Annotated in this window: 102 protein-coding genes, 2 tRNA genes and 1 pseudogene (1 of these 105 running past the window's edge); 59 read left to right on the top strand and 46 right to left on the bottom strand. The window is 65.3% G+C overall.

What is annotated here, in order from left to right; all coding sequences use genetic code 11:
* The 6 genes from HV681_RS27845 to HV681_RS15960 all read right to left on the bottom strand — a co-directional run.
* Positions 1-6080 (bottom strand): retention module-containing protein (locus HV681_RS27845; RefSeq protein ID WP_254594990.1); only part of this gene is annotated, 6080 nt, incomplete at its 3' end.
* A gap of 84 nt (positions 6081-6164) precedes the next feature.
* Positions 6165-6821 (bottom strand): response regulator transcription factor, encoded by a 657-nt coding sequence (locus HV681_RS15940; RefSeq protein WP_175123989.1) that lies wholly within the window; start codon positions 6819-6821, stop codon positions 6165-6167.
* Positions 6822-6840: 19 nt separating this feature from the next.
* Positions 6841-8262: an HlyD family type I secretion periplasmic adaptor subunit gene (locus HV681_RS15945; RefSeq protein WP_175123990.1), complete on the bottom strand. Its 1422-nt coding sequence runs from the start codon at positions 8260-8262 to the stop codon at positions 6841-6843.
* Positions 8263-8269: 7 nt separating this feature from the next.
* Positions 8270-10435: a type I secretion system permease/ATPase gene (locus HV681_RS15950; RefSeq protein WP_437340385.1), complete on the bottom strand. Its 2166-nt coding sequence runs from the start codon at positions 10433-10435 to the stop codon at positions 8270-8272.
* Positions 10419-10631, bottom strand: a complete 213-nt coding sequence (locus tag HV681_RS15955; RefSeq protein WP_105238190.1) for a hypothetical protein — start codon at positions 10629-10631, stop codon at positions 10419-10421. Before HV681_RS15955 ends, HV681_RS15950 begins: the two co-directional genes overlap by 17 nt.
* Positions 10632-10655: 24 nt before the next feature.
* Positions 10656-12161 (bottom strand): TolC family outer membrane protein, encoded by a 1506-nt coding sequence (locus HV681_RS15960; protein WP_175123992.1) that lies wholly within the window; start codon positions 12159-12161, stop codon positions 10656-10658.
* A 531-nt stretch (positions 12162-12692) separates the two neighbouring features.
* On the opposite strand from HV681_RS15960, the gene leuC reads away from it, so the two are divergent.
* The 11 genes and pseudogenes from leuC to HV681_RS16020 form a co-directional block, all read left to right on the top strand.
* A complete protein-coding gene (gene leuC, locus HV681_RS15965) occupies positions 12693-14096 on the top strand; it encodes a 3-isopropylmalate dehydratase large subunit (protein ID WP_175123993.1) in 1404 nt (467 codons plus the stop codon).
* Between the two features lie 23 nt (positions 14097-14119).
* Positions 14120-14770: a 3-isopropylmalate dehydratase small subunit gene (gene leuD, locus HV681_RS15970; protein WP_175123994.1), complete on the top strand. Its 651-nt coding sequence runs from the start codon at positions 14120-14122 to the stop codon at positions 14768-14770.
* Positions 14771-14799: 29 nt separating this feature from the next.
* Positions 14800-15876 carry a 3-isopropylmalate dehydrogenase gene (gene leuB, locus HV681_RS15975; RefSeq protein ID WP_175123995.1) on the top strand — a complete coding sequence of 359 codons (1077 nt, stop codon included), beginning with the start codon at positions 14800-14802 and terminating at the stop codon, positions 15874-15876.
* 279 nt (positions 15877-16155) lie between these two features.
* Positions 16156-17286 (top strand): aspartate-semialdehyde dehydrogenase, encoded by a 1131-nt coding sequence (gene asd, locus HV681_RS15980; RefSeq protein ID WP_056569575.1) that lies wholly within the window; start codon positions 16156-16158, stop codon positions 17284-17286.
* 327 nt (positions 17287-17613) lie between these two features.
* On the top strand, positions 17614-19746 hold the full coding sequence (locus tag HV681_RS28185; RefSeq protein WP_437340388.1) for a type IV pilus assembly protein FimV: 2133 nt from the start codon (positions 17614-17616) through the stop codon (positions 19744-19746).
* A 3-nt stretch (positions 19747-19749) separates the two neighbouring features.
* A complete protein-coding gene (gene truA, locus HV681_RS15995; protein WP_175123996.1) occupies positions 19750-20559 on the top strand; it encodes a tRNA pseudouridine(38-40) synthase TruA in 810 nt (269 codons plus the stop codon).
* Positions 20560-20611: 52 nt separating this feature from the next.
* A complete protein-coding gene (locus HV681_RS16000) occupies positions 20612-21709 on the top strand; it encodes a TRAP transporter substrate-binding protein (RefSeq protein ID WP_175123997.1) in 1098 nt (365 codons plus the stop codon).
* 56 nt (positions 21710-21765) lie between these two features.
* A complete protein-coding gene (locus HV681_RS16005; protein WP_175123998.1) occupies positions 21766-22431 on the top strand; it encodes a phosphoribosylanthranilate isomerase in 666 nt (221 codons plus the stop codon).
* A 144-nt stretch (positions 22432-22575) separates the two neighbouring features.
* Positions 22576-22652 (top strand) — tRNA-Val (locus HV681_RS16010).
* A gap of 65 nt (positions 22653-22717) precedes the next feature.
* Complete coding sequence (locus HV681_RS16015) at positions 22718-23641, top strand: tetratricopeptide repeat protein (protein ID WP_254594991.1); 924 nt, start codon at positions 22718-22720, stop codon at positions 23639-23641.
* Positions 23642-23786: 145 nt separating this feature from the next.
* A pseudogene (locus HV681_RS16020) lies at positions 23787-24149 on the top strand (YbaN family protein); the annotation flags it as partial.
* 160 nt (positions 24150-24309) lie between these two features.
* Here the strand turns inward: HV681_RS16020 and HV681_RS16025 are convergent.
* From HV681_RS16025 to HV681_RS16040, 4 genes are all read right to left on the bottom strand, one after another.
* Complete coding sequence (locus tag HV681_RS16025; RefSeq protein WP_175123999.1) at positions 24310-26091, bottom strand: IlvD/Edd family dehydratase; 1782 nt, start codon at positions 26089-26091, stop codon at positions 24310-24312.
* 62 nt (positions 26092-26153) lie between these two features.
* Complete coding sequence (locus HV681_RS16030) at positions 26154-27170, bottom strand: TRAP transporter substrate-binding protein (protein WP_175124000.1); 1017 nt, start codon at positions 27168-27170, stop codon at positions 26154-26156.
* 31 nt (positions 27171-27201) lie between these two features.
* Complete coding sequence (locus tag HV681_RS16035; protein WP_175124001.1) at positions 27202-28482, bottom strand: TRAP transporter large permease; 1281 nt, start codon at positions 28480-28482, stop codon at positions 27202-27204.
* 43 nt (positions 28483-28525) lie between these two features.
* A complete protein-coding gene (locus HV681_RS16040; RefSeq protein ID WP_175124002.1) occupies positions 28526-29083 on the bottom strand; it encodes a TRAP transporter small permease in 558 nt (185 codons plus the stop codon).
* Between the two features lie 130 nt (positions 29084-29213).
* On the opposite strand from HV681_RS16040, the gene gntR reads away from it, so the two are divergent.
* The gene (gntR, locus tag HV681_RS16045; RefSeq protein ID WP_175124003.1) at positions 29214-30239 is read left to right on the top strand and encodes an HTH-type transcriptional regulator GntR; all 1026 of its coding nucleotides are present in this window, start codon (positions 29214-29216) and stop codon (positions 30237-30239) included.
* On the opposite strand, the gene HV681_RS16050 is transcribed toward gntR, so the two are convergent.
* Positions 30236-30844: a TetR/AcrR family transcriptional regulator gene (locus tag HV681_RS16050; RefSeq protein WP_175124004.1), complete on the bottom strand. Its 609-nt coding sequence runs from the start codon at positions 30842-30844 to the stop codon at positions 30236-30238. The two genes, gntR and HV681_RS16050, sit on opposite strands and share 4 nt — an antisense overlap.
* Positions 30845-30983: 139 nt before the next feature.
* Here HV681_RS16050 and HV681_RS16055 point away from each other — a divergent pair, with 139 nt between their 5' ends.
* The 7 genes from HV681_RS16055 to HV681_RS16085 all read left to right on the top strand — a co-directional run bounded on the left by HV681_RS16055 (position 30984) and on the right by HV681_RS16085 (position 40522).
* Positions 30984-32771, top strand: coding sequence for an ABC transporter ATP-binding protein (locus tag HV681_RS16055; protein WP_175124005.1), 1788 nt, complete (start codon positions 30984-30986; stop codon positions 32769-32771).
* On the top strand, positions 32765-34519 hold the full coding sequence (locus HV681_RS16060; RefSeq protein WP_175124006.1) for an ABC transporter ATP-binding protein: 1755 nt from the start codon (positions 32765-32767) through the stop codon (positions 34517-34519). The genes HV681_RS16055 and HV681_RS16060 overlap by 7 nt, the downstream gene beginning before the upstream one ends.
* Positions 34519-35460: an ABC transporter permease gene (locus tag HV681_RS16065; RefSeq protein ID WP_175124007.1), complete on the top strand. Its 942-nt coding sequence runs from the start codon at positions 34519-34521 to the stop codon at positions 35458-35460. Before HV681_RS16060 ends, HV681_RS16065 begins: the two co-directional genes overlap by 1 nt.
* Entirely contained in the window at positions 35460-36407 is a 948-nt protein-coding gene (locus tag HV681_RS16070; RefSeq protein ID WP_175124187.1) for an iron chelate uptake ABC transporter family permease subunit, read from the top strand. Before HV681_RS16065 ends, HV681_RS16070 begins: the two co-directional genes overlap by 1 nt.
* On the top strand, positions 36404-37180 hold the full coding sequence (locus tag HV681_RS16075; RefSeq protein WP_175124008.1) for an iron ABC transporter ATP-binding protein: 777 nt from the start codon (positions 36404-36406) through the stop codon (positions 37178-37180). Before HV681_RS16070 ends, HV681_RS16075 begins: the two co-directional genes overlap by 4 nt.
* Positions 37177-38205, top strand: a complete 1029-nt coding sequence (locus tag HV681_RS16080; RefSeq protein ID WP_175124009.1) for a siderophore ABC transporter substrate-binding protein — start codon at positions 37177-37179, stop codon at positions 38203-38205. Before HV681_RS16075 ends, HV681_RS16080 begins: the two co-directional genes overlap by 4 nt.
* Positions 38206-38305: 100 nt before the next feature.
* Entirely contained in the window at positions 38306-40522 is a 2217-nt protein-coding gene (locus HV681_RS16085) for a TonB-dependent receptor (protein WP_175124010.1), read from the top strand.
* On the opposite strand, the gene HV681_RS16090 is transcribed toward HV681_RS16085, so the two are convergent.
* The 10 genes from HV681_RS16090 to HV681_RS16135 form a co-directional block, all read right to left on the bottom strand.
* The gene (locus HV681_RS16090) at positions 40494-41393 is read right to left on the bottom strand and encodes a DMT family transporter (RefSeq protein WP_175124011.1); all 900 of its coding nucleotides are present in this window, start codon (positions 41391-41393) and stop codon (positions 40494-40496) included. The two genes, HV681_RS16085 and HV681_RS16090, sit on opposite strands and share 29 nt — an antisense overlap.
* A 45-nt stretch (positions 41394-41438) precedes the next feature.
* Entirely contained in the window at positions 41439-42503 is a 1065-nt protein-coding gene (locus tag HV681_RS16095; RefSeq protein WP_175124012.1) for a histone deacetylase family protein, read from the bottom strand.
* 47 nt (positions 42504-42550) lie between these two features.
* Complete coding sequence (locus tag HV681_RS16100) at positions 42551-42841, bottom strand: cupin domain-containing protein (RefSeq protein ID WP_056569641.1); 291 nt, start codon at positions 42839-42841, stop codon at positions 42551-42553.
* Positions 42842-42877: 36 nt separating this feature from the next.
* Positions 42878-44518 (bottom strand): ABC transporter ATP-binding protein, encoded by a 1641-nt coding sequence (locus HV681_RS16105; protein ID WP_175124013.1) that lies wholly within the window; start codon positions 44516-44518, stop codon positions 42878-42880.
* 9 nt (positions 44519-44527) lie between these two features.
* Positions 44528-45367: an ABC transporter permease gene (locus HV681_RS16110; protein ID WP_056569649.1), complete on the bottom strand. Its 840-nt coding sequence runs from the start codon at positions 45365-45367 to the stop codon at positions 44528-44530.
* Positions 45364-46371, bottom strand: a complete 1008-nt coding sequence (locus HV681_RS16115) for an ABC transporter permease (protein WP_056569653.1) — start codon at positions 46369-46371, stop codon at positions 45364-45366. The genes HV681_RS16110 and HV681_RS16115 overlap by 4 nt, the downstream gene beginning before the upstream one ends.
* A 100-nt stretch (positions 46372-46471) precedes the next feature.
* A complete protein-coding gene (locus tag HV681_RS16120) occupies positions 46472-48049 on the bottom strand; it encodes an ABC transporter substrate-binding protein (protein WP_175124014.1) in 1578 nt (525 codons plus the stop codon).
* A gap of 307 nt (positions 48050-48356) precedes the next feature.
* On the bottom strand, positions 48357-49613 hold the full coding sequence (locus HV681_RS16125) for a Zn-dependent hydrolase (RefSeq protein ID WP_175124015.1): 1257 nt from the start codon (positions 49611-49613) through the stop codon (positions 48357-48359).
* Positions 49610-50350 carry a FadR/GntR family transcriptional regulator gene (locus HV681_RS16130; RefSeq protein ID WP_175124016.1) on the bottom strand — a complete coding sequence of 247 codons (741 nt, stop codon included), beginning with the start codon at positions 50348-50350 and terminating at the stop codon, positions 49610-49612. Before HV681_RS16130 ends, HV681_RS16125 begins: the two co-directional genes overlap by 4 nt.
* Positions 50351-50524: 174 nt before the next feature.
* The gene (locus HV681_RS16135) at positions 50525-50791 is read right to left on the bottom strand and encodes a hypothetical protein (RefSeq protein ID WP_175124017.1); all 267 of its coding nucleotides are present in this window, start codon (positions 50789-50791) and stop codon (positions 50525-50527) included.
* A gap of 235 nt (positions 50792-51026) precedes the next feature.
* Here HV681_RS16135 and hemN point away from each other — a divergent pair, with 235 nt between their 5' ends.
* Positions 51027-52457 (top strand): oxygen-independent coproporphyrinogen III oxidase, encoded by a 1431-nt coding sequence (gene hemN, locus HV681_RS16140; RefSeq protein ID WP_175124018.1) that lies wholly within the window; start codon positions 51027-51029, stop codon positions 52455-52457.
* A gap of 29 nt (positions 52458-52486) precedes the next feature.
* Here the strand turns inward: hemN and HV681_RS16145 are convergent, their stop codons facing one another.
* The gene (locus tag HV681_RS16145; RefSeq protein ID WP_175124188.1) at positions 52487-53200 is read right to left on the bottom strand and encodes a response regulator; all 714 of its coding nucleotides are present in this window, start codon (positions 53198-53200) and stop codon (positions 52487-52489) included.
* A 562-nt stretch (positions 53201-53762) separates the two neighbouring features.
* On the opposite strand from HV681_RS16145, the gene thrS reads away from it, so the two are divergent.
* The 6 genes from thrS (at position 53763) to ptsP (ending at position 60072) form a co-directional block, all read left to right on the top strand.
* Positions 53763-55715 (top strand): threonine--tRNA ligase, encoded by a 1953-nt coding sequence (gene thrS, locus HV681_RS16150; protein WP_175124019.1) that lies wholly within the window; start codon positions 53763-53765, stop codon positions 55713-55715.
* A gap of 20 nt (positions 55716-55735) precedes the next feature.
* Positions 55736-56287, top strand: coding sequence for a translation initiation factor IF-3 (gene infC, locus HV681_RS16155; protein ID WP_076812461.1), 552 nt, complete (start codon positions 55736-55738; stop codon positions 56285-56287).
* 166 nt (positions 56288-56453) lie between these two features.
* The gene (gene gshB / locus HV681_RS16160) at positions 56454-57440 is read left to right on the top strand and encodes a glutathione synthase (protein ID WP_175124020.1); all 987 of its coding nucleotides are present in this window, start codon (positions 56454-56456) and stop codon (positions 57438-57440) included.
* 15 nt (positions 57441-57455) lie between these two features.
* Positions 57456-57857 (top strand): PTS sugar transporter subunit IIA, encoded by a 402-nt coding sequence (locus tag HV681_RS16165; protein WP_056569684.1) that lies wholly within the window; start codon positions 57456-57458, stop codon positions 57855-57857.
* Between the two features lie 108 nt (positions 57858-57965).
* Entirely contained in the window at positions 57966-58235 is a 270-nt protein-coding gene (locus tag HV681_RS16170) for an HPr family phosphocarrier protein (protein ID WP_006387993.1), read from the top strand.
* Positions 58171-60072: a phosphoenolpyruvate--protein phosphotransferase gene (gene ptsP / locus HV681_RS16175; protein ID WP_437340386.1), complete on the top strand. Its 1902-nt coding sequence runs from the start codon at positions 58171-58173 to the stop codon at positions 60070-60072. The genes HV681_RS16170 and ptsP overlap by 65 nt, the downstream gene beginning before the upstream one ends.
* A 109-nt stretch (positions 60073-60181) precedes the next feature.
* Here the strand turns inward: ptsP and amt are convergent, their stop codons facing one another.
* Together amt and HV681_RS16185 are read right to left on the bottom strand one after the other, a co-directional pair.
* Entirely contained in the window at positions 60182-61420 is a 1239-nt protein-coding gene (gene amt / locus HV681_RS16180; protein WP_175124021.1) for an ammonium transporter, read from the bottom strand.
* 28 nt (positions 61421-61448) lie between these two features.
* A complete protein-coding gene (locus HV681_RS16185) occupies positions 61449-61787 on the bottom strand; it encodes a P-II family nitrogen regulator (protein WP_006218735.1) in 339 nt (112 codons plus the stop codon).
* Positions 61788-62461: 674 nt separating this feature from the next.
* Here HV681_RS16185 and HV681_RS16190 point away from each other — a divergent pair.
* The 9 genes from HV681_RS16190 (at position 62462) to HV681_RS16235 (ending at position 70111) form a co-directional block, all read left to right on the top strand.
* Positions 62462-62737 (top strand): accessory factor UbiK family protein, encoded by a 276-nt coding sequence (locus HV681_RS16190; RefSeq protein ID WP_056315890.1) that lies wholly within the window; start codon positions 62462-62464, stop codon positions 62735-62737.
* A gap of 121 nt (positions 62738-62858) precedes the next feature.
* Complete coding sequence (locus HV681_RS16200) at positions 62859-64589, top strand: YifB family Mg chelatase-like AAA ATPase (RefSeq protein ID WP_254594992.1); 1731 nt, start codon at positions 62859-62861, stop codon at positions 64587-64589.
* A 263-nt stretch (positions 64590-64852) separates the two neighbouring features.
* Positions 64853-65050, top strand: a complete 198-nt coding sequence (gene rpmI / locus HV681_RS16205; RefSeq protein WP_008159912.1) for a 50S ribosomal protein L35 — start codon at positions 64853-64855, stop codon at positions 65048-65050.
* A 17-nt stretch (positions 65051-65067) separates the two neighbouring features.
* A complete protein-coding gene (rplT, locus tag HV681_RS16210; protein WP_006218741.1) occupies positions 65068-65427 on the top strand; it encodes a 50S ribosomal protein L20 in 360 nt (119 codons plus the stop codon).
* 77 nt (positions 65428-65504) lie between these two features.
* On the top strand, positions 65505-66527 hold the full coding sequence (gene pheS, locus HV681_RS16215; RefSeq protein ID WP_175124022.1) for a phenylalanine--tRNA ligase subunit alpha: 1023 nt from the start codon (positions 65505-65507) through the stop codon (positions 66525-66527).
* Between the two features lie 13 nt (positions 66528-66540).
* Positions 66541-68958 carry a phenylalanine--tRNA ligase subunit beta gene (pheT, locus tag HV681_RS16220; protein ID WP_175124023.1) on the top strand — a complete coding sequence of 806 codons (2418 nt, stop codon included), beginning with the start codon at positions 66541-66543 and terminating at the stop codon, positions 68956-68958.
* A gap of 2 nt (positions 68959-68960) precedes the next feature.
* A complete protein-coding gene (locus HV681_RS16225; protein WP_082579019.1) occupies positions 68961-69299 on the top strand; it encodes an integration host factor subunit alpha in 339 nt (112 codons plus the stop codon).
* A 58-nt stretch (positions 69300-69357) separates the two neighbouring features.
* Positions 69358-69792 (top strand): MerR family transcriptional regulator, encoded by a 435-nt coding sequence (locus HV681_RS16230; RefSeq protein WP_175124024.1) that lies wholly within the window; start codon positions 69358-69360, stop codon positions 69790-69792.
* A 242-nt stretch (positions 69793-70034) separates the two neighbouring features.
* A tRNA-Pro gene (locus HV681_RS16235) sits at positions 70035-70111 on the top strand.
* 185 nt (positions 70112-70296) lie between these two features.
* Here the strand turns inward: HV681_RS16235 and HV681_RS16240 are convergent.
* From HV681_RS16240 to HV681_RS16255, 4 genes are all read right to left on the bottom strand, one after another.
* Positions 70297-71568, bottom strand: a complete 1272-nt coding sequence (locus HV681_RS16240; RefSeq protein ID WP_175124025.1) for a putative Na+/H+ antiporter — start codon at positions 71566-71568, stop codon at positions 70297-70299.
* 171 nt (positions 71569-71739) lie between these two features.
* Entirely contained in the window at positions 71740-72258 is a 519-nt protein-coding gene (locus HV681_RS16245; protein WP_175124026.1) for an anti-virulence regulator CigR family protein, read from the bottom strand.
* A gap of 247 nt (positions 72259-72505) precedes the next feature.
* Positions 72506-72730 carry a CrpP-related protein gene (locus HV681_RS16250; RefSeq protein WP_175124027.1) on the bottom strand — a complete coding sequence of 75 codons (225 nt, stop codon included), beginning with the start codon at positions 72728-72730 and terminating at the stop codon, positions 72506-72508.
* Between the two features lie 165 nt (positions 72731-72895).
* Positions 72896-73138 carry a CrpP-related protein gene (locus HV681_RS16255; RefSeq protein WP_175124028.1) on the bottom strand — a complete coding sequence of 81 codons (243 nt, stop codon included), beginning with the start codon at positions 73136-73138 and terminating at the stop codon, positions 72896-72898.
* 249 nt (positions 73139-73387) lie between these two features.
* On the opposite strand from HV681_RS16255, the gene HV681_RS16260 reads away from it, so the two are divergent.
* Together HV681_RS16260 and HV681_RS16265 are read left to right on the top strand one after the other, a co-directional pair.
* Complete coding sequence (locus HV681_RS16260) at positions 73388-74302, top strand: PhzF family phenazine biosynthesis protein (RefSeq protein ID WP_175124029.1); 915 nt, start codon at positions 73388-73390, stop codon at positions 74300-74302.
* Positions 74303-74560: 258 nt separating this feature from the next.
* On the top strand, positions 74561-74995 hold the full coding sequence (locus HV681_RS16265; RefSeq protein WP_175124030.1) for a GNAT family acetyltransferase: 435 nt from the start codon (positions 74561-74563) through the stop codon (positions 74993-74995).
* 39 nt (positions 74996-75034) lie between these two features.
* Here the strand turns inward: HV681_RS16265 and HV681_RS16270 are convergent, their stop codons facing one another.
* Positions 75035-75988 carry a M14 family metallopeptidase gene (locus tag HV681_RS16270; RefSeq protein ID WP_175124031.1) on the bottom strand — a complete coding sequence of 318 codons (954 nt, stop codon included), beginning with the start codon at positions 75986-75988 and terminating at the stop codon, positions 75035-75037.
* A gap of 242 nt (positions 75989-76230) precedes the next feature.
* Between HV681_RS16270 and HV681_RS16275 the strand changes: the two genes are divergently transcribed.
* Positions 76231-76431: a hypothetical protein gene (locus tag HV681_RS16275; protein ID WP_224776782.1), complete on the top strand. Its 201-nt coding sequence runs from the start codon at positions 76231-76233 to the stop codon at positions 76429-76431.
* Between the two features lie 100 nt (positions 76432-76531).
* Positions 76532-77128, top strand: a complete 597-nt coding sequence (locus HV681_RS16280) for a BPSL1445 family SYLF domain-containing lipoprotein (protein WP_175124033.1) — start codon at positions 76532-76534, stop codon at positions 77126-77128.
* 96 nt (positions 77129-77224) lie between these two features.
* Here the strand turns inward: HV681_RS16280 and HV681_RS16285 are convergent, their stop codons facing one another.
* The gene (locus HV681_RS16285; protein WP_175124034.1) at positions 77225-77458 is read right to left on the bottom strand and encodes a hypothetical protein; all 234 of its coding nucleotides are present in this window, start codon (positions 77456-77458) and stop codon (positions 77225-77227) included.
* A gap of 125 nt (positions 77459-77583) precedes the next feature.
* Positions 77584-78054, bottom strand: coding sequence for an Lrp/AsnC family transcriptional regulator (locus HV681_RS16290; protein ID WP_006226939.1), 471 nt, complete (start codon positions 78052-78054; stop codon positions 77584-77586).
* A 160-nt stretch (positions 78055-78214) separates the two neighbouring features.
* On the opposite strand from HV681_RS16290, the gene HV681_RS16295 reads away from it, so the two are divergent.
* The 6 genes from HV681_RS16295 (at position 78215) to HV681_RS28130 (ending at position 82342) form a co-directional block, all read left to right on the top strand.
* A complete protein-coding gene (locus tag HV681_RS16295; RefSeq protein WP_175124035.1) occupies positions 78215-79126 on the top strand; it encodes a DMT family transporter in 912 nt (303 codons plus the stop codon).
* A gap of 63 nt (positions 79127-79189) precedes the next feature.
* Positions 79190-79936, top strand: coding sequence for a sulfite exporter TauE/SafE family protein (locus HV681_RS16300; RefSeq protein WP_175124036.1), 747 nt, complete (start codon positions 79190-79192; stop codon positions 79934-79936).
* A gap of 72 nt (positions 79937-80008) precedes the next feature.
* A complete protein-coding gene (locus HV681_RS16305; RefSeq protein ID WP_175124037.1) occupies positions 80009-80233 on the top strand; it encodes a hypothetical protein in 225 nt (74 codons plus the stop codon).
* 327 nt (positions 80234-80560) lie between these two features.
* Positions 80561-80773 carry a hypothetical protein gene (locus tag HV681_RS16310; protein WP_006218759.1) on the top strand — a complete coding sequence of 71 codons (213 nt, stop codon included), beginning with the start codon at positions 80561-80563 and terminating at the stop codon, positions 80771-80773.
* Positions 80774-80920: 147 nt separating this feature from the next.
* Positions 80921-82027: an AGE family epimerase/isomerase gene (locus HV681_RS16315; RefSeq protein ID WP_175124190.1), complete on the top strand. Its 1107-nt coding sequence runs from the start codon at positions 80921-80923 to the stop codon at positions 82025-82027.
* Between the two features lie 99 nt (positions 82028-82126).
* Positions 82127-82342 (top strand): hypothetical protein, encoded by a 216-nt coding sequence (locus HV681_RS28130; RefSeq protein WP_006388022.1) that lies wholly within the window; start codon positions 82127-82129, stop codon positions 82340-82342.
* Positions 82343-82462: 120 nt separating this feature from the next.
* Here the strand turns inward: HV681_RS28130 and HV681_RS16320 are convergent, their stop codons facing one another.
* Positions 82463-83398, bottom strand: coding sequence for a LysR substrate-binding domain-containing protein (locus HV681_RS16320; protein ID WP_175124038.1), 936 nt, complete (start codon positions 83396-83398; stop codon positions 82463-82465).
* A gap of 105 nt (positions 83399-83503) precedes the next feature.
* Between HV681_RS16320 and HV681_RS16325 the strand changes: the two genes are divergently transcribed.
* From HV681_RS16325 to HV681_RS16335, 3 genes are all read left to right on the top strand, one after another.
* Positions 83504-84493 (top strand): Bug family tripartite tricarboxylate transporter substrate binding protein, encoded by a 990-nt coding sequence (locus HV681_RS16325; RefSeq protein WP_175124039.1) that lies wholly within the window; start codon positions 83504-83506, stop codon positions 84491-84493.
* 2 nt (positions 84494-84495) lie between these two features.
* Positions 84496-85374 (top strand): N-formylglutamate amidohydrolase, encoded by an 879-nt coding sequence (locus HV681_RS16330; protein ID WP_175124040.1) that lies wholly within the window; start codon positions 84496-84498, stop codon positions 85372-85374.
* 122 nt (positions 85375-85496) lie between these two features.
* A complete protein-coding gene (locus HV681_RS16335) occupies positions 85497-85823 on the top strand; it encodes a hypothetical protein (protein ID WP_175124041.1) in 327 nt (108 codons plus the stop codon).
* Positions 85824-85930: 107 nt separating this feature from the next.
* Here the strand turns inward: HV681_RS16335 and HV681_RS16340 are convergent, their stop codons facing one another.
* Positions 85931-86773: a LysR substrate-binding domain-containing protein gene (locus HV681_RS16340; protein ID WP_175124042.1), complete on the bottom strand. Its 843-nt coding sequence runs from the start codon at positions 86771-86773 to the stop codon at positions 85931-85933.
* 111 nt (positions 86774-86884) lie between these two features.
* Between HV681_RS16340 and HV681_RS16345 the strand changes: the two genes are divergently transcribed.
* Positions 86885-87868 (top strand): bile acid:sodium symporter family protein, encoded by a 984-nt coding sequence (locus HV681_RS16345; protein WP_175124043.1) that lies wholly within the window; start codon positions 86885-86887, stop codon positions 87866-87868.
* A gap of 78 nt (positions 87869-87946) precedes the next feature.
* On the opposite strand, the gene HV681_RS16350 is transcribed toward HV681_RS16345, so the two are convergent.
* Positions 87947-88333: a Rieske (2Fe-2S) protein gene (locus HV681_RS16350; RefSeq protein ID WP_175124044.1), complete on the bottom strand. Its 387-nt coding sequence runs from the start codon at positions 88331-88333 to the stop codon at positions 87947-87949.
* Between the two features lie 51 nt (positions 88334-88384).
* Positions 88385-90190: an ABCB family ABC transporter ATP-binding protein/permease gene (locus tag HV681_RS16355; protein WP_175124045.1), complete on the bottom strand. Its 1806-nt coding sequence runs from the start codon at positions 90188-90190 to the stop codon at positions 88385-88387.
* A gap of 270 nt (positions 90191-90460) precedes the next feature.
* Here HV681_RS16355 and HV681_RS16360 point away from each other — a divergent pair, with 270 nt between their 5' ends.
* A complete protein-coding gene (locus tag HV681_RS16360; protein ID WP_175124046.1) occupies positions 90461-91285 on the top strand; it encodes an aldo/keto reductase in 825 nt (274 codons plus the stop codon).
* A 164-nt stretch (positions 91286-91449) separates the two neighbouring features.
* Here HV681_RS16360 and HV681_RS16365 read toward each other — a convergent pair whose 3' ends face one another.
* Complete coding sequence (locus HV681_RS16365) at positions 91450-91647, bottom strand: hypothetical protein (RefSeq protein WP_175124047.1); 198 nt, start codon at positions 91645-91647, stop codon at positions 91450-91452.
* Positions 91644-92816 (bottom strand): PepSY-associated TM helix domain-containing protein, encoded by a 1173-nt coding sequence (locus tag HV681_RS16370; RefSeq protein WP_175124048.1) that lies wholly within the window; start codon positions 92814-92816, stop codon positions 91644-91646. The genes HV681_RS16365 and HV681_RS16370 overlap by 4 nt, the downstream gene beginning before the upstream one ends.
* A 191-nt stretch (positions 92817-93007) precedes the next feature.
* On the opposite strand from HV681_RS16370, the gene HV681_RS16375 reads away from it, so the two are divergent.
* The gene (locus tag HV681_RS16375) at positions 93008-93721 is read left to right on the top strand and encodes a metallophosphoesterase (protein ID WP_175124049.1); all 714 of its coding nucleotides are present in this window, start codon (positions 93008-93010) and stop codon (positions 93719-93721) included.
* A gap of 63 nt (positions 93722-93784) precedes the next feature.
* On the opposite strand, the gene HV681_RS16380 is transcribed toward HV681_RS16375, so the two are convergent.
* Positions 93785-96403 (bottom strand): penicillin-binding protein 1A, encoded by a 2619-nt coding sequence (locus HV681_RS16380; protein ID WP_175124050.1) that lies wholly within the window; start codon positions 96401-96403, stop codon positions 93785-93787.
* 97 nt (positions 96404-96500) lie between these two features.
* The gene (locus HV681_RS16385) at positions 96501-97316 is read right to left on the bottom strand and encodes an AraC family transcriptional regulator (RefSeq protein WP_175124051.1); all 816 of its coding nucleotides are present in this window, start codon (positions 97314-97316) and stop codon (positions 96501-96503) included.
* Between the two features lie 184 nt (positions 97317-97500).
* Between HV681_RS16385 and HV681_RS16390 the strand changes: the two genes are divergently transcribed.
* Positions 97501-98754, top strand: a complete 1254-nt coding sequence (locus HV681_RS16390) for an MFS transporter (protein WP_175124052.1) — start codon at positions 97501-97503, stop codon at positions 98752-98754.
* A gap of 13 nt (positions 98755-98767) precedes the next feature.
* Here the strand turns inward: HV681_RS16390 and pgaD are convergent, their stop codons facing one another.
* The 4 genes from pgaD to pgaA are packed head-to-tail and all read right to left on the bottom strand — an operon-like array spanning position 98768 to position 105002.
* Positions 98768-99214: a poly-beta-1,6-N-acetyl-D-glucosamine biosynthesis protein PgaD gene (gene pgaD, locus HV681_RS16395; protein ID WP_175124053.1), complete on the bottom strand. Its 447-nt coding sequence runs from the start codon at positions 99212-99214 to the stop codon at positions 98768-98770.
* Positions 99211-100548: a poly-beta-1,6-N-acetyl-D-glucosamine synthase gene (pgaC, locus tag HV681_RS16400; protein WP_175124054.1), complete on the bottom strand. Its 1338-nt coding sequence runs from the start codon at positions 100546-100548 to the stop codon at positions 99211-99213. The genes pgaD and pgaC overlap by 4 nt, the downstream gene beginning before the upstream one ends.
* Entirely contained in the window at positions 100545-102578 is a 2034-nt protein-coding gene (gene pgaB / locus HV681_RS16405; RefSeq protein WP_175124055.1) for a poly-beta-1,6-N-acetyl-D-glucosamine N-deacetylase PgaB, read from the bottom strand. The genes pgaC and pgaB overlap by 4 nt, the downstream gene beginning before the upstream one ends.
* 21 nt (positions 102579-102599) lie before the next feature.
* Complete coding sequence (gene pgaA / locus HV681_RS16410; RefSeq protein ID WP_254594993.1) at positions 102600-105002, bottom strand: poly-beta-1,6 N-acetyl-D-glucosamine export porin PgaA; 2403 nt, start codon at positions 105000-105002, stop codon at positions 102600-102602.
* 613 nt (positions 105003-105615) lie between these two features.
* Here pgaA and HV681_RS16415 point away from each other — a divergent pair.
* Positions 105616-106845 (top strand): GGDEF domain-containing protein, encoded by a 1230-nt coding sequence (locus HV681_RS16415; protein WP_175124057.1) that lies wholly within the window; start codon positions 105616-105618, stop codon positions 106843-106845.
* Here the strand turns inward: HV681_RS16415 and HV681_RS16420 are convergent.
* The gene (locus HV681_RS16420; protein ID WP_175124058.1) at positions 106835-108751 is read right to left on the bottom strand and encodes a S9 family peptidase; all 1917 of its coding nucleotides are present in this window, start codon (positions 108749-108751) and stop codon (positions 106835-106837) included. The two genes, HV681_RS16415 and HV681_RS16420, sit on opposite strands and share 11 nt — an antisense overlap.
* A gap of 155 nt (positions 108752-108906) precedes the next feature.
* Between HV681_RS16420 and HV681_RS16425 the strand changes: the two genes are divergently transcribed.
* On the top strand, positions 108907-109362 hold the full coding sequence (locus HV681_RS16425; RefSeq protein ID WP_175124059.1) for a BPTD_2524 family lipoprotein: 456 nt from the start codon (positions 108907-108909) through the stop codon (positions 109360-109362).
* A gap of 17 nt (positions 109363-109379) precedes the next feature.
* Here HV681_RS16425 and HV681_RS16430 read toward each other — a convergent pair whose 3' ends face one another.
* Positions 109380-109802 (bottom strand): PaaI family thioesterase, encoded by a 423-nt coding sequence (locus HV681_RS16430; protein ID WP_175124060.1) that lies wholly within the window; start codon positions 109800-109802, stop codon positions 109380-109382.
* 75 nt (positions 109803-109877) lie between these two features.
* On the opposite strand from HV681_RS16430, the gene dinB reads away from it, so the two are divergent.
* Entirely contained in the window at positions 109878-110975 is a 1098-nt protein-coding gene (gene dinB / locus HV681_RS16435; RefSeq protein ID WP_175124061.1) for a DNA polymerase IV, read from the top strand.
* Between the two features lie 174 nt (positions 110976-111149).
* On the opposite strand, the gene HV681_RS16440 is transcribed toward dinB, so the two are convergent.
* The gene (locus HV681_RS16440) at positions 111150-111608 is read right to left on the bottom strand and encodes a GatB/YqeY domain-containing protein (protein ID WP_175124062.1); all 459 of its coding nucleotides are present in this window, start codon (positions 111606-111608) and stop codon (positions 111150-111152) included.
* A gap of 148 nt (positions 111609-111756) precedes the next feature.
* Here HV681_RS16440 and hmpA point away from each other — a divergent pair, with 148 nt between their 5' ends.
* From hmpA to HV681_RS16460, 4 genes are all read left to right on the top strand, one after another.
* Complete coding sequence (hmpA, locus tag HV681_RS16445) at positions 111757-112974, top strand: NO-inducible flavohemoprotein (protein WP_175124063.1); 1218 nt, start codon at positions 111757-111759, stop codon at positions 112972-112974.
* Between the two features lie 59 nt (positions 112975-113033).
* Entirely contained in the window at positions 113034-113471 is a 438-nt protein-coding gene (locus HV681_RS16450; RefSeq protein WP_175124064.1) for an Rrf2 family transcriptional regulator, read from the top strand.
* Between the two features lie 107 nt (positions 113472-113578).
* Positions 113579-114826 (top strand): D-amino acid dehydrogenase, encoded by a 1248-nt coding sequence (locus tag HV681_RS16455; RefSeq protein ID WP_175124065.1) that lies wholly within the window; start codon positions 113579-113581, stop codon positions 114824-114826.
* 147 nt (positions 114827-114973) lie between these two features.
* Positions 114974-115343, top strand: the beginning of a protein-coding gene (locus HV681_RS16460) for a DMT family transporter (protein WP_175124191.1). Its footprint extends 539 nt past the window's final position; 370 of the gene's 909 nt are visible here — the first part of the coding sequence; the start codon lies at positions 114974-114976; its stop codon lies beyond the right edge, outside the window.

The following is a 115343-nucleotide window of genomic DNA, read 5'->3' on the forward strand; positions in this document are numbered from 1 at the left end:
TTGTTCAGTTGGTAGGACCACGTGCCGTCGCCGTTGTCGACCAGCTTGCCGTACTTGGCATCGGTCGTCGTGATGGCCACGGTGCTCTTATCGGCGCCGAGCGTGTCGTTGACGAGCACATTGCCGTTGATCGGCGTTGCGGTGTCTTCCGTAACGGAAGCCGTATCGTCCTTGGCGACAGGCGCGGTGTCGATGATCTGGATGACCAGATCGTTGCTCGTCGACTTGCCGGCCAGGTCGGTGACGGTGACCGTGAAATTGTCACGGACCGAGTCGTCGCCAGCCGAGTGGTTATCCGCGCCGCCGGTTTCCTTGTACGAGTAAGAGATGACACCGGTCGCGGCGTTGTAGCCGGTGACCGTCAGGATGCCCTTCTCGGTGGTGATGACGACCGGGTTGGCAGCGCTCGCGCCGGTGACGTCGCGGCCGGCCACGGTAACAGCGGTGATGCCGGCTTCAGCCGACACGCCAATCGAACCCGTGACGGTTGCACCGGAAGCTTCCACCACGCTGTTGTGCGCGCTGGTGACGTTGCCGTCGCTGTCCACCGGGGTGACCACCGGAGGACCGTCGGTCTGGCCGTTGATGGTGATGGTCAGGGTCGCTTCGCTCTTGTCGCCGTCCGCGTCCGTGATGGTGTAGCGGATGGTTTCGGTCAGCGTCTGGCCGTTGTTCAGGGCTTGGACTGCCGGCAGGCTGTTGTTCAGCTGATAGGACCAGGTGCCGTCGCCGTTGTCGACCAGCTTGCCGTACTTGGCATCGGTCGTCGTGATGGCCACGGTGCTCTTATCGGCGCCGAGCGTGTCGTTGACGAGCACATTGCCGTTGATCGGCGTTGCGGTGTCTTCCGTAACGGAAGCCGTATCGTCCTTGGCGACAGGCGCGGTGTCGATGATCTGGATGACCAGATCGTTGCTCGTCGACTTGCCGGCCAGGTCGGTGACCGTGACCGTGAAGCTGTCGCGAACCGAGTCGTCGCCCGCCGAGTGATCGTCGGCGCCGCCGGTTTCCTTGTACGAGTAGGAGATGACGCCGGTCGCGGCGTTGTAACCCGTGACGGTCAGCACGCCCTTGTCGGTCGTGATGACAACCGGGTTTGCGGCGCTGGCGCCGGTCACATCGCGGCCAGCGACCGTGACGGTAGTGATGCCAGCTTCTGCGGACACGCCAACCGAACCGGTGACCGTGGCGCCGGAGCCTTCAACGACGCTGTTGTGGGCCGAAGTGACATTGCCGTCGCTATCAACGGGCGTGACCACCGGGGGACCATCGGTCTGGCCGTTGATGGTGATGGTCAGGGTCGCTTCGCTCTTGTCGCCGTCCGCATCCGTGATGGTGTAGCGGATGGTTTCCGTGAGGGTTTGGCCGTTGTTGAGCGCCTGAACTGCGGGCAGGCCGTTGTTCAGCTGATAGGACCAGGTGCCGTCGCCGTTGTCGACCAGCTTGCCGTACTTGGCGTCGCCAGTGGTGATCGCGACGGTGCTCTTGTCCGCACCCAGCGTGTCGTTCGTGAGAACGTTGCCGTTGATCGGCGCAGTGGTGTCTTCCGTAACGGAAGCCGCGTCGTTCTTGGCGACAGGCGAGGTGTCAACGATCTGGACCACCAGATCGTTGCTCGTGGTCTTGCCTGCCAAGTCGGTGACGCTGACCGTGAAGCTGTCGCGAACCGAGTCGTCGCCCGCCGAGTGATCGTCGGCGCCGCCGGTTTCCTTGTACGAGTAGGAGATGACGCCGGTCGCGGCGTTGTAACCCGTGACGGTCAGCACGCCCTTGTCGGTCGTGATGACGACCGGGTTCGCAGCAGAGGCGCCGGTCACGTCGCGGCCAGCCACGGTGACGGTGGAAATGCCAGCTTCCGCCGACACGCCAACCGAACCGGTAACCGTCGCGCCGGAGCCTTCCACCACGCTGTTGTGCGCGCTGGTGACGTCGCCGTCCGAGTCAACGGGGGTGACCACCGGAGGACCGTCGGTCTGGCCCGTGACCGTGACGGTCAGGGTGGCGGTGCTGCTGGCGCCGTCCTTGTCGGTCACGGTGTAGGTGATCGACGTTTCCTTCGTTTCGCCGTTATTCAGCGCCTGGAAGTCGGGGCCAGGATTGAAGGTGTACGAACCGTCGGCGTTCAGCGTGAAGCTGCCGCCGTTGGAGCCGGCGATCGCCGTGCCCACGCCGGCCGCATGGCCATTGACGGCCGAGACGTGCAGTTCGTCGCCGTCGGCATCGCTGTCATTGGACAGCACGCCGTCCTTGGCCGTGACGCTCAGCGACGAATCTTCGTCGGTCTTGCCGGCGTCGTCGGCGGCAGTCGGGGCCGGGTTCTTGACGTCCCATTCGAACGTCTGGCTGACCTTGGCGCCCGACAGGTCGGTCGCGGTGATGACGACGGTATAGACGCCGTTGTTGCCGCCTTGCGAGGCCGAGGAGTCGATTTTGCCGGTGATCAGGCCCGTGACCGGATCCAGCTTCAGGCCAGGGGGCAGGCCATTGGCCGAGAAGGTCAGCTTGTCGCCGGCGTCGACGTCCTTGAACTGCTTGGAGATGTCCAGGTCGACCACGACGTCGCTGTCGTTGCTGGCCTGGTTGTCCAGGGTCACGCCCGGGGTCAGGATCGGGGTGTCGTTGGTGCCGGTGACGGTGACAGTCAGCGTGGCGGTAGAGGTAGCGCCGTCCGCGTCGGTCACGGTGTAGGTGATCGAGGTGGTGGCGGTGGCCTTGTCGCCCAGGTTCTGGAAGTCCGAACCGGGATTGAACGAGTACGAACCGTCGGCGTTCAGCGTGAAGCTGCCGCCGTCGGAGCCGGCAACCGCCGTGCCCACGCCGGCCGCCTGGCCGTTGACGGCCGAGACCTGCAGCTTGTCGCCGTCGGCATCGCTGTCATTGGACAGCACGCCGTCCTTGGCCGTGACGGTCAGCGACGAATCTTCGTCGGTCTTGCCGGCGTCGTCGGCGGCGGTCGGAGCCGGGTTCTTGACGTCCCATTCGAACGTCTGGCTGACCTTGGCGCCCGACAGGTCGGTCGCGGTAATGACGACGGTGTAGACGCCGTTGTTGCCGCCTTGCGAGGCCGAGGAGTCGATCTTGCCCGTGATCACGCCCGTGGCCGGATCCAGCTTCAAGCCGGGCGGCAGGCCGTTAGCCGAGTAGGACAGCTTGTCGCCGGCGTCGACGTCCTTGAACTGCTTGGAGATGTCCAGATCGACCACGACGTCGCTGTCGTTGCTGGCCTGGTTGTCCAGGGTCACGCCCGGAGTCAGGATCGGGGTGTCGTTGGTGCCGGTGACGGTGACGGTCAGCGTGGCGGTGGAGGTGGCGCCGTCGGCGTCGGTCACGGTGTAGGTGATCGAGGTGGTGGCGGTGGCCTTGTCGCCCAGGTTCTGGAAGTCCGAACCGGGATTGAACGAGTACGAACCGTCGGCGTTCAGCGTGAAGCTGCCGCCGTCGGAGCCGGCAACCGCCGTGCCCACGCCGGCCGCCTGGCCGTTGACGGCCGAGACCTGCAGCTTGTCGCCGTCGGCATCGGTGTCGTTGGACAGCACGCCGTTCTGGGCGGTGACGGTCAGCGACGTGTCTTCGTCGGTCGTGCCGGCGTCGTTGGCGGCGGTCGGAGCCGGGTTCTTGACGTCCCACTGGAAGGTCTGGCTGACTGCGGCGCCGTGCGAGTCGGTGGCCGTGATGATTACGGTGTAGACGCCGTTATTGCCGCCTTGCGAGGCCGAGGAGTCGATCTTGCCGGTGATGAGGCCGGTGTCCGGATCCAGCTTCAGGCCGGGGGGCAGGCCGTTAGCCGAGTAGGACAGCTTGTCGCCGGCGTCGACGTCCTTGAATTGCTTGGAGATGTCCAGGTCGACCACGACGTCGCTGTCGTTGCTGGCCTGGTTGTCCAGGGTCACGCCCGGGGTCAGGATCGGGGTGTCGTTGGTGCCGGTGACGGTGATGGTCAGCGTGGCGGTGGAGCTGGCGCCCTGGAAGTCCGAAACCGTGTAGGTGATCGAGGTCGTGGCCGTCTGGCCCGCGCCCAAGTACTGGAAAGCGGTGCCCGGATTGAACGTATAGGTGCCGTCGGCGTTCAGCGTGAACGAGCCGCCGTTCGAACCGGTCACTGCCGATCCCACGCCCGCGGCAACGCCATTCACTTCGGAAACGTGCAGCGGATCGCCGTCCGGATCGGTGTCGTTGCCCAGCACGCCTTCGGTGCGGTGTTCGACCACCAGGATGTTGTCTTCGGTCGTGGCGTTGGTGTCCGCCACGGCGGTCGGCTCGGGGTTGCCCACCTTCCAGAGGAAGGTCTGCGAGACCGAGGCGCCGGACTTGTCGGTGGCCGTGACGGTGATGAGGTACTCGCCCTTGACGCCCGTGTTGGTGTGGTCCGAGGCCCAGTTGGCGAACTTGCCGGTGAACGTGCCCGTGGTTTCGTCGAACGTCAGGCCGCCCGGGATGTGATCGACGGAGTACGTCAGCACATCGCCATTGTCGACATCTTTGAAGAAGCCGGACAGGTTGTACTCGACGGTGTCGCCGTCCATGTTGTTGCGGTTTTCCAGCGTCGTCACCGTGGGCGCGTCGTTGGTGCCGGTGATTTCGACCGTCAGCGTCGTGGTGCTGGAGCCGCCCTGGCCATCGGAAACCGTGTAGGTGATCGAGCTGGACGTGGTCTCGCCTGCCGCCAGGTTCTGGAACGCCGAACCCGGATTGAAGCTGTACGAACCGTCGGCGTTCAGCGTGAACGTGCCGCCGTTGGAGCCGGCCACGGCCGTGCCCACATTGGCCGCATTGCCGTTGACCTGCGAAACGGTCAGCGTGTCGCCGTCCGGATCGGTATCGTTGGACAGCACGCCGTTCTGCGCGTTGACGGTGAGCGACGTGTCTTCGTCGGTCGTGCCGCTATCGGCCACCGCGGTCGGGGCCGGGTTGGTCACGTCCCACTGGAATTCCTGCGAGGTCGAGGCGCCGGACGGATCCGTCGCGGTCACGACCACGGTGTACACGCCGTTGTTGCCGCCCTGCGAGGCGGAATGATCGATCGTGCCGGTGATGATGCCGGTGTTCGGGTCGATGGTCAGGCCCGGGGGCAGGCCGGTGGCCGAGAAGGTCAGCTTGTCGCTGGTGTCCGTGTCGGAGAACCGGTCCGACACGTCGTAGCGCACGTCGGTCTGGGCGTCGACGCCGGACTGGTTGGTCAGCGCGGACGACACCGGGCCATCATTGGTGCCGGTGATGGTCACGACGACGGTCGCCGTGGAGGTCGCACCGCTCGGGTCGGTGATGGTGTACGAAATGGTGCTGGTCGCGGTCTCGCCCGCGGCCAGGTAGTCGTACTGACCGCCCGGGGTGAAGACGTAGCTGCCGTCGGGCTGGACGACGAAGGTGCCGCCGGTGGAGCCCAGCACGGAGACGCCGCCCGGAATCATCGGACGGCCGTTGATCGAGGTGATCGCCAGGGGATCGCCGTCGGGATCGGAGTCGTTGGCGAGCAGGTTGCCGCGCACTTGCGCGCCCTGGTTGCCGGCGCCGGCGTCGTTCAGCGCGTTGGGCGCGTTGTTGGCGGGCGTCGTGGGCGTCGTGGGCGTGGCGGCGGCGTCGCCGTCAGCGCCGGTCAGTCCTGCGCCGGAAACGCGGGGCAGGGTGTCGTCGCCGCGCGCCGGGTTCGGGTAGGCCAGGTCCAGCGGGCTGGTGGTTTCCAGGATGCGGGCCAGGCGGACGAAGCTGCTGCCGCCGGCTTCGCCGCCGCCGGCCACGACCGCGGCCGTGGGATCCAACTCGTCGAACGGGTCGCGGCCGGCTTGCAGGGCGGCCAGCAGACGATCCGAATCGGTGCCCGAGGGCGGCGCGACGGCGGCTTCCGTCGGATCGGCCAGCGGGCCGGTCATGTCGCCGTTGACCGCGACTTCGCGGCCTTCGCCGATCACGATCGGCATGCCGTTTTCAACCTGAAGCGAAACCGTGGCGCCCGAGGCAGTGACGATGTCGCTGCCGGCCGGGACTTTGCTGCCTTGATGCAGTTCGGTCAGGGAACCGTCGCTATTGCGTATCCACGCGCGACCGGAGATTTCGTTGACGACTGCGGGGGAGGAGTTGGCCATGTTGGTTCCGTTTCAGGGAGTTATCCAAGATGGCCAGATACTACGGGTCGCCGATGCCGGCGGATATTGTCCTTGAGGACAGGTTCACGCAGTGATTTTGCTGCGTGCGTCAGTGGGTGCGGAAATACCGTGGACCAGCAGGGCGAGCTGCAGGCGGTCGGTGACGCCGAGCTTGTCAAACACCGCCGACAGATGCGCCTTGACGGTTCGTTCCGTGATGCCCAGCGCCTCGGCGATCTGGGCGTTGGCCTGGCCGCTGGCGGCGTAGCGCGCGACGGTGATTTCGCGCTCGGTCAGCCGGCCGCCGTCCCAGGCGTGCGCGTCCTGCGCGCGCTCGGTGACAAGCTTGAGCAGGCGGGACACCAGCGAGCGTCCCATCCAGATGCCGCCGGAGGCGACGACTTCCAGCGCCTGCGCCATCGCGGCGGGCTGCGCATAGCTGTGGCAGTAGCCGTGCGCCCCGGCGCCCAGCGCCTGCGTGCCTTGCTCGTCGTTGGGGCTGGCGCTGGCGATCACGACATGCAGGCCGGCCAGCGTCGGCGTCCATGCTGGATCGTGCCAGGACGGGAGCTTGGGCACGTCGGCATCCAGCACCGCCAGCGTACGGCCTTGTTCTCGCCAGCGTTGCAGATCCGCCAGGCCTCGACCGCGGGCTGCCATCCAGCGCGCCGGGTCAAGCGCGCGCCAGTGCTGCCAGAGCAGGTCGTCGTGCGTAATCAACAGGACGGGAATGGGTTTCATAAGGCCTTGAAGCTCTCCATTAACGTTCGGTGAAGGCGTTCGACTTCGCCCGCAGAATGGGCTTGAGCAGGTACTGGAGCACCGTGCGCTTGCCTGTCAGGATATGAACCTCTGCCACCATCCCGGGGATGATGGGCAACAGCTTGTCGCCTACGGTGCTGCGGTCCGTGCGCACGCGCACGACGTAGTAGGAATTGCCTTTCTCGTCGGTCACGGTGTCCGCGCCGATCTGTTCCACCCGGCCTTCCAGGCCGCCGTAGATCGCGAAGTCGTAGGCCGTGAACTTGACCTCGGCCTTCTGGTCCGCGTGCAGGAAACCGATGTCGCGCGGCTGGATGCGCACTTCGAGCAGCAGCGTGTCGTCCTTGGGGACGATCTCGATGATGTCCTTGCCCGGTTGCACCACGCCGCCGACCGTGTTGTTGAAAAGGGTCTTGACGGTGCCGCGCACCGGGGCGCGCACTTCGGCCAGCTTGACGCGGTCGACCAGTGCGGCCTTGCCTTCGCGCAGCGTCGCCAGCTTGGTGTTGGTTTCAGACAGTTCGCTGCGGGCCTGGTTGCGGATGTTCAGCTCGGCTTCCTGGATCTTGCTTTCGGCTTCCTTGATGGAGGCCTGGAAGCGGTCGATCTGCGCCTCGGCGCCTTTCTGCTCCCCGCAATACCGGGCGACATCGCGTTGCAGGCGCAGGAGGTCGACCTCGGACACGGCGCCGCTCTTGAGCAGCGGCCGGGTCACCTGCAGCTCGCGCGAGGTCAGGCCGCAGCTTGCCGAGGCCTGGTCGCGCTTGGCGATGGTTTCGCGCAGGTCTTCCTGGCGTTGCTTGAGCTGTTCGCGGGCCACGTTGACGGTGGCGTTCAGCTCGGTGTTGCGTGCCTGCCAGGCGTTGCGTTCCATTTCGCCCAGGCCGGGCGCCTGCTTGAGCACTTCCTCAGGCGTGACGAAGGGCTCGCCCGTGGCCAGCGCTTTCAGGCGGGCGGACTTGGCCAGCAGCGACAGATACTCCGCATTGTTCTCGCCCAGCGACGAGGTGAAGCGGGTGGAGTCGATCTTCAGCAGGATCTCGCCGGCCTCGACTTCCTGGCCGGGGCGGACCAGGATCTCCTGGACGATACCGCCGTCCAGGCTCTGGATGATCTGCACCTGGCGGGACGGCACGACCTTGCCTTCGCCGCGGACCACTTCGTCGATGCTGCCAAAGCCCGCCCAGACGAGCAGACCCATGGTGGCCAGCAGCGAGGTCCACAGCAGGATGCGCGAACCGCGGGCCTGGGACTCGTGGATGACCCATTCGGCGTTGCCGATGTAGTCGGACCGCTGGACGGGTTTGCCTTTGTCGGCGCCGTCCAGGATGCGATCGAAGAAGAAGACGAAAAGGTTGCGCGGGGCGCGCAGCAGGTTGCCAAAGAAACCGTGCTTGGGGGCTCCAGGATTGTTCAGCATGGTCTTCTCAGCTTCCGCGTCCAACGCGTCCTTGACGCAGGGCTTCGACAACTTGTTCCTTCGGACCGTCGGCCACGATATGGCCGTTGTCGATCACGATAAGGCGGTCGACCAGTTCAAGGAGCGCGGTGCGGTGCGTCACCAGCAGGATCGTCTTGGTCGCGCTGGCCTCGCCCAGGCGCTTCCGAAGCTGGGCCTCGCTCTGGTGGTCCATGTTGCTGCTGGGCTCGTCCAGCAGCAGGATCGGCGGATCGTTGATCAGTGCGCGGGCCACGGCCACTGACTGGCGCTGGCCGCCGGAGAGCGATTCGCCGCGCTCGCCGATGATCATGTCGAAACCATTGGGGTGCAGGTTGGCGAACTCGGTCACGCCGGCCATGTTGGCCGCCGCCAGAATGCTGGCGTCGTCGGCGTAGGGCGCGCCCATCGCCAGGTTGTGCTTGAGGCTGCCGTAAAACAGCAGGGGATCCTGCGGAACGTGGCCGATGGCCCGGCGCACGTCGGCCGGATCGATCTGGCGCACGTCCACGCCGTCCAGCAGCACGGCGCCTTCGGTGGGCTGGTACAGAGCCAGCGCCAGTTTTTCAAGCGTCGTCTTGCCAGAACCGATGCGGCCGATAATGCCGACCTTCTCGCCCGGCTTGAGCTTGAACGACACCTTCTTGAGCACCGGCTGCGTGCTGCCGGGATACGCGAAGGTCACGTCGCGGAACTCCAGGCCGCCGTGGAACACGGGGCGATGCAGGAATTCTGCCTCGGCCGGACGCTCGATCGGCATCTTCATGTAGTTGTCGATGGAACCGAGCGACGTGCGCGCGTTCTGGTACTGCATCAGCAGGCCGGCGACCTGACCGAGCGGCGCAAGGCAGCGGCCGGCGATCATGGATGCGGCAATGATGCCGCCCATCGACAGCGCCGATTCCTGGGCCAGATATACGCCGATGATCACGACGGCAATCGACACGAGCTGCTGGACCGCCTGCACGAAGCCCACCGTGGACGACGAGATCAGCTTGAGCTTGCCGCCCGTCTGCGCGATGAATTCGGTGGCGCGCTCCCAGTTGCGCTGGATCGCGCCCTGGGCGTTCAGTGTCTTGACGGCTTCCAGCCCGGTCAGCGCTTCGACGAGCGTGGCGTTGCGTTGCGACGAGGCCTGGAACGAGGCCATCGTCAGCGCTTCCATGCGCGCCTGCGCCGCCAGCGACACCAGCAGGATCAGCACGATCGCGACCAGCGGCGGCAGGATCATCCACGGCGAAATCCAGGCCAGGGCGGCCAGGAACAGCAGGATGAAGGGCAGGTCGACCAGCGTGGTGATGGTGGCCGACGCGATAAAGTCGCGAATGGATTCGAACGAGCGCAGGTTGGCCGCGAAGGACCCGACCGAGACCGGACGGCCTTCCAGCCGCAGGTCCAGCACGCGTTCCATGATCTGCGCGGACAGGCGCACGTCGACCCGTTTGCTGGCACTGTCCACCACATGGGACCGCGCCGTGCTCAGGATCATGTTGAAGATCACCACCAGCGTGATGCCGATGGCCAGCACCCACAGCGTTTCGACGGCGTTGTTCGGCACCACGCGGTCGTACACGTTCATGGTGAAGAGCGGCATCGCCATGGCGAACACGTTGATCAGCAGCGCCGCGACGAGGGCGTCGCGGTACAGCCGGCGGTTCTCCAAGATGGCTGCCCAGAACCAGTGGCGCTCGCGCACCTTGGCGACTTCCGGGGCGCGGGCGTCAAAGCGGAATTGCGGGCGGACGAAGCACACCAGGCCGCTGTACTGCTCGGCCAGCTCGGACGGGTCCATGTCGAAGGAACTGCCGCCCAGTTCGGGATGGCTGACCACGAATTTGCCGCCGTCCTTCTTGAGCAGCAGGCACGCGCGTTCGCCCTTGAGCAGCAGGATGGCGGGCAGGAGGTCCTGCGAGATGTCATCCAGGGTGCGCTTGACCACGCGCGCCGATAGCTGCGCCCGCGCGGCTGCGCGGGGCAGCAGGGCGGGCGTGAGGCGGTGTTCTTCGAGGGGCAGGCCCGAGGACAAAGCTTGCGCGGTGGCCGTCACGCCATGCAGGCGGGTGATTTCCACCAGGCAGTCGAGCAGCGGATCGTCGTGCGCGGCGCGGGCATCAGCGCGCCAATCCCGGGCGGCCTTCTCAGATAACTTGTCCATCTTCGTCATCCAACAGGTCGAGGTGTTCCGAGAGACGCGCACGCTGCTGCTTGCGCTGGGTGAGTTTTTGCTGGGCCTGGACAGGCAGGTCTGTCATCCGCAAGGTGCCGTTGGCGATCAACGCGTCAATTAAGTCTTCAAGGACGCGGACAAAGTCCGCGTCCAACTGCGAGAAATCACTGCCCTTGTTTGCCATTGGGCCTCCTTGCGGCTGCGCCGGTCAGGGCCGGGCGGCAGGCGCGTTCACCGGCACCAGCGTGGGGGGCAGGGTGCCTTCGTTGTAATGCACGCGCACGGGAGCCAGTCGGGCGGTATCCGGAACGGTCGAATTGCACAACTTGATCACTTCGTCCGACACTTCCAGCTTGCCGTTTTCCTCGGGCATCTCATTGCGCGCGGGTTGCAGCGCCAGCGCCGGCAGCAGGGTGTGGGACAACGCCAGCCAGCGGTACTGCGCAAGACGCAGATCATAAATGGCATTGGTCAGCGCACGGCGCGATTCGAACAGTTCGTTTTCCGTGTCCAGCAGGTCGAGCAGAGAGCGCTGGCCGATCTGAAACTGTTGCGCGTACGCATCACGCACCTTGGTCGTGGCCACCTCGTGGTCACGCAGGAAGGGCAGCTTCTGGCTCAGGCTGGTGATGTTGTTCCAGGCCACGGCCAGGTCCTGCTGCACGTTGCGGCAGGTGTAGTCGCGGATGTCGCGGGCGGCGTAGGACTGGTTGGCGGTCTGGCGCACGCGGGCGGAGTCTGCGCCGCCGCGGTACAGGTTGTAGCTCATCACGACCTGGACGCTGGAGCTCTGGATGTCGCGGCTTTGCGGGGTCGGATCGTTCTGGTCGCGGCCCGTGTTGGCCACGAATTCAAACTTCGGCGAGAACGCGCCCTTGGACGACTGCACGCCCGCCTGCGCGGCCTGCAGGCTCGCCTGCTTGGACAGGAAGCTGGGGTTGCGGCGCAGCGATTCATTGAAATTGCCCGGGGCCTTGGGCAGTTTGTCGGCGATGTCGGGCGCCGGCAGCATCGATTCAGGCGGAAAGGCGCCGGTCACGCGCTGGAAGCGCTGTTGCACGTCCAGCAGGTTGGCCGTTTCGGTCATCAGGTTGGTCTGGGCCAGCGACAGACGGCCGCCGGCCTGTTCCAGGTCGACGCGCCGGCCGACGCCGGATTCCGTGCGCTCGCCGATCTGCTTGAGGGTGCTTTCGTGCAGCGAGTAATTCTGGCGAGCCAGCAGCTCCATGTCGCGATAACGCTGCAGGTCGATATAGGCCTGCACGGCGGTGAAGGCGGTGTTGTCGCTGGTGGCCAGCACGTCATAGAAGCGTGCCAGCTTGTCGAAACCGGCCTGCTTGACGTCGTTGGTGGTGCGGAAGCCATCAAAAATCAGCTGGCGCAGTTCGACGCTCCAGCCGGGGCGGTTCCAGCTCTGCGAGCCGACGCCGGGCACGTTGTTGCGCCATTCGCGGCCCAGGTAACCCTGCGCATTGATCTGCGGGAAGTAGGCGGCGCGGGCGACGGCCTGGCCTTCCAGGGACGCCTGGAAGTCGTGGTACTTGGCCTGGATTTCCGGATTGCTGAGCAGGGTCTGCTCGACGATCTGATTCAACGTCACTTGCGGTTGCCCGGCGGGTGCGGCAGCGACGGGCGTCGCGGACTGTGCAAAAACGGCAGGGGCAAATGCAAGGGCAAGGACCGAAGTCGTGCTTTTGAGCAAAAACGAAGCCATAGTGATTATTCGCGAGTCAAGTTGAGATTGAATGGCCGCCATGTTGTATGTAAATGTCAGCTTTGGCGAGTCAAGATTTGTTAACTCTTGAGGATTGTTGCTGGCGGTCCATAAGTTGAATTTCGCGCAACATCTAACTACTTCTTCGAATTTGCACGAACATCGCTTAAATGAAAGCGGCTTATTTCTATTAATACGGATTATTACGTATTATTTCGAGGTGGCCGCTTTCCGGGCGTGTGGCGATTATATCTATTTGAGAGTTCTGTATCTATTTTGTTTACCAATTTGTATCCGTCTCAAAAAATATGCGCGTGGTTTATTTGTTATGCAACAAGTTGACATGACGGTCGCTTTCGCCGGGGAAGCGCCGTCAGCATGGTAGTGGTAGTACTGGTATATAAGGTGTGCTTGTACTAGGTTTGGTGGCTGGGCATAATCCTTTTCATGCCGCAGCAGCCGGCGCGGCAGGGAAGCGTTTTACCCATCGCGCCGGACTCAAGCCGGATTGTCTATTTGCAGAGCGCATCCATGGCCCAAACCCTTTACGACAAACTCTGGGACGCCCACATCGTCCACCAGGAATCAGACGGCACCTGTCTGCTCTATATCGACCGCCACCTGCTGCACGAGGTCACCAGCCCGCAGGCGTTCGAAGGACTGACGATCGCCGGCCGCAAGCCGTGGCGTACCGGCGCCAACCTGGCCGTGGCTGACCACAACGTGCCCACGATGAACCGTGCGCAGGGCATCGACGACCCGATCTCGCGTTTGCAGGTTGACACGCTGGACGACAACTGCGGCAAGTACGGCATCACCGAATTCCGCATGAACGACCTGCGCCAGGGCATCGTCCACGTCATCGGACCGGAGCAGGGCGCGACCCTGCCGGGCATGACCGTGGTCTGTGGCGACTCGCACACCAGCACACACGGCGCGCTGGGCGCGCTGGCCTTCGGCATCGGCACGTCCGAAGTCGAGCACGTGCTGGCCACGCAGACGCTGCTCATGAAGAAAGCCAAGAGCATGCTCATCAAGGTCGACGGCGAGCTGCCGTTCGGCTGTACGGCCAAGGACGTGGTGCTGCACATCATCGGCATCATCGGCACGGCCGGCGGCACGGGTCACGCCATCGAATTTGCCGGCAGCACGATCCGCGCGCTGTCCGTCGAAGGCCGCATGACCGTCTGCAACATGGCGATCGAAGCTGGCGCCCGTTCCGGCATGGTCGCCGTCGATGACAAGACCATCGACTATTTCCGCGGCCGTCCGTTCGCGCCCACCGGCGTCGTCTGGGACCAGGCCGTCAAATACTGGCGCACGCTGCACACCGACGAAGGCGCCAAGTTCGACACCGTGGTTGAAGTCAACGCGCGCGACATCAAGCCGCAGGTCACGTGGGGCACGTCGCCCGAAATGGTGCTGCCGGTGGATTCCCGCGTGCCGGACCCCGACCGCGAAAAAGACGACGTGCGCCGCAGCGGCATGGAGCGCGCGCTGGAATACATGGGCTTGAAGCCCAACACTCCGCTGACCGACATCCGCGTGGATCGCGTGTTCATCGGTTCGTGCACGAACTCCCGCATCGAAGACCTGCGCGCAGCCGCCGTCGTGGCGCGCGGCAAGCGCGTGGCGTCCAACGTGCGCCAGGCGATGGTGGTGCCGGGCTCGGGCCTGGTCAAGCAACAGGCCGAACGCGAAGGCCTGGACAAGATCTTCATCGAAGCCGGCTTTGAATGGCGCGAACCGGGCTGTTCGATGTGCCTGGCCATGAACGCCGACCGCCTCGAACCTGGCGAGCGTTGCGCCTCGACCTCGAACCGCAACTTCGAGGGCCGGCAAGGGCAGGGCGGCCGCACGCACCTGGTCAGCCCGGCCATGGCCGCCGCCGCGGCCGTCGCCGGCCATTTCGTCGACGTCCGCACGTTCCGTTAAGCGTCAAGCACCGAGTAGACATCATGCAAGCATTTACCACTCACGAAGGCCTGGTGGCGCCGCTCGACCGCGAAAACGTCGACACGGACCTCATCATCCCCAAGCAGTTCCTCAAGTCCATCAAGCGCACGGGCTTTGGCCCCAATCTGTTTGACGAGCTGCGTTATCTGGATCACGGCGAGCCGGGCATGGACAACAGCAAGCGTCCGGTCAATCCGGATTTCGTGCTGAACCAGCCGCGCTACCAGGGCGCCTCGGTCCTGCTGGCGCGCAAGAACTTCGGTTGCGGCTCCAGCCGCGAGCACGCGCCCTGGGCGCTGACGCAGTTCGGTTTCCGCGCCATCATCGCGCCGTCGTATGCCGACATCTTCTTCAACAACAGCTTCAAGAACGGCCTCTTGCCGATCGTGCTGTCCGAGCTGGAAGTGGCGCGTCTCTTCGACGAAGTGAAGGCGTTCCCGAACTACAAGCTGAACATTGATCTGGACCGCCAGGTCGTCATTGCCGCGGACGGCCGCGCCATGGGCTTCGACATCGAACCCTTCCGCAAGTATTGCCTCTTGAACGGCTTTGACGACATCGGCCTGACGCTGCGCCATTCGGACAAGATTCGCGCCTTCGAGGCCGAGCGTCTGGCCCGTCATCCGTGGCTCGAAAGCCGCCCCATCGCCTGATCAAACCATCGAAACAGGATCGTTTTTCAATGACCCACAACATCGCAGTCTTGCCGGGTGACGGCATCGGCCCGGAAATCGTCGAACAGGCCGTGCGCGTCCTGAAGGCGCTGGACGTTCCCTTCGACATCAAAGAGCAGCCGGTCGGCGGCGCCGCGTTCGACAAGTTCGAGCACCCGCTGCCGCCCGCCACGCTGAACCTGGCCAAGGAATCGCACGCCGTGCTGTTCGGCGCGGTCGGCGACTGGAAGTACGACACGCTGCCGCGCGAGTTCCGTCCCGAACAAGCCATTCTGGGCCTGCGCAAGGCGCTGGGCCTGTTTGCCAACCTGCGTCCGGCCATCCTGTATCCGGAACTGGCCAGCGCCTCGTCGCTCAAGCCTGAGATCGTGTCCGGTCTGGACATCCTGATCATCCGCGAACTGACCGGCGACATCTATTTCGGCACGCCGCGCGGCGTGCGTTCGTCGCCGGACGGCGCCTTCACCGGCGAGCGCGAAGGCTACGACACCATGCGCTACGCCGAATCCGAAGTCCGCCGCATCGCGCGCATCGGCTTTGAATCGGCGCAGAAGCGCAACAAGAAGCTGTGCAGCGTCGATAAGGCCAACGTGCTCGAGACCTCGCAGTTCTGGCGCGACATCGTGATCGAAGTGGCGCGCGAGTACCCGGACGTGGAGTTGTCGCACATGTACGTCGACAACGCTGCGATGCAGCTGGTGCGCAACCCGCGCCAGTTCGACGTCATCGTCACCGGAAATCTGTTTGGCGACATCCTTTCCGATGAAGCGGCCATGCTGACGGGTTCGATCGGCATGCTGCCTTCGGCCTCGTTGAATGCCAGCGGCCAGGGCCTGTACGAGCCCAGCCACGGTTCGGCGCCGGACATCGCGGGACAGGGCATCGCCAACCCGCTGGCGACGATCCTGTCGGCCGCCATGCTGCTGCGTTACTCGCTGAACCTGGCGCCGCAGGCGGATCGCATCGAAGCGGCTGTGCGCAGCGTGCTGGCCAGCGGCCTGCGTACCGCCGACATCTTCGAGCCCGGCACGACGAAGGTCAGCACCGCCGGCATGGGCGACGCCGTCCTGAAGGCCCTGGGCTGATCCCTTGCGTTGGACTGCTGCAAGGCGGTCCTGACCAACGCGCGCTGCGTTAAAAGCGTGCAGCGGTATATATACAGAGGGGCCGCCCGGCGGGTGGCCCCTCTGTTTTGGGAATCATGCATCGCTGTTGCCGCGATGCGCCGGACTCTTCCTTCCGGGCTTGCGGCCCCGTTTTTTTCGAGCTGCAGTGCAACATCCCTGCGTGCATTCTGATAAATTGTTGAATTGCACGAAATTTCCCCCTCCTTATCTTGTCACCCCCTTTAAAGAGCGATTGAAATGAATCAAGCAGTAGGCCTTGTCGGCTGGCGCGGTATGGTCGGCTCGGTGCTCATGCAACGCATGCGCGACGAGAACGACTTCGCACTGATCGAACCGGTGTTTTTCTCCACCAGCAACGCTGGCGGCGCCGCGCCCACTTGGGCAACTGGCGCAGGTCCGCTGCAAGATGCCTACAACATTGACGCTCTGAAAAAACTGCCGATCATCGTGACGGCGCAAGGCGGCGACTACACGTCCGAGGTCTATCCCAAGCTGCGCGGCGCGGGCTGGAACGGCATCTGGATCGACGCGGCCAGCACCCTGCGCATGGCCGACGACGCCATCATCGTGCTGGACCCGGTCAACCGCCCGGTGATCGACGCGGCGCTCAAGCGCGGCGTGCGCAACTTCATCGGCGGCAACTGCACCGTCAGCTGCATGCTGATGGGCCTGGCTGGCCTGTTCAACAACGACCTGGTGGAATGGATGACCTCCATGACCTACCAGGCCGCATCCGGCGGCGGCGCGCAGCACATGCGTGAACTGCTGACCCAGTTTGGCGAGATCAACCAGTCGGTCAAGTCCCTGCTGGACGACCCGGCCTCGGCCATCCTGGAAATCGACCGTGGCGTGCTGGCCAAGCAGAAGGACGCCGCGCTGCCTCACGAACACTTTGGCGTGCCGCTCGGCGGCAACCTGATTCCCTGGATCGACAAGGACCTGGGCAACGGGATGTCCAAGGAAGAATGGAAGGGCGAAGTCGAAACCAACAAGATCCTGGGCCGCGGCGCCGCCTTCGGCACGGCGCCCACCCCGATCGACGGCCTGTGCGTGCGCATCGGCGCCATGCGCTGCCACAGCCAGGCGCTGACCATCAAGCTCAAGCGCGACGTGCCGCTGGACGAGATCGAAGCCCTCATCGCGCAGGGCACGCAGTGGGCCAAGGTTGTTCCCAACACCAAGGAAGCCACCGTTTCCGCGCTGACGCCCGTCGCTGTCACCGGCACGCTGGACATTCCGGTGGGCCGCCTGCGCAAGCTGTCGATGGGCTCGCAATACCTGGGCGCCTTCACGGTCGGCGACCAACTGCTGTGGGGCGCTGCCGAGCCGCTGCGCCGCATGCTGCGCATCGCGCTGAACGAAGCCTGATGCCGGGGCGGGCGGCTGTAACAGCTGCCCGATTCACGCAACGATGCAGTCAGGGCACCTTCGGGTGCCCTTGTTTTTTGGTGCGCGGTGGGATGTGCGAAAGCGTTGGGTGCACCAACGTGGCGCAGCCGGGAAGCGCGCGGCGCGCGGCCCGGTTCGCAAAACCTCCCGGGTGTGCCCGTCGGCCAACGTGCGTGCCCCGTTCAGGTTTGTGAAATGCGCTTGATCCATTACACTTTTCGGGTGAATTGAGGCCCATTTTTGCGCGGCAAATGGCGCGAATGGGCCAAGGCCCGTAATTCGATTACAAGAACGGAATTCCAGCTTATGACCCAGCGTTCGCGCCACGTGAAGCATGCCCGCCGTTTGAAAGCCCTTCAGTGGGCCATTGCGCTGGCGATCGGCTCAAGCGTCTGCGGGTCGGCGCTGGCCATGCGCGTCGGGCATTCTCGCGTCGTTTCCGTGCCGGGCGCGCCGCTGCAGGCGACCGTGGGTCTGCAGGAATTGACGCCCGAAGAAATCAGCTCACTCAAGGTTTCCATTGCCGACGAAGCTGCCTGGCAGCGCGCGGGCGTCAAGCCGCCGGTGCCGCTTGCCAGCATGGTGGTTCGCGTCGAAGACGGAATCGACCCGACGCGCAAGAATCTGCGGGTGCGGTCCACACAGGCGCCGGCTAGCGGAGCCGTGGATCTTCTGCTCGACATCAATTCCAGCTCGGGACAACGGCAGGTGCAGGTCAGCATCCTGGTGCCGCTGCGCGGCACCAGCGCAGATGTCACGCCCGCCGCCGTGGGCGCCCCTGGCCGCACGGGCGGCACGTCGGGCACGGTCACGGTCAAGTCGGGCGATTATCTGTTTGCCATCGCCCAGCGCAATGCGGTGCCGAACGCGTCGGTCTACCAGATGCTGGTCGCGCTGTGGCGCGCCAATCCGCAGGCCTTCATTCAGAACAACATGAATCTGGTGCGTTCCGGCCAGACGCTCAAGATCCCGGACGCCGCCACGGTGCGCGCCATCGATCCCGCCGAAGCCCGCCGCATCTTCAACGAGCATGCCGAGGCGTACGCGAAGTACCGCGGGCGGGTGGGCGCAGCGGCAGGTGCGAATCCGTCGGTGGTCAAGGGCCAGGACGCCGCCTCCGGCACGGTCGCCCCACCCGCCGATTCGGGCGTCGCCACGGCTGCACCGACGCAAGATCGCGTGCGCCTGTCGACCGGCCAGGCCCAGGACAGCGCCGCCGCGCAGGCCGAGGCGCAGGCAGACGCCAAGACGTCCGCCGACCGCGCGCTCGCGGACACGCAAGGGCGCGTGAATCAGCTTCAAGCCAATGTCGACGAACTGACGAAGGCTGTTGCGCAGCAATCGGCTGCGGCCGGGGCGGCTGGTGCAGGTGCGGCTGGCGCTTCGGGCGGCGCCGGTGCGGCCGGTGCGCCGGGCTCGGCAGGCACTCCGGGTGCTGCAGGTACTCCGGGTGCTGCAGGTACTCCCGGCGCAGCAGGTACTCCGGGCGCAGCAGGTGCTCCGGGCGCAGCAGGTGCTCCGGGCGCAGCAGGTGCTCCGGGCGCAGCAGGTGCTCCGGGCGCAGCAGGAACTCCGGGCGCAGCAGGAACTCCGGGCGCAGCAGGTGTTCCGGGCGCAGCAGGTGCTCCGGGCGCAGCAGGAACTCCGGGCGCAGCAGGAACTCCGGGTGCAGCAGGTACTCCGGGTGCAGCAGGCACGCCGGGCGCAGCAGGAACTCCGGGCGCAGCAAGTACTCCGGGTGCAGCAGGCACTCCGGGCGCAGCAGGTACTCCGAGCGCAGCAGGTACTCCGAGCGCAGCAGGTACTCCGAGCGCAGCAGGTACTCCGGGCGCAGCAGGCACGCCGGGCGCAGCAGGCACGCCGGGCGCAGCAAGTACTCCGGGTGCAGCAGGCACTTCGGGTGCAGCAGGCACTTCGGGTGCAGCAGGCACTTCGGGTGCAGCAGGCACTCCGGGCGCAGCAGGTACTCCGAGCGCAGCAGGTACTCCGGGCGCAGCAAGTACTCCGGGCGCAGCAGGTACTCCGGGCGCAGCAGGTACTCCGGGCGCAGCAGGTACTCCGGGCGCAGCAGGCATCCCAGGTGCAGCAGGCACCCCGAACGCGGCAAGCACCCCCGGCGCCACGACCTCCTCACCCTCCGACGCCGACAAACCCGTCGGCACGCTTCCGGACAAAACTGTGCAAACTGGCATGCCCGGCTGGCTGGCCGACAATCTTCTCGTAATCGTTACCGCGGTGCTGGCGCTGGTTGCCTTCGCTATTGCCTGGCTACTGCGCCGGGCCGCCGCGCGGCGTGACGACGATGACGAGGACAGCTATACCTACAACGAGCCCGCGCTGGATACGGCAGCGCTGAACCGCAAGCTCGACACCATCAATCTCGACCTGGACGTACCGCCCACGGACGAACCGCGCCGTATCGGCGGTCCTCGGGTTTGAAGCATGTCTAGAGTTGCATTGGGGCTGGCGTATGACGGCTCCGCCTGGCAGGGTTGGCAGACACAGCCGCACCGGCAGACGGTGCAGGATTCGCTGGAATCCGCCCTGGCCAGTTTCTGTGGCGTCGCCGATCCGGTGCCCACGATCTGCGCCGGGCGCACCGATACCGGCGTGCATGGCGCGATGCAGGTGGTCCATCTGGACACCACGCTGAACCGCAAGACCGAATCCTGGGTGCGTGGCGTCAATGCGTTTTTGCCGCCCAGTATCTCCGTGCAATGGGCAGAAGAAGTCTCCGACGAGTTCCACGCGCGTTTTTCGGCGCGCGCCCGCACTTACGTCTATCTGCTCTGGCGCGGCCGGGTGCGTCCGGCGCTGTGGGCAGGACGCGCGGGTTGGTGCTTTCAGCCGCTGGATGTGGACGCCATGCGCGCGGCCGCCAAGGCGCTGGTCGGCGAGCATGATTTTTCCAGCTTCCGTTCCTCGCAATGCCAGGCCAAGCATCCGGTGCGGCACATGCACAGCCTCGAGATCGAAGAGCGAGGACCGTTCCTCGTCTTCACGCTGAAGGCAAATGCCTTTCTGCATCACATGGTGCGCAACATCATGGGTGCGCTGCTGCAGGTCGGGCAGGGCAGGGAATCGGTGGACTGGATGACGCAGCTTCTGGCGTGGCGCGACCGCAAACGCGGCGCGCCCACCTTTGCGCCGGATGGCCTGTACCTTGCCAGCATCGATTACCCGGAAGCCTTCGGGCTGCGCGAACTCGATGGCGGGGCGTCGCTGCTGTCGCCCTTTACTCAATCCTATTAGGGAAGCCGCCGCGCAGCCGGCGGGATCCCGCGCCTTTCTGGAGGCATGCGCCATGCAACGCCGCGCGTTTCTGAAGCAGACCGCCCTGGGCGCCGCCGCCGGCAGCGCCGTGCTGGCCGTTCCCGCCATTGCGCAGGAAGCGCCCAACCTCACCTGGCGGCTGGCTTCGGATTTTTCGGCCGATGCGGTGACGCTGTTTGCGGGGGCCGCCGACGTCGCGCGTTATGTGGCCGAGGTCACGGACGGGCGCTTCAACATCGAGGTCTTTCCGGCCGGCCAGTTGTTCCAGCCCGGCCAGGCACTGGAAGCCGTGCAGCACCGCATCGTCGAATGCGGCCATGCGTCATCGGCCCGGTACTTTGCCACCGATCCCGCGCTTTGCTTTGATGGAGGCGTCCCATTTGGTTTGAACACGCGCCAGATGAACGCATGGGTGCGGAAAGGCGAGGGTCTGACGCTGACGCGCGAGGCCTTCGCCAAGTTCGGCATCCTGAACTTTCCCTGCGGCTATACCGGCGCGCAGATGGGCGGGTGGTTCCGCGGCGAGATCAAGACCGTTGATGACCTGCGCGGCCTGAAGGTAGCGGCCGATGGCTTTGCCGCCCACATCCTGTCGCGACTGGGGGCGACGCCGGTCGACATACCCGCGAGCGATGTGCATGCCGCGTTGGCGCAAGGCGTGGTGGACGGGGCGGCGACAATCGGCCCGTTCGACGATGAGCGGTTTGCGTTGTTCGAAGTCGCGCGCAATTATTACTTTCCGGGCTGGTGGGCCGGCACGCAGCAGTTGTCGCTGTACGTCAATCAAGACGCGTATGGCGAGCTGCCCAAGGCCTATCAGACCGCGCTGTCCCTGGCCTGCGCCGCCGCATGCAACGACATGATTGCCGCGTTCGATGCCAACAATCCCGATGCACTGCGCCGGCTGGTGTCGCAGGGTGCGCAATTGAAGGCGTATCCGCGGCCAGTGCTGCAAGCTGCGCACGAAGCCACGGTGGCGTCCTGCAATGAATTAAGCGCGAAAGACGCGACGTTCAAGAAGCTCTACGACAGCATGCTGGCTTTCCGCGGCAAGCAGGTCCCGTGGTTCCGCATGGCCGAGGGCAGCTTCGACAACATGGTGGCGACGCTGGGCGCGCCCGGGGCGTAGGGGCCGGATATACTGGCCTATCCAGTCGCCGCGGGGCGGCACATCCAGAAAATGCCATGCGTACACGCATAAAGATCTGCGGGCTGACCCGCGAAGAAGACATTGAAGCCGCCGTTTCGGCAGGCGCCGACGCGATCGGTTTCGTCTTCTATCCCAAGAGCAAGCGCTGTCTCACGCCTGTTCGCGCCGCGCAGTTGCGCCGCGGGGTGCCGGCGTTTGTCGACGTCGTCGCGCTCTTCGTGAATGCGCAAGAGGAAGAGGTGCGCACGGTGCTGGGCGATGTCGGGCCCGACCTGCTGCAATTCCACGGCGACGAAACGCCGCTGGAATGCGCGCGCTACGGGCATCGCCACCTGCGGGCCTTCCGTGCCGGCGCGCCCGGCCTGGAGACGGCGGAAAACCTGGCAGCCACTTGCCGCGCATACGGCCAGGCCGCGGGATGGTTGTTCGACAGCTACAGCGCCGGTTATGGCGGCAGCGGACACGGTTTCGACTACGCGTTGCTGGATGATGTGCGGGCCGATCCCATGTCCCGTCCGTTGATTCTGTCCGGCGGCTTGAATGCAGAAAACGTCGGCGCGGCCATCGAATCCGTGCGGCCTTGGGCGATTGATGTGAGTAGTGGCGTTGAAGTCGAGCAAGGAATAAAAAGTTCTGATAGAATCTCGTTCTTCGTTGCTGCGGCACATGACGCAGACACGAAATTGAAGGAAAAGAAGTAGTGCTTTAGAGCGTGTTGCGAAAGGGCAGTTTGGCAAGGCCGCAAGGTAAATGCCGCAAAACCCGAAACGCAATAAAAACTGCAAAAAATCTTCCAAGACGATTTGCACAGTTTAAAAAAGCACTATATAATTCTTCTTCTTTGCAGGCGGTTAGCTCAGCTGGTTAGAGCGCCACGTTGACATCGTGGAGGTCGTTGGTTCGATTCCAATACCGCCTACCAAATTCCTGCAAAGGTGTGTTCGATAGAGCTAGTCGGACACAGACCTGAAAAGCCGCGACAGTCTTATGACTTCGCGGCTTTTTGCTTTTCCGCGTGCGACGGTGCTTCTAGCAAATCAAGCGCGCGGCGCGATCCTCGCATCGGTTCGCACCATCGCTGCATGGGTTCGCACCATCGCCGCGTCAGTATCGCAACGCTGTTGCCTTGGTATCGCAATAGCGTCGCATCAATACCCACGCAGGTATATTCCTTCTTTCCCAATTCAAAGCCCGCCCATGCACTGCACGTTGAAGGCGTTCGTTCTGGCTCAGTTGCTGTGGCTGCCCGGCTGCGCAATCAAGGCGCCGTCGCCGGCGCAAACGGCTAGCGACGAGGCGCCGATGTATGCCGGCGCAGATCGCCGCGCGGCCGCCGCGTTGCGCGCGGGCGATGAACAACAGGTTGCACAGGCCGCGAAAGCGTTTGCGTCGCCATCGGCGGCGGCGCAGGCGCGGGTCGAAGAGGGCTATCGTCTTTTTCGCGAAGACCAGCCCGGCCAAGCCATGCGGCGCTTCAATCAGGCCTGGCTGCTCAATCCCGACAACGCCGAGGTATACGCGGGTTTCGCGGTCATTCTGGAAAGCCAGCGCAAAGTCTGCCAGGCGATGAGCATGATGGACCGCGCGATCAGTTTGAATCCGCCCGCGTTTCGCGGCATTTATGCGGACGCGGGCCGGATCGCGGCGCGTTGTGCGGCAGAAGACAAGACGCTGCCGCCCGAGGCGCGCATCGCGGCCACGACGCGTTCGGACGAGTGGTACCGCAAGGGCGAGGCCGTCGAGCCGGACAAGGGTTATCTGTATGCGTCATGGGCCACTGCCTACTACTGGCGCGGCCAGTATGGCGAGGCGTGGGCCATGGTTCACCGGTCGCGTGACGCCGGCGGCAGCCCTGATGCGGAATTCGTCAGGATGCTGCGCGCCCGCATGCCGGAGCCCGCCGCATCCTGAGCCGGTCGATGCGGGGGGCGTCGAAGATAATGCGGGCAGGGCAGACGTTGCGGGCACGGCAGACGATCCGGGCGGAGCAGGCAATGGACGCGGCACGAAGCAGCCGGTTCCCCTCCCGCCCATTTGCGATATCCTGCACACCATCATGATGAGAGCACTTTGGTTATGCCTGGGCTGCCTGATGCTGGCGCTGGGCGTCATCGGCGCCTTTCTGCCGGTGATGCCGACGACGATCTTCCTGATCCTGGCCGTGGGCTGCTTTTCGCGCTCGTCGCCCCGGCTCGAGAAATGGCTGCTGGACAGTCCGACATACGGTCCATCGCTGCGCGCCTGGCGTGAACAGGGCGCGGTATCGCGCAAGGGCAAGACGTACGCCAGCCTGGGCATGGCAGCGGGCTATGTGCTGTTCTACTGGAGCGCGAATCCCTCGCCGTTGCTGGCCATCAGCGTGGGCATCTTCTTTCTGGCCAGCGCGGCTTACGTGCTCAGCCGGCCCGGCCCGCGTGCCGAGGGCCAGGCCACTGACCCAGCAGCCGAATCGGCCACCGAACCGACCACCGAATCGGCCACCGAATCGATCACCGAACGGCCCTCCGACGCAACGACAGAATCCGCCTCGGACCCGGCCGACACGCCTGCTCGCAAATAGCCCGCACGGCCCGCATACCTCAATGCGAATGCCGCGGATCCCCGCGCGTCTCCACCACCTTCAAATACAGCGTCGCCGCTTCCAGGCACCCGCCCGTGGACAGTTGTCCCACGGTCTGCCGGTAGAGCTCCTGCCAGGGCGTCTGCGACGGCGGCGCTTCGTACGCCGGTTCCTGGCGGCGCCGTTCCAGTTCTGATTCATCCACCTGCAAAATGACCGACCGTTGGTTCAGGTCCACACGGATCCGGTCGCCGGTGCGCAGAAGCGCCAACCCGCCGCCCACCGCAGCTTCGGGCGACATGTTCAGGATGGACGGGCTGGCCGACGTGCCGCTCTGGCGGCCGTCGCCCATGCAGGGCAGCGAGTCGATGCCGCGCTTGATCAGATGCGACGGCGGCGCCATGTTCACGACTTCCGCGCTGCCGGGGTATCCCACGGTGCCCGCGCCGCGGATCACCAGAATGCAATGTTCGTCGATGTTCAGGGCCGGGTCTTCGATGCGGGCGTGATAGTCCTCCGGGCCTTCGAAGACGATGGCGCGCGCGTCGAAGGCGTTTTCCGAGCCGGGCTCCGACAAATACGCGCGGCGAAATGCCTCTCCCACGACCGACATCTTGATGATGGCGCTGTCAAAGAAGTTGCCGGACAGCACGATGAAGCCGGCGCGGTGCTTGAGCGGCGTGTCGCAGCTTCGGATGACGTCGGTGTTATGGGTCTTGGACGCTGCGGCAATGTCGCCGATGGTCTTGCCGGACACGGTCCCGCAGTCAGGATGCAGACGGCCCGCGGCCAGCAGCTCGTGCAGCACGGCCGGGACGCCGCCCGCGCGGTGAAAGCCTTCGCCCAGGTGCTCGCCGGCCGGCACGCAGTTGACCAGCAGCGGCACGTCTTCGCCCAGCCGCTGCCAATCGTCCAGGCTCAGGTCGACGCCCATGTGGCGCGCAATCGCGATCAGATGCGGCGGGCAGTTGCTGGACGCGCCCAGTGCCGAAGCAACGACGATGGCGTTTTCGAACGCCTGCCGCGTCATGATGTGCGAAGGCCGCAGGTCCTCGCGCACCATGTCGCAGATGCGCATGCCGGTGGCATAGGCCATCTGGCCGCGTTCGCGATACGGCGCGGGAATGCTGGCACAGGTGGGCAGCGACATGCCCAGCGCTTCGGCCAGCGAGTTCATGGATAGGGCGGTGCCCATGGTGTTGCAGTGGCCGATCGACGGCGACGATGCCGTGGCCAGCGTCATGAAGCCTTCGTAGTCCAGCTTGCCTGCGGCCATCAGGTTGCGCGCGTGCCAGATGACGGTGCCCGACCCCACGCGCTGCCCCTCATGCCAGCCATCCAGCATGGGTCCGCCGGACAGCACGATGGCCGGGATGTCCACGGTGGCCGCGGCCATCAGGCACGCGGGCGTGGTCTTGTCGCATCCGGTGGTCAGCACCACGCCGTCCAGCGGATAGCCGTGCAGGATCTCCACCAAACCCAGATACGCCAGATTGCGATCCAGCGCCGCGGTGGGCCGGCGGCCCTGTTCGGCCAGCGGATGCACCGGGAATTCCATGGGGATGCCGCCGGCGTCCCGGATGCCCGCCTTGATGCGTTCGGCCAGCGCCAGATGATGGCGATTGCAGGGCGCCAGGTCGCTGCCCGTCTGCGCGATGCCGATGATCGGCCGCCCCGACTGCAGTTCCTGGCGCGTCAGGCCGTAGTTGAGATAGCGCTCGACGTAGATCGCCGTCATGTCGGCGTGCGAAGGATCGTCGAACCATTTCTGGCTGCGCAGTCGGCGGGGTGTCTGGGACATGGCTGTCTCGCTTCGGTTGCTTACTGGCCCGGACCAAAAGCGGATCCGGGCCACCATTGGCGCTAGTTGCGCGCCTTCTGGATTTCGTCGTTCAGCTGCTTGACCAGTTCCGGGCCGAGCTCTTGCGTGTACTTGTCGACCACGGGCTGCACCTTCTGGCGCATGCGGGCCACTTCTTCCGGCGTGACGGTGTTGATCTTCATGCCGTTCTTTTCAAGCGTGCCCATGGCCTTGGTGGAATCGGCGCGGCTGTCCTGCCTTTCGAAGTCGCGCGACGACGCGGCGGCCTGGCGGATCAGCTTCTGCTCGTCGGGCGACAGCGTGTCCCACCACTTCTTGGACGCCAGCACCACCCACGGCGTGTAGACGTGGCGCGTGATGGTCAGGTAGGGCTGCACCTCGTAGAACTTGCTGCTCTGGATCGTGGTGATGGGATTTTCCTGGCCGTCCACCGTGCGCGTTTCCAGCGCGGTGAACAGTTCCGAGAACGGCATCGGCACCGCGTTGGCGCCCAGCGTGTTGAACACACCCAGCGCGATCTGGTTCTGCATGACGCGCAGCTTGATGCCCTGCAGGTCCTCGGCGCGTGTGATCGGCCGCTTGGAATTGGTCATGTTGCGAAAGCCGTTTTCCCAATAGACCAGGCCGACCAGACCTTTGGCTTCCAGTTTTTTCAGCAGATCCTGCCCGAGCGGGCCGTCCAGCACCGCGTCGGCCTCTTTTTCGCTGTTGAACAGGAAAGGCAGGTCGAACACGCCGAATTCCTTGACCATACCCGCCAGCGGCGCGGTGGATCCCACCATCATTTCCTGCGCGCCGCCCACCAGCGCGCTCTGCATCTGCTCGTCCGAGCCCAGGTTGGCCGAGCCGAAGGTCCGCATCTTGAGCTTGCCGCCGCTGACCTTTTCCAGTTCCTGCGCCAGATGGCGGGCCGCGCGGCCCTGCACGCTTTCCTCGTTCAGCCCGTAGCCGAAGCGGATGAGGCGCGGCTTGACGTCCGCGGCCGCGGCCACCCCGGCGACGGTGCAGGACAGCACCGTCGCCAGGACAAGAATGCGGGTCTTGAATTGCTTGATCATGGTGTTTCTCCTCGGGGGTTTTCAAGTGCCGCTAGTGCATCCAGCGTGCGGGTACGGTGATCAGTTCGGGGAAGATCACCAGCAGGACCAGCAGCAGTGTGTAGGCCACGACGTAGCGCCACACCCCTCTGCAGATGGTTTCCATATTGATGCGGGCCACGCCGCAAACCACGTTGAGCACCGTGCCCACCGGGGGCGTCAGCAGGCCGACGCTGCCGACCATGACGAACATGACGCCGAAGTAGACGGGGTCGATCCCTGCCTTGATGACGACGGGCATGAGTACGGGGCCGAGGATCAGGATGGTCGGCGTCAGATCCATCACCGTGCCGACCAGCGTCAGCAGGATCAGCAGCGCGAACATCAGCATCTTTGGCTGATCCATGACCGGCTCAAGCAATGCGATCAGGTCCTGCGGCAGGTCCGCCAGCGTGATCATGTAGGACGAGACCATGGCGGCCGCCACCAGAAACATGACCACGGCGGTCGTGCGCGCCGCGTTGATGAAGAGCGGTCCCAGGTCGCGCCATCCGATTTCGCGGTAGACGAAGAGGCTGACCAGCAACGCATACACGGCGGCGACGACGGCCGCTTCCGTGGGGGTGAAGATGCCGCCCCGCAGGCCGCCGATGATGATGACCGGCAGAAAGAGCGCCCACAGCGAGCCGCGCAGCGCCTTAAGGCGATTGCTCCAGGGCTCACGCGGCGCGGGCTTGATGCTGCCGTGCTTGCGCGCCACCCAGGTCCACACCGCCACCAGCGTCAGCCCCATCATGAGGCCCGGTGCGATGCCAGCGAAGAACAGCTTGGTGATCGACACGTTGGTGGCGACCCCGAAGATGATGAACGAGATCGACGGCGGGATGATGGGCGCGATGATGCCGCCGGCCGCGATCAGGCCCGACGCCTGGCCGGCCTCATAGCCCTTTTCGCGCAGCATCGGGATGAGCAGTGATCCCAGCGCCGCGGCGTCAGCCACGGCCGAGCCCGACAGGGACGCCAGCAGCACGCTGGCGAAAATGGCCACATATCCCAGGCCGCCCTGGATGTGGCCCACGAACGTGTTGGCCAGATGCACGATGCGCCGCGAGATGCCGCCGGCGTTCATCAGTTCGCCGGCCAGCATGAAAAGCGGCACCGCCATCAGCGTGAAGCTGTTGGCGCCGGACAGCATGTTCTGGGCGAGGAGCTGGGTGTCGTAGAAGTCCAGCTGGAACATCATGACGATCGCGCTGATGATGAGCGCGAAGGCGATCGGCATGCCCAGGGCGATCAGCCCCAGCAGCACGACTAGGAAGACGGTCAGGATCATTGCGGATATCCGGGCAGGTGATTGGGGGCGGTGAGGGGCGGGTTCACACCGCCGGGTCTTCCGGACTGGACTCCGCCGGCATCGGGCCGCCCGCAATCACGCGGACCAGGTCGATGAGGGTCAGGATGCCCATCGCCACGGCGGCATACAGGCCGGCTGCGTTAAAGACGGCCAGCGGCATGCCGGTGACCGGCAGCACGGTGTCCATGCCGATCACCGTCTGGACCCAGCCGCCTTCGGCCATCAGCCACAGCACCCACAGGATCATCAGTTGGCAGGCAATGTGCGACACGCGGCGCGCGCCCGGGCCGAAGCGTTCCACCATCATGGTGACGCCGATGTGCTGGTGTTCGCGCAGCGCGATCACCGCGCCCAGGAAGATCATCCAGACAAAGGCCAGGCGCGAGACCTCATCGGACACGTTGATGCCGGAGTTGAAGAGATAGCGCAGCGCCACGTTGCCGAACAGCAGCACGACCATCACGATCAGACAGGCCACCATCAGCCAGGTCTGCAGCACAAAACACCAGTCCGCGGCGCGGGCCAGCGGTGACCGGCCGGGACGCGACGGCCCCGGCCGCCCCAGTGGGGAAGCTTGCATGGTTGTCTCCTCTCCGTTTTTCCGGAGTTTTCTAATCATTTGATGCGGGTCATGTTAGCGCTAACATTTTTGCTTTGGCAAGCCTCTTTTTTTCCGTCAGACTACGCGCTTGCATTCACCGCGAGGGTCCATGTCCATCCGCAAACCCCGAAGCTCGCGCGCCGGCCGCGTCACCATGCAGGACGTCGCGCGGCGCGTCGGCGTCAGCGCCATCACGGTCTCGCGGGCGCTGCGCACGCCGGACAAGGTGGGGGAAGACCTGCGCCAGCACATCGCGCGGGTGTGCCAGGAACTTGGCTACGTGCCCAACCACGCCGCCAGCGCGCTTGCATCGGCGCGATCGCAGACCATCGTGGTGCTGATTCCGTCGCTGAGCAACGTGGTCTTCGTGGACATCATCACGGGCATCAAGGACGTGCTGGACCAGCACGGCTACCACATGCTGATCGGCGTGACGGGCTATTCGCCGGACGAAGAGGAGGCGCTGCTGCGCAAGTACCTGCAGCACTCGCCCGACGGGTTGGTGCTGACCGGCATCGATCACAATCCGGGCGTCTGGGAACTGCTGCGCGCGCAGGCGATTCCCACGGTGCACACGATCGAAACGCTGGAAGGCAACGACGACATGAGCGTCGGGTTCTCGCAATTCGACTCGGGCTACGCCGCCGGCCGCCATCTGGTGGAGCGCGGCTACCGCCGCATCGGCATCATCGGCGCGCAGTTGGATCCGCGGTCGCTGCGCCGTTGCGAGGGGTGCCGGCAGGCGCTACGCGATGCAGGCTTGTATGACGCGGCGCTGGAAATCATGACGCCGGAGAAATCGTCGATCAGCCTGGGGGCCGCGCTGATGCAGGACCTGCATACGCGCCACCCGGATTGCGACGCCGTGTTCTTCTGCAACGACGACCTGGCGCAGGGCGCGGTGTTCCAATGCGGCCGCGACGGGTTGCAGGTGCCGGCGCAAATGGCGATCGTCGGGTTTCATGACCTGGCGGGCACGGCCTGGACCACGCCGCCGCTGTCCACCATCGCCACGCCGCGCTATCAGATCGGGCTATCCGCCGCGCGATTGCTCATGCAGCATCTGGCGGGCGAACCCGTGCCCGAGCGGCACGTGGATCTGGGTTTCGAACTGGTCCAGCGCGAAACCAGCTAAGCGCCCTCCAGCATCGCCATCAAACCGATGATCAGCGCCTGCATGCCCTGATCCAGTTCCACTTCCATCTCGGATTCTTCCGCCGTGCGCGCGGCGTCGACGACCGGCTCCAGCCCGGCAACCGAATACACCGTGTCCGCCACCGCAAGGCCGTGAAACGCCACGGTCGCCAGCAGGATGCGCGATTGTTCCTTTGAGATGCCATAGGCGTCGGCGATGTGGCGCTGATGCCCGTCGATCTTCGCCAGCATGGACGGCGTCGCGGCCAGCCGCCGGATGACGTAGGGCGTCACGCCCGGATGCGCCTTGACGAACTCGCGCACGGATGTCGCGAACACCGTCAGGTAGTCCTTGAGATCTCCGCGATCGTGGCTACAGGCCTGCGGAATCTGCCACCGCTTGAAGATCTCCTCGGCGACCAGGCGCTTGAGCTCTTCCAGGCTGGGCACGTGCTTGTACAGCGCCATGTGGCTGACGCCCAGCGCTGCTGCGACGCCGACGAACGTGATGTTGGGCAGGCCCACGGCGATGCCGGCATCGGCGATCCGCTCGCGGGTGATGGTGGGAGGGCGTCCCCGTGCGGGGCGGCGCTCTGGCGGCTGCATGTCTGATCCCTGTTGTTGGCGTCGGCGATCCCGCACTTTAACCCGTCCCGCAATTATTTAGTTTATTGCTATGCAACTATTTCAAGATTTAGTTTATAGTGATGCAAATAATTATCAACTTCGTCCTGGTACTTCGTTCATGAGCACTTCCGGAGCCGCGCCGGCCCACGCTAAACACCCCGGCCCGCTCAGCCTGGTGTTGACCCCGATTCGCGGGCAACTCATTGCCGCAGCCGCGCTTGCCGCAGTTGGCACCATGCTCACGCTGGCGCCGCTCGCCGCCATCGCACACATTGCTCGCCTCATCCTGGAAGGTCCCGAACCAACGGCTCCCGAGCTTTGGTGGACTGTCGCCGCTGCCGTCGCGAGCCTGTTCACGGGCATGGCGCTGGTGTCGGCTGCCGAACTGACCGCCCACCTGGCCGACAACCGGATCACGCATCATCTGCGCCTGGCCGGCGCGAGGCGGTTGGCGCAAGTGCCTTTGGGCTGGTTCACGGACCGGGCCTCCGGCGAGGTCAAACAGGCATTGCAGGACGACATGGCGACGCTGCACAGCCTCACCGCGCATTTCTTCACGGCTGTGGGACGCGCCGGCGGCGCCATCGCGGCGTCGGCGGTCTACCTGTTTGCGCAGGACTGGCGCCTTGCCATCGCGGCGTTGCTGCCGTTTCCGGGCTTCTTCCTCTTTCTGCGGCGGGCCATGAAGGCGGGCGGCGCGAACATGCCGGTGTTCATGGAACGCCTTGGCCGCCTCAACGGCGCGACCGTCGAATTCGTCAATGGCATACCCGTGGTCAAGGCGTTTGGCGATGCCGGCAAGGCGCATCGCGGCTACCGGGACGCGGTGGACGGCTTTGCCGCGGCTTTTGCCGACTTCACCCGGCCATTGGTCGCCGCGATGGCGCGGGCCCACGCGCTGATCGCGCCGGTCACGGTTCTGGGCGTGGTGCTGGGCGCGGGCGCGCTGTTCGTGGCGCTGGAGTGGATGGCGCCGGTGGACGTGCTGCCTTTCGCATTGGTGGCGCCGGGCATCTGCGCGCCGATGCTGTTGCTGCACACGCTGTTGCACGATCTGGGCAGCGCCACGGGCGCGGCGCAACGGGTGCTGGCGCTGATGAATACGCCCGTGCTGAAGGCGCCGGCGGCCGGCCACGGCCAGATTCCTAAAGGGCATGAAGTGCGGTTCGAGGATGTCAGCTACCGCTACGGCGATGGTCACGAGGCCGTGTCCGGCATCACGTTCACGCTGGCGCCCGGCACGGTGACCGCCATTGTCGGCCCGTCCGGCGCCGGCAAATCCACGCTCGCCCGCCTGCTGGTGCGCTTCTTCGACCCGGCGCAAGGGCGCATCACACTCGGCGGCGCGGACCTGCGCCAGATCGAGAGCGCGCAGCTCTACCGGCGCATCGGCTTCGTGCTGCAGGAGGTGCGGCTCATCCACGCCAGCGTGCGTGACAACATCGCGCTGGGCCGGCCGGGCGCCACCCAGCAGGAAATCGAAGCCGCCGCGCGCGCCGCCAACATCCACGAACGCATCCTGGCCCTGCCGCGCGGCTACGACGCCGTGATCGGCGAAGACGCGCAGCTCTCGGGCGGGGAACGCCAACGCGTGAGCATCGCGCGCGCCGTCCTGCTGGATCCGCCCGTGCTGGTGCTGGACGAGGCCACGGCCGCAGCCGATGCCGGCAACGAAGCGGCCGTCCAGGAGGCGCTGTCGCGCTTTGCGCGGGGTCGCACGCTGCTGGTGATCGCGCACCGGCTGGACACGGTGGTGCATGCCGATCACATCCTGGTCCTGGAAGACGGGGCCATCACCGAACAGGGGCGGCACGACGCGCTGCTGGCGCATGGCGGCTGCTATGCGCGGCTGTGGGCGCAGGGCGGTCATGCGATGGCGACGGCGCAAGAGGAGCCGGCATGCTGACGACCTTTGTGCGCCTGCTTGGCAACGACGTTGCCTTCCTGCGCCGCTACGGGTGGCTGGCGGCCGCCTACGGGCTGGCCTGCGGGCTGACCATGGCGGCCACGGCGCCGCTGCTTACGCATCTGCTGGCCGGCGACACGCGGCAGGCCGCTGCGTGGCTGGCTGCGGTGCTCGCCGGGGTGGTGTGCTGCGGGGCGCTACGCCTGCCGGTCGAACGGGCCGGCGTGCGTGTGGGCGTCGCCATCCTGCAGGCTGGCCGCCATCGGCTGGGCGACCATGTGGCGCGCCTGCCTGTCGGCTGGTTAACGCCGCAGAACACCGCGCGTCTCAGCCATGTCGTCACGCAGGGCATGATGACCGTGGCCCAGTTGCCCGCGCACGTCTTCACGCCGCTCGTCGCAGGTGTGGCGGCGCCCCTCGTGCTGGTGGCGGCGCTGTTTGCGCAGCATTGGCTGCTGGGGCTGATCGCACTGGCGGCGCTGCCGCTGCTGGCGGGCGTGCTGGCGCTGACCGCGCGGTTGGCGGGGCGCGCCGACGCCGAGTTTCATCGGCGCTTTGCCGAAACCAGCCAGCGCGTGGTGGAGTTTGCGCAGGCGCAGTCGGTGCTGCGCGCCTTCAGCGCGGAAGGCGGCGGCATGCGGCACATCGAGCAATCCCTCGACGCGCAGCGCCGATCGGGCACGCGCCTGATCTGGCGGTCGGCGGCCGCGGCCGTCCTCAACGTCTGGGCGGTCCAGGCCGTCTTTGCCGCCCTGCTGATCGCGGCGGCTCTGTGGCTCAACGGACTGCTCGCCGCCGGCGCCGCTAACGGGCAATTGGTGGCCGCCGTTGTCGCGATGCTGCTGGCGGTGCGCTACATCGACGGCCTGCTCGAGGTTGCCGGCTACGGCGAGGTGCTGCGCGGCGCGCGCGCCCAGCTTGATGAGATCGACGCGCTTTTTGCGGCGGCGCCCTTGCCGGAGCCCGCCGCACCGCAGACGCCGCGCGACGCGTCCATCGAATTGCGCGACGTGCGCTTTCGCTACGCGCAGGACACGCCCGACGTGCTGCACGGCCTGAACCTGCGCATCGAGCCGGGCAGCATGGTCGCGCTGGTCGGCGCATCGGGGTCCGGCAAGACCACGCTGGTGCGGCTGATCGCGCGATTCTTCGACGTGACGCAAGGCAGCGTGCACATCGGCGGCGTTGACGTGCGGCAGATCGCCAGCACGCAACTGGCCGGCCACATCAGCCAGATATTCCAGGACACCTATCTTTTTACCGGCACCATTGCCGACAACATCCGTGCCGGCCGGCCGGGCAGTGATGATGCCGATGTCCTGCACGCCGCGCGCGAAGCGGGCGTAGACGAGATCGCCGCGCGCCTGCCGCAAGGCATGGACACGCCGGTGGGCGAGGGCGGCGCGCGGCTGTCGGGCGGCGAGCGCCAGCGCATCGCCATCGCGCGCGCGCTGATCAGCAACGCGCCCATTCTGCTGGTGGACGAGGCCACCGCGGCGCTGGACGCGGGCAATCAGGCCGTCATCGCCAGCACGCTGGCGCGCCTGCGCGGCAAGCGGACGCTGGTGGTCATTGCGCATCAGTTGTCGACGGTGGCGATGGCTGATGAGATCGCGGTGGTGGAGGACGGCCGGATCGTCGAAGCGGGCGCGCCGGCGGCGCTGCACGCGAGCGGCGGACGGTACGCGCAATTCCTGACGCAGCGCGAGGCCGCCAAGGGTTGGCGCATCGCCGGAGACCGCGTCTGATGCGTGCCGGGCTGTTGGTGCTGTTCGTCGTGCTGTGCGGCGCGTCCCTCCTGGTCGGGGCGCGGCAGTTGGCCTGGACGCAGCTCTTCACGCTGTCGGGCGACGCGTGGCTGACGCTGACCGCCAGCCGCCTGCCGCGGCTGGCCGCGCTGGTGCTGACGGGCGTCGGCCTGTCGGTGTGCGGTGTGATCCTGCAGCACATCGTGCGCAACAAGTTCGTCGAACCCGCCACCTGCGGCGGGCTGGACGCCGCCAAGCTGGGCATCCTGGTTGCGCTGACGGTGGCGCCGTCGATGGGGCCGGGCGGGCGGATGGCGTTTGCGCTGGCATTCTGCTTTGCAGCCAGCCTGGCCTTCGTCATGATCGTGCGCCGCATCCGGTTCAAGAACACGGTGCTGGTGCCCGTGATGGGGCTGATGTTCGGCGGTGTGCTGAGCGCGCTGGCCGAATTCCATGCCTATCGCAACAACATCCTGCAAAGCATGCAGGGCTGGCTGCTGGGCGACTTCTCCAAGATCGTGCAGGGCAATTACGAGATCATCTATCTCATCCTGCCGATCGTCGTGCTGACGTACCTGTATGCGCACCGCTTCACGGTGGCCGGCATGGGCGAGGACATGGCCGCAAGCCTGGGGCTGAATTATCCGGCCACCGTCGCGCTGGGCCTGATGCTGGTGGCGGTCACGGTGTCGGCCACGGTCATCACGGTGGGCGCGATTCCGTTCGTGGGTTTGGTGGTGCCCAATCTGGTCGCGCTCCACTATGGCGACAACCTGGGCCGCACGCTGCCCGTCGTCGCCTTGGGCGGCGCGTCGCTGCTGCTGGTCTGCGACATCCTGGGGCGCGTGCTGATCTATCCGTTCGAAGTGCCCATTGGCCTGACGGCGGGGGGCGTGGGCGGCGTCCTGTTCCTGGCGCTGATTCTCTGGAAGCACCGATGATGCGCGCAGCTTCCCGGAACGCGGTCTGGATGGCGGTCATCGCGTTGGCCGTGGTGTTCCTGTTTTTCCGGTCGGGCCTGGACTTCGACTACGTCATCCCCAAACGCCTCGCGCGGCTGGCGGCCATGGTGATCGGCGGCGTCTGCATCGCGTGGTCGTCGATCGTGTTCCAGACACTGACCGGCAACCGGATCCTCACGCCCGCCATCATGGGCTACGAGGCGGTGTACCTGCTGCTGCAGTCCGTGTTGATCCTGGCGCTGGGCACGCAAAGCCTGGTGCTGCTGGGGCCGAACGGCAACTTCCTGGTCTCGGTCCTGGTGATGCTGGCGTATTCGTGGATCCTGCATCGCTGGCTGTTCCACCGCGGCAGGCAGAACGTGTACTTCCTGCTGTTGGTGGGACTGGTGCTGACCATGGTGATCGGCACCTTCACGCAGTTCGTGCAACTGAAGACCAGTCCGGGCGAGTTCTCGATCCTGCTGGGCTTTACCCAGGCCTCGTTCGGCAAGGCCGAGCCGGCGCAGTTGCTGGCATCCGCCGCCGTTGTTGCCGCGGTATGCCTGGCCGGACGCAGGCAATTGCCGACGCTGGACGTCCTGTCGCTGGGGCGTGACCAGGCCATGTCGCTGGGTGTTGACCATCCGCGGGCCGTGCAACTGCATCTGGCCTTGATCGCGGTGCTGGTTGCCGTTTCCACCAGCCTGCTGGGACCCACGGCGTTCATGGGCATCTTCGTGGCCAACACCGCGTATGCCCTGGCACGCACACGCCGGCATCGCGTCACATTGCCCACCGGCTGCGCCATCGCCGCCGGCATGTTCATCCTGGCCCAGCTCGCGGTCGAATACATCTTCAACTACAAGACCACCGTCGGGATCCTGGTCAACCTGGTGTGCGGCGGCTGGTTTCTCGCGCTGATGGCGCGCACGCGGGGCGCCGCATGATCACGACCAGAAATCTTTGCAAAATCCATGGCGCGAAAGCGGTCCTGCGCGACGTGAGCCTGCAGTTCCCCCAAGGCAAGCTGACATCGCTCATCGGCCCGAACGGCGCGGGCAAGACCACGCTCCTGATGATGATGGCGCGGTTGATGGAACCGACGCAGGGCGACGTCTTCATCGGCGACCGCAACGTGGCGGACATGCGCCGCGCCGATTACGCGCGGCGCGTCGCAACCTTGCGCCAGTCTCCCGACTTCAACCTGCGGCTCACGGTGGATGACTTGGTGGCATTCGGGCGCTTTCCCTACAGCCGCGGCGCCTTGACGCCGCAGGACATGCAGGCGATCGACGAGGCCATCTCGTTTCTATCGCTGGAGCCGCTGCGCCGCGCCTACCTGGACGAGCTGAGCGGCGGCCAGCGGCAGATGGCGTTCATGGCCATGACCATCGCGCAGCAGACCGATTGCCTGCTGCTGGACGAGCCGCTGAACAACCTGGACATCCGGCACGCAGTCCAGATCATGCGTGCGCTGCGCCGCCTGAGCGACGACCACGGCCGCACCGTGATCCTGGTCGTGCACGACATCAACTTCGCGGCCAGCTATTCGGACCATGTCGTCGCGCTGAAGGGCGGGGTGGTGCATTGCGCGGGCGCGGTGCATGAGGTCATGACCGAAGACCGGCTGCGCGACCTGTATGGACTGGATTTCGAGATCACGCAGGGCGATCGCGGTCGTCTGTGCAACTACTTCAATCCCCCTGGAGAACTGAAATGATCCTGTCGCACTGGCCGAGGGCGATGCTGCTAGCCGCGGCATTGGCCGCAACAGCGGCGCTGCACGGCTGCGGGCAAGCCACGGACACGCCCAAGGCCGCGGCGGCATCGGCCGCCGCGGCAACGGCCGCCGCGGCACCCGCGGATGCGCCGTCGCAGAATGCTTATGTTCCGATCACCGTCAAACACAAGCTGGGCGAGACCGTGATCGACCGGCTGCCGCAGCGCGTGGTGGCCCTAGACATGAACGAAGTCGATTTTCTGGACGAGCTGGGCGTCCCCGTCGTGGGCATGCCCAAGGACTTCGTGCCGCACTTCCTGGTCCGCTACCGCGACGCGCCCGACGTGCAGGACATGGGCGCCATCGTCCAGCCGAATCTGGAGCGCGTGCACGCGGCAAAGCCGGATCTCATCCTGATCACCTCGCTGCAGGCGAACCACTACAAGGAGCTGAGCCAGATCGCGCCCACCGTCCACTTCGACGTGGACTACCGCGACAGTCAGGCCGACCACATCGAGATCGTCAAGGACCATCTGCTGACGCTGGGGCGCATTTTCGGCAAGGAGGACCTTGCCCGCAGGAAGGCGGCTGATCTGGACGCCAAGGTTGAAGCGGCCCGCGCGCTCATCCGCGACCGTCCGGAAACGGCCCTCGTCGTGCTGCACAACAACGGCGCCTTCAGTTCATTCGGCGTGCATTCCCGCTACGGCTTCATCTTCAAGGCGCTGGGCGTGAAACCGGCCAGTCCCTTGGCCGATGGCGGCCTGCATGGCCAGCCGATCTCCAGCGAATTCATCCAGCAGGCGAACCCGGGCATCGTCTACGTGGTCGACCGCACGGCCGTGATGGAACGCCGGCCGGCCCTGAACGCCGAGACGCTGGGCAACCCGCTGCTGCGTCAGACGGCCGCGTGGCAAGACGGCCGCGTGGTCTTTGCCGACGCCGAAGCCTGGTATGTCACTGCCGCCAGCGTGAAGTCGCTGCATCTCATGATCGACGAAGTCATGAGGCCTTACCGGAACTGATTCCTCAAGACGCCCCGCGCGTCATTGCCGATCCAAACGTAAATGATTCCCAGTCGCCCGGATTGCCGGGCGATCCCAGCTCAACTGAACGGAGCATTCCATGAGCAAACGTCGCCATAGCGGCCGCGTCGCACGTCCTTCGCCGCTAGCCGGGCAGGCAAAGCCCGCCTTTTCCTTGAACCCTTTCGTCGCCGCCGTGTTCGGCCTTACGCTGGGCGCCGCGGTTGCGACGCCGGCGTGGGCGCAGCAGGAGGCGGGTGTGAAGACCCTGCCCACGGTGACCGTCACGGGCCAGGCCGATGCGCAGGAAGCGCCGTCAACGCCCTACGCCGGTGGCCAGGTCACGTACGGCGGCCGTGTAGGCTTCCTGGGCGACAAGGACTTCATGGACACGCCGTTCTCCGTCATCAACTACACGGAAAAGTACATCGAGGACCTGCAGGCCAAGGACATCACCGATGTCATCGCCCGCACGGACCCGTCGGTGTTCAGCAACGGCGTGTCGGGCGCGTGGAGCGAAAACTACTCGATCCGCGGCTTCTCGTCCGCCACCACCGACATGACGTTCAACGGGCTGGCCGGCATGGCGCCTTACTACCGGACGTCGCCCGAGATGTTCGAGCGGATCGAGGTCTTGAAGGGCCCGTCCGCCTTGCTGAACGGCATGCCTCCCGGCGGTTCGGTCGGCGGCACGGTCAACCTGGTGTCCAAGCGCGCCGGCGCCGAGCCGCTGACGCGCCTGACGGCCACCTACATGTCGGACGCGCAGTTCGGCGGGCACCTGGACATGGGTCGGCGCTTCGGCGAGAAACAGCAGTTCGGCATCCGGTTCAACGGCATGTACCGCAACGGCAACGGTCCCGTCGACGACCAGAAAAAGCGCGCGCAACTGGCGTCGCTGGGCCTGGACTGGCGCGGCGAGCGGGTCCGCATCTCCGCCGATCTGTACGACACCGATGAGCGCATCGACGGCGTGACGCGCGGCATCAACCTTGCGCCCGGCATCGGCGTGCCCAAGCCGCCCAAACCCGAAACCCTGTTGAACCCGGATTGGGCCTACGTGAAGAACCAGGATCGCGGCGCCATGATCCGCGGCGAATTCGACGTCACCGACAAGCTGATGGCGTACGCGGCCATCGGCACCAGCCGTTCCGAATACACCTACAGCGGCGCCATGTCGGCGCAGGTGTTCAACGATGCCGGCGACTTCCGCACGTCGATGGGGCAACTAAACATGGAGGTGGACAAGACCTCCGGCGACGCGGGCCTGCGCGGCAAACTGCAGACCGGCGCGATCAAGCATCAGTGGGTGCTGAACGCCACGTACTACTCCGATGATCAACACGATTACGGCCGCCGCTCGGTGCCCGGCGCGGACTGGGTCACCAACATCTACAACCCCGTCTGGGGTCCGGCGCCCGCCGGCGTTTTTCCCCCCATCATGCACAGCAAGACGCGCATGATCAGCTATGGCTTGGCCGACACCTTGTCCTTTGCGGAGGACCGCGTGCAACTGACGCTGGGCGCGCGCCGCCAGGAGGTCCGCACCGACAGCTTCAGCGTCGCCACCGGCGCGCGCACCAGCCGCTATGACGCCCACGCCACGACGCCCGCCGCCGCGCTGCTCGTCAAGGCGACGGACAACATTTCCGTGTACGCGAACTACATCGAGGGCCTCTCCAAGGGTCAGTCCGCGCCCGCCACCGCGGCCAACGCAGGCGAGCTCTTTGCGCCCTTCAAGACCAAGCAGAAGGAGATCGGCCTGAAGGTCGACCTGGGCGACTTCACCCATACGCTGGCGCTGTTTGAAATCGAGCGCCCCAGCAGCTACACCGATCCGGTCACAAACATGTTCTCGTTCGGCGGCGAGCAGCGCAACCAGGGCGTGGAATGGGGCTTCTTCGGCGAACCGCTGCGTGGCGTGCGCCTGATCGGCGGCGTCGCCTACATCGATCCCAAGGTGACAAAAGCGGCCGTCGCGGCCAACGAGGGCAAGCAGGCCACCGGCATCCCGAGGCTACAGGGCAAACTTGGCGTGGAATGGGACGTGCCGGCGGTGCAGGGGCTGACGTTGACGGCCAACGCGACCTCGGTGTCCAAGCAGTACATCAGCGCGGACAACTCGCTGTCGGTGGGCGGGCGCACCACGTACGACATCGGCGCGCGCTACGCCACGAAGGTGGCGGACCGCCAGGTGGTGCTGCGCGCCGCCATCAATAATCTGACGAACAAGGCCTATTGGGGCATGCCGCAGCTCTCCAGCCTGGCACTGGGCGCGCCGCGCACGTTCATGCTGTCGGCGTCGATGGACTTCTAAGGGGGCCCAGCGCCAGAAACACCCCGGCCGCCATGATGAGCCCCATGCCCGCCAGCGCCAGCGCGTCTGGCGGGCGCTGGAACCAGAACGTGCTGAAGCCCAGCGCCAGCAGCAACTGGAAGTAGTTCAGCGGCGCGAGCGTCGCGGCCGGGACGCGCTGGAAGGCGGCGATCAGCAGGATCTGCGCCAGTCCGCTGCATGCGCCCAACGCAAGAATGATGGCGGTGTCCGCCGGTCCCGGCCAGGGATCGGGCAGGAAGAAGGGCGCCGGCAGCGCCGTCACGATGAGGCAGATGAACGCGGTGTACGCATACTGCACCGGCCCCGGCACCTTGTTCGACAGCTTTCGCGTCAGCACCTGGAAGATCGCGTAACTGACGGCGGACACCGCCATCAGCAACGTGCCCAGCAGAGGCAGGTCGCCGCCGGGCCGCACGATCAGCAGCATGCCGCCAAACCCCGCAGCCACGGCGCCCCATTGCGCCGCGCGGACGCGTTCGCCCAGCATCCAGGGCGACAGCGCCACCATGATGAGCGGGGCCGTGAAGTAGATGGCGGTGGCTTCGGACAGCGGCATCCAGATCAGCGCGGTCATGAAGCAAGTGGCCACCGTGGCCAGCATGACGCCGCGCAGCACCAGCAGCGGCTTTTCCGGCGCGTCGCGCAGGCGCAGGCCGCGCCCATGGCGCCACAGCATGCCCATCGCCAGCGTCACCACCGCCAGGTAGCGCATCACGTTCAGGAAGGGCGCGGGGTAGCGTTCCAGCAACTGCTTGGTGCCCGCGTCGAAGGTGGCAAACGCCACCAGCGCCGCAAAGAACAGCAGGATGCCGGTCTGGCGCGCGGGCGTTGATCCGGTCAGGGCGCTCATCCGGCGCACGTGCTCATGCACGCCTTTGCGCACCCCCGGGCATGGTCACTTGCCGCCACGGTCGAATCCTTCAAGAAACGCGTCCAGCGCCGGTCCGATCGCCTCGACCATGTAGCCGCCTTCCTGCACCACCACGGTCGGCACGCCCAGACCGGCGACGCGCGCGCCGATGTCGCGGTAGGCGTCGATGTCCAACCGGAGCACGCTGATGGGATCGTCCTTGTACGTGTCGAACCCCAGCGGCAAAACCAGCGCCTCGGGCGCATAGCCCGCCAAGGCGTCCAGCGCCGTGTCCAGCGCCTGCAGGAATTCCGCGTTGCCGCAGCCGTGCGCCAGCGGCAGGTTCAGGTTGTAGCCTTCGCCCGCACCGTGGCCGCGTTCGTGCGCGTAGCCGGTGTAGAAGGGGTAATAGCCCGCCGGGTCGGCATGAAGCGACACCGTCATCACATCCGGCCGCTGGTAGAAGATGTTCTGCGTGCCGTCGCCGTGATGCGCGTCCACGTCCAGCACCGCCACCTTTGACCACGTTTGCAGCAGCCGGCTGGCCGCGGCGGCGCTGCTGTTCAGGTAACAGAAGCCGCCCGCGCGATCGCGATGGGCGTGGTGGCCGGACGGCCGGCACAGCGCATACGCCACCCCGCCACCGCCCGCCACATGATCCGCCGCCGCCAGCGCGCTATGGGTGGACCGCAGCGCCGAGCGCCATGTCTGCGGCCCGATGGGGCAGGACAGGTCGCTCAGGTAGTACCCGGTCTGCGCCACGATGGACGGCGAGGGGCAGGGGCCGCGCCCGGCGGCATCGATGCGGCCGTTGTAGTACGGCGAGAGATTCGGCAGAACCTCCGGCCCGGGATCGACCCCCGGCGCCTTCAACGCCTGCCAGCGCGCAAAGGCCGTTTCCAGATAATCCAGGTAATCCGCGCTGTGGACGTGTTCGAGCGGCTTGCGTCCATAGTCGGCCGGCGCTTCGACCTTGATGCCGCGGGCGGCCAGCGCCTGCTGCAGGTTCTCGGCGCGCGACGGCAGGTCGGTCGGGGCGCTGATGCGGCCCAGCCGCATGAATTGGCGGGGCGAATGCAGCAGCTGTTCTTCGGAAAAAAAGGCCTTCATGGATATCCTCGCTCAGACCGTCCGGGTCAATGCCAGATGCGCGGGGCTCATGCCCGCTTCAGTTCGATCTCGACGAACACGAATTCCGTGTCGCTGGGATTGATGACGTTGTGCTCCACGCCGACCGGCCGGTAGTACGCCACGCCGGTGGTGAGCTGGCTGGTGACCTGGCCGGTGGGGGTGTCCAGCAGCAGCGGGCCGGTGGTCTGCGGCACCACCACGTAGTTCATGCCATGGCGGTGCCAGCCCGTCTCGCCACCCGGCGGGAAACGCCACTCGGTGACGGTGACCTGCTCGTTGTCGATCTGCACGGTGGGGATTGCGGCGGGGCGTTGCATAAGCGGTTCTCCTGAATGGCGATGACGGAATGGCGGTCAGGCGGCCTGCGCCTTGGTCGGGTCCCAATGCTGGCCCGGCACCGCGGCGATCAACTGGCGCGTGTATGCATGCCGCGGGTTGTCGAAGATCTGGGCGGGCGACCCGTACTCGACCACCTTGCCGCGATGCATGACCAGGACCGAATTGCAGATCTGCGCCGCTACGCGCAGGTCGTGGGTGATGAACACCAGCGCAATCTTCAGCCGCTGCTGCAGGTCGTGCAGCAGTTGCAGCACTTGCGCCTGCACCGACACGTCCAGCGCGGAGACCGATTCGTCGGCCACCAGCACCTTGGGTTCCAGCGCCAGGGCGCGCGCGATGCCGATGCGCTGGCGCTGGCCGCCGGAAAACTGGTTGGGATAGCGATCGAAGGCAGACGGATCCATGCCCACCAGCGACAGCAGCTCGCGCGCCCGGGCCTCGGCCTGCGCCCGCGCCACGCCGTTGGCGACCGGGCCGTCGCTGATGATGCGGCCCACGGTGTGCCGGGGGTTGAGCGAGGCAAACGGGTCCTGAAAGATCATCTGGATCTCGTGCCGCATCGGCCGAAAGCGGGACTCGGGCAGCGTGGCGATGTCCTGCCCGTTGAACAGCAACTGGCCGCCATTGATGCCGACAAGCTTGAGCAGGCATTTGCCGATCGTGGATTTGCCGGACCCCGATTCACCCACGATGCCCAGCGTCTCGCCGCGCCGCACGGCAAAGCTCACGCCGTCCACCGCGCGCACCTCGCGCTTGTTGCCCAGCCAGCCGTGGCCGATCACGTAGGTCTTCTTCAGGTCCTTCACTTCCAGCACCGGTCTGTCGTCCGCGATCCCGGCGCGCTCCTCGCCGCGCCGGTGAGGCACCGCCGCGATCAGGCGCTGGGTATATGGATGGCGCGGACGGTTGAGCACTTCGTCGGCAGGGCCTTGTTCCACCAGAATGCCTTTCTCCATGACGGCCACGCGATGGGCGATCTCGGCCACCACGCCGAAGTCGTGCGTGACGAACATCACGCCCATGCCTTTCTCTTTCTGGATCCGCGCGATCAGCGCCAGGATCTGCGCCTGCGTCGTCACGTCCAGCGCGGTCGTGGGCTCGTCCGCGATCAGCAGCGCGGGTTCCAGCGCCAGCGCCATCGCGATCATGACGCGCTGGCGCTGTCCGCCTGACAGCCGGAATGGGTAGACGTGATAGAGCGTCGCCGGGTCCGGCAGGCCCACGAATTCCAGCAGTTCCAGCGTGCGCTTCAGGCGCTCGGCGCCTGGGTAGGCGTCATGCACGCGCATCACCTCGCTGATCTGCTCGCCCACCGTCATCAGCGGGTTCAGGGCCGACAGCGGCTCCTGAAAGATCATCGCCATGTCCTTGCCGCGCATGGCCTGAAGCGCCGGCTCGTCCAGCTGCAGCAGGTCCTGGCCGCGGAACAGGATGCGGCCCTGCTGCGGCGTCAGGTAGTCGGGCAGCAGTCCCATGATGGCGTTGGCGCTCATGGACTTGCCCGATCCGGATTCGCCGACGATGCACAGGATTTCCCCGGCGCGGATGTCGTACGAGACGTCCTGTACGGCGTAGGGACGATCGCCACCCTTGGGCAGCGCGATGGTCAGGTTCTGGATGGACAGCAGCGGCGTCGATTCTGAGGTTGGATTCATGCCGGCCTCCTATTCGCCGCGCTTGCGCAGTTGCGGGTTGAGGGCGTCGTTCAGGCCTTCGCCGATCAGGTTGATGGCCAGCACGGTCAGCAAAATGGCGACGCCCGGCCACACGCTCATCCACCAGGCTTCGCGGATCATCGTGCGCGCCGCGCCGATCATGAAGCCCCAGCTCATCAGGTTGCGGTCGCCCAGGCCCAGGAAAGACAGCGACGATTCCGTCAGGATGGCGGTCGCCACCATGAACGAGGCCGACACGATGATGGGCGACATGGCATTGGGCAGGATCTGCGTGCCCACGATGCGCGCCGGCGTCTGGCCAATCACGATGGCCGCCTGCACGAATTCGCGCTGCTTGAGCGTCATGAACTCCGACCGCACCAGCCGCGCGGCCGGCGGCCAGGACACCACGGCGATCGCGCCCATGATCGAATACACCGACGGACTCAAAATGGCGACCAGCACCACGGCCATCGCCAGTTGCGGAATGGTCTGGAAGAATTCGGTGAAACGCATCAGCGCGTCGTCTACGCGGCCCCCGCAATAGCCGGCCACCGACCCCACCAGGATGCCGAACAGCAGCGCCACGGCGGTCGACAGCAAACCGACCATCAGCGACACGCGTGCGCCCCATACCAGGCCGGCCGTGATGTCGCGGCCCAGCATGTCCGTGCCGAACGGATAGTCCGCATTGGTGAACGGCGGGATCAGCGGATCGGCCACCATCATCCATGGCGATTCCTCGTACAGCAGCGGCGCCGCCAGAGCCACGGCCACCACGATCAGCATGATGACCAGGCCGGCCACCGCCCCGTAATTGCGCATGTAACGTTGGGCGAATGACTTCATGCGGAGGCTCCTTGCTGCGCGCCCGCGCCGATGCGCGGATCGATCAGGCGGTACAGCACGTCGGTCAACAGGTTGAAGACGACGACCATGATGGACGTGACCAGGAAGATGCCCAGCAGAAGCTGGTAGTCGCGTTGCAGCAGGGCGTCAAACATCAGACGGCCGATGCCGGGCCACGCGAAGACGGTTTCGGTCAGCACCGCGCCGCCCGCCATCTGCCCAAGCTGGATGCCGGCAAACGTGATGACCGGCAGCAGCGCGTTGCGCAGCACGTGCGCGCGGATCACACGGCTGGGGCTCACGCCCTTGGCGCGGGCCGTTTTCACAAAGTCCATGCCGATCACTTCCAGCATCGACGCGCGGGTCAGCCGCACATACACGGCCATGAAGAAGCAGCCCAGCGTCACGGTCGGCAGGATGAGGTGCAGCGCGATGTCGCCCGCGCGCGCCCAGCCGGTCAGGTTGGCGCCCACGGTTTCCATGCCGAACGCCGGCAGCCAGCCCAGCACCACCGAAAACAGCAGGATGCCCATCAGCGACAGCCAGAAGAGCGGCGTGGCGTACAGGAGCAGGGCGCCGGTCATCACCGAGCTATCGATCCAGCGGCGCTTGTTGCGGTAGCGCGCCTTGGCCGCCACCACGCCCAGCAGCACGCCCAGCACGATGGAAAACACGAAGGCGCACGACATCAGGAGGAACGTGGCGGGCAGGCGCTCGACGATCAGGTCCAGCACCGGCACGTGGTTGCGGTACGAAAAGCCCAGGTCCAGCTGCACCACGCCCTTCAGATAAAGCAGGAGCTGCGTCAGGATCGGCTTGTCCAGCCCGAAAGCGACACGCAGCTGGTCCACGTAGGCGGCATCGCCCGCGCCGGCCTGGCCGGCGAGCACGGCGGCGGGGTCGCCGGGCGCCAGCCGTATCAGGAAGAAATTGATGATCACCACGCCCAGCACCACCACCAGGGCCTTGCCGATGCGGGAAAGCAGGAAAGACAGGAATCTCATGCTCGGGTCCTTTCAGGACGGGCTTTGCCGGCGGCAAGCGGGCCCATCGCGCAGCGGGGCGCCGCCGCGGGTCAAGCCCGCGGCGGCGCATCGGCAGCGCTTACTTCTTCTCGATGTAGACGTCGTCGAACGACTCGTTCAGACCGATGGCGGTCTTGACCAGGTTCTTGACGTTGGCGCGAGACAGGGTGGGGAACTCCATGTCGACCAGAAATCCGTTGGCCACCTCGTTGACGAGGGTCGTCTGGATCTTGGTGTAGAGCTCCTGGCGCTTGGCCGGATCGACCTCGGAGGCGGCGGCCTCCCACAGCTTGTCGGTCTCGGGATTGCTGTATCCCTGCACGTTGGCAAAGGGCGATCCCTTGACGATGTTCGACGAGATGTACAGCCGCTGCACGCCCAGCGCGGGGTCGCCGTACTGGTAGGTGAAGGTGGTGGTCAGGTCGAAGTCCCAGTTGCCGGTGCGGCTGGCCCAGCCGCCCGCGTCGGTCGATTCCACATTCACCTTGAAGCCAAGCTGTTCCAGCGCCTGCTTGGTGTATTCACCCAGGCGGTCCCAGGTCGAACCATACGGAAAGCTCAACTGGCGGATCGTGTAGTCGCCCGGCTTGATGCCTGATTCCTTGATCAGCGCGCGCGCCTTCTTCATGTCGAACGGCATCGGCGGCATGTTCTTGTCGTAGAACATCTCGGTCGTCACGAACGGGCTGGTCGACACCTTGCCCAGGCCGAAGAAGATGTTGTTGACCACCATGTTGCGGTTCATCGCGGCCATGACGGCCTGGCGCACCTTCAGGTTGTCGAAGGGCGGCTTGCGCATGTTGAAGATCAGGTAGGCCTGCGGCGAGAACATCTCCCAGCCCGCGGTGGTGTATTCCACGTTGGGCAGGCCGCGCAGGCGCTTGATGTCGACGTTGTCCACGTCGCCGCCGCGCAGCACGTCCACGCTGCCGCGCTCAAAGGCCACGGCGCGCGAGGCCGCATCCGGAATCACGTTGAACACCAGCTCATCCAGATAGGGCTTGCCCGGCTTCCAGTAGTCGGGATTGCGCGCCAGCTTGATGTATTCGCCGCGCTTCCATTCCTTGAAGACGAACGGGCCGGTGCCCACGGGCTTCTGGTTGGCGGGGTTGGTCATGTAGTCCGTGCCGGCGTACAGATGCTTGGGCATCATCGGCGCAAAGCCGGGTTCGAACATCAGCATGAAGGCCGGGAACGGCGTCTTCAGCTTGATGACCACGGTCTTGGCATCCGGCGCCGTCACGGAATCGACGAACTTGTTCAGGATGACGCGGGCACGCGCATGGGTCTTGGGCAGCATCTCCGCCAGCGAGAACACCACGTCTTCGGACGTGAACGGTTTGCCGTCATGCCACTTCACGTTGTCCTGCAGATGGAAGGTGTAGGTCAGCCCGTCAGCGGCGGCTTCCCAGGACTTCGCCAGGCCAGGTTGCGGCTTCAAGTCGGTGGAGTAGGTCAGCAGGCTTTCGTAGATCTTGCCTGCAACGAATTGCGTTGGCCCCTGCTGATTGATGGCCGTCACGATGACCGGCGGTTCGGGCTGCACGATCATGTTCAGCGTGCCGCCTTTGGTCTGGGCGAACGCCTGCGTGGCGGGCAGCGCGGCCGCAAGGACCAATGCGCCGATGCTAAGGGAAAACCAGTTTTTCGATTTCACTGCGAGCCTCCGGGCTGGAAAGGGTCGGACAGGCGGCCGCCTGGACGCGGCGATAGCCGTGCCGAATCAAGCAAACCTCATGCCACCTGCGTTTCTCGGGTACTGCGGGTGGAGCTGCTGCAACAATGCTTCGTTCAGGTGCTGGTTAAGGCGCCGCGCACCAATGCGGAGAATTCAATGGTGCTTCGCCAGGGCGGCGAGGGCGGCGCGGTCGTCGGCTGCGGTGCGGTGAGTGTCCGGCTGCAAGTTCTTTCCCCTTTGCATTCTTGTTGGACGAATCAGGCGTGCTGGCTACGGCTTGGGCAAATCATTCAGGGCGCTGACTGGCGCCATTGGCCCGCGCCACCATGGCGTCGAGCAAGACGTTGCACCCGGCCTCCAGATGCTCGGGCCGGGCGTCTTCGATTTCGTTGTGGCTGATGCCGTCCTTGCACGGCACGAAGATCATGGCGGTGGGCGCGACGGCGGCCATGTAGACGGCATCGTGTCCGGCGCCGGTGACGATGTTCATCGCGGGCAGACCACGGTTCGCGGCGCCCTTGCGCACCTTGTCGACCAGATCGGGATCGAATGGCGTCGGCGGAAAGTACTGCACATCCTTCACCTCGACACGCACGCCATGCGCGACGGCGATGTCGTCGCAGACGCGCCGCCAATCCTGGTCCATGCGGTCCAGCGTCGCCTCGTCTTCGTGGCGCAGGTCGGTGGTGAAACGCACCTGGCCCGGGATCACGTTGCGCGATCCCGGAAATGCGTGGATCTCGCCCACCGTGCCGCGTCCTTGCGGCTGATGGGTGTTGGCGATGTTCACGACCGCCTGGAGCAGGAAGCTCGTGGCAAAAAGCGCGTCGCGGCGGATCGCCATCGGTGTCGGGCCGGCGTGCATTTCCATGCCGGTCACCGTGACGTCGTACCAGCGCAGCCCCAGCGACCCCGTCACCACGCCGACGGTCTTTTCCTCGTGCTCAAGGATCGGGCCCTGCTCGATATGCGCCTCGAAATAGGCGTCGACGGGGCGGCCGCCCACGGGATCGGCGCCCGCGTACCCGATGGCGGCAAGCTCGTCGCGCACGCTGATGCCCTGCGCGTCGCGGGCCGACAGCGCGGTTTCCAGCGGGAATTTGCCGGCGAATACGCCCGATCCCATCATGACCGGCACAAAGCGCGAGCCTTCCTCGTTGGTCCAGATGGCCACTTCCAGCGGGGCGTCGGTCTGCACGCCCGCGTCGTTCAGGGTGCGGATGACTTCAAGCCCGGCCAGCACGCCATAACAGCCGTCGAACTTGCCGCCGGTGGGCTGCGTGTCGATGTGACTGCCCGTCATGACGGGCGGCAGGCTGTCGTCGCGGCCCGCGCGCCGGGCAAAGATGTTGCCCACCTGGTCCACGCGCACCGTCATGCCGGCATCGCGCATCCAGCCGGTCACCAGATCGCGCCCCTGGCCATCGAGCGCGGTGAGCGCCAGGCGGCAGTTGCCGCCCTTGGGCGTCGCGCCGATCTGCGCAAGATCCATCAAGGATTGCCACAGCCGGTTGCCGTTGATGGACAGGGTGGGTGTCGTCATAGATCGCCTCGGGGGTTGGAAACGTCGCCAAAGTCCTCGCGCAATCGCGCCAGGATGCCAAGCAGGTGTGCGTGCATGGCGTGGCGCGCCCGCATGGGGTCGCGCGCCACGATCGCAGTCAGGATGCGCTGGTGTTCGGCGTGGGCGACGGCCCACACCTTGGCGTCGACGAAGTAGTCCTGCATCCGGCGGTACACCGAGCTGGACTGGGTCAGGTTCCACAGGTGGCCCACCGCGGCGGCCAGCGCGGCGTTGCCGCAGGCGGCAGCGATCGCGCCGTGGAATTCGCGGTCGTGCCGACCGGGGGAATCCGTCAGGGACATGCCCTCATGGGCTTCGCGGATCGCCGCAAGCTGGGTGGGCGTGGCGTGCTGGGCCGCCATGCCGGCGCATTCGGGTTCGATCAGGAGGCGTGCTTCAAGCAGGTCGAACGGGCCGATGTCGTCGGTGCTCTGCGCCGCACTGGCGTTCGGCCCGGCGCCCCACGCCGCGCCGCCGCCTTCCTTGTCCGCCACGAAAACACCGGTGCCGACGCGGACCTCGACGTAGCCCTCGATTTCAAGTGCGATCAGCGCTTCGCGGATTGACGCGCGGCTGACCTGCAATTGTTCGGCCAGGTCCCGCTCTGACGGCAACCGCCGGCCGCGCGGAAAGTCGCCGGCCCGGATGCGTCCCGCGATCTGGTCGGCGATCATGCGATACAGACGAGTGACAGCGACGGCTTGAAAGGTGCTCATCGGGCGGTCTGCGCAAAGGGTTGGCCTGGTGGTCAGGCCACCAATATAGGCACTTCGCCCTTGAAACAAAAGGGGAAACCGCCGCTTTCAGGGAAAACGATGTGAGGGAATCCACTGCTGTTCGTCTGGTGGTCAGGCCAGTTGGAGGTGATTTGGCCTGAGTTCGACGCATGTCTACTGCCCGTCGTCGTCCGGTTCAGGCGTTTGCGTAAACGCCCGAACCAGGCGGGCGATGCCGTCGAGTTCGTCATGGGCGCCCACCACCCATTCCGGCTTGCCGAACGGGCTGTCGGCCGGCGTGTTGTCCAGATTGGCCTTCAGGTCGCCCAGGAGTTCCAGCGCCATGTCGGTGGCCTGGGGACTGCTGCGGGTCGACAGGGCGATCGCAATCGCCAGCGCTTGGCGCATGGCCAGCAGGCGGCCTTCCAGTTCGGTTTCCATTGATTGATCCTTGTTTGCTGCGGGAATCTCGCGGCGGGAGTCTGGGGCGGGAATCGGGCTGCGCGATTCTCGGCATGCACGTCTTGCCCGGTGAGTCGCGGCATTTTACGGGGCAGGGCGGCGCAGCAGGATGGCGCTCGCTCGCCGTGGCAAAGCTTGCCCCGCGGCAGACGCGGTGCTCGCCGTTTGCGCAAGATCAAAGTGTCGGGGGGCGGGCAGGCGAATAATCCGGGTTATGCAAGCCGCTCTACGCCCTCAATCTTCGGAATCGCCGGCGCCCGCCACCGCCGAGCCGTTTTTTCCACCCCAACTGCTGGCCCGGTTGGACAAGAACGGGCCGCGATACACCTCGTATCCTACGGCAGACCGTTATCACGGAAGCTTCGGCGAGCAAGACTACCGCCTCGCCCTGCAGCAGCGGCGCGCAACCAGCCCGGCCGAGCCACTGTCGCTCTACGTGCACATTCCGTTCTGTGAATCGGTCTGTTATTACTGCGCCTGTAACAAGGTGGTGACCCGCCACCACGACCGCGCCGCCCGCTATCTGGATGCGCTGTCCAGCGAAATCGCGCTGCATGTGCAGGAACTGGGCCCGGGCGTGCCGGTATCGCAACTGCATTTCGGGGGCGGCACCCCCACGTTCCTGTCCAACGAGGAACTGGCGCGGCTGATGGGCGATCTGCGCGGCGCCTTCCGCTTTGAGCCCGATGCCGAAATTTCCGTCGAAGTCGATCCTCGCACCGCTACCCCCGAGCGCCTGGCCTTCCTGCAGCAACTGGGCTTCAACCGCTTGAGCTTCGGCGTCCAGGATTTCGACGAACGCGTACAGGTCGCGGTGCACCGGGTCCAATCGTACGAAGACGTCGCCGCGCTGATGCATAGCGCGCGGGCTTTGGGCTATGCGTCGGTCAACGTGGACCTTATCTATGGGCTGCCGCTGCAAACCACCGAATCCTTCGCCCGCACCATCGAGCAGGTCATCTCGCTGCGTCCCGACCGCATCGCACTCTATGCCTACGCGCATCTGCCCGAACGTTTCAAGCCGCAGCGCCGCATTCAAGAAGCCGACCTGCCGGACCGCGCCACGCGGGTCGGCCTGCTCAGCTCCGCCATCCAGGGCTTTCTGAAACAGGGCTACACGTATATCGGCATGGACCATTTCGCGTTGAACACCGACGCACTGGCCATTGCCAAGCAACGCGGCGAGCTTCACCGCAATTTCCAGGGTTACAGCACACAGCCGGATCGCGACCTCATCGCGCTGGGCGTGTCGGCCATCGGACGCATCGGCGACACCTACAGCCAGAACGCGAAGATCCTCGACGAATACTACGCGGCCATCGAATCCGGAAGGTTCGCCGTAGAACGCGGCCTGGCCCTTAGCCCCGACGATCTGGTCCGCCGCGAAATCATCATGGACATCATGTGCCAGGGCCGCGTGGACTTCGCCCGCATCGAGGCCAAGCATGGCCTGCAATTCGGCGACTACTTCAGCCGCGAGCTCTCGCAGGTGGCCAGCCTGGCCGAACTGGGCCTGGTGAATCTGCACCTGGGCGAATTGCGGGTCACCGGCCTGGGCTGGTACTTCGTGCGGGCCGTGGCCATGGCCTTCGACAAATACCTGCGATCGGCCATTCCCACCGCCACGTACTCCCGCATCATCTGATCTCTCGCGCGGCCAACCGGCCGCGCGATTCATTCGGCAAACTTGTCGCGCAAGTACAGCGCCAGCGACAAATCATCCGACAGCCCCAGCTTGCGCATGGCGCGGCGCTTGTGGGTGCTGACTGTCTTCTTGCTGCGCACCAGCCTGCGGGCAATCTGCGTCACTGACAGGCCCTGCCTGATGTGGCGCAGCACCTCCACTTCCGACGTCGTTAGCAGCGCATGCGGCGCCGTCGGCTCCATGCTGCAGATCTGTCCGTCTTCGACCGTCAGGAACGGCGTGTTGGCCTCGACCACGCCGCGGATCATGTCCGGCAGCAGGACCAGACCCCATTGTTTTGCCAGGTAACCGGCGGCGCCGGCCCGAAAGGCGGCGTACTCGGTCTCTTGGCGATTGCCAGCCGAAAAGGTGATGACCGCCATGTTGGGGTGATAGCGGCGCACCCGCCGCAGGTAGTTGACGCCATCGAAGGGTTCCAGGGGCAGATAGAAGTCGATCAGCGCGACGTCGCACGGCTGCTTGGCCAGTTTCTCCAGCAAGGAGCGCGCGGAGGTCTCGCGGTGCACCACGTGAAACCCAGGGCGGCTTTCCAGAAAGGCGCCAATGCCCAGCGCGACGACGGGATGGTCGTCCAGGACCGCGACCCGGATCACCGGCGGCGGCCGCGACAGCAGCAGGTGCTTGCGGGCCTCTAAGCCGTCCGCCGGCGCGATAAGGGGGCCGTGAAGCGAGCCGCCGGTCATCTGGCTTGCAGTCTCTGAAACGCGATTCATCGTTGCTCCACGATCGGATGGGGGTCCAGGGCAATCCGCGCGGCCACGACGCGGCGGTCGCTGGCGCATTTCCGTGCGCGGCCCTGAAATTCGTGGGCAGATTACGTGTTCGGCGCGCGTTTGAGTTACCAAACGGGCCAAAATCAGACCGATCCGTCGGCACTAAACATCTCGCTGCGTCCCCGGTGCGCTCACTGCAATCCTCCGTGGCGTTTTCGCCACGGATAGCCCGCAAACGGTGCTACAATCGGCAACGATCCATGCAGCTATTTCAGCTGCATTTGTTTTGCTGCACCTTGATTCGCGCCCCGCAGTGCGCGCACCAACAGGCCCCAACATGTTTTTCCCGCCCGCACGAACTACGACCCGGAACTTTCGCCCCATGTCGCGTTAGTTTTTTCGTGCGTCGGGTTTCACCGTGTCAGGTCAGCGGTAGGACTCATCAAGACAATCAAATGAACGCGGCTACCAAGCCGCGTTTTTCGTTTCTGTTTTCGTTTTTCAGTTCCAAGAACCCCAGGAAGCACTCCCGATGGTACAGATCACATTGCCCGATGGTTCGCAGCGCCAATATCCGGAACCGGTAACGGTTGCCGAAGTGGCGCAATCGATCGGTACGGGCCTGGCGAAGGCTGCCCTGGGCGGCCGCGTGACGTTCGACGGCGCGGAATCCAAGCTCGTCGACACCAGTTTCCGCATCGCAGAAGACGCCCGTCTGGCCATCGTGACGGCCAAGGATGCGGACGGCCTGGATCTGATCCGCCACTCGACCGCCCACCTGCTGGCCTATGCCGTCAAGGAGCTCTTCCCTGATGCCCAGGTCACCATCGGCCCTGTGATCGACAACGGCTTCTACTACGACTTCTCGTACAAGCGCCCCTTCACGCCGGAAGATCTGGCCGCCATCGAAAAGAAGATGGCCGAACTGGCCAAGAAGGACGAAGTCGTCACGCGCGAAGAATGGTCCCGCGACGACGCCGTCGAATTCTTCAAGGGCATCGGCGAAAAGTACAAGGCGGAAATCATCGCCTCGATCCCGTCCAACGAGACGCTTAGCCTGTACCGTGAAGGCGACTTCATCGACCTGTGCCGCGGCCCGCACGTGCCGTCCACGGGCAAGCTCAAGGTCTTCAAGCTGATGAAGGTGGCAGGCGCCTACTGGCGCGGCGACAGCAAGAACGAGATGCTCCAGCGCATCTACGGCACCGCCTGGGCAACGAAAGAAGAGCAGGAAGCCTACCTGCACATGCTCGAAGAGGCCGAGCGCCGCGACCACCGCAAGATCGGCCGCGAACTTGACCTGTTCCACTTCCAGGACGAGGCCCCGGGCCTGATCTTCTGGCATCCCAAGGGCTGGGCCCTGTGGCAGCAGGTCGAGCAATACATGCGCAGCGTGTACCGCGACAACGGCTACCAGGAAGTCAAGGCGCCGCAGATCCTGGACATTTCGCTCTGGAAAAAGACCGGCCACTGGGACAACTACCGTGAAAACATGTTCACGACCGAGTCCGAAAACCGCGTCTATGGCCTCAAGCCCATGAACTGCCCGGGCCACGTGCAGATCTTCAACGCCGGCCTGCATTCCTACCGCGAACTGCCCCTGCGCTACGGCGAATTCGGCCAATGCCACCGCAACGAGCCCTCCGGTTCGCTGCACGGCATGATGCGCGTGCGCGGCTTCACGCAGGACGATGGCCACATTTTCTGTACCGAAGACCAGCTCCAGGACGAATGCGCCGATTTCACGGCGCTCTTGCAAAAGGTCTATCGCGACTTCGGCTTTACCGAAGTCCTGTACAAGGTCGCCACGCGTCCTGAAAAGCGGATCGGCACGGACGAAGTCTGGGATACGGCCGAAGCCGCCCTGATGGAAAGCCTGCGCCGCACGGGTTGCGAATTCGAAATCTCGCCGGGCGAGGGCGCCTTCTACGGTCCGAAGGTCGAATACACGCTCAAGGACGCCATCGGCCGTCACTGGCAGTGCGGCACGATCCAGGTCGATTTCTCCATGCCCGTGCGCCTGGGCGCCGAGTACGTGGACCAGAATGACCAGCGCCGCCCGCCGGTCATGCTGCACCGCGCGATCCTCGGTTCGCTCGAGCGCTTCATCGGCATGTTGATCGAAAACCACGCCGGCGCCATGCCGCCCTGGCTGGCGCCGGTGCAAGCAGTTGTATGCTGCATTTCCGAACCTTCGGCCGATTATGCTGCCGAAATCACGCAAAGCCTGAAAAAACAAGGCTTTAGAGTAGAGTCCGATTTGCGCGGTGAAAAAATCACTCGTAAAATTCGGGAACACAGCCTGCAAAAGGTGCCGTACATTCTTGTCGTCGGCGACAAGGAAAAGCAAAACGGCACTGTCGCGGTACGTGGATTGGGCGGCCTGGACCTTGGCGCCATCCCGTTCAACGACTTTGTGTCCCGGTTGTCCGAAGACGTCGCCACCCGTCGCGACGTCAATCAACCCGATAGCAGCGCTGCTTAACATTTCTAGGAGCTTTCAACATCGCCACTGAAAAAGCCAATCGCATCAACGGTGAAATCCGCGTCCCCGAGGTGCGCCTGATAGGTCTGGACGGAGAACAGCTGGGCATCGTCAAGATTGCCGACGCGTTCCGTCTTTCCGAGCAAAACGACGTGGATCTGGTGGAAATCGCGCCGAACGCCGAGCCGCCGGTCTGCCGTCTGATGGACTACGGCAAGTTCAAGTACCAAGAGCAAAAGCGCCAAGCCGAAGCCCGCTCCAAGCAGAAGGTCATCCAGGTCAAGGAAGTCAAATTCCGTCCGGCGACCGACGAGGGCGACTATCAGGTCAAGCTGCGCAACCTGCGCCGCTTCCTCGAAGAGGGCGACAAGGCCAAGGTGACGTTGCGTTTCCGTGGCCGCGAAATGGCTCACCAGGAACTTGGCATGCGCGTTCTCGAGCGCGTGCGCGACGACCTCCTGGAGCTTGCCCAGGTCGAAGCCATGCCCAAGCTCGAAGGCCGTCAGATGGTCATGGTGCTGGCGCCGAAGAAAAAGGCTGTGCCCGCAGGCAAGCCCGAATCGGCAGCCTGAGCGCCCGCCGTATCCGGTTCAGGCAAGGCCTAGCCTTGCATTCCTGCAACCCGCCGTGTCCGTCTCGTGACCGGCGGGTTCGCTTATTGGCCGGCTCTACGCTACGATGTCACAAAGCATAGCCGCCTTCCCAGCAGGGGAGGCGGCGTCCGTTCAGGGTGTCGCGATGCACGTTTTGTTCGTTTTGGATCCCTTGCCGCTGCTCAAGGCGTACAAGGATAGTTCGGTCGCCATGATGCGTGCCCTCGTGGCGCGCGGGCACACGCTCAGCGTGGCCATGCAGGGCGACCTCTACATCGAGGCGGGCGTCGTCAAGGCGCAGACCACCCCGATCGAGCTGGTCGCCGATGCCGACCTGCACGGCCACGACTGGTGGCGCGATTCCGCCTCCCAGGATCTGCCACTGGCGGATTTTGGCGCGGTCGTGATGCGCAAGGACCCCCCGTTCGACATGGAATACGTGTATTCCACGCACCTGCTCGAATACGCCGAGGCGCAGGGCGCCTGCGTGTTCAACGGCGGCGCGGCCATCCGGAACCACCCGGAAAAGCTGGCGATCACCGAAATCAGCGAGTTCACCGCGCCCACGCTGGTCACTCGCAACATGGCCCGTCTCAAGGCGTTCCATGACAAGCACCAGGACGTCATCGTCAAGCCGCTGGACGGCATGGGCGGCACGGGCGTGTTTCGCCTGCAGCCCAAGGATCCCAACCTGAACGCCATCCTGGAAACGCTCACCGACAACGGCGCGCGCACCATCATGGCGCAGCGTTTCATCCCTGACATCGTCAAGGGCGACAAGCGCATTCTGCTGATCGGCGGCGAACCCGTGCCGTATTCCCTGGCCCGCATCCCCCTGGCCGGCGAAACGCGCGGCAACCTGGCCGCCGGCGGCCGTGGCGTCGCGCAGGAACTGTCTGCCCGTGACCGCGAAATCGCCGAAGCCGTGGCGCCCAAGCTGGCCGCCCGCGGTCTGCTGCTGGTCGGCCTGGACGTCATTGGCGACTTCGTTACCGAAGTCAACGTCACCAGCCCCACCTGTTTCGTGGAAATCGCCGAACAGACCGGCTTCGACGTGGCCGGCATGTTCGTGCAGGCGCTCGAAAAGGCCGTGGCGGCCAAGGCTGCCAGCGCCGCCTCCGTCGCTGCCTGATTTTTCGGAACCGACATGACCACGGGTATTGTGATCGTCGTGCACGCGCCTCTGGGCGCGGCAATGCGCGAATGCGCGAGCCACGTCATGGGCGATCTGGACGGCATGCTGGCAATTCATGACATCCTGCCTGAAGACCTGCCGGATGACCTGGCGCCGGATGTCCTGAAAGACATCCTCGAGCAGGACCACGGCGCGGGCGTCCTGGTGCTGACCGACCTGATCGGCGCCACGCCCGCCAACATCTCCAAGCGCGCGGTCGCCGATGCGCAGGCACAGGGCATCCAGTGCTGTGTGCTCGCGGGTCTCAACACGCCGATGCTGCTGCGCGCGTTGACCTACCGCAACCTGCCGCTGGCCGAAACCCGCGAAAAGGCGCTTGCCGGCGGGGTGCAGGGCGTCTTGCGGGTAGACTGACGGGCGGAAAATTGCCCTATTATGTCGGCTATTATTTCAAGCCGACGATCGGTACGACGATTGGCTGCGATCAACACTGCGGCATAGCCCGCGGTCACCACCTTTCCTATGCCTAATACTGACATTGTCATCAGCAACAAACTGGGATTGCACGCCAGGGCCGCCGCCAAGCTGACGCAGCTGGCCAGCAAGTTTTCCAGCGAGATCTTCATTTCGCGCGGTGCGCAACGCGTGAACGCCAAGAGCATCATGGGCGTCATGATGCTGGCAGCCGGACTGGGCGTCACCGTCAAGCTGGAGGCCTCCGGCAGCGATGCCGAGCAAGCGCTTTCCGAAATCGAAACTCTGTTCGACAGCAAATTCGGTGAGCAGGAATAGACCCTCTCCTGAAGCAACCGGCCCGGCTCGGGCCGGTTCGCCCGTAGCGGCAACCGGCGTGCCCAAGACCGGCGCGCCCGCGACCAGCGCACCCCAAGGGGCTGGTTCTGCCGGCCCCGTTGTGTGTCTCTACGGCAAGGGTGTCGCCAAGGGTTACGCCATCGGCCGCGCCGTCGTCATGGGGGCTGCGGCCCTTGAAGTCGCACACTACCGGATTTCGCCGGAAGACGTGCCCGCTGAAAGCGCCCGCCTGACCGAGGCCCTGGCGTCAGCTCAGCAGGAACTGCTGCAACTGGCCGACACGCTGCCGGCCGACGCGCCGCGCGAGCTGGGCGCGATGCTCAACGTACACAGTCTGCTTTTGGGCGATCCGCTCCTGGCCGAACAGACGCTCGCCCTGATCGCCGAGCGCCATTACAACGCCGAATGGGCGCTGACGACGCAGGGCCAGATTCTGGGCCAGCAGTTCGACGCCATGGAAGACGAATACCTGCGCGAGCGCGGAGCGGACGTGCGCCAGGTGATCGAGCGCGTGCTGCACGTGCTGGCCGGCACGTCGGCGATCCTGCCCGACATGTCCCACATGGGCGGCGACGACGCCCTTGTGGTGGTGGCGCACGATATCTCGCCCGCCGATATGCTGCGCTTGCGCGGCGGACGTTTTGCCGCCTTTGTCACCGACCTGGGCGGACCGACCTCGCACACCGCGATCGTGGCGCGCAGCATGGGCGTGCCCGCGGTGGTGGCAATGGGCAATGTGCGCGAACTGGTCCGCGACGGCGACATGCTGATCATCGACGGCTCGGTTGGCGTCGTGGTGGTCAATCCGTCCGAACGCATCCTCCAGGAATACCGCCGCCGTCAGGCCGCCTACGCCGACGAGCGCGCCGAACTCAGCCTCCTGCGCGACGAACCGTCCGTCACCCTGGATGGCATCGACATCGTGCTGCACGCCAATATCGAGCTGCCGGACGAGGCCGCGCTGGCGCTGGCTTCCGGCGCGCACGGCATCGGACTCTTCCGCAGCGAATTCCTCTTCATGGGCCGGCCCGATCTGCCCGGCGAAGAAGAGCAGTACGAGGCTTATGCTTCGGTCGTCAAGGTGATGGCCGGCCGTCCGGTCACGATCCGCACGCTGGACATCGGCTCTGACAAGACGCTGGACGGCGAGGCCACCGTAGCCACCAATCCCGCCCTGGGGCAGCGTGCTATCCGCTACTGCCTGGCGCGCCCCGAGATGTTCGCGACTCAGTTGCGGGCCATCCTGAGGGCCTCCGCCCATGGACCGGTGCGCTTGCTGATCCCGATGATCGCGCATATGCACGAGGTCGTCGCGACCAAGGCCGCCATCGAGGCCGCCCGGCGCGAACTCGACGCCCGTGGCCAGGCCTACGCGCCGCACATGGAAGTGGGCGCGATGGTTGAAGTTCCCGCCATCGCCATCGCCATCGAACCCTTTGCCCAGGCGCTGGACTTCCTGTCCATCGGCACCAACGACCTGATCCAGTACACGCTTGCCATCGACCGCGGCGACCACGACGTGGCGTCACTTTACGATCCGCTGCACCCGGCGGTGCTGCGCCTGGTCGCCAACACCATCAATGCCGGCGAGCGCGCGGGCAAGCCGGTGGCCGTCTGCGGTGAAATGGCAGGCGATTCGCGCATGACCCGCCTGCTGCTCGGGCTGGGTTTGACCGAGTTCTCCATGCACCCGCAGCAGCTGCTGGACGTCAAGCGTGAGGTCCGCCGGGCGCACTCCAATGCGCTTCGCATCAAGGTGGCGTCGGCGCTGAACCGCGCCTTGCCCGTCGACCTGGACGCGCTCGGCCCGGTCTGATCTGACACCGTCCCAAGCAAACTGGCAAAAAAAGAGCCCTTCATGATGAAGGGCTCTTTCATTTTCCGATCCGCCCCGCCGCGGGTCGCGGCGGGAGCGTCGCAGCAGCTTAGCTGTGATACGCGGATTCGCCGTGGCTGGTGACGTCCAGGCCTTCGCGCTCCTGGTCTTCCGGCACACGCAGGCCGCACAGGGCATTGGCGATCTTGTAGGCAATCCATGCCACCACGCCGGACCAGACGATGGTCAGCAGCACGCCTTCCAGCTGGACCCACAGTTGGTGAGCAATCATGGAGGGCTCGGCCAGGCCGGGGCCGCCGAAGACCTGCGCATTGAACACGCCGGTGAGCAGGGCGCCCACAATGCCGCCCACGCCGTGGATGCCGAACACGTCCAGCGCATCGTCGGCGCGCAGCATGCGCTTCAGGCCGTTCACGCCCCAGACGCAGACCACGCCGGCAACCACGCCGATGATCAGTGCGCCCACCGGACCGACCAGGCCCGCGGCGGGGGTGATGCCGACCAGGCCGGCGACGGCACCCGAAGCGGCGCCCAGCATCGAGGGCTTGCCCTTGATGGCCCATTCCGTGAACAACCAGGCCAGGACGGCACCCGCCGTGGCGATCATGGTGTTGAAGAAGGCCAGGGTGGCGTTTTCGTTGGCGGCCAGGGCCGAGCCTGCGTTGAAGCCGAACCAGCCCACCCACAGCAGGGCGGCCCCCACGAAGGTCATCGGCAGGTTGTGCGGCTGCATGGCTTCACGGCCATAGCCCACGCGCTTGCCAACCACATAGGCGCCCACCAGACCGGCCACGCCGGCGTTGATGTGCACCACGGTGCCGCCGGCAAAGTCCAGCGCGCCTTGTGCGTTCAAGAGGCCAGGCGCCGTTTCAGAGGCGAACCACACCATGTGCGCGATGGGGATGTAGGCGAACGTGAACCAGATCACCGTGAACACCAGTACGGCCGAAAACCGGGCGCGTTCGGCAAAGCTGCCGACCACCAGGGCGCAGGTGATGCCAGCGAACGTGGCCTGGAACGAGGCAAACAGCAGCTCGGTCAGGGAGTTCGACATGGCGTACGTGCCGTCGGCCGGATTGAACATGCCAGAGAAGAAAGCGCGCGAGAGGCCGCCGAAGAAGGCATTGCCCTCGGTGAACGCCAGGGAATATCCATAGATGAACCAGAGAACCAGGCCCAGCACGAACGTGCACAACACTTGCAGCAAGACGGACAGCACGTTTTTGCTGCGCACCAGGCCGGCGTAGAACATGGCCAGGCCGGGTACGGCCATCATCAATACAAGCAGGGTAGAGACGAGCAACCAGGAAATATCTGCTTTATCCATTTTCAGGCTCCATTGAGTCTTTATTTATTTACAGCGCAGCTTCGCCGGCTTCGCCAGTTCTGATACGGATGACTTGTTCAAGGGGGGCGGCAAAGATCTTGCCGTCGCCGATCTTGCCGGTGCGGGCGGCTTGTTCGATCGCTTCGATGACCTGGTCCACAAGGTGGTCGGGCACGGCGGCCTCGACGCGCAGCTTTGGCAGGAAGTCAACGGCGTATTCCGCGCCACGATAAAGTTCGGTGTGGCCTTTCTGGCGGCCAAAGCCTTTGACTTCGGTGACGGTCAGGCCCTGGACCCCGATTCCGGATAGAGCCACCCGCACTTCGTCGAGCTTGAAGGGCTTGATGATGGCGATGATGAGTTTCATGGCATTTCCTCTCTTGGTTGCACGCTCCGTGGTTAAAGCAATATCCATGCCATGTTGGCCAGCGCTGGCGATGCCCGGGAACGGCGCAACAGTTGTGCAAAACGGCACCGTTGTGGTGCGCGATGCACCGCAGGCCGGCCTCAATTTGGTGCGCAACAACGCGTAGCAGTCACATGCAACCACATGTGATCCGCAAGAGGGATTTGTAGCCATTTAATGCGAGCGCTTGGGGTGCGGTCACGTGTCGGCGCTCGTGCGTGGTCGCGTCAATAGAACGTGTCGTCCGGCGCTCAGCCTTGCGGGCTGCGGTTCTTTGCCCGCCGACGGCCTTTCAATTCCAGTTGGAATTCGTTTGGACCCGTCCAAATTGGGGCGCGACCGTGATACGAGGGTTTACACGGGTCGGCTTGTTGACCGGTGTGGGCTCGAGTTGAATCGGATTCAGGACGTGCATCCGCCATATGGACGATGCACTGCGCGGTCGAATAGACCGGTGGCAAGGTTAGTGGTGTTGGTAGGGGGTTGCCGTCAGGCGGCCCGGTTTTCTCCTGTGCTTTGAAGGGCGGTCACCGCATGCGGCCCGCCCTTTTTTTTGGGGCGGCGCAACCGGCCCCGCCTGAAACAATCTGGCCGACGCACTACACTTGAGCCATCAAGAACATCGAGAGGCCCATATGAACAATCGCACCCAGTGGATGGAAGACCTTCAGAAGAACATTTCCGACCTGATCGCGCGCAGCCCCGCGGCGGACGTCGAGCGCAACGTGCGCGCCATGATGACGCAGGCGTTTTCCAAGCTGGATCTGGTCACCCGCGAAGAGTTCGACGTGCAGGCCGACTTGCTTGCCCGCACGCGCGCCCGGGTCGATCAGCTGGCCGCCCAGGTGCAGCAGATGGAACAGCGCCTGACGGGTCTGGACAAGGGTCCGGCGACGGGCCTGGACAAGTAAGCAAGCAAGCGCCGCGCACCCGCCACGTGCGGGTCCAGCGCGAGATCGTTTTGTCACGGCCGCTCTCCGCGGCCGTTTGTTTTTGCGGATACTGGCGTCCCGAACTCATCCGGAGACCCACGTGACGCTTGCCGTACTCGCCAGCAGGGCCCTCAGCGGCATGCACGCCCATGCGGTCCGCGTCGAAACACACCTCGGGCCCGGCTTGCCAGGATTCAACGTGGTCGGGCTGGTTGATACCGAGGTCCGGGAAAGCCGCGAGCGGGTCAGGGCCGCCATCATCAACAGCGGCTTCGAGTTTCCGGCGGGGCGCATCACCGTCAATCTGTCGCCGGCAGACATGCCCAAGGAGTCCGGCCGCTTCGATCTGCCGATCGCGCTGGGCGTGCTGCTAGCGTCCGGTCAATTGGCCGCGCCTGCGCAAGATGGCGCGCAGGCGGGGCGGCAGCGGGGCGGACGTTCCGGTGGGGATTCGGGTGAACAGTCCGTAGACCGCTGCGCCGGCCACTCCGGCGAACTTCGTCGCGAACTTCCCGGTGAGCATCCAGGCAAAGATCCCGACGGCCCTTCCAGCGAACCTGCCTGTGACAGCAGCGGCGCACATGCCGCGGGACTTGCCGGCGAGCGTCGCGCAGATCAGCCTCGCGCACCCGACCCCGCGCTCTCACGCCTGGTGCTCGCCGGCGAACTGTCCCTCACCGGCGCGCTCGTGCCGGTTGCTGCGCCGCTGGTGATCGCCTTGAGCGTCGCCCGCGACGCGCCCGATGCCACGCTGATCCTGCCGGCTGGCAGCGCCGAGCAGGCCGCCTGGGTCCCGGGGTTGCGCGTCCTGTCGGCGCGTTGCCTGGCGGACGTGGCGGCCCATGCTGCGGGCGCGTCGCTGCTGCCCGATGCCGTGCCCGCACCGTGGCCTCCGATTGCGCCCGTCCTGTGCATGTCCGACGTGCGCGGCCAGCCTGGCGCCCGGCGTGCGCTGGAAGTCGCGGCGGCAGGCGGGCACAGCCTGCTGATGCTGGGGCCGCCCGGCGCGGGCAAGAGCATGCTGGCCGCGCGCCTGCCGGGCCTGCTGCCGCCGCTCGAGCGGAGTCAGGCGCTGGAAGCGGCTGCGGTGGCGGCAATGGCCGGCATGCCCGACGCGCTGACCGGCCAGCCGCCTTTCCGGGCGCCGCATCATTCGGCGTCGGTGGCGGCGCTGGTGGGTGGGGGCGGGCGGCCGCGTCCCGGCGAAATCAGCCTGGCGCATCACGGCGTCCTCTTCCTGGACGAACTGCCCGAGTTCAGCCGCCGCTCGCTCGAGGCGCTGCGAGAGCCGCTGGAAGCGGGAAGGGTGGTCATCTCCCGGGCGCTGCACGCGGCGCAGTTTCCCGCGCGTTTTCAGCTCGTCGCGGCGATGAATCCGTGTCCTTGCGGCTGGCGGGGCCATCCGGCGCGCGCGTGCACCTGCACGCCGGATCAGGTGGCGCGCTACGCGGGCAAAATTTCAGGGCCGCTGCTTGACCGGATCGACCTGCATGTTGCCCTTCCTCCCTCCGATCCCGCCTGGATGACCGCGCCGCCGGGCGAAGCGTCTCAGGCTGTCCGGGAGCGCGTCGTCCGTTGCCGCGAGCGTCAGCTTGCCCGGCAGGGCAAGATCAACGCCGCGCTGGCCGGGGCCGAGCTGGACGAGTTCTGCGTCATGGACGGCGACGCGCAGGCGCTGCTGCATCAAGCCATGCGGCGCCTGACTGGCTCCGCCCGGGCCATGCACCGGGCGCTCCGTGTGGCCCGCACGATCGCGGACCTGGACGGCCAGGCCGTGCTTGCGGCCAGCCACGTCGCGCAGGCGGTGCAGTACCGGCGAACAGGCGTATGATCCCCGCCTCCTGTCCCCGTTGTTCGCGGAGCACTCTCCGACTCGACAAAGTCCAGGAAATCACCATATAATCAAAGGCTTTTCCGGATGTGGGTAGCTATTTGTCCGCCTTCGGGAAAGATCCGCGAATCAACGTTGCAGTTCAAAAATCGTTGGTTGCGACCCCCAGAAGTGGCAACAGGTCTACAAGTTTTGGCGTCTTTGGCGTCAAGCACCTGGCGTCATGTAAATCAACAATGCGTGTTTTAGTTTAGGGAATCATCATGCCCAAGATGAAAACCAAGAAAAGCGCTTCCAAGCGCTTTAAGGTGCGCGGCAGCGGCTCCATCAAGCGTGGTCAGGCGTTCAAGCGTCACATCCTGACCAAGAAGACCACCAAGGCCAAGCGTCAACTGCGCGGCTCTGCAGCGGTTCATGACTCCAACGTGGCCTCCGTCAAGGCCATGATGCCTTTCGCTTGATCTAAGGGAGATCTACTATGCCTCGCGTCAAACGCGGCGTAACTGCCCGCGCACGTCACAAGAAAGTCATTGCCGCCGCCAAGGGTTACCGTGGCCGCCGCGGTAATGTGTTCCGTATTGCCAAGCAAGCAGTCATGCGCGCTGGCCAATACGCCTACCGCGACCGTCGTAACAAGAAGCGCACGTTCCGCGCTCTGTGGATCACGCGTATCAACGCGGCCGTCCGCGAGCATGGCGTCAGCTACAGCGTGTTCATCGCTGGCCTGAAAAAGGCTTCGATCGAACTCGACCGTAAGGTCCTGGCCGATCTGGCCGTGCGCGACAAGGCCGGCTTTGCCGCCATCGTGCAGCAAGCCAAGGCTGCCTTGGCTGCCTGATCGCGCGCTTTAACTCATCGCGCATCGCTGCAAACGGGGCTGTAATAGCCCCGTTTGCGTTTTGAAGGCTGGATTTCATGACTCGATTGGTTGACGACCTGGTAGACCAGGCGCAAGAACGGTTCGCCGCGGCCTCGGACGCCGCCGCACTTGAGAACGCAAAAGCTCGCTTCCTGGGCAAGGAAGGCGCCTTGACGGTGCTGCTCAAAGGCCTGGGCAAGCTCGATCCCGAGCAGAAGCGAGAAGCGGGCGCGCGAATCAACCAGGCCAAGCAGAAGATCGAAGAACTTCTGAACTCGCGCCGCGCCGAACTGGCGCAGGCGGAGCTGGATGCCCGTCTGGCATCCGAAACCATTGACGTCACCCTGCCGGGCCGCGGTCGCGCGCCGGGCGGCATCCATCCGGTGATCCGGACCTGGGAACGTGTGGAAGAGATCTTCCGTTCCATTGGCTTCGACGTGGCCGACGGCCCCGAAGTGGAAAACGACTGGACCAATTTCACCGCTTTGAACAACCCGCTGGACCATCCGGCGCGTTCCATGCAGGACACGTTCTACGTCGACATGAACGACGCGGACGGACTGCCGCTGCTGCTGCGCACGCACACCAGCCCCATGCAGGTGCGTTACGCCCGCATGAACAAGCCGCCCATCAAGGTCATCGCGCCGGGGCGCACCTACCGCGTCGACAGCGACGCCACGCACTCGCCCATGTTCCACCAGGTGGAAGGGCTCTGGATCGCCGAGGACATCTCGTTTGCCGACCTGAAGGGCGTGTACACCGATTTCCTGCGTTGCTTCTTTGAAAGCGACGATCTGGTCGTGCGTTTCCGTCCGTCGTTCTTCCCGTTCACGGAACCGTCCGCCGAGATCGACATGATGTTCACCTCGGGTCCCAATCGCGGCCGCTGGCTCGAAATCTCCGGATCCGGCCAGGTGCATCCGCAGGTGGTGCGCAACTTCGGGCTGGATCCCGAGCGCTACATCGGCTTTGCCTTCGGCTCCGGGCTCGAGCGCCTGACCATGTTGCGCTACGGCGTCAACGATCTGCGCCAGTTCTACGAAGGCGATTTGCGCTTCCTGCGCCAGTTCAACGAATAACAGACGGCTGATCATGCAATTTCCCGAATCCTGGCTGCGTACGCTGGTCAATCCTCCGATCGCAACCGATGAACTCGCGCACCGGCTCACGATGGCCGGCCTGGAAGTCGAAGAAACCGAGCCCGCTGCACCGGCATTCACCGGCGTGGTCGTCGCGCACATCGTCGAGATCGCGCCGCACCCTGACGCCGACAAGCTGCGCGTCTGCCAGGTCGACGACGGCTCCGGCGAACGCCTGCAGATCGTCTGCGGCGCACCCAACGCCGCTGCCGGCCTGAAAGTGCCGCTCGCCCGCGTGGGCGCAGAACTGCCCGGCGGCATGAAGATCGGCGTCGCCAAGATGCGCGGCGTGCAGTCTTCCGGCATGCTGTGCTCGGCCCGCGAACTGGGTCTGTCGCAAGACCATGCGGGGCTCCTCGAGCTGCCCGCCGACATGGTCCCCGGCCAGTCCATCCGTGAAGCACTGGACCTGGACGACACGCTGTTCACGCTCAAACTGACGCCCAACCGCGCCGACTGCCTGTCGATCCTGGGCGTGGCGCGTGAAGTGGCCGCGCTGACCGGCGCGCCGCTGTCGGTGCCCACCGCGGCCGCCGTGCCTGTCACGCTCGACGAGCGCCTTCCCGTCAAGATCGAGGCGCCTGACCTCTGCGGCCGTTTCGGCGGCCGCGTCATCCGCGGCGTGAACGCCCGCGCGGCGACGCCCGAATGGATGAAGACGCGCCTCGAGCGCGCCGGCCAACGCTCGCTGTCCGCGCTGGTCGACATCTCCAACTACGTCATGCTCGAACTGGGCCGTCCGTCGCATGTGTTCGATCTGGACAAGATCGGTGGCGACATCGCCGTGCGCTGGGCGCGTGAAGGCGAAACGCTGGAACTGCTGAACGGCCAGACCGTGACGCTGGACCCGAAGGTCGGTGTAGTCGTCGCTGGCGAGCAGGTCGAAAGCCTGGCCGGCATCATGGGCGGCGAAGCCACCTCGGTGACGCTCGACACGCAGAACATCTATCTCGAAGCCGCGTTCTGGTGGCCGCAAGCCATTGCCGGCCGCGCGCGCCGCTTCAAGTTCAGCTCCGAAGCCAGCCACCGCTTCGAACGCGGCGTCGACTACGCCAGCATTCCCGAGCACATTGAATTCATCACCCGCCTCATCGTCGACATCTGCGGCGGTCAGGTCGGCCCCATCGACGACCAGATCGTCAATCTGCCCCAGCGTCCGCCGGTGCGCATGCGCCTGACGCGCTGCCATCGCGTGCTGGGCGTGCCGGTCACACGCGAGCAGGTCGCCACGATCTTCGGCAGCCTGGGCCTGGACTATTCGGTCGAAGGCGACGACTTCATCGTCAACCCGCCGTCGTTCCGTTTCGATCTGGAAATCGAAGAAGACCTGATCGAGGAAGTGGCTCGCATCTACGGCTTCGAAAGCATTCCCGACGTGCCGCCGATGGCGCGCGCCAAGATGTTCTCGCAGCCCGAAGTGCGCCGCGGCGCGCATGCGCTGCGCCGTCTGACGGCTGCCCAGGACTACCAGGAGGTCGTGAACTACAGCTTCGTCGAAGCCGACTGGGAACGCGATTTCGCGGGCAACGATAACCCCGTGCGCCTCGTGAATCCGATCGCCAGCCATCTGTCGGTCATGCGTTCCAGCCTGATCGGCGGCCTGGTCGCCAACATCCGTCACAACGCCAACCGCAAGCAGTCGCGCGTGCGCCTGTTCGAACTGGGTCGCGTGTTTTTCCGCGATGCCTCGGCCGAAGACGGTCCGCTGCAAGTGGCCGGCGTGCGCCAGCCCATGAAGCTCGCGGGCGCCGCATGGGGCCCGGCGGTGGAAGAGCAGTGGGGCGTGCCCACGCGCCACGTCGATTTCTTCGACGTGAAGATGGACGTCGAGTCGCTGTTCGGCGCACGCGGCCGCCGCCTGCGTTTCGAGGCAGCGGCGCATCCCGCCCTGCATCCCGGTCGCGGTGCGCGTGTCATGCTCGACGGCAAGCAGGTCGGCTGGATCGGCGAACTGCATCCGCGCTGGGCGCAGCAGGCCGACCTGGCGCATGCGCCGGTGGTGTTTGAACTGGACGTGGACGCATTGTCCGAAGGCGAATTGCCGCAGGTGCGCGAGCTCTCGCGTCAGCCCGTCGTCGTGCGCGACCTGGCGCTGTGGGTCGACGAGGACGTGACGGTACAGTCCATGCTCGACACCGTTGCCGCCGCCGTCAAGGCCGATGCGCAACTGGCCGTCGTGCAGGATGCGCGCGTGTTCGACGTGTGGCGTGACAAGGCGCAAGGCAGCGAACCCGTCGCCGAGAAAAGCCTTGCGTTCCGTTTCTGGCTACAGGACACTGAGGTCACTTTGGACGAAGCCCGCGTGGCGGATTGCCTTGCGCGCATCAAGGAAGCCCTGGTTGCCGCGCACGGCGCGCGCCAACGTGGCTGAACATGGGGACCAGTATGCTTGCCGAGCAACGCACCCTCACCAAGGCCGAGCTGGCCGAACTGCTCTTCGAGCGGGTCGGCCTGAACAAGCGCGAAGCCAAGGACATCGTCGATACGTTCTTCGAGGAAATCCGCGACGCCCTGGCGCGCGGTGATTCCGTCAAGCTCTCGGGTTTCGGCAACTTCCAGGTGCGCGACAAACCGCCGCGCCCTGGCCGCAACCCCAAGACCGGAGAAACCATTCCCATCGCGGCGCGGCGCGTGGTCACGTTCCACGCCAGCCAGAAACTCAAGAGCGTGGTGGAGCAGGCCGTTCCCGCAGCACCGGAGGCCGCGGAGTGATACGCTTTGTCGGTAATTGTTATCGGCGCCCCACACATCGCGCGCATAAAATCCGCTTATGACACGTACTGAATCCACCGTTACCCTACCGCCCATTCCCGCCAAGCGTTACTTCACCATCGGCGAAGTCAGCGACCTGTGTGGCGTCAAGCCTCATGTCTTGCGGTACTGGGAACAGGAATTCACGCAGCTCAAGCCCGTGAAGCGCCGCGGCAACCGCCGCTACTATCAGCATCACGAAGTGCTGCTCATCCGCCGCATCCGTTCGTTGCTCTACGAGCAAGGCTTCACGATCAGCGGCGCGCGCAATCGCTTGGGCGACGCGCGCGACGTGCCGCACGATCAGGACGCCGCCGTGCGCCTGTCGGGCTCCGAGATGCAGTCGTTGCGCAATGAGCTCGGCAACGTGTCCGCGATGCTCGCCGAAGCATTGGGCACCGCGGCCACTGCGCCCGCTGCCAGCAGCACGACGCACACGGCGCCTGCCGCCTGAGCCGCTGTCACCGCGGTTCTTCGCTTGAAATCCAAAGCTTGATATCAATACCCGCAGCGCGCGATGGCCTTCATGGCCGCGCGCTCTGCATAATGTAGTGCCTTGCGCTTTGTGGGCGACGGCTCATCACATGCAGTTTTGTGAACGGCGCACGCAAAGCGCAAAATTTTTTCGAGTATTCAGCACTTTTTTTGCACCAATGCGTGCAAACATTTTTTAGTTCTGCTATACTCTTTTTCTTTCGGGGCGTAGCGCAGCCTGGTAGCGCACTTGCATGGGGTGCAAGGGGTCGCGAGTTCGAATCCCGCCGTCCCGACCAGTAGTTCCAAGGCCGTCAGTGAGAAATCACTGACGGCCTTTCTCATTTGCGGGCCTTCAGGTTCCTGCATCTAGCCAGGTTCCCAAAATGGCGTGGTGTACGCGCGTTCGTGGTGTACGTGCGATGCGTGGTGCACGTGCATTTCGTGGTGCCCGTACATTTCGTGCTGGCCCTTTCTACACAGCCTATAAAAACAGCAATGCGCCAGCCGCAACGGCTGTGGGCCCCAACGCACCCAGCAACAATCCGCCAACGCTGATCGTCTCATCCGAGAATCCGCGTTTCAGCAGCGCCACGCCCGCAGGATTCGGCGCGTTCGCAATAACCGTCAGGCCGCCACCCGCAACCGCGCCCGACACGAGCATGTACTTCGATTCGTCGGATATGCCATCAATCAGCGAACCCAGATAGGTCAACGCGGCATTGTCGGTGATCGCGGTGAGCGACAGAGATCCGAAGAACAACGCGAGCGGTTCCAGGCTCGAGACGATGGGCTGCAGCCACCAGCCCTGCATGCCTCCCAGGATGACCAGCCCAGCCAGGAAGAACCCAACGAGCAACGCTTCTTTGATGATCAGGGGATTCTGATGCCGTTCGTACGCCTGGGTGTAACCCAGGAACAGCAGAAAGAGGCCTAGGAACGCGACAGGGTGGTGGGCCAGTGCGACGACCGCCGCCAGCACGGCCAGATGGACCAGAACAACCGAGAGCGGCACGGGAGGCCTTTCCGACCGGCCTACGCTTTCAGTCGGCAAATGCAGCAGATACTTGCGCACGATGAGTGTCGCAACGGTCGCGTTCACGATGACGGCAATCGCGGCTTTCCAGCCGAAGGTTGCCAGCATGAAGGCGGAATCCCATTGCCAGGTTGCAGCGACCATCAAGACGGGAGGGGCGGCATAGGCCGTCAAGGTTCCCCCGATCGAGATGTTGACGAACAGCACGCCAAGCGCGAAGTACTTGGGAACAGCCGGGATTGCCGGCCGGAACAGTTGCGGCGCCAGCATCAGGGCCGCGATGGTCATGGCGGCCGGTTCCGTGATCAGCGATCCCATCAGCGGAACCGCGGCCAGGCCCAACCACGCCGTCGCGACGGAGGTGTGGAAGGGCACCTTCCTGGCAATGAGGTTGACTGCGGCCATGACGGTCTGGAGTACCGGGCGGGACGCCGCCACTACCATGACGACAAATACAAACAGCGGCTCGGTGTAATTGCGAGACTCGGCGTACGCGAGCGCTTCTGTGCCGCCGGCGGCCATCGCCATGACGATAAGCAGCACAAATGCCCAAAAGCCGAAGACGATTTCGACTTCGCCCAGAAGATGGAACAAGCCGGCGTGGCGAGGGTAGCGGTGCGATAGCCGCTCGAACTGCTTGACGGTGAAAGTGTGGATCAGCGCCAGCGCAAAAATGATGGCGGCTGCAATGTCGAGGGCGTGGGTGGTGCTGGTCTGCATGGACGTAGGGGTTCCGCGCGGCGGCCCGACCAGCGCTTTGACCTGCCAGCGCGAAGGAAGACGCCTGACACCCAGTCAGGCAGTGTATCAAACTGAAGGGACCGGACAGTGCAATTCGAGGGGGCGATATTGAACCTCACGGACCTCCAGTCCGACCGCCGCCGAACTCAATCAATCGAACACATCAATCAGCACATCCGCGACTACAGCCGTCGCAATGGCAACAAGGACAAGATCCGAGCCGGCGATTCGCCATTCGTACCCGGGATAGGCGGGGAGGCGAGCGAGCATTGGGCCGGGGACCATTTTTTTGGCGATACCTGGAGGCAGGGGCTTTCCGCGTGCGAGGTTTTTGCGGATGCCGGGAGGTAGTTGGCTGTAGCCCGACAGACCGTATTCATGGGCGTAGGTTCTGGCGGTTGAGACCGTGATGCCTGCAAAGCGCAGCGTGACGCTGGAACTATCGGAATTGCCGGTTTTGCCGTTTGATCCGCCGCCGCCGGAATGGCCTTTTCCAGCGCCGTTGCCGTTGTTATTGTTTTTTCCGCCGCCCTTGTTTTGCCCCTGTCCCTGGCTCTGGCCTGGGTTGTCGGGTTTGCCTTTGCCCTCTGGCGGCGCGGCGAATGCGCCCGTGTTCAGAAAAATACAGGAAATGGCTGCAATAAATACCGGCTTGACCCTGAATGTCATGAATCGCTCCTACTCAGCCTGAGGCTGGCAGGCTGATTCTAGGGCGGGCAAACATTTTTGGGGTTTGCGGACCTGATCATTTGTAAGCGACTGCTTGCGCAGGGGGGCAGGGGCCGCAGCGGCGAGAGGGAGGGAGTGTGCGTAACCGCCCTCTGCTTGATCGAAAGACAATCACGCCGCTGCGGTGTCAGTTCCGTAGCAAACCGCGTTCCCGACGACGGCGGACGCAATGTCCGCGACCACATCTTTAATCGAATGATTGCTGTATCAGCCGGCGGCGTTGCAGTTCAGCGAGGCGGGCTTCAGTTTCTTCGCGCCAGCCTGCTTCCCAGGAGGCCAGTCTGGCGCGCCATATCGGTAGCGATTCGCCCGTATGGCCTGGCATGTTGGTTTCTTTCATGAGGGGGCAAGCGGAAAGCGGCACGCCATATCGGGCGGCTTCCTGGCCGGCTTTGTGGACGGGGTCATCCATTTTGCGCCTCCTGCAGGGAAAGATCCTAAGCCGAAAGATGAGCGCGATCAGGATTCGTGTCCAGAAAAGTTACGCGAAGAAATAGCGGGATGGATCAGGCATGCACCACCGTTTCCGCGTTGCCAATGCAAAGCGCCCCGTTTCCCGGGGCGCCTTTCCACTTCATCAAATGACCAGCAGCGACATGGCGCGCGGCACAAAACGTGTCCGGATGCCGGGTGGGGCCTGGCCGCCGCCGGTGGCTTCCATCCATCCGGCTTCCCAGGCCTCGACCTTGCCGCGCCATTGCGAAATCGATTCGCCGGTGTGACCCGGCATGGCGGCAGCACGGTAATACGGGCAGTCCCACAAGCTCAATCCGTCGCGGGCCGCTTGAGCGCCCAGCTTTTGGATGTCTTCGCGTTGCATGGCAATACTCTCCAAAAGTAGATGCACGGGACGCAAAGTATTCCGCAGGCATCTGCGATTTTCAATAGTCTGCGCGCATCAACCGAGGCGGTGCGGGTGTCATGCGGACCGCGCGCGTGATCGTCCCGGACACCCCGCGCCTTGTCTGTTATGTGCGCAATTTCTCGGCTCTGTGCCTTTCGCGACCGCCTTGCGGCACGCACAATTTCCGCTTCCCGCCGGCTTCAGGCGGACCTTGAGGATGCTTGGATGCGCTACCGCTACGTCACCGCCGATGTGTTCACCGGCCACGCCTATCAAGGCAATCCGCTGGCTGTTGTATTGGACGCGCAGGGGCTGGACACCCGCCAGATGCAGTTGATTGCGCGCGAATTCAATTATTCGGAAACCAGCTTCGTGATGCCGCCGCAAGACCGTGCCCACACGGCGCGTGTGCGCATCTTCACGCCGGACCGCGAGGTGCCGTTCGCTGGTCACCCGAATGTCGGCACGGCCGTCGTGCTGGCGCGCGAGCAGATCGCGGCAGGGCTGTCTGCGCCGCAAGCCTTCGTATTTGAAGAAGAAGCCGGCCTGGTGCGGATTGCGTTGGCGTACGGCGAAGACGGGCTGCAGGGCGCGGAGCTGCGCGCGCCGCAGCCGTTGTCGTGCGGCCGCGAGGCGGCGCTGGATGCGGTGGCAAGCGCGCTGCGGCTGGGGGTTGCAGACATTGACGTGTCGACGCACGCACCGATGGTGGCGTCGGTGGGCCTGCCGTTTCTGGTGGTGCAGCTTGCCAACCGCGACGCGTTGCGGCGCGCGGTGCCGGACTTGGGCGGTTACGCGGCCCTGATGCCGCAGCTTGGCGCAAAGTCCATCTATGTCTACACCACCGACACGGCGGGCGAGGCGATGGACGCGCCCACCGATATCCAGGCGCGCATGCTCACCGGCCGGATGACCGAAGATCCCGCCACGGGTAGCGCGACAGCCGCGGTCACGGCGCTGCGGGCATCGCTGGCGGGCAAGGGCGTTCTGCGGTTACGGGTCGGGCAGGGCGTGGATATGGGGCGCGCAAGCTTGCTGCTGGCGCATGCCGAACCGCGCGAGGACGGCGTATGGGCCAGCGTGGCGGGGCAGGCCGTCGTGGTGATGGAAGGCACGCTGCCTGCTCCCGCGGCGGACTGACGGCGATGCGCGTTGCTGGCGGAAGACGGCCTCGTGTATGCTGCTGCACATGAACACTTCGCATATCGCTGCCGCAACGCGCGCAGATTTCCGACGAATCACTCGACGTCTACGTTGAGTGGCCAGCCGTGTTCGGGCGCCGATTTTCCGGCGCTTATTTCAGAAGGCCACGATACCCTCGTGGCTTTTTTGTTTGCCGTATTTCCCCCGCCGAGGCGTGTCGCAAGGCCTTCATTCTTTCATCACAAGGAATGAAGCATGTCTCATCAAGATCTCGCCATCCGGCCTTTTCATCCGACCGACGAGACGGCGCTTATCGCGCTGTGGCACGCCTGCGGGCTGACGCGTCCGTGGAACGATCCGCGCAAGGACATCGCGCGCAAGTTGACGGTGCAGTCGGATCTGTTTCTGGTGGGTGTGCTGGATGGCGAGATCGTGGCGACGCTGATGGGCGGCTACGACGGTCACCGCGGCTGGATCAACTATCTGGCCGTGTCGCCCGAGCATCGGCGGCGTCAGTTCGCCACGGCGCTGATGCGGGCCGTGGAGCGCAAGCTGCTGGAGATGGGGTGTCCGAAAATCAATTTGCTTATCCGTTCGGACAACATCGCGGTAAAGCGCTTCTACGACAGCCTGGGGTTTCGGGAGGACGCGGTGATCAGCATGGGCAAGCGCCTGATTCCGGATCTTTGAGGATGGCGGGTACGAAATACCCGCCTCGAATCATCGGTCTTAAATCGCCTGCGTCAAATACACGGCTTCACGTCCGACGATCGGCATGCGCGTGGGCATGAAGATCGTGCACGCATCGCACGGGGAGCGGATTTCTTCCGTGCCGTTCATGGCAATCAGCTCGCCCTTGTCGAAGGTCTCGAAGCCGATCACGGGTCGCGTGAAGGTGAAGTCTTCGGACTTCACCATGTGGACCTCCAGCAGGCGATAGCGTTGCGGCGTGGGCGGGGGCGGCGTGCCGGCCGGGGTGTCGATGAGACCCAGATGCGCCAGAAATCGCAGGGTGACGTCGGTGGCGAGTTCGGCGGCGGAGCGGGCGAAATGCTGGCCACATTCGACGACGAGCGCGCCGCCACTGTTCGACAGCGGGTCACCGTGATGGCCGTAGCCCATGACACCGGTTCCCGGAAACTTGTCTTGCGGCATGACCAGATGGACCTGCGGTGATCCGACAGCCGCGGCCAGCGCGGTGTTGCGGTCCATCTCGTTGTAGACCCAGAACGGTTGCACGGGCGCGCGCGTGGAATGGATGTCCAGCACGAAGTCGGCGGCATCCAGGATGGGGCGCATTTCGCGGGCACGGCGCAGTTCGGGGCTGTCTTCCGCGCCGTCGAGCATGGCGGCGGACCAGATGCGATTCAGGTTGTGGACGAGCTGGCGGTTGTCGTAAGGCCGGTCGATGTCGAAGGCCTCGTAGGCCTCGACGTGGGCAAAGCTGACCGTCAGTGTGCCGATCTTCGGGCGTACGCCGGTGTCCAGCAGATGGGTGGCGGCCACCATGCCACAGATCTCGTTGCCGTGCGTGATGGCGTTGATGAGCACGTGCGGCCCAGGCTTGCCGGATTCAAAGCGGTGCACATAGGGAATGCCGGTGTTGCCCTCGCGGTAGGCAGAGAGGTCACGCGGCAGGACTTCCAGCGGAGCAGTATCAGGTTCGAAGGCAGGTGTGGTCATGAGAGTTGGTTGAAGGTGGATGTTGAAGACAAGGCGAGAAAACAGCGTTTTTGATCGCATTTTTGCGATCTTCAAGATGCCTCAGCACTAGGAGGATTAGTACGTTTTTACCCCTAAAAAACTTCGCTTTCCAAGCCTTTTTCTTTGGGGCATATTGCGGCCGGGCAGTCGGAATTCATAGGTGCAGCATGAGTGGGTGGCCACAGCGTCATATCGATGGTTTTCAAGTGCAGTGCGAAGTCGTGGACTTGAATACCGGCGTGTTGGCTATTGAAATACTTGTGAGCCGCAACGGCAACGAGACCGTTGCGCGGCGCTGGTCACTGCCCCGCTTCGTGACCTTCAACGACCCCGTCAGTGCACGGCGCCATGCCGAACTGGTGCTCTCCGGCATCCTGTCCGTGGACGAGTACACCGGTGAACCTCGCTACGGAATTCTCTAGCGCTCGCTAGTGTTTTGTTTCGTTTATCACATTCGTCTGACTTGTCGGATCTGGAATGCCCGGTACAGTTGTCCCTGTATGACAACAAAAGGAGAGCTCCATGTTCGACACTTTTCCTGTTCTGCGCCGCACCGGCATGGCGATCGCGATTGGCGCCGCCGGTCTCGTTTTTGCGGGTTGCACGACGACCACGCCCAGCAAGTCGCCGGCCGCCTCGACGTCCGAGCAGCGGCAGTCGATGAACAGCGCGGCCAACGCGACCCTCGCCAAGCTTTATGAAGCCGCTCCCCAGTCCAAGGATCTGGTGGCGCGCGCCAAGGGCGTGCTGGTGTTTCCGGACGTGCTGAGCGGCAGCTTCATCGTGGGCGCCGAACATGGCAAGGGCGTGCTGCGCGTGGGCGGGCAGAATGCCGGCTACTACAGCACGACCGCGGGCTCGATCGGCTTCCAGGCCGGTGCGCAATCGAAGGCGATGATCCTGCTGTTCATGACGGATGACGCCTTGAACAAGTTCCGCAACAGCAGCGGCTGGACCGTTGGCGCGGACGCCACGGTGGCAGTGGTCAACATCGGCGCCAATGGCCGCATCGACACCAACACGGCTCAGCAGCCGGTGGTGGGCTTCGTGATGAACAACGGTGGCCTGATGGCGGGCGTGTCGCTCGCGGGCACGAAGATCTCGAAGCTCGATCGCTGATCGGGAAAGCGCCCAGTCAAAACGCCGCGGATTCTTCCGCGGCGTTTTGTTTTATGCGGGGCAGGTTGGACCCGCCCCGCGAGGTGTGCCGGCCGTTCAGCCGATCACGTTGTCGCTGTTGTTGCGCAGGGCTGCTTCGCGCTCGATCTCGGCTTGCTCGATGTGCGGATCCAGCCCGCGCCAGCGCAGGATGTGGCCGCGCTCTTCTTCGGGCTCCCAGCCCAACATGCCATAGCGCGTGATTTCGGTTTCGCCGCTGGCGAACTCCACTTCAAAGTAACCCTGACGATCGGGTAGCGAATTGCCGGGGAACCATTCGGTTTCGGGCATGGTTTGCTCCTTGCTAAGCGATGGGAGGGATGCTGACGCCGATCAGGAAAAGCCGGCGTCATGCGTTTTTATTGTGGGCCGGCCCCCGCAATCCCGCAAGCGCCGGATGGATACGAAATGCGGCGTCAGGCAAGCGGCACGGCGGTGGTGTAGAGCACCTGCTTGAGGGCAAAGCTGGAACGGATGCTGGCCACGCCGGGGATGCGTGTGATGTGTTCGACGATCAAACGTTCCAGCGCATCGACATCCGGCACGAGCGCACGGATCAAGTAGTCGGCGTCGCCGGACATCAGGTAGCACTCCATGATTTCGGGCAGCACCGCGATCTCGCGTTCGAACACGTCGAGCGCGGCCTTGCGCTGCTTGTCCAGCGAGATCTGGATGAAGACGTTGACCTTCAGACCCAGTTTGCGCGCATTCAGCAGCGTGACGCGCCGATCGATGAGGCCTTCGGTTTCCAGTCGCCGCACGCGCGCCAGGCACGGCGATGCAGACAGGTTGACGCGCGCGGCGAGCTCAACGTTAGTGAGCCGAGCGTCGCGTTGAAGCTCATTCAGGATGCGGATGTCGGTGGCATCCAGGTTGATTTCCGGCATAAGTGACCTTCAGGCGGCTGGTTGGCAGTGCATCTGTGCTGAGTATGCCGGTTGTCGACGCAGAAAGCGGTTAAAAATGCTGGGGTTTACCCTATAGACTGTTCCGTCCCTCGGTCATAAGGCCGAAATGCAGAATAATCGGCGGCAGAGCAGGGTAGTAATGAGTCAGCACGGAAGTCTTCGCAAGTTCCTCCCGCTCGCGGGTGCGGTTGCCATCTGGGGCGGAAATTGGCCCGTCATGAAGCTGGGGCTGGCGCACATGAGCCCGTTGTGGCTGGCCGCCAGCCGATTCGGATCCGCCGCGCTGATCAGCGTGCTGGTGCTTGCGGCGCTGGGGCGCCTGCGCTTGCCTACGCGTCAGGAATGGCCGCTGGTGGCGGGCGTGGCATTGCTGCAGATGGGCGCGTTCACGGCGTTGGCACTTTGGGCCCTTCAATACGTGGCGCCTGGCCGCGCCTCCGTCATTGCCTATGCGACATCCATCTGGGTGATTCCCTTGTCATCGATGATCTTGAAGGAACGCCTCTCAATGGGCCAATGGCTGGCGACGGCGCTCAGCTATGCGGGCATCGGCGTCATCGTCGCGCCCGCATTCAGCCCATGGCAGGCGCATACCGTCATCGGTCTGGTGATGCTGTTGGGCGCGTCGTTTGCCTGGGCCTGCAACATCATCCAGTTGCGCGCCAACCGCCATGTGCGGCTGGGCGCCGACATGATTCCCTGGCAAACCGCGATGGCCACGATCCCGCTTGCCGCGCTGGCATGGCTGCGCGACGGCGCGCCGACCTTTCTGGGCGATGCGCAAGCCTGGCCGCTGATCCTGTACACCGGGCCGCTTGCCACGGCGCTGACGTTCATCGTCGTGCTGGGCATGACGCAGAAGCTGCCGCCGGCCGCGACCTCCATCGCGATGCTGTGCGTGCCGGTGATCGGTTTGATCGTGTCGTCCGTCGTGTTCCATGAACGCATCTCGGCAGACCTGGCGCTTGGACTTGCGCTGATCGCCGCCAGCGTCGCGGCTTCCGCGCTGGCCACGCGTCTGCGGCGGCCGCTTGCGCTGCGTCCGTCCTAGAACGCACTAGAATGGCGTGCGCCGGAAATGGTCCCGGCCGGTGATGCGGAACGCGCTGCAGATATGGACTCGTTATATGTAGTGGTCGTACTGGGGGCAATGGCCGCGGGCTTTGTGCAAGGCCTGTCGGGCTTTGGCTTCGGCATGGTGGCCATGTCGTTCTGGGCCTGGACCATTGACCCGCGGCTTGCTGCGGCGATGGCCGTGTTCGGCGCGTTGACCGGGCAGTTGCTGGCGGCTTTCACCGTGCGCCGCGGCTTTGCCATGGCGCATCTGCTGCCGTTCGTTGTCGGCGGATTGCTCGGCATTCCGCTCGGCGTGAAAGTGCTGCCGCATCTGGACCCCGTGGTGTTCAAGGCCTTCATCGGCGGACTGCTCGCCATCTGGTGTCCGATCATGCTGTTTGCCGCGCGCATGCCGCGCATCACGGTGGGGGGCAAGGTGGCCGATGGCGTGGCCGGCGCAATCGGCGGCGTCATGGGCGGGCTGGGCGGATTCACCGGCGTGATTCCCACGTTGTGGTGCACCTTGCGCGGCTTTGATCGCGACGTGCAGCGCGCGGTGATCCAGAACTTCAACCTGTCGATGCTGGCGGTGACGATGGCCAGTTATGTGCTGACCGGTGTCGTCACGCGCGACATGTTGCCGCTGTTTGCATTGATCGTGCCCGCAATGCTGGTGCCGACGATCTGGGGCACGCGCGTCTATGTAGGCATCAGCGATGTCGCGTTTCGCCGGGTGGTGCTGGGCTTGTTGACGATATCCGGCATCGCGTTGCTTGCGTCGTCAGTGCCCCGCCTGCTTGCCTGAGTGCCTCCGCCTGAGGGGCGGAAAGGGCTTGACGGCCGTGCTATCGTTGACAAATTCAAGAGAGAATCAGGCATGGCATTGCATCGTTTCGAAAAGGGCGAACTGGGACATTGGCTACGCGTCGTGGCCGACAACAACGAGCCCGGCGCGGTCCAGACCGAAGTGCCCGCGCACGTCGCCCAGGCGCTGGAAACCTTGCGCTGCATTGCATCCGGCGCCGATGGCCGCTGGGTCATCACCGACAAGGGCAGGCTCTCGCTGCGCATGGAAGAGCCGGGCGCCATCCATTTGCGCTAAGCCATTTGCGGTCTTCGCGGCGGTAAGACAATCGCCCGATTACGCAGTTCACCATATCCGTCATTTGAACAGCCGCAGGCAAAGTACTGCATGGTTGCGAATGTTTTCGCAGTATTTCGTGCTGGATGCCATCCCTACAGTGCGGCAAGGCATATCCTGAGACGGAATGTGGGAATTGACATCTTTCGGACGTATTCCACCCTGCGTCCGACCAGTAAGATGAACTTTGCGTGACGGATGCAGGTCTATTGTTTTGCGCGGGTAATTTTGTCCTGTCGCACGTCACGCGTGGTTCGCGCGTTTAGGTAACCGACTGGGAGGTAGCACATGCAGCATCGTGACCAGGAAGTACTGATCGACGTTTCCACAGCGGCCATGGATACCGGCGGATATGGCGTATTGCTGACGGTTACGGCTGAGGGCGGCACCGAAGTGGATGCCGCGTTTTCCCACTTGGGCAACTGCGCTTCGTTGGACGAAGCACGTGATCGCGCGGAAATCTTCGCGCAAAACTGGGTAGAGGAAAATATCTTCCGATAGGGCTTGCACCCTGGACGGAGCTGATCGGCACGACCGGTCTGTGTGTGCATGAGCACGTGGCGCATACCTTCGAGATGGCGACGACGATTTCGGTTATCGTTGCTGTTCCAAAACCTGGGGCCCTCGTCGGGTATGCGTCGTTCCAAGATGACTGCCGCACAGACCAATTCCTTTCTAGCGGATGATATCCGCGCGCTGCGGGCGCATTTTGATTCGGTCGTGTTGCCCATGTGGTTGGGCCGCGGTTTCAACGAAACGCTTGGCCTGCCTTACGAATCTCTGAATTCCGCCAGCGGTGAACCGTTGCCAGCAACGCGTTATCGCGCGATGGCTTGTGCGCGCCAGTTGTATGTTTTTGCGCAGGCGCCGGGCGAGGCGGCCGCGCAGCATGCGGACCGGTTGTTCGAATCCCTGCGCCGCGTGTTCCAGGACGAGCACGGCGGTTGGCGATACAGCGTCGATGCAGCGGGTCAGCCGCTGGACGATACGCAGGACCTGTACACGCACGCGTTCATCGTGCTGGCCGCTTCCGCCTATTTCCGGCGTAGCCGCAACGCGCAGGCGCGCAAGCTGATGCTGGCCACGGCGCGCACGATCGAGGCGCGTTTCAAGACCACAGATTCGCTGTATCACGCGGCGCTCAGCGCGGACTTTGCACAGCCGCTGAAACCGCCGGCGCAAAATCCGATGATGCATCTGACCGAAGCCTATCTGGCGGCGGCGCAGGTTGCCGAACCCGCCTGGTTTGCGCAGCATCTGCGCGAACTTGCGCAAGGCATCAGCCAGTTCTTCGTGCATGCGCCGACGCAATGCGTATCAGAGGCGTTGCAGGGCAGTGCTGCAAACCGGCTGGAGCCCGGCCATCAATTCGAATGGCTGTCTCTCGTGCACGAATCGGCGCAGGTGTTCGAAGGTCTGGACCTTGTAGAGTCCCTGCCGCGCGCCGTGCAGTGGTCGCGTGATCATGGCGTCGATGCCGCGGGCGTGATCGCATCGCTGGACGAGTCCGGCAAGGTGGCGGACAACACCCGCCGAATCTGGGCGCAGACGGAATATCTGAGGGCCCTGGCAGTGATGGGCGATCTACCCGCGCTGCAACCGGCGCTGGCAAATTTCCGCAGCCGCTTCCTGCACCCCACAGGTTGGAACGAATGCCTGGATACAAACGGAAACGTGATACGCGCCGACATGCCCTCCACATCCCCCTATCACCTGGCAACATGTTTGGCGGCGTTACAAAACGTTGTTTGCTAATCACGTTAACAATTTAGTTCCCCCTATGAAGGCGATTTAATAGAAAGACATTGGTGAAATCCCTTACAATTTGCTAACACTGTTTGTGGGGAAGCATCAATGAGCGTTATGTGTTTGGCTTGCCAACGCATTAATCCAGGACTTGCAGGCGTAGCGCCGCATTCGCACCTGGGACATCAAGGATTTACCAACCCAACGCAGAAAGGCCGGGAGGAAAGCCGCGAAGACCACTTCCGCTGCCTGAATTGCGGCGCGAAATGGCTGCGCGAGACCGACAAATGGGGCGTGGACCTGGGCTTCAAGCTCGCGCCCTGATCGGAATTCGCCGGCACTCGTACGACACGGGCCCCTTCATGGGGCCCGTTGCTTTTGGGGCGGAATTCGGCGTGCGGAAAGGTAAGGACGATAGCCGGCGCGGCGCGATGCGCGGGGCGTTCAGCAAGGGGCGCGTGCCGCCATGACATCGGGATCGCGGCTGGCGGTTTCCAGTAGCCATTGGCGGAAACAGGCGAGGGCGTAGTGATCGCGCCGCTGTGCGGGAGCGCACAGGTGATAACCGCGGTCGATGCGGATGACCAGTTCTGGAAAGGGCGCGGCGACCCGGCCCGCCTGCAGTTCGTCCCGGACCAGGCAGCGTTGCAGCACCGCGATGCCCATGTCGGCCATCACCGCGCGTATCAGGATGGAAACCTGATCAAACCCGTTCGACAGCGCGACGCTGCCGCGCGCCACGCCAGCCGCACTGAACCATTGCGACCAGTTTTCCTGGCCGTTGGTATGAAACAGCAGCGGCTCGCCGAGCAACCCCTGCGGCGTGCTCCACAGACCTTGGGCGTGACGTTTCGCCAGTCGCTCCGGATGGCAGATCACCACCATCTCGCGACCGATGACGTAGTCCGCGTGCCAGTTGGGCCACTGCGCCGGCGTGCCAGACAGGATGCTGGCATCCGGCGTGGCGCCGGAAAAGTCTTCGCTGCGGCGGTAGGCCGAAAAGCCGAGCTGGATGTTAGGGTGGCGCTGGTGGAAGTCCGGCAGGCGCGGCACAAGCCACGCGCTGGCTAACGTGGGAACAGAAGAAAGCGTCAAGCGCAGCCGCCGGTCGTCGGCGCGTAACTCCGTGCTGAGCGTTTCGATCGCCTGCAGCGGCGCCCGCGCGCCATCGTAGAGCTTGCGGCCGGTGTCGGTCAGCGTGAGGCCGTGCGCATTCCTGTGCATGAGAGGCTGGCCGAAGTGCGCCTCCAGGCGCGAGATGGCACGGCTGATGGCACCCTGCGTGACGCACAGCACTTGCGCAGCCTGAGTGAAGCTGCCCAGCCTGGCCGCCGTCACGAAGGCATGCAGCTCGGACATCGACGGCGAATGCAGACGCATCTAGCATGACCTTTGGTAATGAAGGAGTGCAATATAGTCGTTTGAAAGGGGATCGTAAAGTTTGGACACTGGCGGCCTTCAGAACAACAACCCAGGAGTCGCCTCATGTCCCGCCGTCTTTTTGGCCGTTCCGCGCGCTTTTCGCTCGCCGGCATGTTTGCCACGTTGTCCTTCTGCGGCGTCACGCATGCCGCCGACTATCCCGCGCGTCCGATCAAGCTGATGGTGCCGTTCGCGGCGGGCGGTTCGACGGACATCGTGGCCCGCCTGGTGGCTGAGTACGCAGGGCGGGATCTGAAGCAGACCATCGTGGTGGAGAACAAGGCTGGCGCTGGCGGATCGCTGGGCATGGAACAGGTGGCGCGGTCGACACCGGACGGGTACACCATCGGCATGGCGACCATGAGCACGCACGGGTCGAATCCGGCCGTGTTCCGCAAGATGAACTATGACCCCGTCAAGGACTTCGTGCCGGTGGCCAATGTGCTGGCCGTGCCCAGCATCTTTGCGATCAATCCGAACATTCCGGCCAGGAACATGGCCGAATTCGTGGCGCTGGCCAAAGGCGCGCCCGAGCGCTACAGCTTCGCGTCGCCGGGCGTGGGCTCGCTGGGACACGTGAACATCGAGAATTTCATGATGCTGTCCGGCATCAAGTTGCTGCACGTGCCTTATCGGGGCGCGGGTCCGGCGTTGAACGACGTGATGGGCGGGCAAGTGGATGCGATCACGGACAATCTGTCGTCGACGTTGCCGCAGGTGCTGGGCGGCAAGCTGCGTCCGCTGGCCGTGCTAGGCGCCGAACGTTCGCCCTTGCTGCCCGACGTGCCCACGTATATCGAACTTGGCTATCCCGACATGGGCACGGGCGGCTGGTTTGGTCTGGTGGCGCCCGCCGGCACTCCGCAAGCGGTGGTGGAGCGTCTGAACAAGGCCGTTCGCGTGGCGATGGAAAACCCGGAATTCCGCAAGAAGGCCGAAGACGTGGGTGGTACGCTGATGCCCACGACGCCGCAAGAATTCCAGGTGCAGATCGACCAGGCTTTGGCCCGTTATGCAAAAGTGGCCAAGACCGCCAACATCCAGGCTGATTGACGATGACGACCGCCGACTTCCCCGCTGTTTCCGTTCATGAACCCATCGGGCCCGCGTTGCCGTTGGTCTGTGATTCGCCGCATAGCGGCGAGCGTTATCCCGACGATTTCGGGGCCTCGGCCACGCTGGCGCAATTGCGCCAGGGCGAGGACACGCACGTGGACGCGTTGTGGTCGGCGGCGCCCGCACTGGGCGCCACGCTGGTGGCTGCCAATTTTCCGCGCGTCTACATCGACCCGAATCGCACGTTGCAGGATCTGGATCCGGAACTGCTGGCCGAGCCCTGGCCCGAGCCGCTGGATCCCGGCGAGAAGACGCGGTTGGGCAAGGGCCTGATCTGGCGGCGCATGGACAAGGCCACGCCGATCTATGACCGCAAGCTGACGCTGGCGCAGGTGCGCCATCGGATCCAGGCGTACTACGAGCCTTATCACGCGGCGCTGGCCAAGGCGATCCGGCACGTCGAGGAACGTTTTGGCGCCGTGTGGCACCTCAATCTGCATTCGATGCCGAACGATGCCTACGAGCGGCTTGGACGTCACAGCGAGCATCCCCTTGCGGACTTCGTGCTGGGCGATCGGGACGGCACGACGTGCGAGCCGGAGTTCATTGCATTGATTGAGACGGCGCTGCGCGACAAAGGCTATACCGTGGCGCGCAACGATCCGTACAAGGGCGTGCAACTCATCGCGCAGATCGGCCAGCCGGCGTTGAACCGGCACAGCCTGCAAGTCGAGATCCGGCGTCCGCTTTACATGGACGAGGCGACGCGCGAACGCAATGCCGGCTTCGATTTGCTGCGCGCCGATCTGTCGCACGTGCTGGAACAGGTGGCGGCCTTCGTACGGGTACGCGCACAGGCGATCGCGTCGACAAAATAGAGTCGCTTGCATAACGGCGCGCGGACCGGCATTTTGCGGACGTTGCTCCCTTAAGTTTCCTTGCCGCAGGCCGTTGTGCAACGTGTCGGTGCGCTTGCATGAATGCGCTCAAGGAAACCGCAATGTCCGAGAAGATCATCAATGGATTTTCAGTGGTCGCGTATGCGACCCAGCCCGAGGGGCGCATCCCGCCGCGTGCGTTTCTGGAGACGCGGCGTCTGCCTGTAAAACCCGCCGCGCCTGCGAACACTTCCGTAACTGCGACGACCGCCGAAGACGCGGATCCCACCGCGGAGCAGGCCGCGCCGGAACCCGAAAGCCTGGCGTTCGAGATTTTCGTGAGCCGGCGTTTTCGCAGCACGATCGAAGCGATGTCGGCTGCGCGCAACGCGCTGGACCGCGTGAAATCCGTTGATGCGGACGGCGTTCCGGAGCCGCTGCCGGAGTAGTTTCTCGACCGCGGCAAGCCGGGGTACGAGGCGGTGCCTTTGCTCAAGCAGCCGCAGGCGCTGCACGGCAGCATCGAGCACACGCGCTCCGCGCCGCAATAGGGGCGTCAGGTCAGGGTGCTGCGCATGAGGATCTCGGTCAACGCGCGCGTGGGTTTGCCCGGCGAGGGGGCCGAGATGACGATGAATTCCACGGGCGGCAGCGTGGGCAGGTTGGCCGCGCCCGCGGGCGCCGACAGGCCTGCAGTGGACAGGTGCGAGGGCTGCACGGTGATGCCCAGTCCCGCGCGGGCTGCTGCCTGGCAGCCCGCGTAACTGGTGCTGGTGCAGACGATCTGCCAGCTCCGGCCCGCGCGGGCCAACGCGTCAAGCGCCAGCGTGCGCGTCACGCTGGGCTCGCGCAACAGGATCAACGGAAGGGGCTCGTCGGGATCCACGCGCAGACCTTCCTTCGCGCGCCACAGCAGCGCCTCCTTGTGCAACGTCTGGCCGCGCCGGTCGCCGCGCCTGCGCTTGCCGATCATCACGTCCAGGCGGTTGTCGTCCAGCAGCTTGTAGAGGTCGGTGGTGACACCGATGGTCAGGTCCAGCTCGACTTCGGGATGCGCCAGGCGAAACGCCGCCAGCACATCGGGCAGGGGACCCATCGCCAGATCGTCGGAGGTGCCCAGCCGGATCCGTCCGCGCAGGCGGGGCGCATCGAAGAGGCGCTCGGCCTTTTCGTGCGCGGCCAGGATGATCTCGGCATGCACGAGCAGGCTGCGGCCGTCGCTGGTCAGCGCGAGTGAGTGGGTGTCGCGCTGGAACAGGCGGCGATTCACGGCCTGTTCGAGTTGGCGGATGTGCTCGCTGACGGTGGGCTGGGTCAGGCCCAGCCGGCGCGCGGCTTCGGTGAAGCTGGGCGCGCCTGCGGCGGCGGCGAAGGTCTTGAGCCAGAGCGGGTTCAGCATGGGCGGGATGCGGTCATAGGGATTTCAAATGACAGTTAAAGTACCCAGTGGCCTTCACGATGGCAAGGGCCGCGCCTATAGTGGGCGCAACTTTCTGAACACGCCTTTGCCATGCGCCGCTTCCTGCCAGACCAATTCACCCTCATCCTGATCGCCACCGTGGCGTTCGCCAGCTTTCTCCCGGCGGTGGGCAAGGGCGCCACGTTCATGATGGTGGCGAGCAACGTGGCGATCTCGCTCCTGTTCTTCCTGCACGGGGCGCGGCTGTCCACCGATGCCATCGTGTCCGGCGTGAAGGACGTGCGCCTGCATGGGCTGATCCTGGCCTGCACCTTTCTGTTGTTCCCCGCGCTGGGCCTGGGACTGCGCGCGCTGTTTCCCGGGCTGCTGACGCCGTCGCTGTGGATCGGCGTGCTGTTCGTCTGCACGCTCTCGTCCACCGTGCAGTCGTCGATCGCCTTCACGTCGATGGCGCGCGGCAACGTGCCGGGGGCGATCTGCGCGGCGACGGCCTCCAATCTGCTGGGCACCGTGCTGACGCCGCTGCTGGTGGCGGTGCTGCTGCATCGGCAGGGCGGCGGGCATGGCCTGGCCGACGCTGGCCGCATCCTGCTGCAGCTGCTGCTGCCGTTTGCGGTGGGCAGCCTGCTGCGGCCGTGGATCGGGGCGTGGGCGCTGCGCAATAGCCGCACGCTGTCCAAGGTGGATCGCAGCTCGATCCTGCTGGCGGTCTACACCGCGTTCAGCGAGGCGGTCGCCCAGGGCATCTGGCATGCGTTCCCGGCCATCGACCTTGCCACGATGGTGCTGGTGAATGCCTTGTTGCTGGGATCGGTGCTGTTGATCACGACGTGGGGCAGCCGCAAGCTGGGGCTGAGCAAGGAGAACGAGATCACGCTGGTGTTCTGCGGATCGAAGAAGTCGCTGGCGTCCGGAATTCCGCTTGCGACCGTGCTGTTCGGCACGTCGCAGATGGGCGTGGTGGTGTTGCCCTTGATGATCTTTCACCAGATGCAGCTCATGGTCTGCGCGGTGCTGGCGCGGCGTTATGCCGAGCGGGCGGAGCCGGTGCAGGCGGTGGCGGTCCGGGCGTAAAGCTGGGCGCAAATCGGGGCGCAATTCCGGGCGAAAAGCCGGGCGCAATTCCGAACCATTGCGCCGCGCCAAAATCGATCAGGCGGCCGCGTCCGCAGGAAGGATCTTGCCCGCCGGCTGCCAGTAGACGCTGCCGTCGCGCTCGGACACGTCCAGCGCGGTGAGGCGTCCGTTTCGACAGGGGCCGCCCACGCACAGGCCCGTGTCCGGCTGGTAGGTGGCGCCGTGGCGGGCGCACATGATGAGGTCGCCGGCGCGGGTGAAGAAGCTGCCTTCCCAGTCCAGTTCGACGCCGACGTGGGCGCAGCGGTTCAGGTAGCCATGCACCCGGTCCTGGTAGCGCACAAAGAAGGCGGTGGTGCGGCCCGCGCCATCGGTCACGGGCACCTTCACGCCGAGGCCGCCGTTGACCAGATCGCCGGCGGCGCAGACGCGGACTTCAGGGAGGGTGGGGGAATCCTGCATGGGAGGCCTGGCAATCAAAGGGTGCGATGTTCGGATAGGGGGCGCGGCTTGTCAATCCGCCGGCGCCGCCCGGGCGCTTTCCTGCTGGCGGGCCCACATGCCGGCGTAGATGCCGGCCTGGGCCAGCAACTGCGGATGGCGGCCGCGTTCGACGATGCGGCCATCGGCCAGCACGATGATCTCGTCCGCGTCCCCCACCGTGGACAGGCGGTGCGCGATGATCAGCGTACTACGGCCCTGGCTGACTTCGCGCAGGTTGGCCTGGATCTCGCGTTCCGTGTGGGTGTCCAGCGCGCTGGTGGCCTCGTCGAACAGGAATATGGCCGGATTCTTGAGGATGGTGCGGGCAATCGCCACGCGCTGCTTTTCGCCGCCCGACAGCTTCAGGCCGCGTTCGCCCACCATCGTGCCGTAGCCGTCCGGCATGGTCAGGATCAGGTCGTGGATGTGAGCAAGGCGCGCGGCGGCCTCGATTTCAGCGTCCGTGGCGCCCGGCCGGCCGTAGCCGATGTTGTAGCGGATGGTGTCGTTGAACAGCACCGTGTCCTGCGGCACCACGCCGATGGCCGCGCGCACGCTGGCCTGCGTGACGTCGCGTACGTCCTGGCCGTCGATCAGGATGGCGCCGCTGTCGGTGTCATAAAAGCGGAACAGCAGCCGCGCGATGGTGGATTTTCCTGCGCCGGAGGTGCCCACCACGGCCACCGTCTTGCCGGCGGGAATCGAGAAGCTGACACCTTTCAGGATGGCGCGGCGCGGGTCATAGCCGAAGTGCACGTCGCGGAACTCCACCGCGCCGCCCGATACCTGCAGCGGCGCGGCGCCGGGACGGTCCGCCACTTCGCGATCCTGGCCCAGCAGCTCGAACATGCGCTCCATGTCGATCAGCGCCTGCTTGATCTCGCGGTAGATGAAGCCGAAGAAGCTGAGCGGCGTGTAGAGCTGCAAGAGATACGTGTTGACCAGCACGAAATCGCCCAGCGTGTAGCGGCCCTCGGCGATGCCGTTGGCCGCCATCCACATCACCAGCGTCAGTCCCGTGGAAATGATGAGGGCCTGGCCGACGTTCAGGATCGACAGGCTGACCTGGCTGCGCACGGCGGCGCGTTCGTAGCGGGTGAGCGAGGCGTCGTAGCGCCGGGCCTCGTGTTCTTCGTTGCCGAAATACTTGACGGTCTCGTAGTTCAGCAGGCTCTCGATGGCCTTGGTGTTGGCCTCGGAGTCGGTTTCGTTCATCTGGCGCCGGAACTTGGCGCGCCATTCCGTCACGGCAAGCGTGTAGGCCATGTACAGCACGACGGTGGCGCCAGTGGCCAGCGCCAGCCAGCCGTCGAACATCTTCCACAGCACGATGCAGACCAGGCTGATCTCGAAGAACGTGGGCAGGATGTTGAACAGCAGGAACGACAGCAGTGTCTGGATGCCCTTGGTGCCGCGTTCGATGGCGCGGTTCAGCCCGCCGGTCTGACGCGCCAGGTGAAAGCGCAGCGCCAGACCGTGCAGGTGGCGGAAGATCTGCAGGCCAACCGAGCGGATCGCGTGCTGGCCGACGCGCGCGAAGATGGCATCGCGCAGTTCCGAGAACAGCAGCGACAGCACGCGGGCGGTGCCGTAGGCGAGGATCAGGCCGAGCGGCACCGTCACCGTGCCGGGCGCGCCCTTGCCCAGTTCGTCGACCGCCTGCTTGTACAGCAGCGGCACGTAGACGGTTGCGGCCTTGGCGGCGAACAGGCACAGCAGCGCCGCCACGACGCGGACCTTCAGGCCGGTCTTGCCGGGCGGCCACAGGTAGGGAAACAGCGTGCGAAGCGTGGCAAGTCCGCCGCCCTTGCCGGGCCGCGTTTCAGGAGAATTCATGATCGGGATGCTGGGTTTGGGGCCGCCTCCGACAGGGGAGTTAGGCCGTTTGCAGGGCATTATGAGGCACCAGCGGTAATATTTGAGGGATAACCCCTGGTACGGAAGCACCAGCATCGGGGGATTGAAGGCTGTATTGCGACACGGGCGCAGCACGTCGGGCCCGTTTCTTTCTCTTCCAACCGGGGGTCCGGCCGGCTGCTCCCCTGGTTGCGCGACCGGGCGCGTTTTCGCCGCGCCTGGATCGCGTCGCTTGCTACGGAGGGTCTTATGGCGAAGGTTCCCGCAGTGAAATTGAACGACGGAGGCAAGATTCCGCAGTTGGGCCTGGGCGTCTGGCAGGTGCCGGACGATCAGGCAGCGTCCAGCGTGAAGGAAGCGCTGGCGGCAGGTTACCGGTCGGTGGACACGGCGGCGATCTACGGCAACGAGGCAGGCGTGGGCGCGGGCCTGCGGTCGGCCGGCGTGGCGCGCAAGGACCTGTTCATCACCACCAAGCTCTGGAACGACAAGCACGGCTACGACGACGCGCACAAGGCGATGGACGAAAGCCTGGAGAAGCTGGGGCTGGCGTACGTGGACCTGTACCTCATCCACTGGCCGGTCGCGGGCAGCGAGAAGTTCCTGGACGCCTGGCGCGCCATGATCGAGATGAAGGAAGACGGCCGCGCGCGCGCGATCGGCGTGTCGAACTTCACGCAAGCCAATCTGGAACGCCTGATCGACGCGTCCGGCGTCACCCCCGCCGTCAACCAGATCGAGCTGCATCCGGGGTTCACGCAGAATGCGCTGCGGGCCTTTCATGCGCGGCATGGCATCGTGACCGAGTCCTGGAGTCCGCTGGCGCAAGGCAACATCACGAAGGAAAAGGTGATCCTGGACCTGGCGCAAAAGCACGGCAAGTCGCCCGCGCAGGTGACGCTGCGCTGGCATCTTCAGCACAACCTGGTCGTGATACCGAAGTCCGTCACGCCCGAGCGCATCCGCGAGAACATCGACGTGTTCGACTTCGAGCTGTCGGCGGCGGACATGGCGGCCATCGACGGCATCAAGGAAGGTCCGCGCCTGGGCCCGGATCCCGAGAAGTTCGCGTAGGGGAAGCAGCCCCGGCGGGTGGCGCGGCGAGCGGGGCCGCGCAGCCGGCCGGGGTAAGTGTCCGGCCTTGATCGGCGGGGCCGTCATTGGCCGAGCCGCGATTGGCGGGGCCGCCATCGGCCGGGCGACGGTCTGCGCGACTGCCGTCCGCCCAACCTGTTCGGCTAGTGCTTGAGCGGGAACACCCAGTACCGCACGATGACCACGAGCAGGATGCTCAGCGCGGTCCAGGACGCCCAATGCCAGGCGCCGGTGCCCAGCAGGGCCGCCAGCAAGCCAAAGATGCTGAGCACGCCCAGCAGGATCGGCACGCCCCACACGAACAGGAAGCCCCGGCTGCCTTTACTCGTTGAGCGGCTCATGCGGGCGTCCTTTGCGGGGCCGCAGCCTGGTGTTTCTTGATGAGTTCGTTGATGCGCGCTTCGGTGGCGCGGCGCCGGGCCAGCCACAGATACAGTCCGCTCACCAGCACCACGATGGTGACGAGATCCAGCAGCGCCCAGATGATCTTGAGCGGCAGGCCGCCGTAATCGCCGAAGTGCAGCGGCCGCGAGACTTCCAGCGCGGTCAGATACCACGGCATTTTCGCCACTGTCGTCAGCGCACCGGTCCGGCCGTCAATCAGCACGGGCGTGTTCAGCTTGGACGTCAGGGGCGAGTCGCCACGCATCCACGCAATGAAGTGCTGCGGGCTGCCGAAGGCGTTGCCGGGGAAGGAGATGAAAGAAACCTCGTTGCCCGGCATGGCCTTGCGCGCGGTGTCCGCCACCAACTGCGCCGACGCGAGCTGCGTGGGGATGGGCTGACCCTTGTAGGGTTCCAGCACGCGCGGCAGTTCGGTGGATTGCCACAGGCGGAAGAGCGGCGTGGACAGTTCGTTGATGACGCCGGTCAAGCCCACCACCAGCGCCCACACCAGCGTCACGATGCCGAGCAGGTTGTGCAGGTCCAGCCATTTCAGGCGCGTCGAGCGCGTGGCGCGCACGGTGCCGAATTCCAGCTTCTTCATGAAGGGGCCGTACAGCACGACGCCGGACACGATGGCCACGCAGAACAGCAGGCCCATGAATCCCAGGAACAGCTCGCCGGTCAGGCCCGCGAACAGGTCCACGTGCAGCGCCAGCATGATGCCCATGAACGAAAACTTGTCTTCGGTATAAAGCGGGCCGTCGAGCAGCACATCGCCCGTGCGGGCATCCATGCGGATCGCGTGGCCCGAGGCCAGTCCGTCGCCGGGCGTCTTCGCCATGCCGACGAAGACCTGCGGCTCATCCGGGTCGAACGACAGGTAGTCGACGACTTCGTTCGGGTACATGGCTCGCGCGTTGGCCACGAGCTTGTCCAGGTTGGCGGGCGGGGTGTCCGCAGGCACCGCGGACAAGGGCTTGCCGTCGTCGAGCCAATGCTCGATCTCGTGATGAAACACGAGCGGCAAACCGGTCAGACAGATGATGAGCAGGAAGATCGTGCAAACCAGGCTGGTCCATTTATGGACGAGATACCAGGTTTTGATGGTGGACGCGGCGGTCATGGCGACGGCGGGAAGCGGCTTGGCGCCACTCCTTTTCAGGGCAGTACGGGAAAGGAGAAAACATTATCACGAACAAGTTCGATTCTCGTAACGCTATTTGACCCTTTCGGTAACGAGGCTGGCCGTGGGGACGGACCAAAGCGGGTTAAAAAGAAGGGTCAGATTTTTCCTTGCGGTATTCCCGAATCATCATGGAGCAGCGTTTTCTCAAGGTTCCGCGCAACGAATCCGGCCGCGATTTTGCGGTAGGCGATGTGCATGGACATTTTTCACGCCTGCAACAGGCGCTGGATGAATTGGGGTTCGACCCCACCCGCGACCGGCTTTTTTCCGTGGGCGATCTGGTTGACCGTGGACCCGAGAACGAGGCTGCGCTGGACTGGCTGGCCAAGCCCTGGTTCTACGCGGTGCAAGGCAACCACGAGGACTACGCGATTCGTCACGTGCGCACCGGCAAGGTGGACGTGACGAACTGGCGCGGTTATGGCGGTGGCTGGTTTCTGGATCTGCCCGCCGAGCGGCAGCAGGTGTTTGCCGAAGCCTTTACCCAATTGCCGATTGCCATCGAAGTGGAAACGTCGTCGGGCGCGGTCGGACTGCTGCATGCCGACTGCCCGGTGTTGTTCTGGCCCCGGCTGGAGTCCGCGTTGCAGGACCGCTATAAGCGCACCAGCGCGGCGTGCCAGTGGTCGCGCGACCGTCTGCGCCAGATGGACCGAACCGGCATCCTGGGCGTGCGGGCGGTGGTGGCGGGGCACACCCCGGTGGCGTCGCCGCTGGCGCTGGGCAACGTGTATCACATCGATACCGAAGGCTGGAACGGTGGCTATTTCACGTTTCTGAATCTTGAATCCCTGCAGGCGTGGCCTCGCGAGGTCGTGACCGAGGCCGCAGCCGCCGAGTAGGGCGATCACAACGCAAAGAAAAACGGGCGCCAAGGCGCCCGTTTTTGCGTGATGCGCAGCCCTTTACAGCGGCCGGGCAGTCACGGCGCCGGGGGCAGTTACCGCGCTGGCGCTTACGCCCGCCGAGTCGACTGGCGCGGCTGCGGCAGGGACAGCTGGCGTCTGCACGCCGCCCGCAGCGGGCATGGCCTGCGCCTGCGGAACGGGGGCGGCGTCTGCGCGGGGCACGGGGATCGGCATCAGCGGCGGCTGGATCGGACTGCCTTCGGGAGCCGCGGCGCCGCCGGGAGGCAGCGGCTTGACCGAGGTGTCGACGCCGTCGGTCGAGCGGTTGTTGTTCAGGAAGTCGGTCAGCGCGTCGCCGGAAGACAGGTCCAGCGAGGCCACCGCCTGGCCCGGCGGGAATTCGGAGAAATAGTATTCGCCGTTGTCGACCAGCAGGCCGTCGGGGCGCGGCGCCGGCTTGGCTTGCGGCACGTCCTTCAGGACGGGCTGCATATAGTCCAGCCAGGTGGAGAGCGCCAGGCCGCTGCCGAACTCGTTGGTGCCCAGCGACTTCGGCTGGTCAAAGCCCATCCAGACGGTGGTGGCCAGCGTCTGCGTGAAGCCCGAGAACCAGACGTCCACGGCGTCGTTCGTGGTGCCGGTCTTGCCGCCGATGTCGTTGCGCTTGAGCACCTGATGCGCACGGGCGGCGGTGCCGTTGACCGTGACATCGCGCAGGATGTCGTCCATGACCCAGGCGGTGCGCGGGTCGATGGCGCGAGCCTGCGCGTCGCCGGCCACGACGGGCTGGGTCTTCATCAGCACATTGCCGGAGCGGTCCGTGACGTGGTCGATGAGGTAGGGCGTGACGCGGTAGCCGCCGTTGGCAAACACGCTGTAGCCATTGACGACCTGCAGCGGCGTGGCGCCACCCGCGCCCAGCGCAAGCGGCAACACGGCCGGCCAGCGTGATTTATCGAAGCCGAAGCGCGTCAGGTAGTCCTGTGCGTACTGCGGTGAAATCGCCTGCAGGATGCGGATCGACACCATGTTCTTGGAGCGCATCAACCCCTGGCGCAGGGTCAGCATGGGTTCGTACTTGTTGCCGTCGTTCTTGGGCTGCCAGGCCTTGGAACCGGTCTGCTCGGCCGTCAGCATGAAGGGCTGATCGGAGATCTGCGTGGCGGGCGTCAGGCCCCGTTCCAGCGCAGCCGCATAGACGAACGGTTTGATGTTCGAGCCCGGCTGGCGCCATGCCTGCGTGACGCGGTTGAAGTGGCCGCGGTTGAAGTCGAAGCCGCCGATCATGGCGCGGATGGCGCCATCCTGCGGCACCATCGACACCAGCGCAGCCTGCAGCGCCGGCATGTTGATGATTTCCCAGTTGTCGCCGTTCTTGTGGATGTAGACGACCGAACCGCGCCGGATGCGCTGGGTGTCGCTGGCCTTGGGATTGAGCGCGCGGGCGACGACCGCCAGGGCCTTCTTGTCCGAAATGGTGATGATGTCGCGCCCGCTGCGCGCCACGGTGACTTCAGTGGGGCTGGCGGCCAGCACGACGGCGGCAAGCAGGTCTTCGCTGTCGGGCGACTTTTCCTGCACGCCGTCCAGGATCTCGTCGAGCGCCTGGGGGTCCTGTTCCACGCCGTCGGGCAGCTCGACCTGGTCTTCCGGGCCCGGATAGACGGCGCGGCGGGTGTAGTCGATGATGCCGTCGCGCACGGCGCGGTAAGCCGCTTCCTGCGCCTTGGAATCGATCGTGGTGTAGACGTCGATGCCCGACGAGTAGGTGTTCTCCTGGAACACGCCATACATCAGCTGGCGGGCCAGTTCTGCCGGATAGTCGCCGTGCACCGCAAAGCCGCGCGTGCTGCTGCCGTCCGCGCCGCGGATCGTGATGCGCTGTTGCAGGGCTTCGTCGGTCTGCTCCGGCGTCAGGTAGCCCAGCGTCTTCATGCGGCCCAGCACGTAATGCTGGCGGATCTCGGCGCGCGGGTAATTGGTGATCGGGTTGAAACGCGAGGGCGCCTTCGGAATGCCGGCCAGCATGGCGGCTTCGGCGGGCGTGACCTCCGACAGCGGCTTGCCCAGGTACGTGCGCGAGGCGGCCGCGAAACCATAGGCGCGATGGCCCAGGTAGATCTGGTTCATGTAGAGCTCGAGGATCTGGTCCTTGGTGAGCTCGGATTCGATCTTGAACGTCAGCAGCAGTTCGTAGAACTTGCGTGAATAGGTCTTTTCGGACGACAGGTAGAAGTTGCGCGCGACCTGCATCGTGATCGTGCTGCCGCCCTGGGACTTGGAACCCTTGACGATGTTGGTCAGCACGGCGCGTGCGACGCCCATCCAGTCGACGCCGCCGTGGCTGTAGAAACGGTCGTCCTCGGCCGCCAGAACGGCCTGCCGCATTACCGGGGGGATTTCGTCGAAACGCAGCACGTTGCGGTGCTCTTCGCCGTATTCGCCGATGAGCACCTTGTCCGCGGTGTAGATGCGCAGGGGCACGCGTGGCCGGTAGTCGGTCATCGCGTGCAGGTCGGGCAGGCTGGGCCACGCCAGGGCCAGTGCGAGGCCAAGCACGACGGCGCTGCACACGGCTGCGCCGGCGGCGGCGATGCCCGCTTTAACCAGGAGAGGTTTCCAGGGGAGGCCCGATTTGCCGCCCGGGTTGGCGGAGGATTGCTGGGGATTGCTCATTGCAGGCGATTCTAGGGCAGAACGCTATAGACCGCCCAGGGCGCAATAAGGTTTCGGTAACGAAATCTGCCCATGTGAGTGGATATTCAGCTTTTGTTCAGGTTGGCGAGGCCCCGGGGACGGATTGCAGATAACGCTGGGGTGGGGCGCCCAGTGCCCGATGAAACATGGCGGAGAAGGCGCTGGCGCTGCGGTAGCCGAGGTCCGCCGCAATGCGCGCCACTGGCACGCCCATCGACAGCCGGCACACCGCATCAGCCAGCCGCACCTGCTGCACCCACTGTCTGTAATTCAGTCCTAGTTCGGATTGAAACAATCGGATCAGCGTGCGCGCACTGGCGCCGACTTCGCTTCCCCAGTCCTCGATGCCGCGTTGCAGGCCGGGCTGGTCCAGAATGGCCGCGCAGATGGCTTGCAGGCGCCGGTCGCGCGGCCACGGGATCTGAATGGGCACGATGCGCGCGGCGGCCAGCTCAGCCAGGATCAACCCCGCGATCTGCTCGACCCGTCCCCCGAGCGGGTAGTCGATGGGCTCGGCCGTCAACGCCAGAATCAATTCCCGCAGCAGGCCGCTGACCTCGATCACCTGGCACTCGGGCCAGTAGTCCCGGGCCGCGTCGGCCTGAATGTAAAGGGAACGCATCGAGACCGCGCCGACCATGTCGACGCCGTGCGGCACGCCCGCCGGCACCCATAGCGCGCGCAGCGGCGGCAAGGCCCAGAAGCCGCTGGGCGTGGTGACGCGCATCACGCCTTCGACGGCATAAATGAGCTGGGCGCGCGGGTGCGTATGGGGACCGGTCTGCGCGCCGGGGGAAAATTCCTTGGCCATCGCCGTGACGACGCGCGGACGATGCTGGTAGTCCTGCGCGTTGATGCTGCGGGCGGGATCGGGGGGAGGGCGGACGACCATGGTGTCACTTCCGACAAAAGGATGAGGAGGCGCCGGGAAGCGCATGGCGCCTATTCTGCCATTGGGTTGGCATAGCGGTTGTCACTTTCTCGACGAAAAATGGCAGATCGCGCCGGCGCCGGATTTCTACACTGATGCCTGGTTCCGGCGTGTGGCCGGCTTGTCCATTTTCTTCGTGCGACTCATGAACTCCGTCCAGAATCCCGCTGCCGGCCTGTCTGCCTCGACCTCTGCCGCAGGGTCGCCCGCCGCGGGATCGCCCGCCGCCTCCGATCCCTCCACCGCCTTCAAGGTGCTGGGCGCGATCAGCGTGGCGCATCTGATGAACGACATGATCCAGTCGATCCTGCTCGCCATCTATCCCATGCTCAAGGACTCGTTCAGCCTGACGTTCACGCAGATCGGGCTGATCACGCTGGTCTACCAGCTTGCCGCGTCGCTGCTTCAGCCGTTCATCGGTTTCTATACCGACCGGAACCCCAAGCCGTACTCGCTGCCCGTGGGCATGGGCTTCACGCTGGTGGGCTTGTTGATGCTGTCGACGGCGCCGTCGTTTGGCTGGCTGCTGGTGGCGGCGGTGCTGGTGGGCACGGGCTCGTCGGTGTTCCACCCGGAATCGTCGCGCGTGGCGCGCATGGCGTCGGGCGGGCGGCACGGGCTGGCGCAGTCGCTGTTCCAGGTGGGCGGCAATGTGGGGTCGGCGTTGGGGCCGCTGTTGGCCGCGCTGTTCATCATTCCGCACGGGCAGGGCAGCGTGGCGTGGTTCTCGCTGGCGGCGCTGTTCGGCATCGTGGTGCTGATGTGGATCGGGCGCTGGTATGGCGCCAACCGCGTGCTGCTCAAACCGCGTGCGCGGCGCGAGGGCGCGGGCAACGGGTTGACGCGCAATCAGGTGCTGGGCGCGTTGGGCGTGCTGGGCGTCCTGGTGTTCTCGAAGTATTTCTATCTGGCCAGCCTGAACAGCTATTTCACCTTCTACCTGATCGACAAGTTCGCGCTGTCGGTGCGCGAGGCGCAGCTGTATCTCTTCCTGTTCCTGGCCGCCGTGGCGGTGGGCACCGTGGTGGGCGGACCGGTCGGCGACCGCATCGGCCGCAAGATCGTGATCTGGGTGTCGATCCTGGGCGTGGCGCCTTTCACGCTGATGCTGCCGCACGCCAATCTTTTCTGGACGGGCGTGCTCGTCGTCATCATCGGCGTGGTGCTGGCGTCGGCCTTCTCCGCGATCGTGGTCTATGCCCAGGAGCTGGTTCCGGGCAAGGTGGGCATGATCGCGGGCCTGTTCTTCGGCTTTGCCTTCGGCATGGGCGGCCTGGGCGCTGCGGTGCTGGGCAGGGTGGCCGATGCCACCAGCATCGGCTACGTCTATCAGTTGTGTGCGTATCTGCCGCTGCTGGGCGTGGTGGCGATTCTGTTGCCGAAGATGCGGCGGGTGTAGGCCCGCCGTTCCGTCAGCCCGCCCGCAGCGATTGCAGGCGCGGCAGGCGGTGCTCGATGCCGTCGATCTGTCCCGCGCTGCCGTGGTGGATCACGGCGACGCGGGTGGCGCGCAGTTGCGTCAACTGGTCGGCGCTGACTTCAAAGCTCTTGGCCAGGCGCTGGTCGGTCAGCGGACGGATCGGCTTGCGGCGGTCCTTGCCGCCGAAGCGGCGGTGGTTGTACACGGCCCACGCCACGAGCACCGCCGCGTTGACCACGGCCAGCACGGCGTAGCCCCACAAGGTCTGCACAGTCGGCAGAAAGACGGGCAGCAGCGGCGCGTCCGGGCCGCTGGCGGCCCCGCGCAGAATGGCCAGGATGCCGGCGCCAAACAGGTAGACGAACGCGAACCAGCCAAAGGCGGTCAGCGCGAAGTCGAACAGATAGCCCGCGCGCGAGCGTTGCGTGGTGATGATCATGATGCCTCCGGTGATTTGATGCCGCGGTCGGGACTGGTCCAGCGGGCGCGCTGGGCCTGCTTGCGCAGCATGACCTTGGGGAAACTGACCAGCGTGGTGAAGAGGCTCACCATCCAGTAGGCCAGCGGATACCAGATGACCCAGTAGAGCGCGCGCGCCAGGCCCGGCTCATAGCGGCGGTCGATCAGGATGCTGACGGCGAACTGCAGCAGGCACACGACCGCCAGCATCATGCCGGTGAAGGCCGGCGGCAGCAGGCTGGCGATCTGCATGTTGTTGGGCAGCGCGACGATCTGGCTGATCAGCCACAGCACCACCGACAGTCCAAACGCAAACGCCCAGGCCGTCGACAGGCAGAACTCGGCCATCAGCGGCCACAGCCGGCGGTGGCGCCAGTTCCAGATCGAGCGCAGGTTCTTCAGGAACACCTCCGCGCCGCCCTGCGCCCAGCGCAGCCGCTGCTTCCACAATCCGCGCAGCGTCTCGGGCATCAGGATCCAGCACAGTCCGCGCGGTTCGTAAAAGATGGACCAGTGGTCGCGCTGCAGCTTCCAGCTGATGTCGATGTCTTCGGTGATCATGTCCAGGCTCCAATAGCCCGCGCGGTCCAGCGCCACGCGGCGGAAGGCCGCGACGACGCCCGACACCGTGAAGACCTGCCCGTACACGCGCTGCGTGCGCTTGATGAGCCCGATGATCGACGAGAACTCGCCGACCTGGATGCGCCCGATCAGGGTGGAGCGAGTGCGGATGCGCGGGTTGCCCGTGACGGCGCCCACGCGCGGGTTGTCGATCAGCGGCGCCACCAGATAGGCGGCGGCATCGGGGTCGAGCAGGGCGTCGCCGTCGATGCAGACCAGGTATTCGCTGCGGGCCGCCAGTGCGCCCATGCGCAGCGCCATGGCCTTGCCCTGGTTCTGCGCCAGATGCACCACGCGCAGGCGCGGGTGTTCGGCGGCCATGCGGTCCAGCAGCGCGGCCGTGCCGTCGGTCGACCCGTCGTTGATGGCGATGACTTCGATGTGCGGATAGTTCTGGTTCAGGGCGGCCAGCAGGGTTTCTTCGCCGTTGTCGGCTTCGTTGAAGCACGGCACCAGAATCGACACCAGCGGCGAGCCGGCCAGTTCGGGCGGGGTGCGCTCAGACCCCCACGCCCAGTGGCGTTCCCAATGCCACCAGAAATAGATGCCGCCAGCCATCCACATGCCGGACATGAACAGCGGATAGAAGAACACGAAGCCCAGCAGCGCTTCGCCGGTCAGCATCAAAGTGAATCCAAACGGCGCGCCGAGCACCGCGCAGAGAATCAGCAGGGCAATCAATCGATCAGTCATTGGAGGGGATACCAGGCTTCGGAGATGGCGGGCCGGATGCCTTGCAACCGGGGCTGGTCTTGCGAGAAGTCGTCGGGGTAGTAGCCGAAGCTGCGGGCGCCGCGCAGTTGCACGCGGCGCATCCAGCCGGCCAGCACGTCGGTGTCCACCGGTGTGGCGTCGGGCCGGCCGGGGCCGGTGCGCCAGTCGCGGCTTTGCAGTTCGAACACGGTCCTGGACAGCGCGCCGGGCCGGCGGGCGACGGTGTCGACCAGTGCGTCCAGCCACGCGTTTTCCTTGCCGGGCGCCACGTTTTCCATCAGCGGCATCGCCATCGGCGCGGTCCAGTCGTAGGCGGCCAGAAAGTCGTCCAGGTTCTGGGCGAACCAGGTTTCGCTTTCCGGATTCAGGATGGGCTGGGCGTAGATGTTGCGGGCCGTCTTGATCTGCGGCCCACGCACGGCGCGCACCTTTTCTGCGAGCGCCATGGTGAAGTCCACCAGATGGCGGCTTTTGTAGCGGGTCCAGCGCTGCATCGTGTCCGGATCCGCACGAAGTTCCGCGATGCTGCCCGGCAGTCCGGCCGCGCGGTACGCGGCCAGCGCGCCGGGGCTGGCGTCCTCGAAGTCCGACAGCAGCGCGTCGTCGTGGAACAGGATGCCGTCGAAGATCGCCTGGCGCGCCAGGTCTTCGTACAGATCGCCGATGCGCGCGCGCACGGTGGCGTCAAAGGGCGACAGGCGGCGGTACTGGTCCGGGTCGGGCGCCACCTGTCCGGTGTCCGGATCCCAGCGCTCGACGCGCGGCAAGGCCGGGTCCATGTCGAAGGCCAGCACGGGCATCCAGGCGTAGACCATCACGTTGGCGCGGTTGTGCAGTTGCCAGGCGGCACGGTTGAAGAGGTCTGCGCGCATCGGCAGCCAGCGGTTCGGGAAGTACAGCGACTTCACCAGCCCATCGCCCTGCGGGTCGGAATAGGCCTGCAGGAACACCGTGTTGATCTGCATGTCCAGGATGCGCTGCACCAGCACGCCCAGGTTGCGGTCGGTCTGTTCCGGGTCCGGGTCGTAGACGTAGTCCAGATCGATGTGCGCGACGCGCATGAAAGGGTCGGCCTCCATGCCCACCACGCTGTTGGCAAAGGACTTGAGCGCCGGATCGCTGGCCAGCAGCATGCGCGGCGTGGACATCAGGCGGGACAGGCGCCCGGGGCCGTCTTCCAGCGTCAGCGCCATCTCGTAGCCGTTCTCGGCGGTGATGCGCAGCGTGGAGCCGCCTTCCGCGCCATAGGGCCAGACCCACACGCGGGGCTTCTTGCCGGTGGCCGCGCGGATCTTTTCCGTGATGGCGGCCACGTCGCGGCCCATGCGGGCGTCAAACTGCGCCTCGGTCTCGTACTGGCCGGTGCGCGCATCAAAGGCTCGGATTGCAGCGGCCGGCTCAGTGTTGCCCTGCGGATTGGCCAGCGCGCCGTAGTGCGAGGCGTCCGTGTGCGCGGCGATTTCCACAAGCCCGGAGCGCGAAATCTCGCGGATCTCGTCCCAGTTCAAAAAGCGGTTGCGGGCCTCGGGCGTGCCGCCGAAATCCACCGGGCGGTCGGACGGGGTGTCCATCCAGACGCCCACGGGCGCCAGCAGCGCCGGCCATCCGTAGGCTTTCAGGATGGGCAGCACGCGGGTGTGGAAGCTGCGATAGCCGTCGTCGAACGACAGCAGCACGGCGCGGTCGGGCAGCGGCTTGCCGCCTTGCCGGGCGGCCAGGATCTGATCCACCGACACGGCCTCATAGCCGTTGGCGCGCAGCCAGGCCAGCTGTTCAGCGAGCCGGTCCGTGCGCACGCTGAGAAAGGCCTGATCGGGGTCGTCGTCTTCAACGTCGTGATAGGCCAGGGCCAGGAACTGGCCATTGACCCACGGTTTGTCGATGGCCGCGACCGGGCGTTCGGCGGGCGGCGTGTAGACGGGGATGTCCTTGGCGCAGGCGGTCAGCGCCAGAATCATGAGGAACAGGATGCCGGCCAGGAGCAGCCGGGTATGCAGTTTGAGCATCATGTCGTTTCCGGAAAAGCCAGGTCAGAAGCGGTAGGCAAGGTCGAAGACGACGCGCAGTTCACGCTCGCGCTCGCCGTCATAGGGCCGGCTGGTGCCGGTGACCATGAAGCCCATGTCCAGAACGTCGTTCGCGCGGTAGCGCTGGCCGTAGCCCAGCGCGACGACGCCGCCCGTGCCGTAGCCCTGCTGGCTGTAAGTGCCGGCGCCCAGCGTGCCGATCTGTTCCCATGCGGTTTCGTAGCGGCGGTGCAGCGTGTGCGTCAGCCGCACGCCGGGCAGGGCCAGGAAATCGGCGCTGGGGTTGAAGTAGGGCGCGTCGTCGCGGTTGTTGTGCTGGGTGGACAGGCCCAATTCCAGGTCGGCCTTCAGGTGCGGCGCGGTGTAGACACGCTCGCGGCCAGTCAGTCCGAATGCCCAACGGGTGTTGCCGTCGCTGAAACGGGACGGGGCGGCCGACAAGGTCCATTCGCGCCGCTCGTCGGCGCGCCAGCGCACGTACATCGACAGGCCGTTGGACGAGACGTCGTTGGTCAGCGCGCGCAGCGGCGTGTCGCGCGACAGGATTTCGGCCGAGCCGCCCACCTGCCAGTGGTCGTTCAGGTCGTAGGCGGCGGACAGCCGCGCGCCGGGCTTGACGCCGTTGCCGTAGTCGTTGGTGGAGACTTCGCCTTCCACCGTCAGATCGCGCACGCGCCATTCCACGCCGGTGCGCAGCCAGCGGTAGATGCCACGGCCTTCCTCGAAGTCACCCGATGCGTAGCCGCCGCCGCCAAAGACGCGCCAGTCGTAGCCCATGGGCGGGGAATACAACACGGCGTCGATGCCGAAATCGCCGTTGCCGGTGACCGGACTGTCCGAGGCCAGGCCGCGGTAGCCGGTGATGCGCAGCTCGGCCTTGCGGTGGACCTCCCACTCGCGGGCCAGCCGCCGGCTGGTCAGGTTTTCGGGCGAGCGGGCCAGCGTGTCGGCGGATAGCGCTTCGGCCTGACGCCATTCCTGCAGGTCCATCGCCGTGAAGCCCTGGCCGTTCTCCACCGCCAGGTCGCGCGGCGCCAGCGTTTCGGCCAGCTTCAGTTCGATTTCCGACGCGCGGGGCTGCGAGCGGGCGCGGTGGACGGTGGCCAGATCGCTGCGCAGCGCGGAATTGTTGGGCGCCTGCTGCACCATCTGCGCCAGGCGCTGGTGGGCCTCGATGGTGTCGTCGGCCTGAAGGTGCGTGGCGGCCAGCGTCTGGCGGCTTTCCAGGTTCAGGTCGTTGGGCATGCGCGTGGCCTGGCCCTTGTAGTAAAGCCAGGGGGCGTAGCCGGCCTGGACGGCGTCCGTGATCGGGGGCGTTTCGTCGAATTGTTCGCCTTCGGCCAGCGCGTAGTACAGGCCTGTCTGCGTGGCCAGACGCTGCGCCGGATCGTCGCCGGGCGCGCTGTCGCTGGCGGCCACCTGCCGGTACAGGTCGCGGGCGCGCTCGGGCTGGCGCAGGTACAGATAGGCGGAGGCCACGTCGCTCAGCGCGTAGCGCGGTACGTCGACGCCTTCGGCCAGCAGCGCCTCGTATTCCTGGATCAGCATCTGCATCTGCACCCGGGCGTGCAGGGCGTGCAGGCGGTCGATGCGGGCGCGCAGCACGTCGGCGCGGGCGTCTTCGCCCAGTTTGCGCCAATCGGCAATCACGGCGTCGTAGCCGGCCAGCGCGCGGTCGGCGATCGCAAACCGTTCGGCCTCGCCGCGCGCGGGCATGGCCGCCAGCCGCGCCTCCTGCGCCAGTGCGTCGGCCTGCAGGGCGCGCATCTGGGCGGGGGTAAACAGCGTTTCATGGCGACGCGCCCAGTCCAGCGCCACGTCGGCCATGCGGGCGCCCTGAAGCGCCCGGATGTATTCGCGCAGCACGTAGGGCGTGGCGGGCGCCAGCGCCAGTGCCTGGTCGGCCTGATGCAGGGCTTCAAATGGTTGGGACTGGCGCGCGTAGACGTAGCTGAGGGCCAGCCGGGCGTCGGCGTCGCGCGGCTGACGGGCGATGCGTTTCTCGCCTGCGGCGATCGCGGCTGGGATTTGCCCGGCGTCCGCCAGCGTCATGATCTCGCCCGCCGCGAAGGCGGCTTCGCCCGGATGGCGGCGCATCCCCTGGCGGTAGGCGTCGAGCGCCTGCGGCCAGCGCTGCTGGTCGCGGTAGGCCCGCGCCACGGCCAATTGGACGTTGGCCGGCGGCACGGCGCCGGCCGGCAGCGTCTCGTACGCGACGATGGCTTCGTCAGGCTTGCCCGCCCAGCCGGCGATGACGATCCGGTCGTAAACGGGCCGCACGCCCGCGGCGCTGCCCTGCGCGCGCAGCATTTCCAGCGCAGGTTCGTGGTCGCCGGCGCGAGCGCGCTCGATCAGCGCGTCGTAGTGGCTTGACGGGGCGGCCAGCGTCAGCACGGGCGCGAGCATTGCGCTGGCCGCCATCAAGTTCAGTCTGGGTCCAACGGCGTTTGACCGCCTGGTTCGTTCGATTGGCATCTGTATGACATCCGCAGTGGCAATTCGGGGCGTCCATGGCTCCGCCACGCCGGACGGGCGCGAGCACCCGGCAAGGGCGGCCGCAGGCGAACCAGGCGCCTGCAGCGCGGAAATGAACGTTTGATTGGGACTTGCGCGGCGCCCGCTACGGGGACCTTCGCACTCGCGCTATCGGAGTGCATGGCTAGTACGCGCCACGCCCGTGGGGCGTGATCGCGGCGCTTATGCTGCGCCGTCGACGGATGGAACTTTACGGAAAATTGCGCGGATTAACTGTCAATTACTGCAAAGGGGGCGTCACGGCGAAGGCGCCTTGGCGTATTCTCTCGTCGCAGGCCGTGCAATCGTCTTGGCGCGGCGGTAAAGGTTCTGGTCGGACGGACGCGCGTTGCCCAGCAGGGCAAACGTCATGCGCGTCCTTTCGCCATTCTCGTAACAAAAAGCATCAAAAATGCTGACGTGTAACGCGCTTTGCTTGCGCGAACCCAGTGCAACTGCAGTCCCAACGGCGGGGCGGGCCGACAAGCCTGAGCCCGAGCGAACCATGACGACTAGCTTGTTTTTCCTGATGTGGGGCCTGGCCACGGCGCTGGCGTTGCCGTTGCTGCTGCCCTTTCACGTCCGCGGCGTCGAAGGCGTGCCTGCGTTCATGGCGGCCAATGCGCTGGCCGTGCTGTCCCTGCTGGCCTACGCGTCGGCCGAGATGATCCCGCCCGCCGCCTATGTGATGGTGTCCAACGCCGCCTGGGCCTGTTCCGCCGCGCTGGTGTACATCGGCGTGCGCCAGTTCTTCGGCATGCATCCGCATATCCTGCGCACCACCTTGTTGTGCTCGCTCTGCACCTTCGGCTTTGCCCTGCTGCTGTACCGCAGCGACAGCCTGGTGTGGCGCATGGTGCTGTATTCCGTCTACACCTGCGTGCTGATGGCAGCGACCGGCGCCGTCATCTTCCGGCAGCGCAGGCGCATCAAGACAAAAGGCGTCGTGCTGTATCTGCTGCTGGCATTTTTTGGGGTGGTGGCGTTGCACGCGCTGCGCGGATATGTCTACGGCGCGGGCGTGGAGACGCCGGTGTCGCTGCTGCAGCCGTCGGCGTGGAGCCTCTTTTTCATTGTGTGCGGCTCGGTCACGGTGCCCGGACTCTTCCTGGCGCTGCTCTTCATGATCCAGACCAGCCAGGCGGAAAAGATGCAGGCCGCGCTGACGTTCGACAGCCTGACGCAGGCCTATTCGCGGCGCAGCATCATGGACGAGCTTGAACACGAGCTGCTGCGCTGTGAGCGCACGGGCGGCAAGCTGGCGGTGCTGGTGCTGGACATCGATCACTTCAAATCCATCAACGACCGCTACGGCCACGCGGGCGGCGACACCGCGCTGCGTCACTTCGCGCGCGTGGTGCAGAATGCGGTCCGGTCGAGCGATCGCTTCGGCCGCCTGGGCGGCGAGGAGTTCGTGCTGCTGATGTACGACTGCGATCCGGCGAGCGCGCTGGTGCAGGCGCAGCGCGTCTGCGACGCCTTGCGCGACATGCCGCTCTATCTGCAGGGGCTGGAAGTGCAGCTGACCACAAGCGGCGGGCTGGCGTCCTATCAGCCGGGCGACAGCGCCGACGTCATCCTGGCGCGGGCCGACGTGGCGTTGTACCGGGCCAAGGAGCAGGGGCGGGACCGCGTGGAAATGGCCTGGAGCGGCCGCGGCGTCGTCAAGACGAGCGGCGGCCTGCCGGCCGCCGCGAATGCCCTGGAAGCGGAAACCGCAGGGACTACGGCTTGAGGTGTTCCGTCAGGAACTTCTCCATGGCCTCGTAGAACTCGAACTTGTTCTCGTCGTTGTGAAAGCCATGGCCTTCGTTGTCCTTGACCATGTATTCCACGTCCACCCCGCGGGCCTTGAGCGCTGACACCATCTGGTCGCTCTCGTCCTTGTTCACGCGTGGATCCTTGGCGCCCTGCGCGACGAACAGCGGCGTCTTGATCTTGTCCGCGTGCAGCGCCGGTGAAGTTGCGGTCAGGCGGTCGCGGTCGCGCACCGGGTCGCCCACCATGTCCTGCATCTTGTCCAGCATGGGTTTCCAGTACGGAGGAATGGACTTCATGAACGTGAAGAGGTTCGATACGCCCACGTAGTCCACGGCCGCGGCGTACAGGTCCGGCGTGAAGGCCACGCCGGCCAGCGTGGCGTAGCCGCCGTAGCTGGCGCCATAGATGCCGATGCGCTTGGGGTCGGCGATGCCTTGCTCGACCAGCCATTGCACGCCGTCGGTGATGTCGTCCTGCATCTTCAGGCCCCATTCCCCGAAGCCGGCTTCCCAGAAGTCGCGGCCATAACCGGTGGAGCCGCGGAAATTCATCTGCAGCACGCAGAAACCGCGGTTGGCCAGGAATTGCACTTCGGGGTTGTAGCCCCAGCCGTCGCGGGCCCACGGGCCGCCGTGCGGATTGACCACGCAGGCCAGGTTCTTGGGTTCGCGGCCGGCGGGCAGCGTGAGGTAACCATGGATGGTCCGGCCGTCGCGACTTTGATAGCTGATGGGCTGCACCCGCGACATGTCAGCTTCGGGGATGGCCGGGTTCAGGTCCGCCAGCTTGGTCAGCGTGCCGGCCACGGCGTCGTAGATGTAGCGCGCGCCGGGCGTGCGGTCGTTGTAGGCCGCCACGATGAACTTGTTCTCGTCGCGGTTGCCGCCCTGGATGACGACGTCGTAACCCGGCAGGAGATCGGCAAGCGTCTTGTACAGCGCTTCGGTTTCCGCGTCGAAGAACTTGTATTGCGGCTTGTCGGTCTGGTAGGACGCCACGGTCAGCACGCGGCGCTTGCGCGAGAACGCGGCGCCGTCCAGGTCGACGGCCTCGGGCGTGAAGATGACATCCTCGGCGTCCGGCGTGGCCGGGTCGATGACGACCAGCGAGAGCTTGTCGCGATTTCGGTTGCTCAGCGCGTAGAACTTCTTGTCGTCGAACGTGAAGAATGCGGGGCTGACGCTGGTGCGGTAGTCGGTGGTAATGAGCGGGCGGAAGTCGGACGCTTCGTCGTCGCGGTAGAGCAGGGTGGTGTTCAGCCCGTCGCTGGCGACGGCGGCGCGCACCTTGCCCGCGTGGTCGGTCTGCCAGCCGACGATGTTGCCCGGATTCTGCGCCACCAGCACGGCCGCGCCGGTGTGGACGTTGACGCGGTAGACGTCGAAGACCTCGGGGTTGCGCTGGTTGTGGCTGATCAGCACGTGGTCGGGGTCGTCTTCGAGGTCGTCCTCGATGCCGGCGCGCACGCCCTCGTACGGGGTCAGGTCCGTGATCTTGCCGGTCTTGGCGTTGACGGCCAGGACGTGGAAGTTTTCGTCGCCGCCAAAGTCCTTCTGGTACAGCACCACGTCCGGGCCTTTCCAGAAATAGCCGCTGATGTCGCGCGCGGTCTCGCTGGTCAGCTGGCGCGGCTCGCCCACGAGCTGGCTGCCTTGCAGCGGCTGCACGTAGATGTTCATGCGGGCGGGGTTGCCGTCCACGCTGGTGGGCTGCATGAACGATAGCGTCTGGCCGTCGTCGGACAGCCGGAAATAGCCGCGCTCAGGATTGCGGAAGAAATCTTTCAGGGGATAGGCGCGGGGAGGCGGCTGCGTGGCGCAGGCACCCAGGGAGGCGCCGACGATGCCGGCAGCCAGGACGGTGCGCAGAAATGAGAACAAGGGGAAACCTCCGTGATGTCGATCCGCGTTGCAAATAGGCTGGTCGATAATGCCATAGCCGCGCAAGGGGTGTCGAACCGGCCCCGCCGATCCGGCGCCACTTATGCCGCCAGGCGGTTTGCGGGATAATCGCGGCACTTCTTCTGGAGATTTACATGTACAGGAATCTGGTCGCGGCCTCGGCGCTGGCCCTGGGGCTGGCCGGCTGCTCGCTCGGCATTTCGCCGGACAGCGCGTCGCCGCACAGCGAATTCAAGGCGCCGGTGGCCTTCAAGGACGCCTACGATGCGGTCATCCGCCAGTCCAACGCGTGCCTGCGCAGCACCGACAACGCCTACCGCGTCGTTTCCGACCTGAACGAAAGCGCGCAATCCGGTGTGGTGCGCGTGCTGGCGCCGTATTCCGATCGCGAGATGTCGCGCGTTGACCTCAAGTCCGAGGGGCCCAAGTCCACGGACGTGCGCATCGTGATGTGGGGCAAGGGCACGTGGGACCCCGCTGCCATGCGCGCGATGCAGGACGCGGTGTATTACGGGTTGGTGTCGTGCAGCACGTACATGCCGCTGGATCCGCGCCCGCCCGTCAAGCCGACGCGCGACCTGCCGAAATAAGGCAGGACGAAAAAAGATCAGTCGCCGCCCGGACGGCGGCGGATGATCTTGAAGGTGGCGGTGGCGCGCGCCACCAGTTCACCGTCGGCACGGCGGATGTCGCCCTCACAGAAGGCGATGGACGCGCCGCGGCGCAGGCAGCGCGCTTCGATGACCAGGTCGCCCGTGCCGGGAGACAGGAACGTGGTGTTCATGTCGATGGTGGCCATGCCCTCGGTGGCGTCCGCGGAGCCGCGTGCGGCGGCGCTCAGGGTGAAGTCCAGCACGCTCATCAGCGTGCCGCCGTGCACGTCGCCGCGGCTGTTGGTCAGGTCTTCGCGCCACGGCAGCGTCGTGCGGGCATAGGCCGGCGCGATGCTTTCCGGCACCAGGCCGATGAAACTCATGAAGGGAATGGTCAGGCCGAAATAGTCGGTTTTGGCGGAGGCGGGTGCAGTCATGGAACCGTCGTGGGCGAGAAGGGATAGCGGATTGCCGCCGGTCATAATATATGTTTTTGCCACGGGATTGAGGTCATGACGGGGCAGGCGTCGGCGCAGTCTGCGCGCAAAATCGTGCATGTGGACATGGATGCGTTTTACGCGTCCGTGGAGCAGCGCGACAATCCCGACCTGCGCGGCAAGCCAGTGGTGGTGGCCTGGACCGGACCGCGCTCGGTCGTGTGCGCGGCGTCCTACGAAGCGCGGCGCTACGGCATCCATTCCGCCATGTCGGCCATCAAGGCCGAACGCCTCTGTCCGCACGCGATCTACGTGCCGCCCGATTTCAACCGCTACCGCGACGTGTCGCGACAGGTGCGGCAGATCTTCGCCCGACATACCGACCTGATCGAACCCTTGTCGCTCGACGAGGCCTACCTGGACGTGACGGTCAACAAATGCGGGCTGCCATCGGCCACCGAGGTGGCGCAGGTGATTCGCCAGCAGATCCGCGAGGAAACCGGACTGACCGCGTCGGCCGGTGTAGCCCCGAACAAATTCCTGGCCAAGATCGCGTCGGACTGGAACAAGCCCGACGGCATTTTTGTGGTGCGGCCCAGCAAGGTGCTGGCGTTCCTGGAGCCCTTGCCCGTGCGCAAGGTGCCGGGCGTGGGCAAGGTCACGCAGGCGCGCCTGGAGCAGCTTGGCATCCAGACCGTGGGCGACCTGGCCACGCACAGCGCGCAGGAGCTGGAGCACTACTTCGGCCGCTATGGCCGGCGGCTGTACGAGCTGGCGCGCGGCATCGACGAACGCGAGGTCCAGACCGACCAGCCGTTGCAACAGGTGTCGGCCGAAACCACGTTTTCCAACGACGTCCGGCTGGAGGCCGTGGGCGACGCCCTGGACCGCATGGCGGAAAAGGTGTGGGATCAGGCGCTGAAGAAGGGCGCCTTGGGACGCACGGTGGTGCTCAAGCTGAAGACCGACCGCTTCCGCATCCTGACGCGCAGCCAGACCTGCGCCCAGCCGCCAACGTCCGCCATGGAGCTGGCCGCGCTGGCGCGGCTGCTGTGCGAACGCGTGGAACTGCCGCCGGACACGCTGTACCGGCTGGCGGGGGTGGGGATGAGCAACTTCGCAGATCCGGGCGAGCAGTCGCGCCAGCCGGATCTGTTTGGAGGGGCGTTCTAGGTCTCGCCGCCGGGCCGCCCCAAGGCGAGACAGCCCCCTCGGGGGGCAGCTAGCGCGCGAAGCGTGCGCGGCGTGGGGGTCAAATCTGGCCGCCGGGCCGCCCCAAGGCGAGACAGCCCCCTCGGGGGGGCAGCTAGCGCGCGAAGCGTGCGCGGCGTGGGGGCGTCAACCTTTTTACAGGCGGGCCTTCACTTGCTGCGACAGCGCCGTCATGTCGGCGCGGCCGGCCAGCTTCTGCTTCAGGATAGCCATCACCTTGCCCATCGCGGGCGCGCCCGTCACGCCTTGCGCGGCGACTTCAGCCAGCGCGGCGTCGATGGCGGCGGCCACTTCCTCGGGGGTGGCTGCCTGGGGCAGGAATTCCTGCAGCACGGCCAGTTCGCCCTTTTCCTGCTCGGCGGTTTCCGTGCGGCCGGCCTGCTCGAACGCGGCGATCGACTCGCGGCGCTGCTTGACCTGCTTTTCGATGATGGCGGTGATTTCGGCGTCGGTCAGGTCGCGGCGTTCGTCGACTTCCTTCTGCTTGACGGCGGCCAGCAGGAAACGCAGCGTGGTCAGTCGCTCGCTGGCCTTGGCGCGCATCGCGTCCTTGACGGCGTCGGACAGGCGGGTCTTGAGCGTAGCAGTGCTCATCGGTAAACCTTTGTGGTGTTGCGGTAATCGGGAAGTGTAAACCGGGCCGGGGCACGACGTCGCCAAGCCGATTTCGCCGTTCGGATTTAAAGATGTATTATAAATATATGTTTAAAGGCGAGCCCGTTCGCCATTCAAGGAGCAGTTGATGTTGAGCCCCCAAATCCGCGAGCTGGTCAAGGCCACGGCCCCTGTCCTGAAGGTTCATGGCGTCGCCCTGACCAAGCATTTCTACGCGCGCATGTTCCAGCACAATCCGGAACTCAAGCACGTGTTCAACCAGGCCCACCAGGCGGGCGGCGCGCAGCAGCATGCGCTGGCCGGCGCGGTGACCGCGTATGCCGAGCACATCGACGATCCCTCGGTGCTGATGCCGGTGGTGACGCGCATCGTGCACAAGCACGTCAGCCTGGGCATCCGGCCCGAACACTACGCCATCGTGGGCAAGCATCTGCTGGCTTCCATCCGTGAAGTGCTGGGCGATGCCGCCACCGACGAACTCGTCGATGCCTGGGGCGCGGCCTATGGGCAGCTGGCGGACCTGCTGATCGCCGAAGAGGCGCGCCTGTATGCGGAATCGGCCAACAAGCCGGGCGGCTGGACGGGCTGGCGCGCGTTCCGTGTCGTGGGCAAGCAGCCCGAAAGCGCCGAAATCACTTCTTTCTACCTGGCCCCTGCAGACGGCGGCACCGTGCCGGCGTACCGGCCAGGTCAATACGTGTCCGTGCGCGTATTTGTACCGGAACTGGGCTTGATGCAACCGCGCCAATACAGCCTGTCGGACGCGCCGGGCCACGATCGCCTGCGCATCTCGGTCAAGCGCGAGCCGGCCAGCGATCAGACGCCGGCGGGCCGCGTGTCCAACGCGCTGCACGACCGACTGGAAGAGGGCGGCGTGCTGGACGTGGCGCCGCCGCAAGGTGATTTCCACCTGCGCGAAGACGGCGATGCCCCCGTCGTGCTGCTGAGCGGTGGCGTGGGCCTGACGCCCATGGTGTCGATCCTGAACCACCTGGTGCGCGCCAACGACGAACGCCAGATCCGCTTCGTGCACGGCTGCCGCAACCGCTCGGTCCACGCCATGCGCGAGCACGTGAACGACATTACGGCGTCCCGCGCCAACGTGCGCAAGGCGGTGTTCTACGAAGAGGTGGGCCACGGCGACCAGGCCGGCCGCGACTACGACCACACGGGGCGCGTCGACCTGCACGCCATTCGCGATGAAGCCATCGTCCCCGGCGCCGATTACTACCTGTGTGGACCGGCGGCGTTCATGCGTGCCCAGCGTGAAGCGTTGCTGGGGCTGGGCGTGGCCGAAGACCGCATCCACGCCGAGGCGTTCGGCACCGGCGGCCCTGGCGCCTGAGCGGTGTATCCTGGCGGCCTGATGTTTCCGGGCCGCCCGGGCCACGCTCCCCACCCATCATGCAACTGAACCGATTCACCGACTTCGGCCTGCGCGTCCTGATGTATCTGACGCAATGCCGCGACCGGTCCGTCGCCGTCACGATTCCCGAGATCGCGGATCGCTTCGGCCTGTCCCGCAATCATCTGGTGAAAGTGGTGCACTTCATGTCGCAGCGCGGCTGGGTCAGCACCACGCGCGGCAAGGGCGGCGGGCTCAGCCTCGCCCGTCCCGCCACGGAGTACCGGGTGGGCGATTTGGTGCGGGAACTCGAACAGCAGGGCCCCCTGATCGATTGCCGAGAACCGCCCTGTGCCCTGGATGGCGTGTGCCGGCTGTCCGGCGTGCTGGCGAAGACCCTGCAGGCGTTTTACGACACGCTCAATGGCTACACGCTGGCCGATCTGGTCCGCGAACCCACCGCCGCCGCCATCATCAAGCTGCATCGGGTGGCCTGAAGCCCCGGGCATGATGTTTGGTTATGGCCCCTGCGGCGTTTGGCATTTGCCGGCGCGGGGGCGGCCGTTACAGAATGGGCCCGTTCGCGGTCTTCTTGGATAACGGTATGCGCGTTTGTGTGATCGGCGCCGGCGTGGTCGGTGTGACGTCGGCCTATTTCCTGGCGCGCCAGGGTCATGAGGTGGTGCTGGTCGACAGCCAGCCCCGCCCGGCGGAAGTCTCCAGCTATGCTAACGGCGGCCAGCTCAGCTACAGCTATGTGGCGCCGCTTGCCGGACCCGGCGTGCTGCCCAGCGTGCCGGGATGGCTGCTGCGCCATGACTCGCCGCTGCGATTCCGGCCCCGGCTGGACCCGCATCAATGGCGCTGGTGCCTGCAGTTCGCGCTGGCCTGCCGCGCATCGGTGGCCAAGGCGTCCACCGCGCAGATGCTGACGCTGTCCTACCTTAGCCGCGACGTCATGCATTCGCTGCTGGAACAAGAAGACCTGGCGTTCGGGCACCTGAAGAACGGCAAGCTCATTGCGTACCGCAGCCCCGATCTGCTGGAAAAGGCGCGCGCGCTGGTGGCCTACCAGGCGGCGCACGGCGCAGACCAGCAGGTGCTGGACGCCGCGCAGGCCGTGGCGCGCGAACCCGCGCTGGCCGGCATGGGCGCCAGCCTGGCGGGCGCCATTTACACCCCCAGCGAAGAAGCCGGCGACTGCCGGCAGTTCACCGAAGCGCTGTTCGACCGCCTGCAAACGATGGGTAACGTGCAGTGCGCCATGTCCAACCCCGTTTCCGGCCTGCAGCGCGAAGGCCGCCGCATCGTCGCGGTCGACACGCGCGACGGCGACATCGGCGCGGATGCCGTGGTGCTGGCCACCGGCATCGGCACGCGGGCGTTGCTCGGTCCGCTGGGCCACGACGTGCCGCTCTATCCCTTGAAGGGCTACAGCCTGACCGTGCCGCTGGCGCCGGACGACACCGTGGCGCCCCGCATCAGCGTCACCGATTACGAACGGCGCATCGTCTACGCCCGCGTGGGCGGCGTGCTGCGGATCGCGGCCATGGTGGACATCGGCAGCAACAACGCCGACATCGACCCGGCGCGCATCAGTCTGCTCAAACAGCAGGTGCTCGAAGCCTTTCCGCAGCTTGACCTGCGGCAGGCGATTCCGTGGGCGGGTCTGCGCCCGGCCACGCCTACCGGCAAGCCGCTGATCGGCCGCAGCCCCGCGGCGGACAATCTTTGGTTGAACGTGGGTCAGGGGGCGTTGGGCTTCACCTTGTCCTGCGGCAGCGCGGCGTTGCTGACCGCGCAGATGGGGGGGATGGAGTTGCCGCTCGATCCGGCGCCGTTCAGGCCCTGACCGCTGAGCAATGTCCATTTCGCAATAGCCGATGCCATTTCATCGGCAGACGGGCTGACGCGGGCTCAATAGGATAGCGATCATCCTTTGCACGCCGCCGCAATCGGCGGCAGCGAAGGAGCCGATCCATCCTTCGAGTTCATCGCCATGTCCTTTCTCTTTCCGTTGTTCGCCATCCTGTTCTGGGCGGGCAACGTCATCGTCTCCAAGATGGCCGCCAGCGCCATTTCGCCTACCGCCATCACCTTCTACCGCCTGCTGCTGGCGCTGTTCCTGATGGGGCTGTTCACGGCCCGTCCGGCGTGGCGCAACCGCCGGGTCATCCTGCGGCACTGGCCCAAGCTGGCGCTGTACGGCGCGCTGTCGGCGGCCGTGTTCCAGGCGCTCTCCTACCGGGCGGCAGAGACCACCACCGCCACCAACATGGCCATCCTGACCGCGCTGATTCCGCTGCTCAGTATGTTGCTCAGCGTGGTGATCCTGCGCGATCCGCTGACGCTCGGCATGGCCGCGGGCG

It is taken from the genome of Achromobacter animicus (genome assembly GCF_902859585.1).
Lineage (GTDB): Bacteria > Pseudomonadota > Gammaproteobacteria > Burkholderiales > Burkholderiaceae_B > Achromobacter > Achromobacter animicus.

Coding starts and splice junctions, on each gene's coding strand:
- pgaC (WP_175124054.1), bottom strand. CDS start 100,548: ATGACTGATCGATTGATTGCCCTGCTGATTCTCTGCGCGGTGCTCGGC.
- HV681_RS16250 (WP_175124027.1), bottom strand. CDS start 72,730: ATGGATGACCCCGTCCACAAAGCCGGCCAGGAAGCCGCCCGATATGGC.
- HV681_RS16340 (WP_175124042.1), bottom strand. CDS start 86,773: ATGCTGAACCCGCTCTGGCTCAAGACCTTCGCCGCCGCCGCAGGCGCG.
- rpmI (WP_008159912.1), top strand. CDS start 64,853: ATGCCCAAGATGAAAACCAAGAAAAGCGCTTCCAAGCGCTTTAAGGTG.
- HV681_RS16430 (WP_175124060.1), bottom strand. CDS start 109,802: ATGACTGCACCCGCCTCCGCCAAAACCGACTATTTCGGCCTGACCATT.
- HV681_RS16030 (WP_175124000.1), bottom strand. CDS start 27,170: ATGATCAAGCAATTCAAGACCCGCATTCTTGTCCTGGCGACGGTGCTG.
- HV681_RS16105 (WP_175124013.1), bottom strand. CDS start 44,518: ATGAATCCAACCTCAGAATCGACGCCGCTGCTGTCCATCCAGAACCTG.
- HV681_RS16315 (WP_175124190.1), top strand. CDS start 80,921: ATGACTGCCGCACAGACCAATTCCTTTCTAGCGGATGATATCCGCGCG.
- HV681_RS16165 (WP_056569684.1), top strand. CDS start 57,456: ATGACCACGGGTATTGTGATCGTCGTGCACGCGCCTCTGGGCGCGGCA.
- HV681_RS16415 (WP_175124057.1), top strand. CDS start 105,616: ATGACGACTAGCTTGTTTTTCCTGATGTGGGGCCTGGCCACGGCGCTG.
- HV681_RS16135 (WP_175124017.1), bottom strand. CDS start 50,791: ATGGAAACCGAACTGGAAGGCCGCCTGCTGGCCATGCGCCAAGCGCTG.
- HV681_RS16090 (WP_175124011.1), bottom strand. CDS start 41,393: ATGAGCGCCCTGACCGGATCAACGCCCGCGCGCCAGACCGGCATCCTG.
- truA (WP_175123996.1), top strand. CDS start 19,750: ATGTCTAGAGTTGCATTGGGGCTGGCGTATGACGGCTCCGCCTGGCAG.
- HV681_RS16375 (WP_175124049.1), top strand. CDS start 93,008: ATGGAGCAGCGTTTTCTCAAGGTTCCGCGCAACGAATCCGGCCGCGAT.
- pgaD (WP_175124053.1), bottom strand. CDS start 99,214: ATGATCATCACCACGCAACGCTCGCGCGCGGGCTATCTGTTCGACTTC.
- HV681_RS16285 (WP_175124034.1), bottom strand. CDS start 77,458: ATGCCCGAAACCGAATGGTTCCCCGGCAATTCGCTACCCGATCGTCAG.
- HV681_RS16300 (WP_175124036.1), top strand. CDS start 79,190: ATGGACTCGTTATATGTAGTGGTCGTACTGGGGGCAATGGCCGCGGGC.
- pheT (WP_175124023.1), top strand. CDS start 66,541: ATGCAATTTCCCGAATCCTGGCTGCGTACGCTGGTCAATCCTCCGATC.
- HV681_RS16055 (WP_175124005.1), top strand. CDS start 30,984: ATGAGCACTTCCGGAGCCGCGCCGGCCCACGCTAAACACCCCGGCCCG.
- HV681_RS16365 (WP_175124047.1), bottom strand. CDS start 91,647: ATGAGCCGCTCAACGAGTAAAGGCAGCCGGGGCTTCCTGTTCGTGTGG.
- leuB (WP_175123995.1), top strand. CDS start 14,800: ATGACCCACAACATCGCAGTCTTGCCGGGTGACGGCATCGGCCCGGAA.
- HV681_RS16440 (WP_175124062.1), bottom strand. CDS start 111,608: ATGAGCACTGCTACGCTCAAGACCCGCCTGTCCGACGCCGTCAAGGAC.
- HV681_RS16050 (WP_175124004.1), bottom strand. CDS start 30,844: ATGCAGCCGCCAGAGCGCCGCCCCGCACGGGGACGCCCTCCCACCATC.
- gshB (WP_175124020.1), top strand. CDS start 56,454: ATGCACGTTTTGTTCGTTTTGGATCCCTTGCCGCTGCTCAAGGCGTAC.
- HV681_RS15940 (WP_175123989.1), bottom strand. CDS start 6,821: ATGAAACCCATTCCCGTCCTGTTGATTACGCACGACGACCTGCTCTGG.
- HV681_RS16060 (WP_175124006.1), top strand. CDS start 32,765: ATGCTGACGACCTTTGTGCGCCTGCTTGGCAACGACGTTGCCTTCCTG.
- HV681_RS16025 (WP_175123999.1), bottom strand. CDS start 26,091: ATGTCCCAGACACCCCGCCGACTGCGCAGCCAGAAATGGTTCGACGAT.
- HV681_RS16110 (WP_056569649.1), bottom strand. CDS start 45,367: ATGAAGTCATTCGCCCAACGTTACATGCGCAATTACGGGGCGGTGGCC.
- HV681_RS16000 (WP_175123997.1), top strand. CDS start 20,612: ATGCAACGCCGCGCGTTTCTGAAGCAGACCGCCCTGGGCGCCGCCGCC.
- HV681_RS16075 (WP_175124008.1), top strand. CDS start 36,404: ATGATCACGACCAGAAATCTTTGCAAAATCCATGGCGCGAAAGCGGTC.
- HV681_RS16190 (WP_056315890.1), top strand. CDS start 62,462: ATGAACAATCGCACCCAGTGGATGGAAGACCTTCAGAAGAACATTTCC.
- rplT (WP_006218741.1), top strand. CDS start 65,068: ATGCCTCGCGTCAAACGCGGCGTAACTGCCCGCGCACGTCACAAGAAA.
- HV681_RS28130 (WP_006388022.1), top strand. CDS start 82,127: ATGAGCGTTATGTGTTTGGCTTGCCAACGCATTAATCCAGGACTTGCA.
- leuD (WP_175123994.1), top strand. CDS start 14,120: ATGCAAGCATTTACCACTCACGAAGGCCTGGTGGCGCCGCTCGACCGC.
- HV681_RS16245 (WP_175124026.1), bottom strand. CDS start 72,258: ATGACATTCAGGGTCAAGCCGGTATTTATTGCAGCCATTTCCTGTATT.
- HV681_RS16125 (WP_175124015.1), bottom strand. CDS start 49,613: ATGACGACACCCACCCTGTCCATCAACGGCAACCGGCTGTGGCAATCC.
- HV681_RS16320 (WP_175124038.1), bottom strand. CDS start 83,398: ATGCGTCTGCATTCGCCGTCGATGTCCGAGCTGCATGCCTTCGTGACG.
- HV681_RS16280 (WP_175124033.1), top strand. CDS start 76,532: ATGTTCGACACTTTTCCTGTTCTGCGCCGCACCGGCATGGCGATCGCG.
- HV681_RS16145 (WP_175124188.1), bottom strand. CDS start 53,200: ATGACCGGCGGCTCGCTTCACGGCCCCCTTATCGCGCCGGCGGACGGC.
- hmpA (WP_175124063.1), top strand. CDS start 111,757: ATGTTGAGCCCCCAAATCCGCGAGCTGGTCAAGGCCACGGCCCCTGTC.
- hemN (WP_175124018.1), top strand. CDS start 51,027: ATGCAAGCCGCTCTACGCCCTCAATCTTCGGAATCGCCGGCGCCCGCC.
- HV681_RS16170 (WP_006387993.1), top strand. CDS start 57,966: ATGCCTAATACTGACATTGTCATCAGCAACAAACTGGGATTGCACGCC.
- HV681_RS16230 (WP_175124024.1), top strand. CDS start 69,358: ATGACACGTACTGAATCCACCGTTACCCTACCGCCCATTCCCGCCAAG.
- HV681_RS16070 (WP_175124187.1), top strand. CDS start 35,460: ATGCGCGCAGCTTCCCGGAACGCGGTCTGGATGGCGGTCATCGCGTTG.
- HV681_RS16085 (WP_175124010.1), top strand. CDS start 38,306: ATGAGCAAACGTCGCCATAGCGGCCGCGTCGCACGTCCTTCGCCGCTA.
- HV681_RS16425 (WP_175124059.1), top strand. CDS start 108,907: ATGTACAGGAATCTGGTCGCGGCCTCGGCGCTGGCCCTGGGGCTGGCC.
- HV681_RS16035 (WP_175124001.1), bottom strand. CDS start 28,482: ATGATCCTGACCGTCTTCCTAGTCGTGCTGCTGGGGCTGATCGCCCTG.
- HV681_RS16100 (WP_056569641.1), bottom strand. CDS start 42,841: ATGCAACGCCCCGCCGCAATCCCCACCGTGCAGATCGACAACGAGCAG.
- leuC (WP_175123993.1), top strand. CDS start 12,693: ATGGCCCAAACCCTTTACGACAAACTCTGGGACGCCCACATCGTCCAC.
- HV681_RS16385 (WP_175124051.1), bottom strand. CDS start 97,316: ATGGTCGTCCGCCCTCCCCCCGATCCCGCCCGCAGCATCAACGCGCAG.
- HV681_RS16330 (WP_175124040.1), top strand. CDS start 84,496: ATGACGACCGCCGACTTCCCCGCTGTTTCCGTTCATGAACCCATCGGG.
- HV681_RS16260 (WP_175124029.1), top strand. CDS start 73,388: ATGCGCTACCGCTACGTCACCGCCGATGTGTTCACCGGCCACGCCTAT.
- HV681_RS16255 (WP_175124028.1), bottom strand. CDS start 73,138: ATGCAACGCGAAGACATCCAAAAGCTGGGCGCTCAAGCGGCCCGCGAC.
- HV681_RS16290 (WP_006226939.1), bottom strand. CDS start 78,054: ATGCCGGAAATCAACCTGGATGCCACCGACATCCGCATCCTGAATGAG.
- HV681_RS16390 (WP_175124052.1), top strand. CDS start 97,501: ATGAACTCCGTCCAGAATCCCGCTGCCGGCCTGTCTGCCTCGACCTCT.
- HV681_RS16005 (WP_175123998.1), top strand. CDS start 21,766: ATGCGTACACGCATAAAGATCTGCGGGCTGACCCGCGAAGAAGACATT.
- HV681_RS15945 (WP_175123990.1), bottom strand. CDS start 8,262: ATGCTGAACAATCCTGGAGCCCCCAAGCACGGTTTCTTTGGCAACCTG.
- HV681_RS16325 (WP_175124039.1), top strand. CDS start 83,504: ATGTCCCGCCGTCTTTTTGGCCGTTCCGCGCGCTTTTCGCTCGCCGGC.
- pheS (WP_175124022.1), top strand. CDS start 65,505: ATGACTCGATTGGTTGACGACCTGGTAGACCAGGCGCAAGAACGGTTC.
- HV681_RS16225 (WP_082579019.1), top strand. CDS start 68,961: ATGGGGACCAGTATGCTTGCCGAGCAACGCACCCTCACCAAGGCCGAG.
- HV681_RS16015 (WP_254594991.1), top strand. CDS start 22,718: ATGACTTCGCGGCTTTTTGCTTTTCCGCGTGCGACGGTGCTTCTAGCA.
- dinB (WP_175124061.1), top strand. CDS start 109,878: ATGACGGGGCAGGCGTCGGCGCAGTCTGCGCGCAAAATCGTGCATGTG.
- HV681_RS16380 (WP_175124050.1), bottom strand. CDS start 96,403: ATGAGCAATCCCCAGCAATCCTCCGCCAACCCGGGCGGCAAATCGGGC.
- HV681_RS15950 (WP_437340385.1), bottom strand. CDS start 10,435: ATGGACAAGTTATCTGAGAAGGCCGCCCGGGATTGGCGCGCTGATGCC.
- ptsP (WP_437340386.1), top strand. CDS start 58,171: ATGCCGAGCAAGCGCTTTCCGAAATCGAAACTCTGTTCGACAGCAAAT.
- HV681_RS16335 (WP_175124041.1), top strand. CDS start 85,497: ATGTCCGAGAAGATCATCAATGGATTTTCAGTGGTCGCGTATGCGACC.
- HV681_RS16305 (WP_175124037.1), top strand. CDS start 80,009: ATGGCATTGCATCGTTTCGAAAAGGGCGAACTGGGACATTGGCTACGC.
- pgaB (WP_175124055.1), bottom strand. CDS start 102,578: ATGATGCTCAAACTGCATACCCGGCTGCTCCTGGCCGGCATCCTGTTC.
- pgaA (WP_254594993.1), bottom strand. CDS start 105,002: ATGCTCGCGCCCGTGCTGACGCTGGCCGCCCCGTCAAGCCACTACGAC.
- HV681_RS16350 (WP_175124044.1), bottom strand. CDS start 88,333: ATGCAGGATTCCCCCACCCTCCCTGAAGTCCGCGTCTGCGCCGCCGGC.
- HV681_RS16450 (WP_175124064.1), top strand. CDS start 113,034: ATGCAACTGAACCGATTCACCGACTTCGGCCTGCGCGTCCTGATGTAT.
- HV681_RS16240 (WP_175124025.1), bottom strand. CDS start 71,568: ATGCAGACCAGCACCACCCACGCCCTCGACATTGCAGCCGCCATCATT.
- HV681_RS16370 (WP_175124048.1), bottom strand. CDS start 92,816: ATGACCGCCGCGTCCACCATCAAAACCTGGTATCTCGTCCATAAATGG.
- asd (WP_056569575.1), top strand. CDS start 16,156: ATGAATCAAGCAGTAGGCCTTGTCGGCTGGCGCGGTATGGTCGGCTCG.
- HV681_RS16265 (WP_175124030.1), top strand. CDS start 74,561: ATGTCTCATCAAGATCTCGCCATCCGGCCTTTTCATCCGACCGACGAG.
- HV681_RS16080 (WP_175124009.1), top strand. CDS start 37,177: ATGATCCTGTCGCACTGGCCGAGGGCGATGCTGCTAGCCGCGGCATTG.
- HV681_RS16270 (WP_175124031.1), bottom strand. CDS start 75,988: ATGACCACACCTGCCTTCGAACCTGATACTGCTCCGCTGGAAGTCCTG.
- HV681_RS16185 (WP_006218735.1), bottom strand. CDS start 61,787: ATGAAACTCATCATCGCCATCATCAAGCCCTTCAAGCTCGACGAAGTG.
- HV681_RS16095 (WP_175124012.1), bottom strand. CDS start 42,503: ATGAAGGCCTTTTTTTCCGAAGAACAGCTGCTGCATTCGCCCCGCCAA.
- amt (WP_175124021.1), bottom strand. CDS start 61,420: ATGGATAAAGCAGATATTTCCTGGTTGCTCGTCTCTACCCTGCTTGTA.
- thrS (WP_175124019.1), top strand. CDS start 53,763: ATGGTACAGATCACATTGCCCGATGGTTCGCAGCGCCAATATCCGGAA.
- HV681_RS16295 (WP_175124035.1), top strand. CDS start 78,215: ATGAGTCAGCACGGAAGTCTTCGCAAGTTCCTCCCGCTCGCGGGTGCG.
- HV681_RS16360 (WP_175124046.1), top strand. CDS start 90,461: ATGGCGAAGGTTCCCGCAGTGAAATTGAACGACGGAGGCAAGATTCCG.
- HV681_RS16355 (WP_175124045.1), bottom strand. CDS start 90,190: ATGAATTCTCCTGAAACGCGGCCCGGCAAGGGCGGCGGACTTGCCACG.
- HV681_RS16115 (WP_056569653.1), bottom strand. CDS start 46,371: ATGAGATTCCTGTCTTTCCTGCTTTCCCGCATCGGCAAGGCCCTGGTG.
- HV681_RS16455 (WP_175124065.1), top strand. CDS start 113,579: ATGCGCGTTTGTGTGATCGGCGCCGGCGTGGTCGGTGTGACGTCGGCC.
- HV681_RS16130 (WP_175124016.1), bottom strand. CDS start 50,350: ATGAGCACCTTTCAAGCCGTCGCTGTCACTCGTCTGTATCGCATGATC.
- HV681_RS16040 (WP_175124002.1), bottom strand. CDS start 29,083: ATGCAAGCTTCCCCACTGGGGCGGCCGGGGCCGTCGCGTCCCGGCCGG.
- HV681_RS15960 (WP_175123992.1), bottom strand. CDS start 12,161: ATGGCTTCGTTTTTGCTCAAAAGCACGACTTCGGTCCTTGCCCTTGCA.
- HV681_RS28185 (WP_437340388.1), top strand. CDS start 17,614: ATGACCCAGCGTTCGCGCCACGTGAAGCATGCCCGCCGTTTGAAAGCC.
- HV681_RS16345 (WP_175124043.1), top strand. CDS start 86,885: ATGCGCCGCTTCCTGCCAGACCAATTCACCCTCATCCTGATCGCCACC.
- HV681_RS16065 (WP_175124007.1), top strand. CDS start 34,519: ATGCGTGCCGGGCTGTTGGTGCTGTTCGTCGTGCTGTGCGGCGCGTCC.
- HV681_RS15955 (WP_105238190.1), bottom strand. CDS start 10,631: ATGGCAAACAAGGGCAGTGATTTCTCGCAGTTGGACGCGGACTTTGTC.
- gntR (WP_175124003.1), top strand. CDS start 29,214: ATGTCCATCCGCAAACCCCGAAGCTCGCGCGCCGGCCGCGTCACCATG.
- HV681_RS16310 (WP_006218759.1), top strand. CDS start 80,561: ATGCAGCATCGTGACCAGGAAGTACTGATCGACGTTTCCACAGCGGCC.